General features: G+C 68.3%; 101 protein-coding genes, 1 tRNA gene and 1 riboswitch (2 of these 103 cut by a window edge). Of the genes, 39 read left to right on the top strand and 63 right to left on the bottom strand.

Going from position 1 to position 113973, the window contains the following annotated elements; genetic code table 11:
* Both DMB86_RS06860 and DMB86_RS06855 read left to right on the top strand, forming a co-directional pair.
* Positions 1-675, top strand: partial view of a DUF58 domain-containing protein gene (locus DMB86_RS06860; protein ID WP_113717123.1) — the end only. 744 nt of this gene lie to the left of the window's left edge; only the last 675 of its 1419 coding nucleotides appear in the window; its start codon lies beyond the left edge, outside the window; it ends in the stop codon at positions 673-675.
* The gene (locus DMB86_RS06855; RefSeq protein ID WP_113717122.1) at positions 672-3224 is read left to right on the top strand and encodes a transglutaminase TgpA family protein; all 2553 of its coding nucleotides are present in this window, start codon (positions 672-674) and stop codon (positions 3222-3224) included. The genes DMB86_RS06860 and DMB86_RS06855 overlap by 4 nt, the downstream gene beginning before the upstream one ends.
* Positions 3225-3447: 223 nt before the next feature.
* Here the strand turns inward: DMB86_RS06855 and DMB86_RS06850 are convergent, their stop codons facing one another.
* Together DMB86_RS06850 and rsmI are read right to left on the bottom strand one after the other, a co-directional pair.
* Positions 3448-4944 carry an NAD-dependent succinate-semialdehyde dehydrogenase gene (locus DMB86_RS06850; protein ID WP_113717121.1) on the bottom strand — a complete coding sequence of 499 codons (1497 nt, stop codon included), beginning with the start codon at positions 4942-4944 and terminating at the stop codon, positions 3448-3450.
* Positions 4945-5210: 266 nt separating this feature from the next.
* Positions 5211-6005 (bottom strand): 16S rRNA (cytidine(1402)-2'-O)-methyltransferase, encoded by a 795-nt coding sequence (gene rsmI / locus DMB86_RS06845; protein ID WP_236783363.1) that lies wholly within the window; start codon positions 6003-6005, stop codon positions 5211-5213.
* Positions 6006-6228: 223 nt separating this feature from the next.
* Between rsmI and DMB86_RS06840 the strand changes: the two genes are divergently transcribed.
* The gene (locus DMB86_RS06840) at positions 6229-7971 is read left to right on the top strand and encodes a dolichyl-phosphate-mannose--protein mannosyltransferase (protein WP_227878637.1); all 1743 of its coding nucleotides are present in this window, start codon (positions 6229-6231) and stop codon (positions 7969-7971) included.
* Positions 7972-8161: 190 nt separating this feature from the next.
* On the opposite strand, the gene DMB86_RS06835 is transcribed toward DMB86_RS06840, so the two are convergent.
* Both DMB86_RS06835 and DMB86_RS06830 read right to left on the bottom strand, forming a co-directional pair.
* The gene (locus DMB86_RS06835; protein ID WP_227878636.1) at positions 8162-9151 is read right to left on the bottom strand and encodes a TIGR01906 family membrane protein; all 990 of its coding nucleotides are present in this window, start codon (positions 9149-9151) and stop codon (positions 8162-8164) included.
* A gap of 452 nt (positions 9152-9603) precedes the next feature.
* Positions 9604-10596, bottom strand: a complete 993-nt coding sequence (locus DMB86_RS06830) for a stage II sporulation protein M (protein ID WP_171814403.1) — start codon at positions 10594-10596, stop codon at positions 9604-9606.
* A gap of 123 nt (positions 10597-10719) precedes the next feature.
* On the opposite strand from DMB86_RS06830, the gene DMB86_RS06825 reads away from it, so the two are divergent.
* Positions 10720-11535 carry an RDD family protein gene (locus DMB86_RS06825; RefSeq protein WP_113717117.1) on the top strand — a complete coding sequence of 272 codons (816 nt, stop codon included), beginning with the start codon at positions 10720-10722 and terminating at the stop codon, positions 11533-11535.
* A gap of 49 nt (positions 11536-11584) precedes the next feature.
* Here the strand turns inward: DMB86_RS06825 and DMB86_RS06820 are convergent, their stop codons facing one another.
* From DMB86_RS06820 to DMB86_RS06805, 4 genes are all read right to left on the bottom strand, one after another.
* Positions 11585-12823, bottom strand: a complete 1239-nt coding sequence (locus DMB86_RS06820) for a L,D-transpeptidase (protein WP_113717116.1) — start codon at positions 12821-12823, stop codon at positions 11585-11587.
* Positions 12824-13021: 198 nt separating this feature from the next.
* Positions 13022-13975 carry a diacylglycerol/lipid kinase family protein gene (locus DMB86_RS06815; RefSeq protein WP_113717115.1) on the bottom strand — a complete coding sequence of 318 codons (954 nt, stop codon included), beginning with the start codon at positions 13973-13975 and terminating at the stop codon, positions 13022-13024.
* The gene (locus tag DMB86_RS06810; protein ID WP_113717114.1) at positions 13972-15534 is read right to left on the bottom strand and encodes a glycerol-3-phosphate dehydrogenase/oxidase; all 1563 of its coding nucleotides are present in this window, start codon (positions 15532-15534) and stop codon (positions 13972-13974) included. The genes DMB86_RS06815 and DMB86_RS06810 overlap by 4 nt, the downstream gene beginning before the upstream one ends.
* The gene (locus tag DMB86_RS06805; RefSeq protein ID WP_113717113.1) at positions 15531-16178 is read right to left on the bottom strand and encodes a TetR/AcrR family transcriptional regulator; all 648 of its coding nucleotides are present in this window, start codon (positions 16176-16178) and stop codon (positions 15531-15533) included. Before DMB86_RS06805 ends, DMB86_RS06810 begins: the two co-directional genes overlap by 4 nt.
* 17 nt (positions 16179-16195) lie before the next feature.
* Here DMB86_RS06805 and DMB86_RS06800 point away from each other — a divergent pair, with 17 nt between their 5' ends.
* Positions 16196-17926, top strand: coding sequence for an FAD-binding oxidoreductase (locus DMB86_RS06800; RefSeq protein WP_113717112.1), 1731 nt, complete (start codon positions 16196-16198; stop codon positions 17924-17926).
* Positions 17923-18750 carry an SDR family oxidoreductase gene (locus DMB86_RS06795; protein ID WP_113717111.1) on the top strand — a complete coding sequence of 276 codons (828 nt, stop codon included), beginning with the start codon at positions 17923-17925 and terminating at the stop codon, positions 18748-18750. Before DMB86_RS06800 ends, DMB86_RS06795 begins: the two co-directional genes overlap by 4 nt.
* Here DMB86_RS06795 and DMB86_RS06790 read toward each other — a convergent pair.
* The 4 genes from DMB86_RS06790 to DMB86_RS06775 all read right to left on the bottom strand — a co-directional run bounded on the left by DMB86_RS06790 (position 18734) and on the right by DMB86_RS06775 (position 21869).
* Positions 18734-19555, bottom strand: a complete 822-nt coding sequence (locus tag DMB86_RS06790; RefSeq protein WP_227878635.1) for an MBL fold metallo-hydrolase — start codon at positions 19553-19555, stop codon at positions 18734-18736. The genes DMB86_RS06795 and DMB86_RS06790 overlap by 17 nt on opposite strands.
* 3 nt (positions 19556-19558) lie before the next feature.
* The gene (gene ahcY / locus DMB86_RS06785) at positions 19559-21052 is read right to left on the bottom strand and encodes an adenosylhomocysteinase (protein WP_113717110.1); all 1494 of its coding nucleotides are present in this window, start codon (positions 21050-21052) and stop codon (positions 19559-19561) included.
* 56 nt (positions 21053-21108) lie between these two features.
* Positions 21109-21288: a hypothetical protein gene (locus DMB86_RS06780; protein ID WP_113717109.1), complete on the bottom strand. Its 180-nt coding sequence runs from the start codon at positions 21286-21288 to the stop codon at positions 21109-21111.
* A gap of 170 nt (positions 21289-21458) precedes the next feature.
* Complete coding sequence (locus DMB86_RS06775; protein ID WP_113719387.1) at positions 21459-21869, bottom strand: DUF3499 domain-containing protein; 411 nt, start codon at positions 21867-21869, stop codon at positions 21459-21461.
* 75 nt (positions 21870-21944) lie between these two features.
* On the opposite strand from DMB86_RS06775, the gene DMB86_RS06770 reads away from it, so the two are divergent.
* Positions 21945-22445, top strand: a complete 501-nt coding sequence (locus DMB86_RS06770) for a metallopeptidase family protein (protein ID WP_113717108.1) — start codon at positions 21945-21947, stop codon at positions 22443-22445.
* Between the two features lie 48 nt (positions 22446-22493).
* On the opposite strand, the gene DMB86_RS06765 is transcribed toward DMB86_RS06770, so the two are convergent.
* The 3 genes from DMB86_RS06765 to DMB86_RS21325 form a co-directional block, all read right to left on the bottom strand.
* Entirely contained in the window at positions 22494-24257 is a 1764-nt protein-coding gene (locus DMB86_RS06765; protein ID WP_129545486.1) for a DUF5719 family protein, read from the bottom strand.
* Positions 24250-27279 (bottom strand): glycosyltransferase, encoded by a 3030-nt coding sequence (locus DMB86_RS06760; RefSeq protein ID WP_236783362.1) that lies wholly within the window; start codon positions 27277-27279, stop codon positions 24250-24252. Before DMB86_RS06760 ends, DMB86_RS06765 begins: the two co-directional genes overlap by 8 nt.
* 524 nt (positions 27280-27803) lie before the next feature.
* Complete coding sequence (locus DMB86_RS21325; protein ID WP_113717105.1) at positions 27804-28358, bottom strand: WhiB family transcriptional regulator; 555 nt, start codon at positions 28356-28358, stop codon at positions 27804-27806.
* A gap of 422 nt (positions 28359-28780) precedes the next feature.
* Between DMB86_RS21325 and DMB86_RS06750 the strand changes: the two genes are divergently transcribed.
* Complete coding sequence (locus DMB86_RS06750; protein ID WP_113719386.1) at positions 28781-29650, top strand: TIGR03089 family protein; 870 nt, start codon at positions 28781-28783, stop codon at positions 29648-29650.
* Between the two features lie 35 nt (positions 29651-29685).
* Here the strand turns inward: DMB86_RS06750 and DMB86_RS06745 are convergent, their stop codons facing one another.
* Positions 29686-30189 carry a GtrA family protein gene (locus DMB86_RS06745; RefSeq protein WP_113717104.1) on the bottom strand — a complete coding sequence of 168 codons (504 nt, stop codon included), beginning with the start codon at positions 30187-30189 and terminating at the stop codon, positions 29686-29688.
* A gap of 199 nt (positions 30190-30388) precedes the next feature.
* Here DMB86_RS06745 and DMB86_RS06740 point away from each other — a divergent pair, with 199 nt between their 5' ends.
* Genes DMB86_RS06740 through manA form a run of 4 tightly spaced genes read left to right on the top strand, consistent with a single transcriptional unit; the run spans position 30389 to position 35042 of the window.
* Positions 30389-31561, top strand: coding sequence for a 5-(carboxyamino)imidazole ribonucleotide synthase (locus tag DMB86_RS06740; RefSeq protein WP_113717103.1), 1173 nt, complete (start codon positions 30389-30391; stop codon positions 31559-31561).
* Positions 31558-32112, top strand: a complete 555-nt coding sequence (purE, locus tag DMB86_RS06735) for a 5-(carboxyamino)imidazole ribonucleotide mutase (RefSeq protein ID WP_113717102.1) — start codon at positions 31558-31560, stop codon at positions 32110-32112. Before DMB86_RS06740 ends, purE begins: the two co-directional genes overlap by 4 nt.
* An 8-nt stretch (positions 32113-32120) precedes the next feature.
* Entirely contained in the window at positions 32121-33740 is a 1620-nt protein-coding gene (locus DMB86_RS06730) for an LCP family protein (protein WP_113717101.1), read from the top strand.
* A 54-nt stretch (positions 33741-33794) separates the two neighbouring features.
* Entirely contained in the window at positions 33795-35042 is a 1248-nt protein-coding gene (manA, locus tag DMB86_RS06725) for a mannose-6-phosphate isomerase, class I (protein WP_113717100.1), read from the top strand.
* Positions 35043-35436: 394 nt separating this feature from the next.
* On the opposite strand, the gene DMB86_RS06720 is transcribed toward manA, so the two are convergent.
* The 3 genes from DMB86_RS06720 to glpX form a co-directional block, all read right to left on the bottom strand.
* Positions 35437-36009, bottom strand: a complete 573-nt coding sequence (locus tag DMB86_RS06720; protein ID WP_113719385.1) for a hypothetical protein — start codon at positions 36007-36009, stop codon at positions 35437-35439.
* 597 nt (positions 36010-36606) lie between these two features.
* Entirely contained in the window at positions 36607-37614 is a 1008-nt protein-coding gene (locus DMB86_RS06715) for a lipid II:glycine glycyltransferase FemX (RefSeq protein WP_113717099.1), read from the bottom strand.
* Between the two features lie 260 nt (positions 37615-37874).
* A complete protein-coding gene (gene glpX, locus DMB86_RS06710; RefSeq protein ID WP_113717098.1) occupies positions 37875-38912 on the bottom strand; it encodes a class II fructose-bisphosphatase in 1038 nt (345 codons plus the stop codon).
* Between the two features lie 212 nt (positions 38913-39124).
* On the opposite strand from glpX, the gene DMB86_RS06705 reads away from it, so the two are divergent.
* The 5 genes from DMB86_RS06705 to DMB86_RS06685 all read left to right on the top strand — a co-directional run bounded on the left by DMB86_RS06705 (position 39125) and on the right by DMB86_RS06685 (position 44656).
* Entirely contained in the window at positions 39125-39745 is a 621-nt protein-coding gene (locus DMB86_RS06705) for a DUF4245 domain-containing protein (protein ID WP_171814402.1), read from the top strand.
* Positions 39745-40404, top strand: coding sequence for a carbonic anhydrase (locus DMB86_RS06700; protein ID WP_113717097.1), 660 nt, complete (start codon positions 39745-39747; stop codon positions 40402-40404). Before DMB86_RS06705 ends, DMB86_RS06700 begins: the two co-directional genes overlap by 1 nt.
* A gap of 113 nt (positions 40405-40517) precedes the next feature.
* Complete coding sequence (locus tag DMB86_RS06695; protein ID WP_113717096.1) at positions 40518-41948, top strand: class II fumarate hydratase; 1431 nt, start codon at positions 40518-40520, stop codon at positions 41946-41948.
* A gap of 357 nt (positions 41949-42305) precedes the next feature.
* On the top strand, positions 42306-42959 hold the full coding sequence (locus DMB86_RS06690; RefSeq protein WP_171814401.1) for a TetR/AcrR family transcriptional regulator: 654 nt from the start codon (positions 42306-42308) through the stop codon (positions 42957-42959).
* A 17-nt stretch (positions 42960-42976) separates the two neighbouring features.
* Entirely contained in the window at positions 42977-44656 is a 1680-nt protein-coding gene (locus DMB86_RS06685; RefSeq protein WP_113717094.1) for an MDR family MFS transporter, read from the top strand.
* A gap of 327 nt (positions 44657-44983) precedes the next feature.
* Here DMB86_RS06685 and DMB86_RS06680 read toward each other — a convergent pair whose 3' ends face one another.
* The gene (locus DMB86_RS06680; RefSeq protein WP_113717093.1) at positions 44984-45454 is read right to left on the bottom strand and encodes an NUDIX hydrolase; all 471 of its coding nucleotides are present in this window, start codon (positions 45452-45454) and stop codon (positions 44984-44986) included.
* 41 nt (positions 45455-45495) lie between these two features.
* A complete protein-coding gene (locus tag DMB86_RS06675; RefSeq protein WP_113717092.1) occupies positions 45496-46008 on the bottom strand; it encodes a prepilin peptidase in 513 nt (170 codons plus the stop codon).
* Positions 46009-46077: 69 nt separating this feature from the next.
* On the opposite strand from DMB86_RS06675, the gene DMB86_RS06670 reads away from it, so the two are divergent.
* A complete protein-coding gene (locus tag DMB86_RS06670) occupies positions 46078-46866 on the top strand; it encodes a hypothetical protein (RefSeq protein WP_113717091.1) in 789 nt (262 codons plus the stop codon).
* Positions 46867-46917: 51 nt separating this feature from the next.
* On the opposite strand, the gene DMB86_RS06665 is transcribed toward DMB86_RS06670, so the two are convergent.
* From DMB86_RS06665 to DMB86_RS06650, 4 genes are all read right to left on the bottom strand, one after another.
* A complete protein-coding gene (locus tag DMB86_RS06665; RefSeq protein WP_113717090.1) occupies positions 46918-47907 on the bottom strand; it encodes a DMT family transporter in 990 nt (329 codons plus the stop codon).
* A 148-nt stretch (positions 47908-48055) separates the two neighbouring features.
* A complete protein-coding gene (locus DMB86_RS06660) occupies positions 48056-49384 on the bottom strand; it encodes a PhoH family protein (protein WP_113719383.1) in 1329 nt (442 codons plus the stop codon).
* Positions 49385-49538: 154 nt separating this feature from the next.
* Complete coding sequence (locus DMB86_RS06655) at positions 49539-50171, bottom strand: YoaK family protein (RefSeq protein ID WP_227878634.1); 633 nt, start codon at positions 50169-50171, stop codon at positions 49539-49541.
* Positions 50172-50213: 42 nt separating this feature from the next.
* Positions 50214-50975, bottom strand: coding sequence for an isoprenyl transferase (locus tag DMB86_RS06650; RefSeq protein WP_113719381.1), 762 nt, complete (start codon positions 50973-50975; stop codon positions 50214-50216).
* A gap of 184 nt (positions 50976-51159) precedes the next feature.
* On the opposite strand from DMB86_RS06650, the gene trhA reads away from it, so the two are divergent.
* On the top strand, positions 51160-51819 hold the full coding sequence (gene trhA, locus DMB86_RS06645; protein WP_227878633.1) for a PAQR family membrane homeostasis protein TrhA: 660 nt from the start codon (positions 51160-51162) through the stop codon (positions 51817-51819).
* Between the two features lie 328 nt (positions 51820-52147).
* Here the strand turns inward: trhA and DMB86_RS06640 are convergent, their stop codons facing one another.
* From DMB86_RS06640 to mca, 3 genes are all read right to left on the bottom strand, one after another.
* Positions 52148-54361 carry a thioredoxin domain-containing protein gene (locus DMB86_RS06640; RefSeq protein WP_113717089.1) on the bottom strand — a complete coding sequence of 738 codons (2214 nt, stop codon included), beginning with the start codon at positions 54359-54361 and terminating at the stop codon, positions 52148-52150.
* 35 nt (positions 54362-54396) lie between these two features.
* On the bottom strand, positions 54397-54753 hold the full coding sequence (locus DMB86_RS06635) for a hypothetical protein (RefSeq protein WP_129545485.1): 357 nt from the start codon (positions 54751-54753) through the stop codon (positions 54397-54399).
* Between the two features lie 74 nt (positions 54754-54827).
* Positions 54828-55730 (bottom strand): mycothiol conjugate amidase Mca, encoded by a 903-nt coding sequence (gene mca / locus DMB86_RS06630; protein WP_171814590.1) that lies wholly within the window; start codon positions 55728-55730, stop codon positions 54828-54830.
* Between the two features lie 145 nt (positions 55731-55875).
* On the opposite strand from mca, the gene DMB86_RS06625 reads away from it, so the two are divergent.
* Positions 55876-56307 (top strand): DUF4307 domain-containing protein, encoded by a 432-nt coding sequence (locus tag DMB86_RS06625; RefSeq protein WP_129545484.1) that lies wholly within the window; start codon positions 55876-55878, stop codon positions 56305-56307.
* Between the two features lie 201 nt (positions 56308-56508).
* On the top strand, positions 56509-57000 hold the full coding sequence (gene greA / locus DMB86_RS06620; protein ID WP_113717085.1) for a transcription elongation factor GreA: 492 nt from the start codon (positions 56509-56511) through the stop codon (positions 56998-57000).
* 89 nt (positions 57001-57089) lie between these two features.
* Here greA and ilvA read toward each other — a convergent pair whose 3' ends face one another.
* The 3 genes from ilvA to DMB86_RS06605 all read right to left on the bottom strand — a co-directional run bounded on the left by ilvA (position 57090) and on the right by DMB86_RS06605 (position 60574).
* Positions 57090-58328, bottom strand: coding sequence for a threonine ammonia-lyase (ilvA, locus tag DMB86_RS06615; protein ID WP_113717084.1), 1239 nt, complete (start codon positions 58326-58328; stop codon positions 57090-57092).
* A gap of 52 nt (positions 58329-58380) precedes the next feature.
* Positions 58381-59577: an AI-2E family transporter gene (locus DMB86_RS06610; RefSeq protein WP_113717083.1), complete on the bottom strand. Its 1197-nt coding sequence runs from the start codon at positions 59575-59577 to the stop codon at positions 58381-58383.
* Positions 59578-59653: 76 nt separating this feature from the next.
* The gene (locus tag DMB86_RS06605; RefSeq protein WP_113719379.1) at positions 59654-60574 is read right to left on the bottom strand and encodes an aldose 1-epimerase family protein; all 921 of its coding nucleotides are present in this window, start codon (positions 60572-60574) and stop codon (positions 59654-59656) included.
* Between the two features lie 156 nt (positions 60575-60730).
* On the opposite strand from DMB86_RS06605, the gene DMB86_RS06600 reads away from it, so the two are divergent.
* Genes DMB86_RS06600 through galK form a run of 3 tightly spaced genes read left to right on the top strand, consistent with a single transcriptional unit; the run spans position 60731 to position 63935 of the window.
* Positions 60731-61561: a DeoR/GlpR family DNA-binding transcription regulator gene (locus tag DMB86_RS06600; protein ID WP_113717082.1), complete on the top strand. Its 831-nt coding sequence runs from the start codon at positions 60731-60733 to the stop codon at positions 61559-61561.
* On the top strand, positions 61558-62718 hold the full coding sequence (galT, locus tag DMB86_RS06595) for a galactose-1-phosphate uridylyltransferase (RefSeq protein ID WP_113717081.1): 1161 nt from the start codon (positions 61558-61560) through the stop codon (positions 62716-62718). The genes DMB86_RS06600 and galT overlap by 4 nt, the downstream gene beginning before the upstream one ends.
* The gene (gene galK / locus DMB86_RS06590; RefSeq protein WP_113717080.1) at positions 62715-63935 is read left to right on the top strand and encodes a galactokinase; all 1221 of its coding nucleotides are present in this window, start codon (positions 62715-62717) and stop codon (positions 63933-63935) included. The genes galT and galK overlap by 4 nt, the downstream gene beginning before the upstream one ends.
* A 304-nt stretch (positions 63936-64239) precedes the next feature.
* Here the strand turns inward: galK and DMB86_RS06585 are convergent, their stop codons facing one another.
* The 9 genes from DMB86_RS06585 to eno all read right to left on the bottom strand — a co-directional run bounded on the left by DMB86_RS06585 (position 64240) and on the right by eno (position 73352).
* Positions 64240-65085, bottom strand: coding sequence for a Bax inhibitor-1/YccA family protein (locus DMB86_RS06585; protein ID WP_113717079.1), 846 nt, complete (start codon positions 65083-65085; stop codon positions 64240-64242).
* 252 nt (positions 65086-65337) lie between these two features.
* Positions 65338-65410: transfer RNA gene (locus tag DMB86_RS06580), tRNA-Leu, on the bottom strand.
* A gap of 62 nt (positions 65411-65472) precedes the next feature.
* On the bottom strand, positions 65473-65973 hold the full coding sequence (locus DMB86_RS06575; RefSeq protein ID WP_113717078.1) for a GNAT family N-acetyltransferase: 501 nt from the start codon (positions 65971-65973) through the stop codon (positions 65473-65475).
* Positions 65974-66289: 316 nt separating this feature from the next.
* Positions 66290-67777, bottom strand: a complete 1488-nt coding sequence (locus DMB86_RS06570; protein WP_113717077.1) for an NAD(P)/FAD-dependent oxidoreductase — start codon at positions 67775-67777, stop codon at positions 66290-66292.
* A gap of 81 nt (positions 67778-67858) precedes the next feature.
* Entirely contained in the window at positions 67859-69310 is a 1452-nt protein-coding gene (locus DMB86_RS06565; protein ID WP_113717076.1) for a S8 family serine peptidase, read from the bottom strand.
* A 32-nt stretch (positions 69311-69342) separates the two neighbouring features.
* Positions 69343-70317 carry a Ppx/GppA phosphatase family protein gene (locus tag DMB86_RS06560; protein ID WP_113717075.1) on the bottom strand — a complete coding sequence of 325 codons (975 nt, stop codon included), beginning with the start codon at positions 70315-70317 and terminating at the stop codon, positions 69343-69345.
* 52 nt (positions 70318-70369) lie between these two features.
* On the bottom strand, positions 70370-70981 hold the full coding sequence (locus DMB86_RS06555; RefSeq protein ID WP_171814399.1) for a DUF501 domain-containing protein: 612 nt from the start codon (positions 70979-70981) through the stop codon (positions 70370-70372).
* A 216-nt stretch (positions 70982-71197) separates the two neighbouring features.
* The gene (locus DMB86_RS06550; protein ID WP_113717074.1) at positions 71198-71938 is read right to left on the bottom strand and encodes an FtsB family cell division protein; all 741 of its coding nucleotides are present in this window, start codon (positions 71936-71938) and stop codon (positions 71198-71200) included.
* 133 nt (positions 71939-72071) lie between these two features.
* Positions 72072-73352, bottom strand: coding sequence for a phosphopyruvate hydratase (gene eno, locus DMB86_RS06545; protein ID WP_113717073.1), 1281 nt, complete (start codon positions 73350-73352; stop codon positions 72072-72074).
* Positions 73353-73788: 436 nt separating this feature from the next.
* Here eno and DMB86_RS20900 point away from each other — a divergent pair, with 436 nt between their 5' ends.
* Complete coding sequence (locus DMB86_RS20900) at positions 73789-74856, top strand: PadR family transcriptional regulator (protein ID WP_227878632.1); 1068 nt, start codon at positions 73789-73791, stop codon at positions 74854-74856.
* Positions 74857-74946: 90 nt separating this feature from the next.
* On the opposite strand, the gene DMB86_RS06530 is transcribed toward DMB86_RS20900, so the two are convergent.
* The 15 genes from DMB86_RS06530 to DMB86_RS06465 form a co-directional block, all read right to left on the bottom strand.
* Entirely contained in the window at positions 74947-75585 is a 639-nt protein-coding gene (locus tag DMB86_RS06530) for a MazG nucleotide pyrophosphohydrolase domain-containing protein (protein WP_227878631.1), read from the bottom strand.
* 64 nt (positions 75586-75649) lie between these two features.
* The gene (locus DMB86_RS06525; protein WP_171814398.1) at positions 75650-76804 is read right to left on the bottom strand and encodes an adenosine deaminase; all 1155 of its coding nucleotides are present in this window, start codon (positions 76802-76804) and stop codon (positions 75650-75652) included.
* A gap of 71 nt (positions 76805-76875) precedes the next feature.
* Positions 76876-77832 (bottom strand): DedA family protein, encoded by a 957-nt coding sequence (locus tag DMB86_RS20730; RefSeq protein WP_227878630.1) that lies wholly within the window; start codon positions 77830-77832, stop codon positions 76876-76878.
* 185 nt (positions 77833-78017) lie between these two features.
* Entirely contained in the window at positions 78018-79340 is a 1323-nt protein-coding gene (locus DMB86_RS06515; RefSeq protein ID WP_113717070.1) for a thymidine phosphorylase, read from the bottom strand.
* A complete protein-coding gene (locus DMB86_RS06510) occupies positions 79337-79687 on the bottom strand; it encodes a cytidine deaminase (RefSeq protein ID WP_236783361.1) in 351 nt (116 codons plus the stop codon). The genes DMB86_RS06515 and DMB86_RS06510 overlap by 4 nt, the downstream gene beginning before the upstream one ends.
* A gap of 180 nt (positions 79688-79867) precedes the next feature.
* A complete protein-coding gene (locus DMB86_RS06505) occupies positions 79868-81163 on the bottom strand; it encodes an ABC transporter permease (protein ID WP_113717069.1) in 1296 nt (431 codons plus the stop codon).
* A complete protein-coding gene (locus DMB86_RS06500) occupies positions 81160-82368 on the bottom strand; it encodes an ABC transporter permease (RefSeq protein ID WP_113717068.1) in 1209 nt (402 codons plus the stop codon). The genes DMB86_RS06505 and DMB86_RS06500 overlap by 4 nt, the downstream gene beginning before the upstream one ends.
* Positions 82365-83996: an ABC transporter ATP-binding protein gene (locus DMB86_RS06495; protein ID WP_113717067.1), complete on the bottom strand. Its 1632-nt coding sequence runs from the start codon at positions 83994-83996 to the stop codon at positions 82365-82367. The genes DMB86_RS06500 and DMB86_RS06495 overlap by 4 nt, the downstream gene beginning before the upstream one ends.
* 119 nt (positions 83997-84115) lie before the next feature.
* A complete protein-coding gene (locus DMB86_RS06490) occupies positions 84116-85231 on the bottom strand; it encodes a BMP family lipoprotein (protein WP_113717066.1) in 1116 nt (371 codons plus the stop codon).
* Between the two features lie 187 nt (positions 85232-85418).
* Positions 85419-86432 (bottom strand): NADP-dependent oxidoreductase, encoded by a 1014-nt coding sequence (locus DMB86_RS06485; RefSeq protein ID WP_113717065.1) that lies wholly within the window; start codon positions 86430-86432, stop codon positions 85419-85421.
* Positions 86429-86863, bottom strand: coding sequence for an organic hydroperoxide resistance protein (locus DMB86_RS06480; RefSeq protein WP_113717064.1), 435 nt, complete (start codon positions 86861-86863; stop codon positions 86429-86431). Before DMB86_RS06480 ends, DMB86_RS06485 begins: the two co-directional genes overlap by 4 nt.
* A gap of 24 nt (positions 86864-86887) precedes the next feature.
* The gene (locus DMB86_RS06475) at positions 86888-87352 is read right to left on the bottom strand and encodes a MarR family winged helix-turn-helix transcriptional regulator (RefSeq protein ID WP_113717063.1); all 465 of its coding nucleotides are present in this window, start codon (positions 87350-87352) and stop codon (positions 86888-86890) included.
* Positions 87353-87388: 36 nt separating this feature from the next.
* Positions 87389-87631 carry a hypothetical protein gene (locus DMB86_RS20250; protein ID WP_129545483.1) on the bottom strand — a complete coding sequence of 81 codons (243 nt, stop codon included), beginning with the start codon at positions 87629-87631 and terminating at the stop codon, positions 87389-87391.
* A gap of 207 nt (positions 87632-87838) precedes the next feature.
* On the bottom strand, positions 87839-89038 hold the full coding sequence (locus DMB86_RS06470; protein ID WP_113717062.1) for an amidohydrolase: 1200 nt from the start codon (positions 89036-89038) through the stop codon (positions 87839-87841).
* Between the two features lie 268 nt (positions 89039-89306).
* Positions 89307-90452, bottom strand: coding sequence for a mannose-1-phosphate guanylyltransferase (locus DMB86_RS06465; protein ID WP_113719375.1), 1146 nt, complete (start codon positions 90450-90452; stop codon positions 89307-89309).
* A gap of 300 nt (positions 90453-90752) precedes the next feature.
* Here DMB86_RS06465 and sdhC point away from each other — a divergent pair, with 300 nt between their 5' ends.
* The 4 genes from sdhC (at position 90753) to DMB86_RS06445 (ending at position 94283) form a co-directional block, all read left to right on the top strand.
* Positions 90753-91133 (top strand): succinate dehydrogenase, cytochrome b556 subunit, encoded by a 381-nt coding sequence (gene sdhC / locus DMB86_RS06460; RefSeq protein WP_113717061.1) that lies wholly within the window; start codon positions 90753-90755, stop codon positions 91131-91133.
* Positions 91134-91601: a succinate dehydrogenase hydrophobic membrane anchor subunit gene (locus tag DMB86_RS06455; protein WP_113717060.1), complete on the top strand. Its 468-nt coding sequence runs from the start codon at positions 91134-91136 to the stop codon at positions 91599-91601.
* Between the two features lie 85 nt (positions 91602-91686).
* Positions 91687-93486: a succinate dehydrogenase flavoprotein subunit gene (gene sdhA, locus DMB86_RS06450; protein ID WP_113717059.1), complete on the top strand. Its 1800-nt coding sequence runs from the start codon at positions 91687-91689 to the stop codon at positions 93484-93486.
* Positions 93486-94283, top strand: coding sequence for a succinate dehydrogenase iron-sulfur subunit (locus DMB86_RS06445; RefSeq protein WP_113717058.1), 798 nt, complete (start codon positions 93486-93488; stop codon positions 94281-94283). Before sdhA ends, DMB86_RS06445 begins: the two co-directional genes overlap by 1 nt.
* Positions 94284-94519: 236 nt before the next feature.
* Here the strand turns inward: DMB86_RS06445 and DMB86_RS06440 are convergent, their stop codons facing one another.
* The 5 genes from DMB86_RS06440 to DMB86_RS06420 form a co-directional block, all read right to left on the bottom strand.
* Positions 94520-96226, bottom strand: coding sequence for an IS1634 family transposase (locus DMB86_RS06440; protein ID WP_113717057.1), 1707 nt, complete (start codon positions 96224-96226; stop codon positions 94520-94522).
* A gap of 196 nt (positions 96227-96422) precedes the next feature.
* Positions 96423-96980, bottom strand: coding sequence for a 2'-5' RNA ligase family protein (locus tag DMB86_RS06435; protein ID WP_113717056.1), 558 nt, complete (start codon positions 96978-96980; stop codon positions 96423-96425).
* Between the two features lie 2 nt (positions 96981-96982).
* Complete coding sequence (gene trpS, locus DMB86_RS06430) at positions 96983-98011, bottom strand: tryptophan--tRNA ligase (protein WP_113717055.1); 1029 nt, start codon at positions 98009-98011, stop codon at positions 96983-96985.
* Between the two features lie 16 nt (positions 98012-98027).
* Positions 98028-98864 carry an exodeoxyribonuclease III gene (locus DMB86_RS06425; RefSeq protein WP_113717054.1) on the bottom strand — a complete coding sequence of 279 codons (837 nt, stop codon included), beginning with the start codon at positions 98862-98864 and terminating at the stop codon, positions 98028-98030.
* A gap of 42 nt (positions 98865-98906) precedes the next feature.
* Complete coding sequence (locus tag DMB86_RS06420) at positions 98907-99494, bottom strand: hypothetical protein (protein WP_113717053.1); 588 nt, start codon at positions 99492-99494, stop codon at positions 98907-98909.
* A gap of 298 nt (positions 99495-99792) precedes the next feature.
* Between DMB86_RS06420 and DMB86_RS06415 the strand changes: the two genes are divergently transcribed.
* Complete coding sequence (locus tag DMB86_RS06415) at positions 99793-100872, top strand: M4 family metallopeptidase (protein ID WP_113717052.1); 1080 nt, start codon at positions 99793-99795, stop codon at positions 100870-100872.
* Complete coding sequence (locus tag DMB86_RS06410) at positions 100869-101180, top strand: protealysin inhibitor emfourin (protein ID WP_113717051.1); 312 nt, start codon at positions 100869-100871, stop codon at positions 101178-101180. The genes DMB86_RS06415 and DMB86_RS06410 overlap by 4 nt, the downstream gene beginning before the upstream one ends.
* 139 nt (positions 101181-101319) lie before the next feature.
* Here the strand turns inward: DMB86_RS06410 and DMB86_RS06405 are convergent, their stop codons facing one another.
* A complete protein-coding gene (locus DMB86_RS06405; RefSeq protein ID WP_113717050.1) occupies positions 101320-102222 on the bottom strand; it encodes a bifunctional methylenetetrahydrofolate dehydrogenase/methenyltetrahydrofolate cyclohydrolase in 903 nt (300 codons plus the stop codon).
* Positions 102223-102245: 23 nt separating this feature from the next.
* A complete protein-coding gene (glyA, locus tag DMB86_RS06400) occupies positions 102246-103532 on the bottom strand; it encodes a serine hydroxymethyltransferase (RefSeq protein ID WP_113717049.1) in 1287 nt (428 codons plus the stop codon).
* Between the two features lie 198 nt (positions 103533-103730).
* Positions 103731-103820, bottom strand: a riboswitch (ZMP/ZTP riboswitch).
* A 40-nt stretch (positions 103821-103860) separates the two neighbouring features.
* Between glyA and purU the strand changes: the two genes are divergently transcribed.
* The 8 genes from purU (at position 103861) to DMB86_RS06355 (ending at position 113580) form a co-directional block, all read left to right on the top strand.
* Positions 103861-104736: a formyltetrahydrofolate deformylase gene (purU, locus tag DMB86_RS06395; protein ID WP_113717048.1), complete on the top strand. Its 876-nt coding sequence runs from the start codon at positions 103861-103863 to the stop codon at positions 104734-104736.
* A 682-nt stretch (positions 104737-105418) separates the two neighbouring features.
* Complete coding sequence (locus tag DMB86_RS06385; protein ID WP_113717046.1) at positions 105419-106177, top strand: LamB/YcsF family protein; 759 nt, start codon at positions 105419-105421, stop codon at positions 106175-106177.
* Entirely contained in the window at positions 106174-107955 is a 1782-nt protein-coding gene (locus DMB86_RS06380) for a 5-oxoprolinase subunit B/C family protein (protein WP_335645032.1), read from the top strand. The genes DMB86_RS06385 and DMB86_RS06380 overlap by 4 nt, the downstream gene beginning before the upstream one ends.
* Positions 107952-109781 (top strand): acetyl/propionyl/methylcrotonyl-CoA carboxylase subunit alpha, encoded by a 1830-nt coding sequence (locus DMB86_RS06375; RefSeq protein WP_113717045.1) that lies wholly within the window; start codon positions 107952-107954, stop codon positions 109779-109781. The genes DMB86_RS06380 and DMB86_RS06375 overlap by 4 nt, the downstream gene beginning before the upstream one ends.
* A 44-nt stretch (positions 109782-109825) precedes the next feature.
* Positions 109826-110500, top strand: coding sequence for a GntR family transcriptional regulator (locus DMB86_RS06370; protein WP_113717044.1), 675 nt, complete (start codon positions 109826-109828; stop codon positions 110498-110500).
* Between the two features lie 289 nt (positions 110501-110789).
* On the top strand, positions 110790-111512 hold the full coding sequence (locus DMB86_RS06365) for a DUF969 domain-containing protein (protein ID WP_113717043.1): 723 nt from the start codon (positions 110790-110792) through the stop codon (positions 111510-111512).
* Positions 111509-112480 carry a DUF979 domain-containing protein gene (locus tag DMB86_RS06360; RefSeq protein WP_113717042.1) on the top strand — a complete coding sequence of 324 codons (972 nt, stop codon included), beginning with the start codon at positions 111509-111511 and terminating at the stop codon, positions 112478-112480. The genes DMB86_RS06365 and DMB86_RS06360 overlap by 4 nt, the downstream gene beginning before the upstream one ends.
* Before the next feature lie 44 nt (positions 112481-112524).
* The gene (locus DMB86_RS06355; RefSeq protein ID WP_227878629.1) at positions 112525-113580 is read left to right on the top strand and encodes a DUF2891 family protein; all 1056 of its coding nucleotides are present in this window, start codon (positions 112525-112527) and stop codon (positions 113578-113580) included.
* 139 nt (positions 113581-113719) lie between these two features.
* On the opposite strand, the gene DMB86_RS06350 is transcribed toward DMB86_RS06355, so the two are convergent.
* Positions 113720-113973 carry the final stretch of a flavin monoamine oxidase family protein gene (locus DMB86_RS06350; RefSeq protein ID WP_227878628.1) on the bottom strand. 1396 nt of this gene lie beyond the right edge of the window, so the window shows 254 of its 1650 coding nt (coding positions 1397-1650); the start codon falls outside the window, past its right edge; it ends in the stop codon at positions 113720-113722.

Here is a 113973-nt window from a genome sequence, read left to right as displayed (position 1 = left end):
GCCTACGGCGGGGCCGCGAAGCCGCCGAGCGCAGCCGATGCCCTGGCCACGTCGCCCGCGTTTGAGTGGGCGGTGACGGCCGCGGTTTCCATCGCCGCGCACCTGCTGGAACGCTCGTACGCGCTGCGCGTGCTGGACCATCAGGGCCGGCCCGGCTTCGCGTCCTCGCGCTCGGCGACCGAACCGGGCCGGGAGGACTTTGCCGGCCAGTCGGGGGCGCTGGCCGTGGCGCAGTCGCTCGCGGCGCTGGAGCTGGCCGCACCCGCCCGCGCCGAAGCGGCCGCCCCGTTCGCGGACGCTCTCGCCGACAGGCTGATCCAGACCCGCCGGCGCGGCCCGGTCATCGCCATCACAGGGCTGCTGACGGACGCCGACGCCATGATCCTGGCCACAGCCGTCGAGGCGGCCGAAGGGGCGTACGCGTTCGTCGCGTGCTCCGACCCCGCGCAGGTCGAAGAGCCCCTGAACATCCTGCGCCGCGCCGGCTGGCAGGCCCTCGCCGTCGCACCGCACACCGCCCTGCTGCAGGCGTGGATGGACCTCGACACGCCCGCCGCACTGCCCGCGCCCGCCACCGGCAGCCTCCACCACGTGCCCGCGGCGGCGCACAGGCCGGCACCCCTCGATTCCGACCCGCGCGGGCCGGCCCCGGCTTACCCTGGAGCGCGGCCATGACCGGGACCATCGCGGGCACCCGCCCTCCCGACGGCACGCACGACGGCGGCCGGCCCGGTCCCGGGGCGGGCGGTGGCCGGGAGGGCGGCCGGCACGGCCGCGTGCGCCGGTTCCTCGGCCGCCCGGAAACGGGCCCGGCACGGTGGGTGCTGGCCGTGGCCGTGCTCGGTGCCGTCATGGGCGCGTCGCTGGGTTTCCAAAACGTCCTGCTGGACTCCGGCTGGATGCCCAAGGCCTTCGTCGTCGCCTCGATGACAGTGCTGCTTCCAGCCCTGGTCCGGCGCTGGCCGCGCCTTGCCGCCTACGCCCCGCTGGCCGCGCTGGCCGGATGGATCATGGGGCTGACCCTGACTTTCTTCGCCGGCACCGCATACCTGGGCCTGATCCCGTCGTCGCGGACCCTGGACGCGGCCGTGGACCTGGCCACGGAGGCATCGGCCGTCATCATGGTCAACAACACCCCCGTGCCCTTGGAGCCGGGGCTGGTGTTTGTGATCTGCGCCGGCGTGGGCTTCGCCGCGCTTTTGGTGGACACCCTGGCCATCACCGTGGCACTGCCGGGGTTCAGCGCCGTCGGCCTGGTGCTGCTGCTGCTGCCGGGGTCGCTGACCACGCAGGAAGGCATTGGCGCGCCGGGGTTCGTAGGCGCCGGCGCAGGCTACCTGCTGCTGCTCGGGTGCTGCCGCTGGTATGCCCCGGACGGCAGGCTGCGCCCCGCCGCCAACCGGGCCCGCAGCGGGACGCTCGCGCGGGCAACCATGCTGGGGGGCGCCGTCGTACTGGTGGCGGCGCTGCTGCCGGCTGCCATCCCGGGTTTCGACACGGGATCGTTCCCGCAGGGTTCACGGCTGGGCACGGCCGGAAATGTGGCCGGGCTGGACCCGATGATTTCGCTTGGCAACGACCTCAGGGCGCAGTCGGGCGCGGTGAACATGACGTACCTGAGCAGCTCGGACGTGCCGCTGTACATGCGGATGAGCACGCTGCAGGATTTTTCCGGAAAGGTCTGGAAGCCGTCACCCGTTGCGAAGGACTCCACGACCGTCCTCAGCGGGCTGCTGCCGGCACTGGGGTCCAACCCGGCCGTCCCGGAGGTCGTGACCAAGACCTGGGTGGACGTGGTGAATCTGGCCAGCGCCTTCCTGCCCGCGCCGCTGAGCGCGACGGGGGTGGTCGACCTGCGCGGGCCGTGGGCCTGGAACGCAGCCACACAGACCATTCGCGCCCAAGGCGACAGCAGCACGCGGGGCCAGTCGTACATGGTCACCAGCGCAATGCCCGCGCTGACCCCGGCCCTGCTGGAAGCAGCCACGCAAAAACCTGACGCCAGGCTGGATCCGATCTTCCTGCAACTGCCGGGCAACGTCCCGTCCATCCTGAAGAACACGGCCGAGGACATCACCAAGGGCAAGACCACACCGTATGACCGTGCCATGGCCATTCAGGACTACCTGCGCTCGCCACTCTTTACGTACAGCGAAAAGACGCCCGTGGAGAAGGGGTACGACGGCGCCGGCATGAACGTGCTGGCCAAGTTCCTGGAGGTCAAGGCCGGCTACTGCGTGCACTTTTCCGCCGCCATGGCCGTGATGGCGCGCGAATTGGGGATCCCGTCCCGGATTGCGGTGGGATACGCGCCCGGCGAACGGACGACGGAGTCCGTGGTGGTGGACGGGCAGACCCTGCAGGGCTATCAGGTGTCCGGCCGCGACGCCCATGCCTGGCCCGAGCTGTACTTCGAGGGCCTGGGCTGGGTCCCCTTTGAGCCGACGCCCTCCCGCGGGTCCGTTCCCTCCTACGCCCGCGACAACGTCCCCGGCGCCTCCAATGCCGGCCCGAACGACTTCCTCAATGGCGCCAATGCGAACCCGACCGCCACTGCTTCGCCGGCTGCTTCCGCCCCGGCCGCCCCTACCACCGCTGCCGCAGCCGTGGCGCCCACCCCACAGCCGGCACGGATCAGCGCCTCGCTGGTGGGCGTGTTCCTGGTGCTGCTGGCCCTCGCCTCCCCCGCCTTCTCCCGCTTGCAGGTGCGACGCCGGCGCCTGGCCATGGTGCGCGGGGGAGGTCTGAAGGGGCTGCATGGCGGCGGCGGGTCCGCGCGCGGCGGCTCCGTGCGCGGAGCGCGGCGGGCCGGTGGCGTCGGCGGGTCCGGTGTCGTGGTCGCCGATCCGCGGGACGCGCCGGAGCTGTTGGCATGGCGCGAGTTCGTGGCCTCGGCCGTGGACTACGGCTATCGCTATGACGCGTCGCTGACGCCGGCGCTGCACGCCGCGGGCATTGCGCGGCTGGCCGGGCTCGAGGGCTCAGGCGCAGCCGGTGACTCCGTCGGCTACACCCGGACCGTGGTCCGGACCGCCGCCGACGTGCTGCGCGACGCCTACGAAAATGCCATCTACGGGCCGCCGTCCGCGGAACGCACGGCCGGACGCGACGACCTCGCCGACGCCGTGGAAACCGTCATCGGCCGGCTCAACGGCCGGGCCGACTTCTGGAGCCGCCTCCGGGCGGTCCTGCTCCCGCCGTCCTTGTTCAAGCGCACCCCCTGACACGTCGAGGTTCGAGATAACCACCGCCCCGCCGGCCGAGATTCGAGATAACCACCGCTTCAACCAATTCGGTGGTTCAGTTCCTGCCGACTGGCCGGCGACATGCCAGCATTATCTGCACCACCGAAGCCCAACCCGACACCTGGAATCGATGTCGGGTTGGGATGGCGGCGTCTGAGCCGGTCGCAATCCGAGATTCCGGCGGACTCAGCCTCGCAGCCGGTCAGACGGAATGCGGGTTAGGGAAGCCAATGTACTGCGTGTACTGATATTCCTCGATGCCTTCGAGGCTGCCTTCGCGACCCAGGCCGGACTGCTTGACGCCGCCGAACGGAGCAGCGGCATTGGAGATCACGCCGGCGTTCAGGCCCATCATGCCGGTCTCGATCCGGTTGGCCATGCGCAGTCCGCGGGCGTAATCCTTCGTGAAGACGTAGGCGACCAGGCCGTATTCGGTGTCGTTCGCCAGCGCCACGGCTTCGTCCTCATTCTTGAACGTGACAATCGGGGCCACGGGGCCGAAGATCTCCTCGGTCAGGATGCGGGCGCCGGGCTCCACGCCCTGCAGCACGGTGGGCTGGTAGAAGTAGCCGGGGCCGTCCACGGGAGCCCCGCCCACCACCGCGCGGGCGCCGTCGGCCAGCGCATCCGTCACGAGCGAGTGGACCTTCTCGCGGCTCTTGGCATCGATCAACGGCCCCACCTTTGACTCCGGCGCGGTGCCCCGTCCAACCGCCGCCCCGCCCATCTTCGCGGCGAATTTGGCGGCAAATTCCTCGGCCACGGTTTCGTGCACCAGGAAGCGGTTGGCGGCCGTGCAGGCCTCGCCCATGTTGCGCATCTTGGCGGCCATGGCCCCGTCCACGGCGGCGTCAAGGTCGGCGTCGTCGAACACCAGGAAGGGCGCGTTGCCGCCGAGCTCCATCGAGGTGCGCAACACCGTGTTGGAGGCGTCGGCGAGCAGGCGGCGGCCCACGGGCGTGGATCCGGTGAAGGAAAGCTTGCGCAGCCGCGGGTCCTGGATCAGTGGTCCGGTCACGGCGCCGGCGGTCGACGTCGCGATCACGTTGAGCACCCCGGCCGGCAGTCCGGCGTCGAGCAGCACCTGTGCGAAGAGCTGGCTGGTGAGCGGCGTGAGGTTGGCGGGCTTGAGGACCATGGTGCAGCCCGCGGCGATGGCGGGGGCGATCTTGCGCGTGGCCATGGCGAGCGGGAAGTTCCAGGGCGTGATGAGCAGGCAGGGGCCCACGGGCTTCTTCTGGACCAGGATCTGGGCGGTACCTTCGGGGTTGCCGGAGTAGCGGCCGAAGGAGCGCACGGCCTCCTCGGAGAACCACCGCAGGAATTCGGCACCGTATTTGACCTCGCCCATGGACTCGGCCAGAGGCTTGCCCATTTCCAGGGTCATCAGAAGGGCAAAGTCGTCGGCGCGGGCCATGACCATGTCGAAGGCGCGGCGCAGGATCTCGCCGCGTTCGCGGGGCGGGGTGGCGGCCCACGCGTCCTGTGCAGAGACGGCGGCATCGAGCGCGGCGGCCCCGTCGGCGGCGCCGGCGTCGGCCAGTGTCAGCAGGACCTTGCCCGTCGACGGGTCCTCAACGTCGAACGTCTTGCCGGACGCGGCCGGGCGCCAAACGCCATCAATGAGCAGCCCGGTGGGGACGCCTGCCAGCAGGGCGCCTTCGCGTTCGGTCAGTTCGGTGGCAGCGGTCACGGTCATGATGACTCCTTTGTCTGTGGGCGGGCCCGGGCATGGTGCGTGGGCAGCAGCGTGGTGCTATAGCGTTCACGGTAGTTCTCCGGCGCCAGCAGTGTCTACGCATGTGCGCACTATGCGACGGCGTTCGACTGTGCATCTGTACAACAGTGCTGGCTCGAACACAGAGTCTTTGAACTGGAGCGCCATTGGGTCCCAACGGTGCGCCACTCTTCAAGTGGAGCACCATTGGAGGCGTACCGTGCTCCGTTTCAAAGTGGCCGGATTCCTTATCCTCGCGCTGCCAGGACGGCGCTGTACAGCTCGCGCTTGCTGACGTGGACGTCGTGGGCGATGACCGCCACTGCCTCCTTCAGGCGCATGCCTTGGCCCAGCAGTTCGTTCACGGCCGCCACGTGGTCCTCGGGCGTGCCGGGGTCGGCGGCCGGCGCGCCGGCGACCACGATGGCAATCTCGCCGCGGATCTCCGCGGCTTCGGCCCACTCCAGCAGGCCGGACAGCGGCTTGCGGATCACTTCCTCGTACGTCTTGGTCAATTCGCGGCACACGGCGCCTTGGCGCGATGGACCAAAGGCGGTGTGCAGTGCCCGCAGCATGGCCTCGAGCCGGTGAGGCGCCTCAAAGAACACCATGGTGCGCGGTTCCAGGGCCAGATCGTGCAGCCTCGAGGCACGCTCCCCCGACTTGCGTGGCAGGAAGCCCTCGAAGCAGAAGCGGTCGGTGGGCAGCCCGGAGAGGGCCAGCGCGGTCAGGACGGCAGACGGTCCCGGGGCCACCGTCACGCGCACCCCGGCGGCGACGGCGGCTTCCACCAGCCGGAAGCCGGGATCGGAGACGGAGGGCATGCCAGCGTCGGTCACCATCAGCAGGACCTTGCCGGCCTGCACCTGGGCCAGCAATTCGGGCGTCTTGGCGGCCTCGTTGTGCTCGTGGTAGCTGACAATCCGCCCGGAGACCGCGATGCCCAGCGACGTGACCAGCCGGTGCAGGCGCCGCGTGTCCTCAGCGGCCACGATGTCCGCGTTCCCGAGCCAGGAGACCAGCCGGGCGGACGCGTCGCCCATGTTCCCGATGGGGGTGGCGGCCAGGACGATGTAGCCCTCCCCCGGCGCCGCCGCAGGCGCCAGCGACGCGTCCAGCTCCGTATCGGAAGGCGACTCCGCCAGGGCGTCCAGCTCCGGGTCAAGTTCGTCGTCGGCGCCGGCGGGTTCCAGGTCCAGGTCTTCTTCCATGACACCAGCGTAGTTGGCCCCAGCTGCCAGCCCGCACTTGGGTAGCATGGGCAGGGTGCACATCAACATCGCGGACCCCGACCTCCCAGCCTGGGACCTTCCCGCCGCAGCGCACGCCGCCGGCTCCGCGCCGGGACACCCCCGCCACGGGGCAACCCGCCAGCCAGCCCGCAAAGCACCGGCTGAACCGAGCCGCGTCCTCGACCCCGCACGGGCTTTCAGCCAAACCGCCCTGATCCAAAGGCTGACCGGCGTCCGCGCCAGCTACCGCGACACCCCGGCCAGCCTGCGCCTCTGGTTCTGGCTGGCGCCTGTGCTAACAGCAGTCATTGGCGGCGTGCTCCGCTTCGTCCGGCTTGGCCAGCCGCATTCGCTGGTATTTGACGAGACCTACTACGTCAAGGACGCCTACAGTTACCTGCAAAGCGGCTACGAGCGCAACTGGTCCGAGAAGGCGAACGACCTCTTTAACAAGGGCAACTTCAGCGGCCTTCAAAGCACGCCCGAATATGTGGTGCATCCGCCCGTGGGCAAGTGGATGATCGCGTTCGGCATGTGGCTCTTCGGCCCGGACAGCACGTTCGGCTGGCGGTTCTCGGCGGCGCTGGTGGGCACGCTCTCCATCTTCCTGCTGGCCCTGATCGCGCAAAAGATGTTCCGCTCCACCCTCCTGGGCGCCGTCGCCGGGCTCCTGTTCGCCGTCGACGGGCACGCCATCGTGCAGTCGCGCACCTCCCTGCTGGACATTATTGTCATGTTCTGGGCGCTGGTGGCCTTTGGCGCCCTGCTGCTGGACCGTGATGACGGACGACGCCGGCTGGCCGACCGCCTGTCCTGCCTCACCTCCCCCGACGGCCGCGTCCCGCCGAAGCACCTGCTGTACGGCCCGTGGCTGGGCATGAGGTGGTGGCGCCTTGCGGCCGGCGTTGCGCTGGGCCTATGCACCGGCACTAAATGGTCCGGGCTGTTCTTCCTGGCGGCCTTTGGCCTGATGAGCGTCGTGTGGGACATGAGCGCCCGTCGCATCGCCGGCATCAGGTACTGGGTCACCGGCGCCGTTCTCAAGGACGGAATTCTCGCATTTGTCATGGTGGTCCCGGTGGCCGCCGTCACCTACCTGTCCACGTGGACCGGCTGGTTCCTGTCCAAGAACGCCTACGACCGGAACTGGGCAGCGACCCACCGGAGCGAAACGTGGGGGTGGGTGCCGGCGTCGCTCCGGTCCCTGTGGCACTACCACCTGACGGCGTACAACTTCCACGTCGGGCTGGATTCGGACCACCCGTACAAGGCAAACGCATGGTCGTGGCTGGTGATGGGCCGGCCGACGTCGTTCTACGCCCAGTACCCGCTCAAGGGGCAGTCCGGCTGCACGGCGGACAAGTGCGCCGCCATGGTCACCAGCCTGGGCAACCCGCTGATCTGGTGGGGCGGCACGCTGGCCCTGCTCTTCCTTGTCGGCATCTGGCTGGGCCGGCGCGACTGGCGCGCGGCCGCCATCCTGACCGGGTTTGCGGCCGGCTTCGTGCCGTGGCTGCTCTACCCGGAGCGGACCATCTTCTTCTTCTACGCCATCGCCTACGAGCCTTACATGATCCTGGGCGTCACCATGGTGCTCGGCATGGTCCTGGGCAAGGCGGCCGATCCACCGTGGCGTAGGCAGCAGGGCGCGCTCTTCGCGGGCATCTTCGTCGTGCTGGCGGTGGCCCTGAGCGCCTATTTCTACCCGCTGTGGTCCGCCGAAGTGATCCCGTTCGACTACTGGCGCCAGCACATGTGGCTGCCGTCCTGGATCTAACGCCCCCCACGACGCTCCTGCAGTTGATGGCGCCGCTTCGCCACGCTCCTGCAGCAAACGGCGCCTTCGCCGACGCTCCTTCAGCCCGCGCTGAGCGGGCGTCCCGCCTGACGGCCCCACAACTGCAGGAGCGTCGGAGGAAAAGGGCCCTTTACTGAGCGAGCGTCTCGGGGCGGCTCAAGGTTGGGGGCTACTGCGCTGCGGCGCGGCGCCCCGGGCGCTTGGCACGTGCCACGGCGTGGCGGCGGTCCTTGGTGGGCCAGGTGAAGGCCAGGGTCAGCGAGGAGACCACCAGCACGAAGGCGCCGATGAAGATGCCGGCGTCGGACCAGAAGTCGCTCGGGAAGAGCCGGATGAGGGTGTCGTCCGTATAGAAGGTCCAGGTGCCGTTGGCGAAGAAGATCTTGTGGAAGTCGGTGAAGAACGTCTCCCATCCCATGAGCGCCAGAACGCCCAGGGCAATGATCAGCACCAGGGTGGCGATGGAACCGGCAAACAACCCTCGGCGCACCCCGCCCACGCTGCGCCGCGAGAGGTAGATAATGGCGATGACCATGAGGAGGGCCAAGACCAGACCCAGCAGGAAGGCAAAGTCGATCAGCGACTTCACGTCCGCCATGTGCGCCACTTCGCGTTCCAGGAACAGGGGGTTGCCCTGCGAGTTGACCAGGTCTGCCAGGTAGCGGGGACCGGCAAAGTTCAACAGGTAGTCCACCGTGTAGGAGCCGTAGGTGAGGCGGTCGTCGGTGGTGAACCCAAACGTATCGGCGGGAAATCCCGGGCGGTGGTATTCGATCCAGAGGAAGGCGTTGGTCGTGACGAGACGGATGGCCAGCACCAGCAGGACCACTGGGTAGAACACGGCCATCAGCACCTGGAACACGCGCGGCAGCACCGGCCTGGTGTTGGCGGCCTGTTCGCGGGCGGCCAGGCGCCGGTCCACTTCCTCCTGCGGCGGGCGGACCTGCAGCATGGTGGTGGGCGACTGCTCCACGAAGACGTCCCGCTTGTCTTCGGCGTCGGACTCGTCCCCGGCGGGTGCGGACGTGGCAGGCGCAGTTGCAGCGCCGGCCGTCGCGCCGGCGACGGGCCCGGTCGAAGCCGCGGTCCCGGTCGAAGCCGCGGTCCCGGCAGTCCCGGTCCCGAACGGCAGCCTGGGCATCCGGGTGGCGGGCCGCATGGGCTCCGGCCTCCCATCGGCGGGCATGTCAATCTTGATTTTGCTGCCAGCGGGCTTCGCTGGGCCGGATGAAGTCGAAGGCACGGTGGGAAGCCCTTGCGTGGCGCGGCCAGGCGCGTCGCCGAAAGCCCCGGAATCAGGAGCGCCGTCGCCGAAAGCCCCGTCGTCCGGAGCGCCATCCTCAGGAGCCGCGGCGTCGGGTGTACCGGCACCCGGCACGCCTGTCCCCAGAGTTCCCGCCGCCGGCGTGCCCCCAGCGGGTGCGGTCGATGCCCCCCTCCAGGGCATGGCAGCCGCGCCGGCTGTCTGGGGCGTTGAATTGGCGGTGGGCTCTTCGGTTGCCTTACGGGGCTCGTTCTCTGTCACACCCGCAAGGATACCGGCGGATGCTGTCCCGGGGCGGGTGCCACCCCGGGCGGGCGTCAAACTGGCACCGCACCCACAGGCGGGCGTCAGGCGGAAGGCGCGGCAGCCCCGGCGTCGTCCGCGGAGAGGTCGCCGCGCTCCCCGGCCAGCCAGGCGCGATGGCCCGGCACCAGCGTGTAGGTCCAGTACGCGGCCAGGACGAGCGCGCCGACGGTGATCTTCGCCCAGACGGGCAGCGGGCTGGGCGTGACGTAGGCTTCCACGAGCCCGGAGATGAACAGGACAAAGACCAGGCCGACGGCGGTGGTCACCAGGGAGCGTCCCTCCAGCGCCAGGGAGTCGAGCCGGGTGCGCGGCCCGGGGCTCACCCAGGCCCAGAAGATGCGCAGGCCGGCGGCGGAGGCAATGAAGACGCTGGTCAGTTCCATGAGGCCGTGCGGGAGGATGTAGCTGAAGAAGGTGTCGCCGCGCCCGTAGGCGAACATGACGCCTGCGGTGATGCCCACGTTTTGCGCGTTCATGAACAGCGAGTAGGGCACAAACACGCCCGTGATGCCCAGGGCCACGCATTGGGCGGCGATCCAGGCGTTGTTGGTCCAGACGGACCCGGCGAAGGACGCGGCGGGGTTCTCGGAGTAGTAGTTGACGAAGTCGTGGTTGACCAGCTGCTGCAGGCGCGCGTCGCTGCCCAGGGCCGCCAGCACGGCCGGGTTGCCGGCCGCCCATGCGGCGAAGAGCGCTCCGATGACGGTGAAGACGGCGCCCACAATGACGGTCAGCCACCGCAGCCGGTAGAACGCGGCCGGCAGGGAGATGGCGAAGAAGCGGGCCACATCGGCGAACACGTTGGACCGGGCGCCGGTGAAGCGGGTGCGGGCGTTGGCCAGGATGGCGGACAGGGAGGCGGAAAGCGCGCTCTCGGCCGCGACGGAGCGGATCAGGGACAGCTGGGCGGAGGCGCTTTGGTACAGCTCCAGGAGTTCGTCCGCCTCGTTGCCCGTGAGCCTGCGCTTCCGGGCAAGCGAATTCAGCCGCTCCCACTGCCGGCGGTGCACTGCGGTAAACGCGTCCAGGTCCACGCAGCCAGCCTACCGGCAACGCAGGCAGCGGCGGCCGCTGCGGCCTGCGGCCTGCTGACCTTGGGCAGCGGGGCCCCCGGCGGCCCGGGCCTGCCGGCAGTGCGGCCCCACTAGACTGGTTTCATGTCCGAGATCATCACCGGCGAGGCGGTCGTCCTGGAACTGCGCCCGGCGTCGTTTGCCGCCCGCTCGCTGGGGTCCGCCATCGACGTGCTGGTGACCATTGCACTGGTCATCGGCGCCATTTTTGTCATGGGCGCCGTGCCGAATCTCCTGGACGGGGCCGCGGCCCGCGCCATCGTCCTGGTGACGCTGGTGGGGATTGTGGTGGCGCTGCCCATTGCCGTGGAGACCGCCACACGTGGAAAGTCCGTGGGCAAGCTGGTCATGGGCCTGCGGGTGGTGCGCGACGACGGAGGCTCCATCCGCTTCCGCCAAGCCTTGGTCCGTGGCCTCCTGGCGGTGTTTGAGATCTATATGTCGCTGGGTTCCGTGGCGTTCCTGGTGTGCCTCTTTAACGACAAGTCGAAGCGCCTGGGCGACATGATGGCAGGCACCTATGCGATCAGGGACCGGGCCCCCAAGTCACAGCCGCTGCAGGTGCACACGGTGCCGGCGTTGGCGCCGTGGGCGCGGCTCGCCGACATCGGCCGACTGCCGGACCCGCTGGCCCGGCGTGTTTCGGTGTTCCTGCGTCAGGGCGGGCGGATGGCCGGTCTGTCCCGTGAAGCCATGGGGGTCGCCTTGGCGGATGAGGCTTCCGCTTTCGTCGCGCCGCTGCCGCCGGCCGGCACGCCCCCGGAGTTTTTTCTGGCGGCCTTGATGTCCGAGCGGCGCGACCGGGAATTTGCCAGGCTGTCCGCGGCCGAGGAGCGGGCCGCGCATCTGCGCACACTACTCAATGGTCATGGCGTGGGAACGAACGGCAGCCGCTCCTAGGACCACGGGCACGGACGGGAACCCCGTTGCCAGGGATCCGTGCGCAGGGCTACTTGTTCGCGTACTGGGCGTACGGGATGTTCCAGTCCCCGAATCCGTCCGTGGGCGCGATGGTGTTGGTGGGGTGGCCCGTGCGGACCGTGTGGACGAGATCGCCGGGCAACATGTTGTTGAACACCCAGGAGGCGCCCTCGCGGTCCAGGCCGATGCAGCCGTGGGAGAGGTTGACCTTGCCCAGGTAGGGGATGGCGACGGGCGCGGCCAAATGGATGAAGATGCCGCTGTTGGCCAGCCGCGTGGCGTATTCGACCTTGAGCTTGCCGTAGTAGGCGGGGTCTCCGGGCTTGAGCCCGATGGTGGCGGCGTCGAACGTGGCATGGCGCTGTTTGTCTGCCGTGAGCACCAGGTAGCCGGCGGCGGAAGGGAATCGTTCGTCGCCCATGGATGCCAGGAATGTTTTGGCGAGTTGGTCGTTGACGAAGATGTTGACCACCTTGGCCGTGGCGTCGGCTTCCATGACGACCTTGTCGCCGATGTTGATGGTGTTGGTCTTGTTGAAGTTGCCGATCATGCCGTTGCCGTAGTCCACGCCGAACAGCTTGATGTCAACCTTCAGGGCCGTGTTGGCCGGCCAGTAGTCGGCGGCGCGGTACCTGGCCATGGTGTCCGAATACCAGTGGAATGAGCCCTTCTGGCCGGTGGCGGACGTGACCGTGATGGCTTTCTCGACGGCGGCCTTGTTGGCCACCGGTTCGCTGAAGTGGAACTCCAGCGGTTGGGCCACCCCCACCGTGGAAGTGTCTGCCGGGTACATCCACATGTCAGCCTCGTTGGCTTCCGGGACAGTGGTGAAGGTGCTTGCCTGGGTCGCCAGGTTCCCGTTGCCGTCCATGGTGGTGACGCTGAATGTGTAGTCGGTGTTGAAGGCCAGCGGCGAGGTGGAAATCCACTTGCGGCCGCTGAGGAACAGTTCCCCGTCCGTGGTGGCGCCGGTGTCCGTTTCCTTCAGGATGGCGCTGTGGATGGAGCCGGTCTGGACCTCGGCGACGACGGGCACTGCCGGGTTGTAGCCTTCCGTCTCGGCCGTGGGGGTCACCGCGAGTTCCACCGGAGCGGCCGGAGGCGTTGTCGGGGCGGCAGCCCGTTGGGCAGTGGCGGGCCCCTCGGGGAGCCAGGAATTGGCCGTCGCCGCGCCGACGCCGCCGACGCCAATGGCCAGGGCAACCGCCGCAACTACCGCGATTTTCCAGGCCCTGCGGGGCTTCCGGGCGGTATCCAACTCCGGCATGCAAACTCCCCCAAATCGGTGGACTGGTTCCACGGTGACGGCACGTGACTTTGACACGGCCAGTGACTGATTTTACGCGCCAATGCCGCTGCAAGCTGTCAGGCAACGCCCTTCAGGTGTTGCGATTGGGTAACCACTGGGTGGCGGTTGTCAATCCATCGCCGGCTGGGCCCTTAGCCGGCGATGGACCATCCCCAGTCACCCAAAAGCCCCCGAGCCCTCCGGCACCAGCACCTTGACGGCTGCGGGCGCGATCCCCACCGTCACCGGCAGCTCGGCCACCCGCTCGCCGTCGGCGTAGACATTCAGAGGCCTGTTGGCGCTGATGGTCACCGCCGAGCCCCGCGTGAAGCTGATGTTCGCCTGGCCCAGGTGCGCGCCCCGGTACGACCTGAGGAACGTCGCCACCACGGCCGGGATTGACGCCCGGCCCAGCGAGACCACGTCCAGCAGGCCGTCGTCAACCAATGCCTCCGGGCAAATCCGCAGGCCTCCCCCGTACTGGCCCACGTTCCCCACCGCCACAAACCAGCCGGGAAACGTGGTCTCAAGGCCGTCCACGGACACGGTCAGCGTCACGTCCTTCCACGCCCTGAAGGCCTTCAGCCCGCCGTACAAGTACACAAACGGCCCCAGGTTCAGCCGCGCGCCGTTGCCGTACTCGTTGGCCAACCCATCGAAGCCCACATTGGCCACACCGAAGTACGGGCGCCCGTTGACCATGCCCAGGTCAAGCTCGCGCACCACCAGAGCACCCAGCCCCCGCACCGCCTTGACGGGGTCCAGCGGCAGTCCCAGGCGCCGCACCGTGTCGTTGCCCCGACCGGCCGCCAGTGGCAGGACGACGGCGCCCGACTCCCGTGCTCCTCCTGCCGCGGCCCCCAAGGACCCATCACCGCCCAGCACGGCCACCAGGCTTCCCGGCGCGGCCGCGCGGGCCTGTGCCGTGGCGTCCGCCAGCGAGTCCGTGACGCAAACCATGGGCGTCAACCCCGCGGCCCGCAGCGCCCGGGCGGTGCGCGGCAGCAGCTGCAGGCCCCGGCCCCGGCCCGACGTCGGGTTGACCAGCAGCAGCGCCTCCCCGCCTCCCCAACCGCCCGCGGGGAAGCCCGCCGGGCCGCCAGCGGGAACCCCGCCAAATGCGGCGCTCACTGCGCGGCTCCGAAAGTGCCGGCGAGCGCCAGGATCTCGGCGGCACGCCCGCGCGCCCGGGCCGCGTCTGCCGGCACGAAGGACAGCCGGGTGCGCCGCTCCAGCAGGTCATCCACGCTGGACGCCCCCTCGGCGCGCACCGCAAACAGCAGCTCCGCGCCGGTGATCTCCGTGCCCTCAAACAAGGGTCCCGCCAGCAGCGGGTCCAGCCGCGCCAACGCCAACACGTCCAAGGCCTCCGTCCCGTACTTCGCGACCAGCCGCGCCGGTGCATCCACGGCATCCAGCTCGCGAGGGGACGCCGCGCCCGCCAGCGGCAGCGTCCTGGTGCGGCAGGGGGCTGGGGCCTCAAGCCTCGCCGCGACGGCGTCCACGGCGTCCTGGGCCATCCTCCTGTACGTGGTCAGCTTCCCGCCCACCACCGTGACCGGCGTGCCCGGAACATCCCGGACCAGATGCCGGCGGGAGATGTCGGCGCTGCCGGCGGCGCCGCCGTCGTGCGGGGTCCGCACCAGGGGCCGCAGCCCGGCAAAGGCTCCCACCACGTCGTCGCGGGCCAGGGGTACGGCCAGGGTGGCGTTGACAATGTCCAGGAGGAAGCCGACGTCGCGCTCCGGCACCGCCGGATGGTGGCCGTCCGCGCCGTGGTCCTCCTCATCCGTCAGCCCGATGTACACCACGCCGCCGGTCTGCGGCAGCACAAAGACATAGCGGCCAAAGTGCCCCGGGACCGGGACCGTGTGCGCGGCTTGGGGATTGCCCAGCCGGTCCGCCCGGACCACCAGGTGCGTTCCCCGGCTGGGGATCACGGCCAGACCAGGTTCAAAGTCCGCGGCCCATAGGCCGGTCGCGTTCACCACCGCCCGGGCGTTTACCGTCACGCGGGCGCCGCACCGGGTGTCGACGGCGGCCACCGTCGTCGCGGTGATGCCGGCGGCCTTGACGTCGCGCAGCATGTGCGCGCCCAGCCCCGCGGCGGTCCGGACGACGCCGAGCACCAGCCTGACGTCGTCGACGGCCTGTCCATCCCAGTACAGGATCCCGCGTCGCAGCGCGTGCGGGTCAAGGCCGGGCGCCAGCGCCGCCGCCGCCAGGCCGGAGAGCAGCTGGGGCCGCGGCAGGACCCCGCCGCCCAGCCCGGAGAGCCTGCGCAGCACGTCGTAGATGACCACGCCGAGCCCTTCCGCGGCGCCTTCCCACGCCGGTGCGCCGCGCGTGACCGGGATGACGAACCCCAGCGGGCGGACCAGGTGCGGGGCGATCCGCTCCATCAGCCACCGCCGCTCCACCGCCGATTCCCACGCCACGCCGAGGTCCATTTTGGCCAGGTACCGCAGCCCGCCGTGGATGAGCTTGGAGCTGTAGCCGCTGGTCCCGGAGGCGAAGTCGCCGGCCTCCACGAGGGCCACACTCAGGCCGCGGCTGACGGCGTCCAGGGCCACGCCGGCCCCGGTGATGCCCCCGCCCACCACCGCGACGTCGACCGTGTGGGCGGCCACGTAATCCAGCGAGCGCCGGCGGGTTCCGTCATTGATCCACGTCGGGTTGTCCGTGCTCATGCCGTTCCGCTCCGCACCCCTGCCCTGCGCACGTGCGCCCTGCCCGCGTCCGCCCTGCGCGCGTCCGCCGGCGTGAGGTAGCGGTCCAGCATCTTCCCCAGTTCCGCGAGGGCGCCTTCGAAGGCCCCCGTCTTCAACAGGACCCGGGAGGACAGCGCCACCCCCTGGACGGCCAGCAGCAGCGCGGGGGCCGTGTCCGCGCCGGCCTCGATGGTGCCGTCCGCGGCGCCGGCCCCGAGCAGTTCGTGCAGCTGGTCAAGGACCAGCTGCTGGCTCGCCCCGAACCGGTCCGTGACGTACGGGATCAGGAACTCGGGGTCGCGCTCGGCGATGGAGGCCAACAGCTCCGACGTCGCGAACACCCGGACGCTTGCGACGGCGAAGTGGACCAGCCGTTCACGGCCCGTGCCGGTGGGGGTGGCCGTCCGCACGGCGCCGGCGTAGCTGCGGAACTCCCCCGTGAGCATTGCCAGCACGGCGTTTTCCACCGACCCCATCCGGCGGTAAAACGTCATGCGGGAGACCCCGGCGCGCTCGGCGATGTCGTTGGCCGTGGTGCGCCGGATGCCATGGAGCACCACGGCGTCCCGGGTGGCGGCCAGGAGCGCCGCGTCGGCCGGCCGGATGGTACGTTGTGACGTCATGTGTCACACTGTAGCTCATGGTGACCCATCTCACAGAGGAAATATCCCGGTCCGTCTGGTTCGGCTGGGGCGACCCGGGACGGGCCCGGCCCCTGACACCTGCCGCCCTGGCCTATCTGCGCCGCACCCTCAGGCTCGCCAGCGTCGGGGCGGCGCACCCTCCCGTGGACCTCGCCGACGTCCGGGTGGGCCCGGTCGCCCTGGATGAAGGGGCGCTGGCCGGATTCCGGGCCATCACCGGGGCTGAACACGTCTCAACGGACGCAACGGAACGCATCCGCCATGCGGGCGGCAAGAGCACGCCGGACCTGCTGCGCCGCCGCAGCGGGGACGCGCTCGACGCCCCCGACGCCGTCGTCTACCCTGGCAGCAGCGCCGAAGTGCGGGGCATCCTGGACCTGTGCGGGAAGCGGCAGCTGGCGGTGGTGGCCTTTGGCGGCGGCACCTCCGTGGTGGGCGGCGTGGAGCCACTGCGCGGACGGTTCGCGGGGGTCATCACCCTGGACCTGCGGCGCATGGACCGGCTGCTCCACGTGGACCGGCTCTCCCGCACGGCGTCCTTCGAGGCAGGCATCAGGGGCCCCGCCCTCGAGGCGGCCCTGGCCCCGCACGGTTTCACGCTGGGCCACTTTCCCCAAAGCCATCAGGAAGCCACGCTGGGAGGCTACGTCGCCACCCGTTCCGCCGGCCAGGCATCCACCGGTTACGGCCGCGCGGACGACCTGGTCAAGTCCGTGCACCTGGAGACCCCCGTCGGGCCGTTCGACGCCGGGTCCCTGGCACCGGGAACGGCCGCCGGGCCCAAGCTGCTCGACGTCGTCGTCGGCAGTGAAGGCACCCTGGGGGTCATCACGAGCGCCACGATGAAGGTTTCCCCGGCGCCGGCAGACAAGGTTTATGGCGCGTGGTCCTTCCCGACCTTCGAGGCGGGGGCGGAGGCCTTACGGCGGCTGCGGCAGGACGGCGTCCGGGGTGACATGCCGCACGTGTGCCGGCTGAGCGACACGGATGAAACGGCGTCGACCTTCAAGCTGGGCGGGGCGAAGACCGCGGCGCTGTCCCGTTATCTGGCGGTCCGCGGCCAGAAGACGCCGGCGCTGGCCCTGTTCGTCTGGGAAGGCGGCAGGCCGGAGGCAACGGCGCGCAGGCGGCGCAGCGCGCGGATCCTGCGCCGGGGCGGCGGCATCCCGCTGGGGCCCCTGCCCGGAAGGTCGTGGGAGCACGGGCGGTTCAACGCGCCGTACCTGCGCGACGAGCTGCTGACCCGCGGCGTCTACGTCGAGACGCTGGAAACGGCCGCCACCTGGGGCCGTGTCGAGGAGACCTACCGCAGCGTCCGGCGGGCCATCCTCACCGCGCTGCAGGAAAAGGGCGGCGGCGCCTACGTCCAGACCCACATTTCCCATGTGTACTCCGACGGCGCCTCCCTCTACTTCACGTTCCTCGCCGGCCTCGAGGAGGACGGCCTGGCCCAGAACGCCCGCGTCAAGGCGGCGGCCTCGCACGCGATTGTGGCGGCCGGCGCCACCATCACGCACCACCACGCCGTCGGGATGGACCACGCGCCGTATATGCGCGCGGAGATCGGGGACCTTGGCGTCAGGGTCCTGGCCGGCATCAAAGCCACGCTCGACCCCCGGGGCATCATGAACCCGGGCAAGCTCATTCCGGCGGCACCGACCGACCCGCCGGACCCGACCGACCCGACCGACCCGACGGACCCGCCCGACCTGGAGGCACCGCAATGACCCTCGAATCCCTCACCGGCACAACCGTCCTGATTACCGGCGCCGCCATGGGCATGGGCAAAATGTACGCCCAGCTGGCGGTGCAGGACCACGCAGCCCATGTGGTGCTGTGGGACATCAACGGCGGGCTGCTGGAGCAGGCCGCCGCGGAGCTCGCCGGCCGCGGCTCGGAGATCCACCGCTACGTGGTGGACGTCAGCAGCCTTGAGGCCATCGAGGCCGCCGCGGAAAACGTGCGCGCCGACGTCGGCACGCCGGACATCCTGATCAACAACGCCGGCATTGTTCGCGGCAAGTACTTCTGGGAGCACGACCAGCGCGCGGACATCGCCGCCACCATGGCCATCAACTCCCTCGCCCTGATGCACATCACCCGCGAGTTCCTGCCCGCCATGATCAGCGGCGGGCGGACGTCGCGGATCGTGAACGTGGCCTCGGCAGCGGGCCTGCTCGCCAACCCGCGCATGAGCGTGTATTCGTCCTCCAAGTGGGCCGTGATTGGCTGGAGCGACTCGCTGCGGCTGGAACTGCAGCAGGCCGGCCACCGCCACGTCAAGGTGACCACCTTCTGCCCGTCCTACATCAAGACGGGCATGTTCGAGGGCGCGCGCGGCCCGCTGCTGACCCCGCTCATGGAGCCCGCCGACGTCACCCGGCGCGTGTGGCGGGCCATGAAGGAAGGCACGCCGATGCTCATGATGCCGTGGACGGTCAAGCTGAGCACCGCCCTGCGCGGAATCCTGCCGGTCGCCGCCTGGGACGTGGTGGCCGGCCGCATGTTCGGCGTCTACAAATCCATGGAGCACTTCACCGGGCGGAAGTAGCGCCCCGCAGGTAATCCAGCTGCGCCTCCACCGAGAGCTGCGCGGCGCCGCGCAGGCTTCCCGGGACGTCTCCGTAGACGGCGGCCGCCACGGCTTCCGCGGTGGCCTCCGTGCCTTCCGCTTCCAAACGGTCGACGGCGGAGCGCACTTGGACGAGCCGCTCCTGCCGGTGTGCCTGGTAGGCGGCGGCGATGGTGGCCAGGTCCGGCAGCACCGGTCCATGGGCGGGCAGCACGGCGACGGGCTGCCCGTCATGGCTGCCGACGGCGAGCAGCTTTTCCAGCGAGTCCAGATAGTCGCCCAGGCGTCCGTCCGGGTGGTCAAGCACCGTGGTGCCCTGGCCCAGCACGGTGTCGCCGGTGAGCACCTGGGAAGGGCCGCCGTCGTCCTTCTGTGCGGGGTCCGTGAGGACAAAGCAGACGGAATCCGACGTGTGGCCCGGGGTGGCCAGGACCCCGATCTCCACGCCCGCGGCGCGGATCAGTTCGCCGTCTGACAGCGGCGCTCCCCCGTGGCAGAAGTCCGGGTGGAGGGCGCGGACCGGCGCTCCGGTGAGCTCGCGGAGCCGGGCGCTGCCCCCGGTGTGGTCTTCGTGGTGATGCGTGATGAGGATCAGCTCCACGTCGCCGGCCCCGGCCAGCGCCGCCAGGTGTCCTTCCAGAAGCGGACCCGGGTCGACGACCACCACGGTGCCGGATCCGGGGGCGGCCAGCACGTAGCTGTTGGTGCCGTCCAGCGTCATGGGACCCGGATTGTCCGCCCGCAGGCTGCGGCTGAGCGGGCCCGTCTGCTGCCAGTGCGGCACGGCTCAGTACCGGTAGTGGCCGGGCTTGTACGGGCCGGCCGGGTCCAGGTCCAGGTAGGCCGCCTGCTCCGCGGTGAGCTCGGTGAGCTCCACGCCCAGCGCGGCCAGGTGCAGGCGGGCCACCTTCTCGTCGAGGATCTTCGGCAGGACGTACACCTGCTTTTGGTACTCATCGGTGTTGGTCTTGGTGAAGATCTCGATCTGGGCGATGACCTGGTTGGTAAAGGAGTTGGACATGACGAACGACGGGTGGCCGGTGGCGTTGCCCAGGTTCAGCAGGCGGCCCTCGGAGAGCACGATGATGGAACGCTCGTGGGCGGTGCCCTTCGCAAAGACCCACTCGTGGACCTGCGGCTTGATTTCCACCTTCTCCACGCCGTCGATCCTGGCGAGTCCGGCCATGTCGATTTCGTTGTCGAAGTGGCCCACGTTGCCCACGATGGCCTTGTTTTTCATCTTCAGCATGTCCGCGGCCGAGATGATGCCCAGGCCGCCGGTGGTGGTGATGAAGATGTCGCCCTGGCCGATGACGGACTCGAGCCTTGCCACCTGGTAGCCGTCCATGGCGGCCTGCAGCGCGCAGATGGGGTCGATCTCGGTGACGATCACGCGCGAGCCCTGGCCGCGGAGGGCCTCGGCGGCCCCCTTGCCGACGTCGCCGTAGCCGCACACCACGGCCACCTTGCCTCCCAGCAGCACGTCCGTGGCGCGCATCAGCCCGTCCGGCAGGGAGTGGCGGATGCCGTACTTGTTGTCGAACTTGGACTTGGTGACGGAGTCGTTGACGTTGATGGCCGGGAACAGGAGCTTGCCCTCGGCGGCCAGCTGGTACAGGCGGTGCACGCCGGTGGTGGTTTCCTCGGTGACCCCGTGGATCTGCGCGGCGATCCGCGTCCACTTTTGATTGTCATTTTTGAGGGATTCGCGCAGGGCGGCCAGAAAGATGGCGCCTTCCTCTGAGTCCGCGTCCGTGGTGTCCGGGACGCGGCCGGCGGCCTCGAATTCGGCGCCCTTGTGGACCAGCATGGTGGCGTCGCCGCCGTCGTCCAGGATCATGTTGGCACCCTTTTCAGGGTCCCTCGCGGCACCGGGCCAGGTGAGGATCTGCTGGGCGGTCCACCAGTATTCCTCGAGGGTTTCCCCCTTCCACGCAAAGACGGGCACACCACGCGGGTTTTCCGGGGTGCCGTTGCCGACCACTATGGCGGCGGCGGCCTCGTCCTGCGTGGAGAAGATGTTGCAGGACGCCCAGCGCACCTCGGCGCCCAGGGCCGTCAGCGTCTCGATCAGCACTGCGGTCTGGACGGTCATGTGCAGGGAGCCGGCAATGCGGGCGCCCGCCAGCGGCTGGCTGTCCTTGTACTCCTCACGCAGGCTCATCAGGCCCGGCATTTCAAATTCGGCCAGGCGGATCTGGTGCCGGCCGGCGGCGGCCAGATTGATGTCGGCGACCTTGTAGTCTTCCGGCCTGAGGGTCTTGACTGCGGTGCTGCTCATGGGCGTGTCCTTATGCTTGGCGGCTGTGCGCGGGTCTGCTGGGATTTGTCGGTGCGTCAGGGGTCCAGCTGCTCGGGGCGGAGCAGCAGGGCGATGCCTTCGTCGATGGTGTAGCGCAGCGGCAGCCCGTCCGGGCCCGGCGCGGTGGTGCGCAGTTCCCCGCCTTCCTGCACCAGCGTCGATCCTGTCACGGGGCAGCGGAGCACGCTCAGCAGCTCGTCGCTCATTTTCGCCATGGACTTCTCTTCTCCTTGGGCCTGCGGTTTGACCCGTGCAAGGGGCCTTGGCTGACCAGTCTAGTCAGGGTGCGCGGGCCCCGCCGGATTCGGCGGTGCAGCTAATGCGGGTTCAACTGCCTCCATGTCGCGGGAGCTGCACCATCGATTCGCAGGGCCCTGAAAGCCGGTCAGTCGCGCAGGATGCGCAGATGGCCGCGCCGGCCGGCGCCCGGCTGCCCGGGCTGCGCACCGCGTGGGGGGCCGCCTGGCCTTTCCAGCGTGGGGCGGGCCTCGCGCTGGGGGGCGGGTCCGGCGTCGTACGGGTCGGCATTGGCGGCCTCACGCACGGCGTCGGCGAGGGCCAGGAGGTCGTCGGGTCCGGGTGGCGGGGGCGTGTCCGAGCGGGCCAGGCGGAGCACTTCCCAACCGCGTGGGACGGTGAGCCGGGCCGAGTGCTTGGAACAGAGGTCGTAGCAGTGCGGTTCGGCGAAGGTGGCGAGCGGGCCAAGGACGGCGGTGGAGTCGGCATAGACGTACGTCAAGGTGGCGACGGCCGGCTCGCGGCAGGCTGATCGGGTGCATTGACGAAGGTTTCCCACGATTCCCAAGATTACCCGGGTTGGGCCGAATTTCCCTCCGCGGCGCACCTGGCAGGCGTGAACTAGAGTGAAAAGATGCAGTCCAATGCCCCGGAACCAGGTTTCAACATCACGTTCAACGATGGCCCCGACGCGCCCGCACGTTCCTTCCCGCAGCGCCGGCGCAACCGCCACGGCCGGGGGCTGCGCGGGCCCCTGCTGCTGCCCGGGCTGCCGGGCGCCCGGACCCGCAGCGAACGGTTCGAGGACCTGGTGGTGGACTCCGCGGAACGCCTCCGTGAGCTGTGGAGCGCGCAGCTGGCCGATGTGGAGTACCTGGTCGAGGAGGTGCCGGACAACTTGGAGGGGCTCATTGCCTCCGGTGCGCAGGCCCCGCTGGGGAAATACACGATGGGTTCAGGCCCAACACATCCGCTGATTGTGATTTACCGGCACCCGGTGGAGGCCCTCTGCGACTCCCCCTGGCAGGTGCGCGAACTGATCCACGAGGTCCTCATCGAGCAGGTGGCAGGGCTGCTGAACATCGACCCGGACACTGTGGACCCGCTGTTTGGGCGGTTCCGGCACGGGGGCTGACGAAGCGCCTCACCGTCCCGGCTTTTGCCATGCGCAGGACTGGACCGCTCAGTACCCGGTGGTGATCTCCAGCGTGTGTGATTCGGCGCCGGTGCCGGCGAAGGGCAGCACCGCGATGTTGGCCGAGCCCTTGGTGCCGAGCAGCTGGGATCCGTAGGCCGGTTCCCCGGTGGCGGACACCAGCGCGGCGGCGGCGTCCTTGCCCAGCAATGCGGCAGGATCCACCACGGTGGTGACGCCGGCCTTCAGCTCCACGGTCTTCGCGGCACCAAGCACGCCCGCCGCGGAGACCGGAACCAGCGTCACCGTGGCGGCACCGGCCGGCGCGGTGAAGGCAAAGCTGGAGTCAACTCCCCCGGGCAGCGTGGCCAGGTGGTTGACGCCCAGCCGGCTGGCCGACGGGGAAAACGCGAGGTCGACGGCGCTTCCCGGCTTGGTCGAATTGGCCAGTCGCGCCCCTGCCACCACGGCGGAGTCTGACGTCACGCTGAGCGCATAGGTTCCCTGCGGCAGCCCGGAGAGCGGGAGCGAGGTGACCTTGCCGGCCCGGGCCGTGAACACGCCGCCATCGGGCAACGCGGCCTGGCCGGACGGACCGAAGGCCTTGACCTCAACCACAGCGTCCATGGCGCCGGGGACCGTGACCTCAAGGGCGGCCGAGGCGTCCTCATAGCCGCTTTGGCCCGCCACCTTGGCCGCAGCTGCCGGGTCCTGGACGCGCACGCCGGGGATGACGGTGCTCGACGACGGTCCTTCAACCGGCTGCAGGAAGTCCACGCCGCCGGGCGTGAGCCCGCGCAGCACCGACTGCTGGACGGTGCCCGTGACGGCTCCTCCCGCGCTCTTGACATGCACCGAAAGTTGTTCCTGGTCGGGTGCCAGCCCGGACAGCACGACCGACTGCGATGCCCCGGGCGCTATCACCAGCGACTTGCCGCCGGGCGCCTGGACGGGACCGGCCGCACCAAACAGGTCCAGTGACACCGTGGCCGCGCTCTTGGTCGAATTGGCCAGCGTCAGCAATGCGGTCCGGCCCACCGTGGTGCTGGCGCCGGCCAGCCAAAAGTCGTTCGACGGCGTCTGGCACGTCGCCGCGGCGAGCCCCTGGAGGTCGCCGTCGCCAGCCGTCACCACCACCGAGCCGGCGCTGCGCGCGTTCTGCCCGGCAAAGGGCAGCGCCTGCAGCACTGACGCCTTGCCCACGGCCTTGTCACTGACGACGGCGGCCTTCGCCTTGGCCGCGCCGGTCAGGGGAGCCAGCGTGGCCGGGGCTGAGGATCCCGTGGGGGCTGCTGTCGGCACATCCTTGGGTGCCGGCGAAAGCGTGACCAACGGCGCCGAACCCGATTCCATGGGGTACACGGCGGCCCCCGGCAGGACGCCGTCGGCATTGCTCAGCGCCAGGGCGTTGAGCAGCGTCTTGGTCGATGACGACGTCGGCGAGAATTCCGGGTCGGTGCCCGCGGCCGAACCGGACAGCAGCTGGGTGGGCCCGGGGCAGTTTGCCAGGGTTGCACCGACGGGCAGAACCTGCGGCCGCGGTGTGACCTGGGCCGTGGCGTCCATGCCGGGAAGGACGGTGCCGGCAGCCACGACGACGACGGCCAGCACCGCCGTCGTGGAACCCGCCAGGACAGCAGGCCAACGGCGGGCCCGTGTGGGCACCTTGCGGCGGGACGCGCGGGCAGGCTTTGTGGCCTTGGCGGGTTTGCCGTCCTTGGCGGGCTTGGCCTTTTTGCCCGGCGTCACGGCAGCATTATCTGCAGGAGCGTCACGCTCGGGCCGGTCGTCCTTCATGCGGTCCTCAGACACCTCTACCTACCTTGTGCAATGATGCCTCGTCCCGGTATGCCCCGGCCCGGCCGCGGCGTGCCCGCACCGGGATGGCCAGCAGCACGGTCAGTCCCAGCAGGACAATCTGTGCCAGGCCCATCACGCCGTTCCACGGCTCGTCGTAGTGAATTTCAAGTTTGCCGGCGGCTGCAGGCAGCTCAAAGGCCTGCGACCAGCCGTCCTTCACGGCCGTCAGCTCCTGGCCGTTGAACCGTGCGTGCCAGCCGGTGTCGGACCGCTCGGCCAGGACCACGCGCCGGCCGGCGTCCCCGGCGGGCACGGACGCATTGACACCCTCGCCGTCGGACGCCACCGGAGCCACCGGGGCGCCCTTGGCATCGACCAGCCTCACGCGGTTGACCACATCGCTGGTCCCGGTCGTGCGGTAGGTCGGCTGCACGCGCCACAGCCAGCCCGAGTCCGTGGGGCCCACGGTGTCCAGTCCGGGCACGGCTTCCAGCTCGCCGGCCACCAGCTCGGCGGCGGTGTCACCTTTTTGCAGCACCACAAAACCCACGCCGAGCTCGAGGAATTCCGGCCGCGGGTCCACTCCGGACTTCGCCATCAGCGCTGCCACGGTTTCGCGCAGCATGGCCGTGGCGGCGTCCGGCGTCCGGACGGTCTCGGCCCCGGCCCTGCCGGAGATGTCGGCGGCCGACGCGATCGTGGACATCGCATCCAGTGTGGTGCCGGCGCCCTGCATCAGCGTGGCCCGCACGCCGCCGCCCGGGAGCACGCGCAGCACCACGGTGCGGCTGGCCTCGGGGCCGGTGCCGCGGTCGGCCGCGGTGGCCGGGATGCTGCCGGCATTCGCCGGCGCCACCAGAGACGCCCCGGCCAGCCCGGTCGCGTTGCCGTTCAGGTTGTTCACCGTCCACAGCCCCAGGCTGACCGCGGGGGCGGCGACCAGCACGACGGAAAGTACGACGGCGGTGGCACGGCTCCCGGTCTTGGCCGGCCGGCCGCGGAAGGCGGGCTCGTAGGCGCGGCGGTAAACGGCGTCGAACCCCAGAAGGGCGGCGCCCACGAGGGCGAACAGGGCCACGGAGACCGCGGGGCCGTTGAACGGCGTGACCAGCGTCGTGCCGTCCAGGGAGACGGCAAGCAGCTTGGAACCGTAGGCCACGGCCAGCGCCAGCAGCGCCACGAGCCACAGTGCGCGGACCGTTCCGGCCCGGCGGAGCGGGGCCAGCAGGGCGAGGAATGCCGCCACCACGACGGGCGCGCCGACCAGCAGGACGGCGGCCCAGGTCCAGAATGACCCTCCCGCGGCCGAGCCGCCAAGCAGGTGCGGCACGGGGGCCACGGCGTTGGGGAAGCCCAACAGCTGTTCCCACAGCGGTCCGGGATTGCCGGACAGCGGCACCCCGGGGTCCCCCAGCAGCGCGCGCGGATTGGCCCGGGCGGACCAGGCAAAGGGCAGGTACAGGGCGATCGAGGGCACCAGCGACCACCACATGGTCCTGCCGCGGCGGCCCAGGAAGAAGGTGGCGAGCAGCACGGCGACAACAGCGAGCGGGAACAGCGTCGGCGCCGCGGCGGTGACCGCGGCCAGGGCCAGCCCTGCCGCCGCGGCGGCCGTCCACGACGGGTTCCGGTCCACGCCGGGCCGGCCCAGCTTCACGGTGGTCGGCCTCGCGGCGGCCGTTCCGTCCTGGTCCGCGGCCTGTGGCAGCACACCGGGCACGCGGACGCCCACGGCACTGTCAGCGCCCACGGCACCGCCGGCGGCCCGGACCAGGCCCAGCACCACCAGCGGAATCAGCACGTGCGCCAGCAGCGCCCCGAGGCGGCCCTGGCCCAGCGCGGTCTGGAGGACAGGGGCGCCCGCCCAGACCAGCCCGGCCACGAGGCGCGGCCAGCGGTTCCGGGAGAACGCGCCGGCGGCCAGCCACCCGGTGAACGCGGAGAGCGGCACGGCCAGCAGCACCAGCCACAGCACGGCGGCGGAGCCGTTGCCGAAGCCGAGCACCCCGAGGATCCACAGGACAAAGTTGAAGGGGTCCCCGCGGCCGGCCAGGCCCGAGCCAAGCGACACCCACCAGTCGGTGGCGTGCCGCCAGACGTCGCCCAGGCGCGCCGAGACCGGCAGGAGGCCGCCGCCGGCCAGCGCGGAGGCGCCGAGGAGTCGTCCGAGCACCACGAGCGAGAGCGCGGCCAGCAGCAGCACCAGGCCGAGCGCGCTGACAATCGGCGCAGTGCGGCTGGCGGACAGGGGTGTGACAGCCTCGTGGTGGATGTCGCCCGTCGGTTCGAGGATGGACGGACCCGATTGCGCGGGCTCAACCTGATCCTCGTCAGGACCCACGGCCTCACGCAGGGCCTTGAGCTGGTTCCGGGCCTCGGCCGGCGTGGCCAGCAGTCCCTTGTGCGCGGAGCGCGTCTGCACCCGCGCCTTGGCCAGGGAGCGGCGGCTGCGCACCAGCGCCATGGGGTGGAACAGGCCGGCAAAGGTGGCGGCGAACATCCGCACCGCGTGGCCCGGCGCCTTGAGCAGGAAGCCGGCAAAGAGCCAGTAGATCGCGGAGACGGCGGCGCCGGCGGCCAGCAGCGGGACCTGCCACAGCGGAGCGTGCTTGAGGCGGGTGAAGATGGCGGCCTTGCGGGCCGCCGTGGGCGATCCGAGCGGGTGGTCCCGGTCCACCGCGTGGAAAACCTTGGCGGCCGGGACCACGAGCACGCGGTGCCCCGCGAGGCGGACGCGGGCGCAGAAGTCGAGGTCGTCGCCGGGCCCGGGAATGGCCGGGTCAAAGCCGCCAAGCTTTTCCCAGACGTCCCGGCGCACCAGCATCCCGGCGGCGTTGACGGCAAAGAAGTCCGCGCGGCCGTCATACTGGCCCTGGTCCAGCTCGTCGAGGTTGATGAGCGCAAAACGGTCAAACCATTTGGTGGCCTTCAGCCCCACGTCCACGAGTTTGCGCTGCTGCTCCCAGTCCAGCTGCTTGCAGCCTGCCACCGTCGCGGTGGTGGACCGTTCGACGGCGTCCAACAGGTGTTCCAGCGCATCCGGGGCTGGGGCCGCGTCGTCCTGCAGCAGCCAAATCCATTCGTCCTTCGATGTCGTCAGAGTGGCCGGGCCGGCGTGCTGCGGGTCTGCCCGCCCGCCTGGCCCGGCATCTATCCTGGCGCCGGACCCCGCCGGGCCGCGCAGGGCGCTCCGGGACGTGTCCGCGGAGGGGGGTCCGGCGTCGTGCGCGGGCAGGGTCTGCGATGAGGACCGCCGGGCGGCGCCGGCACCGACAGTGGCCGGCTCCTTGGACGGCGCCTGCGGCAGGGTCCTTTGGTAGTCGAGGACGGCCTTGACGGCCGCGCCGTATCCGCCCCGTCGGCCGTCGAAGTTGATGACGTTGCGCTCGCCCAGTTCCTTGCGCAGCAGCTCCCCGGAATTATCCGTGGAGCCAACGTCGGCGGCAAGGATGGAGGTGGCCCGGCGGGTTTGGGCCGCCAGGGCGCTTAAGACCGTGGGAAGGTAGGCACCGCCGTTGTGGGCAACCAGAACGGCAGTGACCTTTACTGCTTCAAGAATTAGACCGCTCGCTTCCGCAGCCGCCGGCGTTCACGCTCGGACAGGCCGCCCCAGATACCAAACCGCTCGTCATTGGCGAGAGCGTATTCCAGACACTGTGCCTTGACGTTGCAGGCGCCGCACACCTTCTTGGCGTCGCGGGTGGAGCCGCCCTTTTCCGGGAAAAATGCCTCCGGATCCGTCTGTGCACACAAAGCGTCCGTCTGCCAGCCTAGTTCACCTTCGTCGCTGAAGTCGTCAAGGCCGGGCCTGAAACCGATCCACACGGGCACAGGGGCGCCCTGAAGCGCCGTGGCCGCGCCGGGCCCGGCACCGTCAGCGGGCCCGCGGCCGTCGCCAGCACCGTCGGCGTCCAGCTCATGGGCGTGCAGGAAGGCTGTGGCGGCGTCCTCCAAAGAGGCCAGGCCGGCCTGCTCGTGCCCTGCCGCCGCTGCCGGGTCGGCCGGATCCACATACCAGTCCGCCGGCACGCCCCTCAACCGGTACTGCGCCGCGGCCTGTGCCTGCACCGGCTCGCCGCGGTAGTTCTCCACACTCAGTTGCGCTTGCCCCATGGTCGTCCTCCCGAATGTTGCCGTCATGGCTGCCGCTGCCGAAGCGTCCGCGGTCTGCGGCCCCTTTGCGCCTTCGGCAGCGGTTCGTGGGTCTAATTACATCGGTGTAAGTCTCCCTACGTCAAGCGGGCGGGCGATCCTATCCAGTTACCTGACCGTACGACCGGCGCGCCACGCCCGGCAGTTTCATACCAATATGCGCGCGTGTCCGGTAATTTCGATCGTCGAACTGGGAACTTGCTGGGAATTCCCGCGGCATTTAGCGAATTTTGAGTGGAGGCCCATACCAGGCGTGTGACGTGTATGTGACGCAATTCACGTACCGGTTGGCAATTCGTCCAATCGAGGGAATTGTGGCTCCTGCACGCGAGCACTCCGGCCGGGTGGGCACGAATACGTGCCCGCGTGGAAAGATCATGTCCATGGCACAAATTCCCACCACCGTCCCCCAGCTCCTCAATTCCCTGCGCACACTCAACCCCACCGCCCCGCGCCTGACCTGGTACGGGCCCGATTCCGAACGCATCGAACTCTCCGGCCGCGTGCTGGACAACTGGGTGGCCAAGACCGCCAACCTCCTGGCCGACGAGCTCGACGCCGGACCCGGCACCCTGATTGCCCTGGACATGCCTGTGCACTGGCGGTCTTTGGTGTGGCTGCTCGCCACGTGGGCCGTGGGCGCCACGGCCGCTGCCGGCACTGGTGACCCCGCCGGCCCTGCGGCAGACGGCGCTGCGGCTGCTGCCGGCGCCACGGCAGGGTTTGGCCGCGCGGACATTGTGGCCACCGCCGATCCAGCGGAGGCGGCGGAACGCCTCGTGGCGGCGCGCGCCGCAGGCCAGGGTAGGACCACGACGCTGGTGGCGGTGGCGCTGCCGGCGCTGGCCATGCGGTGGATGGGCGAACTGCCGGACGGCGCGGTGGACTACTCCGGCGAGGTCCGCTCCCACGCGGACGTCTTCTTCCCCGACGACGGACCCGCGGAGGACGCCGCCGCCTGGCAGACGCCGGCAGGAACGGCCACTTTCGCCCAACTGCTGGCACCCGGCGCGGCCGCGGCACCGGGCGGACAGGCCGGCCAAGAAGCGGGTGCACCACACGAGACCGGACCAGAGCGCGCGCTGCTGGAGGCACGGAATGGGTGGGACGGCGTCGTATATAATGCCCTGCAAACGTGGGCCCGGGGCGGGTCCGTCGTGCTGCTGGACCCGTCAGTGACCGCCACGGACCGCCTGCGCGCCACGGAGAACGTCACGCGGGGTTCGGAAGCAGCCACCCCTGCCGCCGGGTAGGACGGCTTCCCGCCGAAGAAGCCGCGGCGCAGAAGTCAGGGCTGGGCGTCGGGTTCCAGGAGCTTGCGGTCGTTCTCAAAGCCGGGCTCGCCGTCAAGCTCCTCGGTGAACACCCAGAAGCGGTACGCAAAGAATCGGAAGATGGTGCCCAGGACCAGGCCCACCACGGAACCAGCTATGAAGTCGGCGGTGGTGGATTCAAAGCCGAGTACCCAGTGCGACACATAGACGCAGGCGCCGGCAATGGCGATGCCAATGCCGTTCATGATGACGAACATGGTCACTTCGCGCACGATGTTGGCCTGGCGGCGGTGCCGGAACGTCCAATACCTGTTGGCGACCCAGGAGAAGAGGGTGGCGACAACGGCGGAGATGATCTTGGCCTTGGTGGGGTGCCCGGCCATGGAACCGTTCAACAACCAGAGGTAAATGCCCGAATCTATGACAAACGCCACGCCGCCCACGACACCGAATTTGGCCACTTCACGCCAAAACAGGCCGACGAGGCCCTTAATGCGTGCCGTGATTGCCTTGAACATGGTCCTCCGTGATGCGTGCGGGGCGCCAGAAACGGCACCAATATCCGGGGGAAGGTCCCTCGGCTCCTTAAATTCTACGGCGCGCCGGACCCCGGACCGCCACAAAAAGCGCCCCGCGATGCTGGCAGAATGCCGGGAACCGTCCCCGGCAGGAGCACAAAAGCGGGTTTCGCGGTGACGATTCGGTAGTCTGGGGACTGTGACTTTTCCTGTAATCGGCGTTGTGGGTGGCGGCCAACTGGCCCGCATGATGGCCCCGGCAGCCGTAGCCCTTGGTTTTCATTTGCACGTCCTTGCCGAAGCGGCGGACGTCTCGGCCGTGGACGCCGTGGCCCAGGCACCGGTGGGCGACTACCTCGACCTGGACACGCTGCGGGAATTTGCCCGGGGCCTGGACGTCCTCACGTTTGACCACGAACACGTCCCCAACGGACACCTGCAGGTGCTGATCAAGGAGGGCGTGAACGTCCAACCCCGCCCGGAGGCGCTGATCAATGCCCAGGACAAGCTGGTCATGCGCGCCGCCATCGAACGGCTCGGCCTGCCCAACCCGGCATGGGCCGCCGTCGCCTCCGTCGAGGAAATCACTGCCTTTGGCGAGGCAACAGGCTGGCCCGTGGTGTTGAAGATGCCGCGCGGCGGCTACGACGGCAAGGGCGTGGCCTTCCTGCGCACCGCCTCCGACGCCGCTGACTTCGGAGGCTGGTTTGATGCCATGAGCCCGTTGCTCGTGGAGGAAGCCGTCGACTTCTCCCGCGAGCTGTCCGCCCTCGTGGCCCGCACCCCGTCCGGCGCGGCGCTGGCCTGGCCGGTGGCGGAATCCATCCAGGTGGCCGGCGTCTGCGACGAGGTCATCGCCCCCGCCCCGGGCCTGCCGGCGGACGTCGAGGCGGCCGCGGAAGCCGCCGCGCTGACGATCGCCGCCGAGCTGGGCGTCACCGGCGTCATGGCGGCAGAACTCTTTGAAACCCCCGGACGCGCGCCCGGCTACCTCATCAACGAGCTCGCCATGCGCCCCCACAACACCGGCCACTGGACCATGGACGGCGCCGTCACCGGCCAGTTTGAGCAGCACCTGCGCGCCGTCCTGGACCTGCCGCTGGGCGCCACCGCCGCCCTCGGCGACATCGTGGCCATGAAGAACATCCTCGGCGGCGACAACGAGGACCTCTTCAGCGCCTATGCGCAGGCACTCGCCGCCGAGCCCACCGTCAAGGTACACAGCTACGGGAAGTCCGTGCGCCCGGGCCGGAAGGTCGGCCATGTCACCGTGATCGGCGGCAAGGGCGACGACGTCGCCGCCGTACGTGCCCGCGCCACCACCGTGGCAAACATCATCCGCGACGGACAGCAAGGACCGGAACAGTCATGAGCAAGGACACCACACCCCTGGTCGGCATCGTGATGGGATCGGATTCCGACTGGCCCGTCATGGAAGCCGCAGCCGCGGCGCTTTCCGAATTTGGCCTCCCCTTTGAAACCGACGTGGTCTCCGCCCACCGCATGCCCGCCGAAATGATCGCCTACGGCCAGGGGGCCGCCGCCCGCGGCATCCGCGTCATCATCGCCGGGGCCGGCGGCGCAGCCCACCTTCCCGGCATGCTGGCCTCCGTCACCACGCTTCCCGTGGTGGGCGTGCCCGTTCCGCTGAAGACACTCGACGGCATGGATTCGCTCCTGTCCATCGTGCAAATGCCCGCCGGCGTTCCGGTGGCCACCGTGTCCATCGGCGGCGCCCGCAACGCAGGCCTGCTGGCCGTGCGCATGCTGGCCGCAGGCACCGGTGAGCTGGCCGCCACGCTGACGGACAAGCTGGCGGCCTTTGCCCGCGACCTCAACAAACAAGCTTCCGCCAAGGGCGCCGCACTCCGCGAGAAGGCCGGCGCCGACTACCCCCTGGCCGTCATGCCGGCACAGGGCTAAAGGAACACATGAGCTTCAGCAGCCCCAAGGTGTCCCGAGCCTCCAACAAGCCCCCGGTGCTGACCAACCCGGTCCGCTACCCGGAGTCGGCCTCCGCGCCCCAGCGCTCCAAAAGGGCCTGGCTGCTGTTGGTGCTGACCCTCGTGGTCCCGGGCAGCGCCCAGGTGGTGGCCGGAAACAAGCGTCTGGGGCGGGTGGCGCTGCGCTGCACGCTGGCGGCATGGGCCCTGGTGATTGCCGGCGTCGTACTTGCCCTGGTCAACCGCGAGGCGCTGCTGAACCTTCTGACGCGACCGTTGACATCCCTGGTCCTGGTGGTGCTGCTCGCCGCCGCCGCCGTGGGATGGGCCGTGATGTTCCTGAACACGCTGGCGATCATCCGGCCATCGCTGCTGGCGCCCGGCATGCGCGGCATGGTGGCGGCGGCGCTCGTGGTGCTCATGGTCGCCACGAGCGGCACCCTGGGCTATGGGGCATACCTGATGAACACCGGCCGCAACGCGATTGGCAGCATCTTCGCCTCGGGGCCGGACATGAAGCCGGTGGACGGGCGCTACAACTTCCTGGTCATGGGCGGGGACGCCGGTGCCCAGCGGATCGGGCGCCGCCCGGACTCGATCATCGTGGTCAGCGTCGACGCGAAGACCGGCCAGGCGGCAACGATCAGCATCCCGCGGAACCTGCAAAACGCCCAGTTCTCCCCCGATTCGCCGCTGTGGAAGGCCTACCCGGACGGCTACAACTGCGGCGACAACTGCATCATCAACTTCCTCTACACCGACGTCACCGAACACCACAAGGACCTCTACCCGCACGCCGCCGATCCAGGAGCCGAGGCCATGATGGACGCGGCCGGCGGCATCCTCGGCCTGCAGGTCCAGGGCTACGTGCTGGTGGACATGGCCGGCTTCTCCAAGCTGATCGACGCCCTGGGCGGGGTGAAGATCAACGCCGGCGGGTGGGTTCCGCTCACCGGAAACGACATTCCCGGCACCACGCAGCACGAGCCTCCGACCGGCTGGATCCACCCCGGCGTGCAAACGCTCGACGGCTACCACGCGCTGTGGTACGCCCGCTCCCGGCAATGGGTCCTGGAATACTCCCGCAGCCAGCGCCAGCAGTGCATCCAGCAGGCCCTCCTCAAACAGATGGACCCGGCAACGGTGCTCACCAAGTTCAATGCCATTGCCGACGCCGGCACCAAGGTCATTGAATCCGACCTCCCGGCGCAGCAGCTGGGCAGCTTCGTGTCGCTGGCGTTGAAGGCCAAAAACCACGACCTCAAGCGGCTCACGATCGGCCCGCCGGACTTCCCTGTCGAATTCTCCACCTACCCGAACTTCACCACGGTCCACAAGCGCGTCCAGGACCTGCTCAATCCCCCGGCACCCAAGCCTGCCGCGCCGGCAGCGCCCAAAAAATCGGGTACGGGCAGCTCTCCGGCCAAGGCCCCCGCGGGCTCCGCCCCGGCCGCCCCGGGCACGACGGCGGCCCCCGAGCCCGCCGCACCCACGCCGTCGAAGGCGCCCGCCGTCACGCAGCAATACCTGCAGCAGCTGGCCATCAACGGCGACGACGAAATGCTCACCATGCTGCTCGCCAACAACGGCACCTGCTCCCCGGGGTAGACTGCGCCTCCCTGCCCGGCCCGCCAACCACCCGCCACCTTCAGGAGAGAAAAGATGTTTGCGCTGACCAACGTACTGCGTGACTACCCGTGGGGATCCGCCACGGCCATCGCCGAGCTTCTGGGCACCGAGCCCGGCGGCGGTCCCGAGGCGGAGCTGTGGATGGGCGCGCACCCGGACTCGCCGTCCGTCGCCCGCACGCCCGAGGGCCCGGTGGCGCTCGACGCCCTGATCGCGGCGCAGCCGGATGCCATGGTGGGGGCCGACGTCGTTGCCTCCTTTGGCGCCCGGCTGCCGTTTCTGGCGAAACTGCTGGCCGCCGACCGCGCGCTGTCCCTGCAGGTGCACCCCACGCTGGCGCGCGCCCGCCAGCGCTTCGCCGACGAGGAAGCTGCCGGTGTGGCCCGTGACGCCGCGGGGCGCAACTACAAGGACGACAACCACAAGCCCGAGATGCTTTACGCCCTGACCCCCTTCGAAGCCTTGTGCGGCTTTCGGCCCTGCGCCGACGCGGCCGTGCTGTTCCAAGCCGTCGCGGATGCGATCACGGAGGCCGGGGCGCAGGTTCCCGAGCTGCTGAAGCTGGTGACCACGACCCTCGCCCAGCCCATGGCCGAGCCCATGGTGATCCGCAGTGCGTTTGAGGCGTTGATCGGCGGCGCGGAGGCTTCCCGCGAACTGGTGGAGCTCGCGGCAGCTTCGCTGGCCCGGCAGGACACAGAGGGCGGGCTGGACGCGGCGCTGCGGACCGTCGTCGAACTGTCCCGGCAGTACCCGGGCGATCCCGGCGTGCTCATTTCGCTGCTGCTGAACCGGGTGTCCCTGCAGCCGGGACAGGCCATGTACCTCCCCGCCGGCAACATCCACGCCTACCTCTCCGGTCTCGGCGTGGAGGTCATGGCATCCTCGGATAACGTGCTGCGTGGCGGGCTGACGGGCAAGCACGTGGACGTCCCCGAACTGCTGGCCACGGTTGACTTCAGCTCCACGGAGGTGCCGCTCGTGCCGCCCCGGACCACCGGGCTGGGGCAGCAGGTCTGGGAACCGCCGTTCGCCGAATTCGCGCTGCAGCGGGTGGAATTGGCCCCCGACGGCGAACCCGTCCCGCTGGTGCAGAACGGACCGCTGCTGGTGCTTGCCGTGTCCGGCGCCGTGCTGCTCGATTCCCCACGCGGCGACATGGTCCTCCCGCGTGGCGGCTCGGCCTTTGTGCCCGCCGTGGAAAACCCGGTCATGGTCCACCCGCACGTCGACGCGGCGGGGCAGACTTCGGTGGTTTTCGCGGTGACGGTGGCCGGCTAGCCTGCATAGGCGCCTTCCGTACAGCATGGCGAGATGGCCAGGCGCTCCCTACGCCGACCCTACGGCAATGGCGGGCCGGCCGGGCATGGCGGGCCGGCGGGCGGGCAGGCGGGCCGGCCGGCGGGCAGGCGGGCCGGCCGGCGGGCAGGCGGGCAGGCGGGCGGACACGAAAGGTTGGGGCCGGCCGGGCCAGCTGCCGATCCGGGCCTTTCGGCTCGCCTATTTTGTCGTATCCGGATCGGCGGTGCAGATAATGCGGGCACCGAAATCGACGGCGCAGATAATGCGACCTGATCGCCGGTCAGCCCACTTTATCTGCGCCACCGAATCCAGCCACAGCTAACAGCCCACATTATCTGCGCCACCGATTTGTCGATGCCGCCGCAGGGACTCGTCAGGGAGTCCACCCGTGCCGGGCGAGGGCCTGCCGGAACATCTGGACCACCCAGTCGTCGCCGCGTTGCATGTCCTTGTTGAACACCTTGACCTGGAGCCAGCCCCGGGCCGCCGTCCGGGTGTCCCGGTTGCGGTCGAACAGCTGCTTCTCCGGGGTCAGGTGCACTTCGCCTTCATATTCGCCGCATACCCGGAATTCCTCGCAGCCCAAGTCCGGATGGACCTTCGGCTCATTCGGCGCGCCGGGAATTTCACAGTTGGGCAGAAATTCGGGTAGGCATGCCCGTTGAAGCAGCAGGCGCAGCCGGGTTTCCCGTGGCGAGTCCGCGCCCACGCGCATCAACTCCGTGGCAGCCTGGGCATTGGCCAGACCCCTCAGATGGTGTTTGGAGCCAATGTATCTGCTGAGTACAGCTGCCTCGACGATAGGAAATTTGGCCGGCTGGTTGTCCCAATAGTGTTGGCATATCAGGTGGTCCGCCGCAGCCACCAGATCGTCCAGATTGAGAATCCCGGCCAGGTCCAGCAGGGTTCTCGCCGGTGTTGTGACAGGCACACCGTCGATAAGCATGCATTCTCCGGGCGTCAGCTCGCGTTTGTGCCCAATGACTCCCTTACGCCGCGGAATCGTGGTTCCGGCGGGCCTGGTCAGGTGAATCAGCCTTGGCTCCTCATGGAAATATGGCATCGGAATCCCAGGCAGGATTGCGGCCGTGGTGTGGGAAACGACGCTCTCGACGCCCAGCTCCGCATAAGGCCGGACACGGTCCAGCAGCGTTTGTGAAACTCCGCGTGGCACCCGGATTTCGCGACTCGGAACATAGAGGTCCTTTGCCCGCAACCGGCTGGTGCTCAGGCCGCGGCGCGCACCTTCACGACTGGTGAAGGAACGCGTGGCCAATATTTGCGGCAAATCCGGGCGGTATCCCATGGCCCAAATTCTTCGCCATTTGCCAAAATCCTGCCCAGAGTTATCCACAGCCGGGTTCCAGCCGCCCGAATCGGAAATCGGTGGTGCACATAATGCGGCCACCCTATTTCGGTGGTGCAGATAATGCGGGCTGGCCACCGATCAGCCCGCATTATCTGCACCACCGATTCCAGCCACCGCCAACAGCCCGCATTCTCTGCACCGTCAGCTTCGGGCCTACCCGTGAGGCGGGACCAGCTACCGCTTGAGCAGGCCCCGGGCATGCCTGACAGCCTTGCGCGCCAGCGGCAGTGCCTTCGCGAACAAGGGGAACAGCGGCGAAAGTCCCTTGTCCCAGGTGCCGGCCAGCATGTCCTCGTGGTCCGCGAAGCCGAACTTGAACTTGGAGACGCCGTCGTTCAGCAGGCCGTTGAAGTCGTAGCGGCCGATGCCGCGGGCCTTCATCTCCCGGATGGCCAGCCATTTCAGGGAGAAGTTGGCGCGCAAGTTGCTGCCGGCGTCGGTCATGCCGCCGTAAAGTTCGAACGCGGTGGCGTCGCTGGCTGCCAGCCACAGGAACGAGACCACGGTGTCGCCGTCGAACGCGGCATAGACGGGCGAGCCCTCGCCAAGGTTGTTGAAAATGTCCTGGTAGTAGCCGTCCGCGTGGATCCCGAAGTTGGCGCGCCGGGCGGTCTCCCGGTACACGGCCAGGCACCCGGGAAGTTCGGCGGCGGTCACGGCCCGGTATTCGAGCGCCTCGCGGCCGGATTTGCGGATGTACTGGCGCGTCTTCTTGGACATCGCGGCCAGAAGTTCGTCCTCGCTGCGGTTCAGGTCCAGGATCAGCGTGCGTGGGATCAGGATGGTGCTCTCACTGCGCCGCCACCCGGCCGCGGGGAGGGACTCCGCCGGCGCGGCGGTCTCGGCCCAGTCCGGCTCGATGCTCAGCGCCACGGACTTGTGCACCGCCGCGACATGATGTGCGACGGCGTCCAGCACCTCAATCTCCCGGCCCGGCGCCGCCTGGGGGCCCCTCGCCAAATAGGCCAGCGACCGGAAGGGGAAAGGCAGCTTGCGCAGCAGGATCTGGGCCGAGCCCACCAGTTCCCCGGCGTCGTCCTTGACGAGGACGCGGTCGACGCTCCAATTGTGGGCCGCCTTCGCCGCGCCCCAGCCCCACAGCTGCATGGGGTGGCCCTGCTGGCTGTTGACAGCGGGATCCCACTGCGCGCGGACATGGCAAGGCACAACACTCAAAGTCATGCTTCAACCCTACCGGTTGGCGGCCACCGCCCCGGATCCCGGATCCGCCGCCTCGCCTGACTCACGACGCCGCCGCTGGGCCTGCGCGGAGCGAAATTGGGGGCTGGCGGCGTGCGTTCAACCGCTTCTCCAAGTACACGGCGCCAGAGCGCCGTGTACTTGGAGCCTCTGCGGTTTCTCTTGGGCGTCGCCGCGGACACACCGACGGAGTCGTGTGTGGCGCGGTGCGGGCACCAGCGCCCAATTTCGTGAAGCGCCGATCAGCTCCGGCGGGCGTAGGTCTCCCACTTGTGCGCCTGGTGCTCGCCCTCGACGAAGCGGACGGTGCCGGACTTGGAGCGCATCACGATCGACTGGGTCAGCACGCGGCCCTTGTCGTAGCGCACGCCCTTGAGCAGGTCGCCGTCGGTGATGCCGGTCGCGGCGAAGTAGCAGTTGTCGCTCGTGACGAGGTCGTTCGTGGACAGCACACGGTCCAGGTCGTGCCCGGCGTCGAGCGCCTTCTGCTTTTCGTCGTCGTCCGTGGGCCAGAGGCGGCCCTGGATGACTCCGCCCAGGGTCTTGATCGCGCACGCTGCGACGATGCCCTCGGGCGTGCCGCCGATGCCCATGAGCGCGTCGACGCCGGTGCCTGCCCGGGCCGCGGCAATGGCGCCGGCCACGTCGCCGTCGAGGATGATCTTGGTGCGGGCGCCGGCATCGCGGATCTCCTGGATCAGCGGCTGGTGGCGGTCGCGGTCCAGCACCATGACGGTGAGCTGGTTGACCTTGACGCCCTTAGCCTTGGCGATCAGGTGCAGGTTTTGCTTGACGGGAAGGCGTAGGTCCACCATGTCGGCGGCTTCCGGCCCGGTGACCAGCTTTTCCATGTAGAACACGGCGGAGGGGTCAAACATGGTGCCACGCTCGGCCACGGCCAGCACGGCCAGGGCGTTGTTGATGCCCATGGCGGTCAGGCGCGTGCCGTCGATCGGGTCCACGGCGACGTCGCACTCGGGGCCGGAGCCGTCGCCCACCACCTCGCCGTTGAACAGCATGGGGGCCTCGTCCTTTTCGCCCTCGCCGATGACCACGACGCCGTTGAAGTGGACGGTGGAAAGCAGCGAGCGCATGGCGTCGACGGCCGCGCCGTCGGCAAGGTTCTTCTCGCCAAAGCCAACCCAGTGGCCGCCGGCAATGGCTGCCGCTTCGGTCACCCGTACGAGTTCCAGCGCCAGGTTGCGGTCCGGTTCGTCGTCGCCCACTGCCAGGGAGCGGGACAGCTGGGAAAAGTCTAGTTGCGATGCTTTTTGAGCCACGTAAAACCCTCATTTTCAGAAGTAGGAACAGGGTCACCGCGTGCGACGGTGCACGCCCCTCCCGTATGGACACCTACTCCGTCAATCATAGGTGCACCGCCGCCCGCGGCGCCCTCTGTAACACCGCATTACCTGCACGAGGGGCGAACGTGGGCTGTGCCACGGCCCGGTTCCCCGGCATGGCCCGGATAAATTTCTGGGACAATGGGGGCGTGAGTGAATCCCCCGAGAACGCCCCGGTCAAGCCAGTCATTGCCGCTGCGGCCGCCAAGCGGGCCAATGCCTCCATGGTGGGCATGCTGCTCGCCGTCCTATCCACGATGGCCATTGTGTTGACCATTGTTTGGCTTAACCCGCAGCGCGACGCGACTTCATACCGCCAACCGGTGGACGTTGCCGCCATTTCCGCCGAGGCCGCGGGCGCCGCAGGCTTCACCCCGGCGGCCCCGAAACTGCCGGCCGGCTGGTACGCCAACTACGCGCGGTGGAACGCCGCCGGGGCCGACGGCGTGTCCTTCTGGGACGTGGGCTTCGTCACGTCCGCCAACACCTTCATCGCCCTGCGGCAGTCGGCCGACGCCAACCCGAGCTGGATCGCCACCCAGGCGGAGGACGCCGTCGTGACGGGAACCCGCAACATTTCCGGCCACACCTGGGAGCTGCGTGATAAACCTAAAGGTGACCGCAGCCTGGTGCTCAAGGAGGGTGGAACCACCATCGTCCTGACCGGTGCGGCCGAATTCAAGGAATTCGACACCCTGGCCACGGCAGCAACGGCGGGCACGGGCGCGCAGGCCACCCATCCACTTTCACCAGCAAAGGGCACTAAATAATGACTGGCGACGAAGACGGCAACAAAAACGCAACTCCCAACCACCCCGCCACGCCGGAGCAGGCGTGGGCGGTGCTGATGGACGGCAACAACCGCTTCGTCGCGGCCAACGCCAACCACCCCAATCAGGACGCGGCGCGCCGCACTTCCCTGACAGACGGGCAACACCCGTTTGCCACGATCTTCGGCTGTTCGGACTCGCGCCTGGCCGCGGAAATTATCTTTGACATGGGCCTGGGGGACGCCTTTGTGGTCCGCACCGCCGGCCACGTGATCGACAACACCGCACTGGGTTCCGTCGAATTCGGCGTGGAGTACCTCGATGTGCCGCTGATCGTGGTCCTGGGCCACGACAGCTGCGGCGCCGTCACTGCCACCAAGGGTTCCGTCGAGACCGGGGAGATGCCGCCAGGCCATGTGCGCGGCATCGTCGAGCTCATCACCCCGTCCGTGCTCTCCTCGCTGCGCACCGACAGCAACAGCGACGTCGACACGATGGTGGCCGAGCACGTCCGGCTGACCGCGCTGCGCCTGCTGAAGGAGTCCCCCATCATCGCCGAGGCCGTGGCGAACCACAAGACCGCCGTGGTGGGACTGACCTACCACCTCGCCGACGGCCGCGCCGAGCTGGTCTACAGCAGCGGAGCCATCGGCCGCTAAAGCACCCCGGCACGAGGAAGGACGACGGCGGACCCTGGGTCCGGCGTCGTCCTTCCCGTTAAGCGCCGGGGCCGGGTTTTTGGGAGCACGGGAGGCGGCGATAAGGTGGAAGCATGACTGAAGCTGCCGCGGCCACCGCACAAGAGTTCCGCATTGAACACGACACGATGGGCGAGGTCCGGGTTCCGGTAAATGCCCTGTACAGCGCGCAGACGCAGCGGGCTGTGGAGAACTTTCCGATCTCCGGCCTGACGCTGGAGCGGGCCCACATCGAGGCGCTGGCCCGGATCAAGAAGGCCGCGGCCACCACCAACGCGGAGCTGGGCGTCCTGGACGAAGAGCTGGCGCGCGCCATTGAAGCCGCCGCCGACCTCGTCGCTGCCGGGGACTTTGACGGCGACTTCCCGATCGACGTTTTCCAGACCGGTTCGGGCACCTCGTCCAACATGAACATGAACGAGGTCCTGTCGTCGCTGGCGAACCGGGCCCTGCAGGCTGCCGGCTCCGGGAAGGCCGTCCACCCGAACGACCACGTGAACGCGTCCCAGTCGTCCAACGACGTCTTCCCGACGTCGGTCCACGTCGCCGCGACGTCCGCGCTGATCAACGACCTCATCCCCGCGCTGGCGCACCTGGCCGAGTCGCTGGAGCGCAAAGCCGCGGAATTCGCCACCGTGGTGAAGTCCGGCCGCACGCACCTCATGGATGCCACGCCCGTCACGCTGGGCCAGGAATTCGGCGGCTACGCGGCGCAGGTCCGCTACGGCATTGAGCGCATCGAGGCGTCCCTGCCGCGCGTGGCCGAGGTTCCGCTCGGCGGCACGGCCGTGGGCACCGGCATCAACACCCCCGCGGGCTTCCCGCAGCGCGTCATCGCCCTGCTGGCCCAGGACACCGGACTGCCCCTGACCGAGGCCCGCAACCACTTCGAGGCCCAGGCCAACCGCGACGGCCTGATCGAGGCGTCCGGCCAGCTGCGCAACGTCGCCTACTCGATCATGAAGATCGCCAACGACCTGCGCTGGCTTGGCTCCGGCCCCAACACGGGGCTGGGCGAAATCTCCATCCCCGACCTGCAGCCCGGCTCCTCGATCATGCCCGGCAAGGTCAACCCCGTCATCTGCGAGGCGGCCATCATGGTGGCGGCCCAGGTCATCGGCAACGACACCACCATTGCCCTGTCCTCCACCAACGGCGCCTTTGAGCTGAACGTGGGCATCCCGGTCATGGCCGCGAACCTGCTCCAGTCCATCCGCCTGCTGGCCAACACCTCGCACGTGATGGCGGAAAAGATGATCGACGGCCTCACCGCCAATGTGGAGCGCGCCCGCTTCCTGGCCGAGGCGTCCCCGTCCATCGTGACGCCGCTGAACAAGTACATCGGGTACGAGAACGCCGCCAAGATCGCCAAGCACGCCATCAAGGAGGGCCTGACCATCCGCGAAGCCGTTCTGGCCCTGGGCTTCGTGGACCGCGGCGAGCTGACCATGGAGCAGCTGGATAAGGGCCTGGACGTCATGGCCATGACCCGCGCCCCCCAGTAACCCCTCCCGTTGAGGTTGGAGATCACCACCTCTCCCCCGCGTGAGGTTGGAGATCACCACCTCTCCCCGCGTGAGGTTGGAGATCACCACCTCTCAGCAGGGCCCATTTCGACTACGGTACGACGGCGGCGGGTGGCCTTCCACAGGGAGGTCGCCCGCCGCCGTCGTCCCTCCCGCCTCCGACGCCGTCGAGGTTCGAGATAACGACCTCCGACGCCGTCGAGGTTCGAGATAATGCCCTGTCAGGCGCACTGAACGGAGCCCCGGGCGTCGTTATCTCCAATCTCAACGGGGCGTGACGAAGACCACGCCGCCAAGACTTTGCACTTTAAGAAAGATAGTGCAAACTTTTACTTTGTGACTGAAAGTGCAAATACCTGTGCCGTGCATGGCCTGCGCGCGCGCAAGCGGGAGGCCACCCGGTCCGCCATCACGTCGGCGGCCCGGCGCTTCACCGTGAACCACGGCCTGAACGGCTTCACGATCGAGCAGCTGTGCGCGGATGTGGGCATCTCCCGCCGGACGTTCTTCAACTACTTCCCTTCCAAGGAAGACGCCATTGTGGGGCATCTGCTGGATGAGTTCCCGGCGGATGCCATGGCCGCATTCACTGACGGCGGGCATGGCGAGGGCGTGGCACGCGGGCCGCAGGGCCTGACCACCACGCTGCTGCGCGATCTTTTCGAACTGACGGTCGCCATGACGGATCAGCTGGACTTCACGCGGGAAGACGTCCGGGCGCTCATCGAGGTCATGAAGGTGGAGCCGCAGCTCATGATCAAGGTGATGGGCGGCGCCGAGGCCCGCGAGCACGAGTTTGCCCACGTCATCACCGAACGTGAAGGGCTGCCCCCGGACGACCCGACGGCGCTTCTGGTGGCCGGGCTCTTCGGCACACTGTCCAGGCGGGCCAGCCAAAAGTTCTTCTCCGGGGAAAACGCGCTGGCCTACCGTGACATCCTGGCCGGCCACCTCGCGCAGGCCCAACAATTCTTTGCTTTTCCACTCTGAGACTATAAAGGAACCAGATGAGTACCGCCATCAAGGCAGGGCAGCCGCTCCTGTTAACCCAAAAGAGAATCTGGATCATTTTCTCCGCGCTCATCGCGGGCATGCTGCTCTCCAGCCTCGACCAGACCATTGTTTCCACTGCCATGCCCACCATTGTGGGCAAACTGGGCGGCGTGGAGCATCAGACGTGGATCACCACGGCCTACCTGCTGGCCACCACCATCGTGATGCCCATCTACGGCAAGTTCGGTGACATCCTGGGCCGCCGGAACCTGTTCCTGGCCGCCATTGCCATCTTTACCCTGGCCTCCCTCGGCTGTGCGTTCGCCACCGGCTTCTGGGGCTTCGTGATCTTCCGCGCCATCCAGGGCCTGGGCGGCGGCGGCTTGATGATCCTTTCGCAGGCCATCATCGCGGACATTGTCCCAGCCAATGAGCGCGGCAAGTACATGGGCCCGCTGGGCGCGATCTTCGGCCTCGCGGCCGTCGCCGGCCCCCTCCTCGGCGGCTACTTCGTGGACCACCTGACGTGGGAATGGTGCTTTTACATCAACATCCCCGTGGGCATCGCGGCGTTCGTGATCGCGTTCTTCACGCTGACCCTGCCGAATAAAAAGGCCGAGAAAAAGATTGACCTTCCCGGCGTGCTGTTCCTTTCCATCGCCACCACCTGCCTGATCTTCTTCACCGACTTTGGCGGCAAGGCAGGCGGCTGGACGTCGGTGGCCACCTGGAGCTGGGGCGCGGGTCTGGTCGCCGCCGTCGCACTGTTCATCTTCACCGAGGCCCGCGCCGAGGACCCGATCATCCCGCTGTCGCTGTTCAAGAATCCGATCTTCCTGAACTCCACGGCCATCGGCTTTGTGCTGGGCATGGGCATGTTCGCCGCCCTGGCGTTTGTGCCGACGTTCCTGCAGATGTCCTCCGGGACGTCCGCGGCGGAGTCCGGCCTGCTCATGCTGCCCATGATGGCCGGCCTGATGGGAACGTCCATCTGGTCCGGCATCCGCATGACGAAGACCGGCAAGTACAAGATGTTCCCGATCGCCGGTTCCGTGCTGACCATCATCACCATGTGGTGGATGACCACGCTCTCCGCTGACACCCCCATCTGGGTCATCTGCGCCCAGCTGTTCGTGTTCGGCGCCGGGCTTGGCCTGATCATGCAGATCGTCGTCATCGTCGTGCAGAACTCCGTCCCGGCCGCCCAGCTGGGTACAGCCACCAGCACCAACAACTACTTCCGCGAGGTTGGCTCCGCCCTGGGCGTGGCCGTGTTTGGCGCCATGTTCACCACGCGCCTGGCCGACTCCCTGACCGAGCTGTTCACTAAGGCCGGCGCCTCTCCGGAACAGGCAGGGAAGTCCATGGCGACGCTTGACCCGCAGGCCTTGGCGCAGCTGCCCCCGGCCATCAAGGACGGCATCATCAACGCGTACGCCAACTCACTGGCCCCCGTGTTCTGGTACCTGATCCCGTTCATGGTGATCGCGCTGGTCCTGGCGCTGACGATGAAGGTCATCCCGCTCTCGGACACCGCCGGCATGGTGGCCCGCGGCGAGGCCATCGGCGGCGAGGAGGCCGTCCGTCTGGAGGCCGAGCGCGCCGCGGGTACCTCTCTTGGCGCCGTCGTTGCGGAGGAAGGTACCGACACGCTCCTGCTCACCCGGGATGAGGATTCCACGGACCAACCGTAAGGTTCGCTGAAAAGGCGCGGTCCGGCGTCGTACATGTACGACGCCGGCACGGGCCTTGTGCGTTCCCCGTCGGTTACGCCCTGTCCCCCACAGGGCAGGGGCAGGCCGGAAGGGGCAGGCAAGTGGCCCACCCCGGAAGCATGCCGGGATCCCGGGCAATTCGATGGCGCAGCTCCTGCGGGCCGGCAATTCGATGGCGCAGCTCCTGCGGGCTGGCAATTCGATGGCGCAGCTCCTGCGGGCTGGCGGGCCCGCAAGGCGCAGGAGCTGCACCGCCGATCCCAGGCCAGGCCCGCAAGCCGCAGGAACTGCGCCATCGATCCCGGGTCAGCGCTGGAAGTGCGGCTCGCCGTCGAACGCGAGAGCGCGCCGGATGCAGGCGAGGTGGCCGGGGCGCAGGGGCGGCAGCTCCGTAGTGTCGAACCAGCCGACGGCGAGGGATTCATCGTCGTTGACGCGGGCGGTGCCGCTGACGTGGCGGGCGATGAATTCGATGTTCAAAAAGTCGCAGACGTCGCCGTTGGGGAAGGTCACGGGCCCCACGGCGGCGATGCCCAGCAGGTGCTCGATCTCGGCCACGACGGCCGTTTCCTCGAAGATTTCCCGCAGCATCCCGGGGCCGGGCTCCTCACCGGGCTCCAGGATCCCGGTGATCAACGCCCAGCCGCCGGTGTCGGATCGCTCCCCCAGCAGAACGCGGCCGTCGGCGTCGAAAACAACGCCGCGCACGCCGGGCAGCCACAGCGGGTCGTGGCCGATCTTCTTGCGTAGGTTGACAATGAAATCCGGTGAGCCCATGCGCCCAGCCTATCGGGGCCTGGCACCGCGGCCGCGGCGGCTCAGGCCGGGAGCAGCAGCATGGTGGCCAGCGTCCCCGCCAGCATGGACGGGCCGAACGGGATGTGCGACTTTACTGTCCCACGCCGGGCGGCGATCAGGGCAATGCCCCATAGTCCGCCGGCCACGAATCCCGCCGCAGCGCCCAGAAGGACGTGGTTCCAGCCCAGAAAGCCCAGGTAGAGCCCCAGCACGCCCGCCAGCTTGACGTCGCCAAAGCCCATGCCCGCCGGATAAACCGCCCAGAGCACCCAGTACAGGGCGGCGAGCACCAGCAGCCCGGCGACGGCCCGCCACAGGTGGTCCGGCTGGCCGGCCAGCAGCGCGCCGGCACCCAACAGGGTCCCGGCCACGGGGTAGGCCGGCAGGACCAGGCGGTCGGGCAGGGTGTGGGTGCGGATGTCGATGATGCTCAGCGTTACGGCAAGGACGATCAGGTAAAGGCACGCCGCCACGGCACAGGCAACCGCGGCGGGATGGGACGCCTCCCACAGGTCCAGCAACCGGGTCACCATAGCCGTGATGCTACGCCATTGCCCGCCCATGGGGACCCTGACGGGGGCACCAAAGCGTAAGCTGTGGATATGACCGGCCTGCCCATGACCCCCGACACGTTCCGGCATTTGTGCCGGTCCTCGCCGTGGCGCTGGCAAAGCCTGCGGTTCGAACTCCACCGCCGCGATGCCCCCTCCGTCCGGGAGGAACGCGCGCGGGCCGGGAGCACGGCGTCGGACGCGGACGTGGCGGCGATGAGGTGTTGGGTCCGGCGCCCCGGCGCACTGCGTGTCGAGACCCTCGAGGGCAGGCTGCTGGCCAGCACCACCAAGATCAACGAGTCCAAGGATTCCCTGTTCATCAGCGGCAACCGCAAGCCGTGGCTGCTGCGACCCAGCCTGGTCAACCCGGTCAAGGACGGCGACGGCTATGTGGTCCGGCGCCCGGAGGCCCTGTACGGTGAGCCCGCCTACGGCTCCGGGCGTTTTGCCGCGGCCCTGGATCCGGTGGAGCTGGCAGGCGAACGCCCGGTGCCCCTGGAGAAGCCCTTCGCCAACGTCGCCGAGATATCCGGTGTGGAACTGGTGGACCACCACGGGCGGGCGGCCGTGGACGCGGTCCTGACCGCGAACCCGTCCTATCGGCCTCTGTTCCCGGCCGCCCCCCTGCTCTACCCGGGACGCACTGCCGTGCGGATCGACCTTGAGACGGCGGTCTGCGTCGCCAGCCAGTCGCTCGACGGCGACACCGCCGGGGCCGGGCACGCGATGGTTTTGCTGGGGATTGATGAATACATGCTCGACGACCTCTTTGAGGAGGTCAGCATGGGCCTGACGGACGTGCGGGCCCACATCCCGTGGGACCTCCCGGGTTCGTAGCCCCCGGAACGACACCGGCCCCCAGTCCCGCCGGCCCCCAGTCCCGGCGGCTTAGCGCCGAGCGGTGGAGGCGCGCACCGGCGGCAGGTGGGCCGGCGCCGGGTTCCTTCGCCAGGGCGCGGCCGCCACCAGGACGGCGAACAGGGTCAAGGCCGTGCCGAGCACGGTGGCGGTGCCGACCGCCGTGGCTGGCGTGGGAAAGGCGAGGTCGAGCAGCAGGGATCCGACCAGCTGGCCGGCGACGGCGCCCAGTCCAAGCAGCAGGACGCCGATCCGCCGCACCAGCGCCGAGCTGAGGAAGACCACGACGACGCCCAGCGGCCCGGCGCAATAGAGCCACCACTCGTGCGGCAGGGCGTGCGCGGGCGGGGCGAACGGCAGCCTGGCCAGCCACGCCGCCAGGAGCACCACCGTGCCGGCGGCGAAGTTGGTCAGGGTGGCGGTCAGCGGCGTGCCGGCCGCCGCGGCGATGCGCCCGTTCATCGCCTGCTGGAACCCGTAGAACAGGCCCGCAAGCAGGGGCAGCAGAAGCAGGGACAGGCCCCACGGCCCGAGCGCGGTGAACCTGGCGGAGACCGCCCAGACGACGGCGCCCATCGTCAGCACTGAACCGGCCAGTCGCGGGGCGGTCAGCCGCTTTCTCCCGCCCGCCGCAAAGCCCATCCGGTCGACCAGCAGCCCGCTGACGGTCTGTCCGGCCACCAGGGCGATGGTGAACAGCGCCACGCCGACCGTCCCGACCGTGACCCCCTGGGCGAAAACCACTGCGGCGCCAACCGCGCCGGCCACCAGGTACCAGCGGGGCAGCTCGCGCCGGGCCAGGCCGCCGCGCAGGGCGGCCATCCCGGCCCGCCCGCCCCGCGTGCCCAGGGCCAGCACGACCATGAGCAGCAGGCCGGCGCCAAAGCTGACCAGCGCGGCGGCCAGGCCGTCGCCCAGCCGCAGCCCCATGGTTCCGGTGATCCGGGACTGCACGGCAAGGGCCAGCCCGGCGACCATGGCCAGGCCGAGGCGGACCGGCGCAGGAAGCTGTCGGGGCATGTTCCTGAGTCTATCCCCGGAGTTTCACGGCAGGCATCGACGGCGCCGCATCCAAGCCTGGCCGGGTCCCGCCTTTGGGCGAACGCCCCACCATAGCGCCGGCCGCCCCGCGAAGCGGACGGCCGGCGACGTGCGTGCCGCGCAAACGCTAGATTTCGGCGCGCTCCAGCATCTCGGTGACCAGTGCGGCGATGGGCGAACGCTCGGAGCGGGTCAGGGTGACATGGCCAAAGAGCGGGTGACCCTTGAGGGTTTCAACGACGGCGGCGATCCCGTCGTGGCGCCCGACCCGGAGGTTGTCGCGCTGGGCGACGTCGTGGGTGAGGACGATCTTGGAGTTTTGGCCGATCCGGCTCATCACCGTCAGGAGCACGTTCTTTTCCAGCGACTGCGCCTCATCGACGATCACGAAGGAGTCGTGCAGCGAGCGGCCACGGATGTGTGTCAGCGGCAGCACCTCAAGCAGGCCGCGCTCCATGATCTCGTCCATGACCCGGTCGCTGACCACTGAGCCCAGCGTGTCAAAGACTGCCTGTGCCCAGGGGTTCATCTTCTCGCCTTCGGAGCCGGGCAGGAAGCCCAGCTCCTGCCCGCCCACGGCATAGAGCGGCCGGAAGACCACCACCTTGCGGTGCTCGTTGCGCTCCAGCACCGCCTCGAGCCCGGCGCACAGGGCGAGCGCGCTCTTGCCCGTGCCGGCGCGCCCGCCCAGCGAGACGATGCCGACCTCGGGGTCCATGAGCAGGTCCAAGGCCAGGCGCTGCTCGGCCGAACGCCCGTGCAGCCCAAACACGTCGCGGTCGCCCTTGACGAGGCGCACCTGCTGGTCCGCGCCCACCCGGCCGAGCGCGGAACCACGGCTGCTGGTCAGCACCAGGGAGGTGTTGACCGGCAGGACCGCCGCCTCGGGGACCGCGACGGCCTCGTGGTTGTAGAGTGCCGCCATCTCCTCCTCGGTTATGTCGATTTCCGCCACTCCGGTCCAGCCCGAGTCCTTGACCAGCTCGTTGCGGTATTCGTCGGCGGCCAGCCCCATGGCCGAGGCCTTCACGCGCATGGGCACGTCCTTGGACACCAGCGTCACGTCCATGCCCTCGTTGGCCAGGTTCTTGGCGACGGCCAGGATGCGCGAATCGTTGTCCGTCCCACGGAAGCCGGCGGGAAGCACCTCGGCGGAAATGTGGTTGAGCTCCACACGGAAGGTCCCGCCGTCGTCCCCCAGGGAAATGGGGTTGGCCAGGCCGCCGTGCTTTTCGCGGAGCTCGTCCAGCAGGCGCAGGGCCGTGCGGGCAAAGTAGCCCAGCTCGGGGTCGTGGCGCTTGGACTCCAGTTCCGAAATCACCACGATCGGAACAATCACCTCGTGCTCCGCAAAGCGCAGGATGGCCCGCGGGTCCGAAAGCAGCACAGAGGTGTCAATGACGTAGCTCCGCAGCCTCGCGGGCGCCGTGTGCGGTGCATGCCGTTCGAGTTTCATCGTCTCAACCACGTCGACTCCAGCCTTTCCAGGCCGGCGGTGCACCTGGAACTCAAATAGGTACGGCGGGCGGAGTTGCCCTCCGTTAGTGCCAAAGTACTCCGGCTGCGGGAGGGATCGGTGCGCCACGCGCAACACGCAGCTGAACGCGGCATTAACTCTTGGGCCGCACGCCTTCAGGCGCTCGCGAGCGGGCATTGACGGCCAGGACCACCAGGAAAATGGCCACCGAAACCCACAGGGCGTTGAGGTTGAGCGCGAAATAGGCAAAGCCGCCCACGATCGACCCCAGCGTCAGCGAGAGCCACAGGAAAAGGTAGCGCACCCAGCCCAGCCGGTTGCCGCCGGTCAGCGCAGCCGCCATCTGCTGGCCCATCTTCACCAGCGTGCCCGTCATGTACGTCAGGCCAATGCTGACCTCGCCGTCGCGCTCAAAGATCACGTTCTCGGCGCCCATGGCCAGCGCCATGGCGGGCGGGGCCAGCCACACCGCCGCGTCCAGGTCAAAAAGTACGACGGCGAGCCCCAGCGCCGCTGTCACGTACAGCAACACCCACATGCGTCTGCGGGACGGGACCAGGCGGCGCAGGATCGACGCGGAAATGACGCCGGCCGTGAACGCGGCCACCAGGCCCATCGCCAACACGAAACCGCGCGGGTTCCCCTCGGCCAGTGCCGCGCCGGCGCGGGTGGAGTTGCCGCTCATGAAGGAGACGAAGTAGCCACCCAGATGGATGAAGCCGACGGCGTCAACAAAACCGGCGGCCGACGACAGTACGCCGGCCATGATGACTTCATTCCTGTGATGGCTGTGCATGGCACCTTCCGGCTAGCCGCCGAATCGGCGGCTGCGCCCGGCGTAGTCGCGCAGGGCCCGCAGGAAGTCGATGCGCCGAAAGGCCGGCCAGAGGGCCTCGCAAAAGTAAAACTCGCTGTACGCGCTCTGCCACATGAGGAAGCCGGACAGGCGCTGCTCCCCGGAAGTCCTGATGACCAGGTCAGGGTCCGGCTGTCCCCGGGTGTACAGGAACCTGGAGATGTCGTCCACGGTCAGGCTGTCCGCGACTTCCGCCATGGTGCGGCCCGCGTCGTCGGCGTCGTGCATGAGCTCACGGACGGCGTCGACAATCTCGCGGCGCCCCCCGTAGCCGATGGCCAGGTTGACGTGGATGCGCTCCTTGGCCGGAACCCGGGCCGTCAGGGAGGACAGGCGCTGCGCGAGGTAGTCGGGGAGCAGCTCGGGGGCGCCCATGGCGTGGACGCTGATGTCCTCGTCGGCGTCGAGCAGGTCAAGGGTGTTGGCGATGATGCCCATGAGCTCGTCCAGTTCCTCGGGCGAACGGCTCATGTTGTCCGTGGACAGCATGTAGAGCGTGACGACCTTGATGCCCAGGTCCTGGCACCACCCCAGGAACTCGAGAATCTTGTCCGCGCCGGCTTGATGCCCCTGGCTGGTGGGTGCGTTGAACTGCCTGGCCCAGCGGCGGTTCCCATCCACCATGACGCCGATGTGCCGGGGCACGCTGCTGAGGTCAAGAGACCGGCCAAGGCGGCGCTCGTAGTAGTGGTACAGGAATTTCGGCATCCGCATGGGGCCGGAGAACAAATGCATGGGGGCGCGCCGGACCTTCCGGATCATGGCCAGGCGGCCGGGGGAAACGTGCTGGTCCTAGGTTACCTGCCCGGCCGGGACATTGTGGTGAAGCCCGCGGCAGCTTTGGGTTACTCCGCAGTAGACGTTCGCTACCGTCAAGTAACTTAGGGCTGCACGGACTATGATTTTTGACATGAGCCCCTCTCTACCGGCAGACGTAAAACCGAGCTGGCGGGGCTGGCTTCACGCAGGGGCAGCGCCGGTGGTCTTGGTAGCGGGTCTGATGCTGATCCTTCTGGCGCCGGGGACCACAGCCAGGTTGACCACGGCAATCTACACGGGCACGGGAGTGCTTTTATTTGGTACGAGTGCGCTATATCACCTCGTCAACTGGCAGCCGCCGGCCAAGTTGCTGCTGAAACGGTTCGACCACAGCAACATCATGCTGGTCATAGCCGGCTCCTACACGCCGCTCTCTGCGCTGATGCTGCCGCGTTCGACGGCGACCGTCCTGTTGTGGCTGATCTGGACCGGCGCCGTGCTCGGCGTTCTGTTTCGCGTTTTGTGGGTCGGGGCACCGCGGTGGCTGTACGTCCCCCTCTACGTGCTGCTCGGCATCACGGCGCTGTTCTTCCTGCCGCAGTTCTGGGCGGCGGGCGCGGTCCCCACCCTGCTGATTTGCCTGGGCGGGGTGTTTTACATATCCGGTGCCGTCATCTACGGCGTCAAGCGGCCCAACTTCAGCGTGCGCCACTTCGGCTTCCACGAGCTGTTTCACGCCCTGACGGTGGCGGGTTTCGCCTCCCACTTCGTCGCCGTGGCGCTGGTGCTGTTCGGATAGGCCGCCTCCCACGTCCACCGTACGGACGACGCTCCTGCAGATCCGGGTCACTATTCCGCGACGCTCCTGCACATGCTGCGACCCGCCAAAACCGATGGTGCAGATCCCGCGACCTGCCGCGCATTCCGCCCGCAGTAGCTGCACCGTCGAAACAGCCGGGCCCAATAATCAGCACCATGGATTCCGGCAGCGTGACAAATTCCTGCCTGAGCCGTCATCTGGGACTCGACCGGTCCCGAACCTGAACCACCCTGCCCTGCCCCGGACCTGCAGGAGCGTCCACCTACAACGCCCCGGATCTGCAGGAGCGTCCATGGGAGGCGGCGGCTCAGAGCAGCCTGCCGAGCTCCTCCACGGAGGCGGCAGGCCGCGCACACACCATGTCGCGGCATACGTAGGCCAAGGGCGGGACGTCCGGCCCGGCGTCGTCGGGCAGCGCACGGCCCCCAAGCAGCGGCACCGCGGGGGCGCCCGAGCCGTCCCAGACGGAAATCACCATGCCCGGCGCCGGCGACGCCCAGGCCCTACGGACCATCGCGTCACGCCCGGGGCCCGGCCTGCCGACGATGGCCGTTTCCACGGGGCCGGCCGCCATGGCCTGGGCCACGGCGAGCACGCCACCGGCCGAACGCGGCGCGCGCCGGGCCAGCTCCGGCACCGTCGCCAACAAATTTTCCGCCAGCCCCCGGTGGCCGGTGGACCCCGTATACGCCGCATACGTGACCAGCGAGCCGGACAGCAGGGCCACCGGTGCGGCGGTCGCGCTGTCGAAGGGTTCGGCAAACCGCGCGCCGGCCGGGGCGCCGGCCATCGAACCCGCACCGGAAGCGCTGTTGAACACCGTTCCGTCCTGGACAAAACGCTGTGCCGCGGCCACCAGGCCGGCCGCAAAATCGAACCACTGGCCGTCCCCCGTTGCCGCGTAGAGCGCAAAGCAGCCGTCGGCGCACGCCGCGTAATCCTCCAGCAGCCCCTCGATCCCCTGCGCCCGGCCGTCGTGCGAAACGCGCCGCAGCACGGCCCCGTCCCAGTGGACACGGCGCAAATACCGTGCCAGTTCGACGGCGTGCTCCAGCCAGCCGGGCTCGCCGAGAACCATGGCAGCCTCCGCCAGCGACGCCAGGAGCATGCCATTCCACGACGCCACGACCTTGTCATCCCGGGCCGGCATCACCCGGGCCGCCCGCTGTTCCCGCAGCGCCGGAAGCAGGCGCTCCCACGCCGCACGCTCTTCCGGCGTCAGCGCCCTTCCCGGGTGGAGCGGGGCCGCCCCGGAAGCGGGAATCCCCATGAAATGTCCGACGTCGGACGCGGCTTCCGCACGCTGCCCGCCTGCCGCCCGCCGCAGGTCCTCGAGGCTCCACTGGTAGCTGGCCCCCTCACGGTGGATCCCGTCGATGACGGTGTCGGCGTCCAGGGAGGAGGCGAAGGCGCCTTCCGGCAGCCGCAGTTCGGCCACGAGCCAGCCGATGGTCGCCGCCACGGCCCGGCGGGCGTCGGTGACGGACAGCGGCACGGGCCCGGTGGTGTCATGGATGTGGTGCACCTGGTCCGCCGCCCCGGCAGCCTCCAGCCTGGCAGCCTCCGCCGCAAGCTCCTCGGGCCGCGCTTCCGCCAGCCGAACCCAGTGGACGAGGACGCGCAGCAGGCCTGCGTTGTCGTACAACATTTTTTCGTAGTGCGGCTCGGACCAATCGGCCGTGACGCTGTAGCGGGCAAAGCCGCCGCCTACCTGGTCGAACAACGCGGAGTTGACCATGGCGCCAAGCGTCCGCCCGGCCAAGCCAAACGCCTTGCGGGCCGACTCCCCGTCGCCGGCGGCATGCCTGATCAGGAACTCCAGTCCGGGCGTGGGCGGGAACTTCGGCGCCGTGCCCAGACCGCCGTGGACCTGGTCTTCGGCACCCGCCATGGCAGCCACCGCTTCACCGGCGGCGGCGGAAAGGGTCCGCGTCCACGCGGAGCCGTCCGGGCTGCCCGACGAAACAACAACGGCGCCTGACGGACCGTCACTGCCCGCCCCGCCGTCCGCGCGAACCCGCCACACCGGATCGGCCAGGGCCGCGGCGACGGCTTCCGCGGTGGCGAGGACCTCCGTGGGCCGTTCGGTCCAGGCCTCCACCACGGCCTCGAGCACCTGCCGGAAGGACGGCCGTCCCGAGACTGGCCGCGGCGGAAAGTAGGTCCCTGCGTAAAATGCCTGGCCCGACGGCGTCAGGAAGACGCTCATGGGCCAGCCGCCCTGCCCGCTCAGGGCTTGGGTGGCGGCCATGTAGGCATCGTCCACGTCCGGGCGTTCCTCGCGGTCCACCTTGATGGAGACAAAATGCCCGCGCAGGTAGGCCCCGATCTCCGGGTCCTCAAAGGATTCCCCGGCCATGACATGGCACCAGTGGCAGGCGGCGTAGCCGATGGAGAGAAACACCGGAACATTCCGTTCCCGCGCTTCGGCAAAGGCGTCGTCGTCAAAGGGCTGCCAGTCCACCGGGTTCCCGGCATGTTGGCGCAGGTAGGCGCTCGGTTCGCCGGCCAGCCGGTTCATGGAAGCCTCCTGTGGTTGCCCTGCTGGATGAAGCGCTACTGCCCGCCGCTGTTGGGCTTGGAACCGTCCGGCGCCTGCTGTCCCGACGTGTCGGCGCCCTGGGCACCTGCGGAACGGGCGGCGTCGTCCGAGACGATGGGAATGGCAAGGTATTCGGCATCGGGCCCGTGGGAGCCGCCCGCGGCATTCTCCGCCACCTGGGCGCGGTAGCGGACGCGGCGAATGCGCTTGACCATGTCACGGATCAGGAAGAACATGATGGCCACGATGAAGGCCATGGCCAGGAAGCCCAGGAAGCCGGGACCGATCTGGTCGTCCGAGAGGCCCGCACGCAGGCTGGGGATGGTGGGGCTCGGTGACGGCGTCGCGGCGAGCAAAATCAATGGGTGCACAATTTGTCTTTCGTTTCATCCCCGGCAGGTTGGGTCCCGGAAGGCTTGGTGCGGTGCCGGAACATGTCCACTACCTATCGTAGGCCAGCAAACAGGTCGTTTTCCGGCAGGGGCGACGGAACGCGGGATTCGATGAGCGAATAATCCTCCCACGGCCACACCTTCCGCTGCATGTCTGGGCTGACGGCGAAGAAGAAGCCGTCCGGGTCCACCTGGGTGGCATGGGCGCGGAGGGCCTCGTCGCGCTTTTCAAAGAACTCGCCGCAGTCAACCTGTGTGGTGGCCGGGTGGGTCCCGGCCGGCGGGGTGTGGCCTTCGCTGTCCGCCTCCAGCCAGGCCGCCAGGCGCTGGGCGTACGGCGAGGCCAGCCCTGCTTCCTGGAGTGCAAAATGCAGGGCGCGGAAGCGCTGCGGGTTGAAGGCCAGGTCGTAGTAGAGCTTTTGCGGCTCCCACGCCTCCCCCGCGCCCGGGTACCGCTCCGGGTCGCCCGCAGCGTGGTACGCCTCCACGGCCACTTTGTGGGCCATGATGTGGTCCGGGTGCGGATAGCCGCCCTTCTCGTCGTAGGAGACGATCACGTGGGGACGGAAGCGGCGCACCAGGCGCACCAGAGGCGCCGCGGCAATCTCCAACGGTTTCAGCGCAAAGCAGCCAGCCGGCAGGGGCGGCAGCGGATCGCCCTCGGGCAGGCCCGAATCCATGAAGCCCAGCCACTGGTGCTCGATGCCCAAAATTTTTGCCGCCCGGGCCATCTCGAGCCGTCGCGCGCCGGCCATGTCGCGGGCGGCATGGGCGTCGCCGGCCATGCCGGGATTTTGGATGCCGCCGCGTTCCCCGCCCGTGCACGTGGCGACCATGATCCGCACCCCTGCGGCCACGTAGGAGGCCATCGTGGCCGAGCCCTTGCTGGCCTCGTCATCGGGATGGGCGTGCACGGCCAACAGGCGGAGTGGAACGGCTGTGTGCCCTTCATTGATGGTCACGTCGGCTACCTTCGATTCTTAGTACAGTGTGGACGAAAAACGTCTGCAGGAATAAACGCTAAACTCGTACTGTCCTATACGCCCCATCGTGGGCGGCCAGCCCCCGGCCCAGCCGCGGATCAAGACACCAGTGGATGCAGTGACAAATTCAGAAACTCCGGCAGCTACCAGCGTAGCCAATCGATACGGCACCCCCAAGCGGGCGATGTCCAAAAAGTCCCGGATCCTGGCCCTTGCCCTGGTGGGCGTCCTGGGGCTTGTCTGGGTTTTTTGGGCCACCGTCGGCAACAACTCCGGCGTCGACAACAAGCTGATCAGCTACCAGGTGGTCGATCCCACCCTGACCACCGTGGACGTGGCTGTGACCAAGGACCCCTCCGCCACCGCCAGGTGCGCCCTGCAGGCGATGAACGATTCCTACGCCGTGGTGGGCTTCAAGGTCATCACGATCGGCCCCAACGGCAACGGGTCCGGCACCGATTCCGGACGCACGACGACGGTGCGCGGCGCGCTGCGCACCGACGCCCCCGCCGTGACGGGGCTGGTCCAGGAATGCTGGATAGTGCACTGACCATGACACGGCCCCGCGCGATTCTTGGGTTTATCCGGCTTATTGACTAAACTTGTCAATATTATCTTCACCCCGCTTGGTCAACCGTGGAAATTCCGCGCATGGATGGTGTCCGTCGCCCGATGGGCACGCCAGCCGTGGAACACCATTGGAACCGCCGTTAGCGGGGTCTTTGTTTTATGTACATTCAAGGAGAACTTCGTGCCTACCACTAACAGTGCGTCCGCTGCCTGGCTGACCCAGGAAGCCTTTGACCGTCTCCAGGCCGAGCTGACGCAGCTTTCCGGCCCCGGCCGCGCGGAAATCGTCAGCAAGATCGAGCAGGCCCGTTCCGAGGGCGATCTGAAGGAGAACGGCGGCTACCACGCCGCCAAGGATGAACAGGGCAAGATCGAGGCCCGCATCCGCCAGTTGAGCGAGCTCCTGCGCAACGCCCATGTGGGCGAGGCCCCGGCCGACGACGGCATTGTGGAACAGGGCATGGTGGTTGGCGCCACCATCGCCGGCGACGCGACCAAGTTCCTGCTGGGCAGCCGCGAAGTCGGCACCACCGACATGGACGTCTTCAGCGAGCGTTCCCCCCTCGGCATGGCCATCATGGGCCACAAGGTGGGCGACAAGCTCAGCTATGTCGCCCCCAACGGCAAGACGATCGACGTCGAAATTCTCTCCGCCAAGCCGTACGAGAGCTGACCGCGTCCCCTGGGCCCAACTGACCCGCAGCAGATGTCGAAAAACGCCTCGAAATCGCGTTTTTTCGACATCTGCTGCGGGTCAGTTTTTTAATGCACCACGATCGGCTGGAAGCCTTCGGAGCGCAGTGCGGTCAGGACCTGTTCGCAGTGCTCATGGCCCTTCGTCTCCAGGTTGACCGTGATGGAGACATCCCCCATCGAGATGGAACCGCCCACGCGGGTGTGGTCCACGCCCGTGACGTTGGCGTCGTTCTCGGCGATGATCCGCGAGATGGTGGCCAGCGATCCCGGGCGGTCGTTGAGCATCATGCGCACCGTCAAGAACCGCCCGGCCGCCGAAAGGCCCCTTTGGATGACCTTGAGCATGAGCATGGGGTCGATGTTGCCGCCGGAGAGGATCACGGCGGTGGTGCCAGGGTTCTCGATCTTGCCTTCCATGAGCGCGGCCACGCCCACTGCCCCAGCCGGTTCGACCACCATCTTGGCCCGTTCCAGCAGGAAGATCAGGGCCCGCGCCAGCGAATCCTCGCTGACCGTGATGACGTCGTCCACGAGTTCGCGGATGATCGAGAACGGCAGCTGCCCGGGCCGGCCGACCGCGATGCCGTCGGCCATCGTGGAGACCTTCTTCAGCGGCACCAGGGCGTCAGCGGCCAGCGACGGCGGGTAGGCGGCGGCGTTTTCCGCCTGCACGCCGATCACGCGGATCTCGCGGCCCAGTTCCTTGGCGCGGGCCTTGACGGCCACGGCCACCCCGGCCAGCAGCCCGCCGCCGCCGACGCCCATGATGACGGTGTCCACGTTGGGGATCTGGTCCAGGATTTCCAGGCCGATGGTGCCCTGTCCGGAGACGACATCGACGTTGTTGAACGGGTGGACGAACACCGAGCCGGTTTCATTGGCGTAGCGTTCGGCCTCGGCCAGTGACTCGTCCACGTTGTAGCCGTGCAGCACCACCTCGGCCCCATGCCCACGCGTCGCGGCCAGCTTGGGCAGTGCCACGCCCACGGGCATGTAGATGCGGGCCTTGATGCCCAGCGCCTTCGCGGCGACGGCCACGCCCTGGGCGTGGTTTCCGGCCGACGCCGCCACCACGCCCCGCGCCCGCTCCTCCGCTGACAGCCTGGCCATGCGCACGTAGGCGCCGCGCACCTTGAACGAGCCGGCCCGCTGCAGGTTCTCACACTTGAGAAACACGTCCGAGCCGGTCATCCGCCCCAGCGCCCGCGAACTTTCAATGGGCGTGAACGCAATAATTTCCTGCAACAGCTCGCGTGCGGCTTCAACATCGGCGAGGGTTACGGGAAGGTTGCCTGCTGCGTTCACTGTATTGTTCTCTTTCCTTATGTGTTGCGGGGTTGAATCGTGGGGCAGCGGGCTACTGCTGCGTGTCCGGGCCTGGTCTGGCGGACGACGCCGGCACTTCCGTTGCGTCCTCCAGCCCGCCTTCAGGCAGCGCGCCGGGGAGGACGAGGTCGGGCTCCCAGCCGCGGGCGGCGATGTAGCGGATGAAGGAATTGGCCACGGCCAGCACCGGCACGGCGAACAGGGCGCCAAGGATGCCGGCCACGGTGGAGCCGGCCGTCACGGCCAGGATCACTGCCACGGGATGCAGGTTCACGGCCCGGCCCATGATGAATGGCTGGAGCAGGTGGCTTTCCAGCTGCTGGACGAGCAGCACGATGCCCAGCATGATCAGCGCATTCACCCAGCCGTTGGCCACCAGGGCCAGCAGCACCGCCACGGCGCCCGTGACGAGCGCACCGACGACGGGGATGAACGACCCGACGAAGACCAGCACGCCCAGTGGCAGGGCCAGCGGCACCTGGATGATCGCGGCGCCTGCCCCGATGCCGATCGCGTCCACGGCGGCGACCAGTATCTGGATGCGCACGTAGTTGCCCAGGGACAGCCAGCCGCGCCGGCCCGCGCCGTCAATCGGGGACCGCGCCCGGCGCGGGAACAGCCGGACCACAAAGGCCCAGATGTTCTCCCCTTCGAGGAGGTAAAAGACCAGGATGAACACTGTCAGCAGCAGCCCGGCGCCAAAGTGGCCGAACCCGCTCCCAATGCCCAGGGCCTTGGAGACGATGGTGCTGCTGTTGTTTTGCAGGGCGGCAAGGGCTTCCTGCAGGTACTTGTCGATCTGGTCGTTGCTCAGGCCCAGCGGCCCGGTCGTCAGCCAGTCCTGGACCTGGATCAAGCCCCGGAGTGCCTGGCTGGCCAGCTCGGCAAGGCCCGATGCCATTTGGCGCCCGACCAGGAACAGTCCGCCCACGACCACCACTATCAACCCGACCAGGGTGCCGCTCACGGCAAGCCACTGCGGCACTCCGACGCTTTGCAGTTTGTTGACGAGCGGGCGCAGCAGGGCACTGAACAGGGCGGCGACCATGAGCGGGATGACCAGCAGGCTCACCTGGCCCAGCAGCCACACCACCATCGCGGACACGACCAGGACCAGCCCAACGCGCCAGGCCCACGCGCCGGCCACCTGCATGCCGAACGGGACCACGGGGCGGTCACTGGGAGCTGCTTGGCTGGGGCGCTCTGGTTGCTGCTGCACGGGCGTCATAGACCAATAATTCCCCATGCGGCAAAAATACGTAAAACGGCGTCCATTTCAGGGCCGCGGTTCAACGCCGCACCTGCTACAGCTCGGCGTCGATCCCCCAGCGCATGGTGAACTGCTCCCCCGGGTCCAGCCATTTGAGTCCGTCGCCCGAGTTGAACGCGTTCGCCGGGCCGGTCATCGGTTCCATGGCCACGGCCAGCGTCCGTCCGGGGAAATCCCGGGTGACAAAGACTTGGACGTAGGAAACGGAGGCGTCGTGCCACAGGCTCACGCTGCGCCCGTCCGGGGCCGAGACCATATGGCGCGTCCCGCCGTCGGACGCCAGGCCGGTGAAGGCCGTGTCCATCACGGCGTCCGGGAGCAGGCGGCCGCCGCGGAGATCATGGGCGGCGTCCACCGGAAGGGTCTGCGTGGGAATCATGCGGTCATTGGCGGCCAGGTAGCTGGCGGCGTCCACGGTGACGCGCAACTGTTCCGGGGCGGTGTCGCCCAGCCGGAAGTAGGGATGCGCGCCGAGGACAAAGGGCGCCCGCCGCGGGGAGTCGTTGACGAGCGTCTGCGACACCCGCAGGGCGCCGTCGGCGGAGAGTTCGTAGCGGACCTGGTGGCGGGCCAGAAACGGGTAGCCGTGCTGCGGATAGATGGCGGCCTCCAGGAGCACGTGCTCCTCGGACGACTCCAGCACCGCATAGCCGGTGTTGCGCAGCAGACCGTGGATGGCGTTGTTGCGCGGCACTTCGGTGATGTCCAGCTGCTGCGGCTTGCCGTCGAGCTCCCAGCGGCCGCCGTCCACCCGGTTGGCAAAGGGCGCCATGGTGAGGCCGGCCGCCCCCGGGGCGATCCCGCCCGTGCCGTAGCTTTCCACCAGGTCCACGCCGCCGCGGTCGTAGTGGCGCAGGCCCGCGGCCAGCGAGGCAATGACGGCGGTGGCGCCGGCACGGTGCAGGGTGAACTGCTCGCCGGACGCCGCCAGGGCTCCTGCTGTGGTGTTGGTCATGCAGGCCACGTTACAGGTTCCGGGGCCCAAAAACAGCGTTCCTTTCGGGAATGTTGGTGCCAAAGGCGCGTCGTTAATGTAAGATTTTGTTTGAAAGTATTGTTTTTTGCCGTAACCGCTACAGACGCCGACGCGTCACAGACACAGGGGGTCCCCATGCTGGCACCTGAGCGCCAGGCACGCATCCTCAAGGAGCTCCAGCTCCACGAGGCGGTACGCGTCGCGGATGTCGCCGCGGCCCTGAATGTCAGCGAGATGACGATCCGGCGTGACATCGAGGCGCTGGACGCGAACGGCCTGGCCCGCAAAATCCACGGCGGCGCCATGCGGCTGGCCCGGCTCAGCGCCCTCGAACCCGGCTTCCTGCTGAACGTGGACAAGGAGCTGGAGGCAAAGCTGGCCATTGCGGCCGAGGCCCTGAAACTGGTCAAACCCGGCATGACGCTGGCCCTGACCGGCGGCACCACCACCTACCAGCTGGCCGTTCACCTGGCCACCGAGCTGGAGCAGCTGCGCGAGCTGACGGTGGTCACGAACTCCCTCAAAGTGGCCGAGCTGCTCTACCAGCAGCAGGGCAGCTCCTCGTGCACCGTCATTGTCACCGGCGGCGAGCGCACGCCCTCGGAGGCCCTGGTGGGCCCTGTGGCCCGGCTGGCCCTGCACAACCTCAACACCGATCTATGCTTCATGGGCGTGCACGGCCTGGACGCCACCCGCGGGCTGACCAGCCCCAACCTGCTGGAAGCGGAAACCAACGCCGCCTTCATCGAGTCCACGGGGCGGCTGGTGGTGCTCGCCGACAGCACCAAGTTCCAGGTCCGGTCCCTCGCGACCATTGCCCCGCTCTCCGCCGTGGACACAGTCATCACGGACGACGGCGTCAATGCGGCCGTGCGCGAAACGTTCGCCTCCCGCGTGCCCACCCTCACCGTCGTTCCGACCGCCGGCGGGCAGTCCGCGAAGAACCCGACCAGGAAGAACTCATGACCATTCCCACCAGCACACGCCTGGCCGACGGCCGCGAACTCATCTACTTCGACGACGGCGCCACGGCCCGCAGCCACACGGCGGTGGACACGCGCCCTTTGGACGCCAGGAGCGAAGCGAACACCGGCGAACTCCGCTTCGACGCGCTGACCGGCGACTGGGTGGCCATCGCCGCCCACCGCCAGACCCGCACCTACCTGCCGCCGGCCGACCAGTGCCCGCTGTGCCCCAGCACGGGCGCAAACCTTTCGGAAATCCCCGACTCCACCTACGACGTGGCAGTGTTTGAGAACCGCTTCCCGTCCCTGGGCCCGGCAGTGGGGCTCATCCCGGACAAGCCCGCCTGGGGCACCAAGGGCCGCGCGTTCGGCCGCTGCGAGGTGGTGGCCTTCACACCGGAGCACACCGGTTCCTTTGGCGGGCTGTCTACGGAGCGCGCCCGCACCGTCATTGATGCGTGGGCACACCGCACCGAGGCGCTCAGCGCGCTTCCGGGCATCAAGCAGGTGTTCCCGTTTGAGAACCGCGGCCAGGACATCGGCGTGACGCTCCACCATCCACACGGGCAGATCTACGCGTACTCGTACGTCCCGCCGCGCAGCGCCGTCATGGCCGCGGCGGCACTGTCGCACTTCCAGGCCGCCGGAGGCCGCGAGACGCTGTTGGGCTCGATTGTGGCGAAGGAGTCCGAGTCCGGCGAGCGGATGGTTGCCCAGGGCGAGCACTTCAGCGCCTATGTGCCGTTTGCCGCGCACATGCCGCTGGAAATCCACCTCACCCCGCACCGCCACGTGCCTGACTTCGCCGCGCTGAACAACGCCGAACGCGACGAGCTGGCCGTCATGTACCTAGACATCCTGCGCCGCCTGGACAACCTCTATGAGACGCCCACACCCTATATTGCCGCCTGGCACCAGGCACCGCTGGATGCCCTGCTGCGCCCGGCCGGCCGTTTCCACCTGGAGCTGACCTCCCCGCGGCGGGCCGCCGACAAGCTGAAGTTCCTGGCCGGCTCCGAAGCCGCGATGGGCGCCTTTATCAACGACACCACCCCCGAGCAGACCGCCGCCGTGCTGAGGGCCACGTCTGCCGGCCCCAAAACCGCAGCCGACGTCAAGCCAGCGGCCGCCGCCGATCAGAAAGCCAACATTTCATGACCGAACGCCAACAGCCCGAATCCCCGGCCTCCGGGTTCCCGGTCCCCGGAGCCCCGGTCCCCGGGACGCTTGGCCCCCTGGAGGTTTCGGCCCGGTTCACGGCCACCTTTGGCCAGGAGCCGGACGGCGTGTGGACCGCGCCGGGACGGGTGAACCTCATTGGAGAGCACACCGACTACAACGAAGGCTTTGTGCTCCCCTTCGCCATCAACCGCACAGCTGCCGTGGCCGTGACGCTGCGCGGGGACTCCACGGCGCGGCTGCTCTCCAGCTACGGCGACCAGGCGGTCGTCACTGTGGACCTGTCCACGCTGTCCCACGACACCATGCAGGGCTGGACTGCCTACCCGCTGGGCGTGGTGTGGGTACTGCGCCAGATGGGCGTGGCGATCGGCGGCTTTGACCTGTTCCTGCACTCCACGGTGCCCACCGGTGCCGGGTTGTCGTCCTCGGCAGCCATCGAATGCGCCGTCGCGTCGGCCTTCAACGACCTTTCCGGGGCCGGGCTGACCGCAAATGAGCTGGTGCTGGTGGGACAGCGGGCCGAAAACGAGGTGGTCGGGGCGCCCACCGGCATTCTGGACCAGTCGGCGTCATTGTTGTCCACGGAAGGTCACGCCGTGTTCCTGGACTGCCGGACCCAGGAGTCAAAGCTGGTGCCCCTGGACCTTGCCGCCGAGGACCTGCTGGTGCTCGTGGTGGACACGAAGGTCACCCATGCCCACGCCACCGGCGGTTATGCCGCACGCCGGGCCTCCTGCGAGCTGGGGGCTGAAGTGCTGGGCGTGCACGCGCTGCGGGACGTCGCCGAGGCGGACCTGCCCGAAGCGGCGGGCCTCTTGGACCCCGAGACCTTCCGGCGTGTGCGCCACATCGTCACCGAGGACCAGCGCGTCCTGGACACGGTGGCCGTCCTGGCCGGGGCCGGGCCCTCCGCCATCGGCACGCTTCTCACCGCCAGCCACGCCTCCATGCGCGACGACTTCGAGATCTCCTGCCCGGAGTTGGACCTTGCCGTGGACACGGCCCTGGCCAATGGCGCGCTGGGCGCCCGGATGACGGGCGGGGGCTTTGGCGGCTCGGCCATCGCGCTCGTACCGGCGGCCGAAGAGGCCAAGGTGAGGGACGGCGTCGTACGCGCCTTTGCCAAGGCCGGATTCGCTGCCCCGGACATCTTTGCCGTCTCCCCCGCCGAGGGCGCCCGGCGGGTGCTGTAGCTTAAACGCGAGGGGGCCGAACCGGAATTCCGGTTCGGCCCCCTCGGGGTTGGGCCCACGCTTGCCAGGTCCCCGACAAATCGCGCCAGCGATTTCTCGGGCCGGAAAGGGGTTGGGCCCACACTTGCCAGGTCCCCGACAAATCGCGCCAGCGATTTCTCGGGCCGGAAAGGGGTTGGGCCCACACTTGCCAGGTCCCCGACAAATCGCGCCAGCGATTTCTCGGGCCGGAAAGGGGTTGGGCCCACACTTGCCAGGTCCCCGACAAATCGCGCCAGCGATTTCTCGGGCCGGAAAGGGGGGACTAGTCGTTGCCTCGAAGGATGGCCAGCAGGCGCAGGATCTCCACGTACAGCCACACGAGCGTCACCGTCAGGCCGAAGGCGGCCGTCCAGGAGTACTTGGCCGGCAGCCCGTTCTGGACGCCACGCTCGATGGCCGTGAAGTCGACGATCAGCGAGAACGCGGCCAGGCCGATGGCAAGCAGGCCCAGGGCAAAACCGAACGGGATGCTGGTGCCGGGGATGTCCATGCCGCGCAGGCCCCACGGGTTGCTGGTGGCGCCGAACATCATCAGGCCCAGGTTGATCAGCGAGAACAGCGCATAGCCACCGAGGGCGATCATGAAGAAGCGGGTCATCTTCGGGGTGGCGCGGACCTTGCCGTTGCGGAACAGCAGCAGCGTCACGGCAAAAACGCTCAGCGTGCCGATCACGGCCTGCACCACAATGCCCGGGTACATCCCTTCCAGCATTCCGGAGAGGCCTCCAAGGAACATGCCCTCAAAGGATGCATAGCAAAGGATCAGGGCCGGGGACGGCTGCTTCTTGAAGGAGTTGACCAGGCCCAGGACCAGGCCGATGAGCATGCCGGGAATCATGAGCAGCGGGACAATCCAGCCCAGCGCGGCGCCTGCGAGGACCAGGGCGAGCGTGCCCACGGTCTTCATGATGACGTCGTCGTACGTCATGCGCCCGGTCTGCTGCGCATTGGCGGACGGCTTGCTGTACATGTCCTCCAGCTGCTGGGCGGAAAATGTGCCCTGGGCAGGCATGGTCTCGGTGCCACCGTTGAGGAAGCCGCGCCGCACGGCCGGGCTGTCCTTGAAGTTCTTGTTGTTGGCAAAGACCGGGTTTCCACCAAGCGCCATGGTGTCGATTCCTCCAGAATAGGGGGTGGATATTATTTCCACCCTACCAATAAAGGACGATCCGCCTCGACTTTTGGTTCCCCAGGGTCCTGTGGTTCCGGACCGCGGGGCGGCGGCAGCAGCCTTCCGGCCTGAGGATGAGCGGTACGGAAATTCACGCTGAGCGGTTCAGTCTTGGCCAGAACGAGCTTGCTCTGAACGAAACCAGTCCTTTAAGGGGACTCTTAACGGACGCCGCGGGCGGCATGTGGGTACCCCAGGTCGGACTCGAACCGACACTTTGCAGATTTTAAGTCTGCTGCCTCTGCCATTGGGCTACTGGGGCGGGTGACGCGCAGGCACCTGCCGCCTTAACGTTACTGGATGTGGACCGCGGAAACCCAACCGTCACAACTTGCTGAACGGCTCCGCATACCTGAAGTGACCACGGATGCCGGTATGGAACGTCGGCAGCGGCAACGCCATGAAGTGCGATCCCCACGAGGGGTCCGGCGAGGCAATCCCCACCGAGTCGGCGGGGACGAAACCAAAGCGGGGGTAGAAGTCTGTGCTGCCCAGAAGGACAATCGCCGGTTCACCCTGTTCCCTCGCCGCGTCGATCGAGGCATGCATGAGCGCCGCGCCGATGCCCTGCCGCTGCCGTTCCGGCAACACCCCGATGGGGCCCAGCCCCACGGCAGGCGTGTCTCCTATCCAAGCCCGGGTGCTGATGACGTAGCCCTGAATCTCACCATCGGACGATTCCGCCACCAGGGAGAGCTCCGGGAGGTATTCGCGTGACGCAAACAGCTCTCGCAGCAGCCGCGCCTCCACCGGTTCCGGGAACGCAGCCTCGATCAAGGCAAGGATTTCCGGCCTGTCCGGTGCCTGCTCGCGTCGAAGGATCATCGCCCCAGTCTATTCTGCCGCGCCTGCATCGGAACACCCGCGCCACCTTTCAGCCGCGGCGATCGGGACTGCCGGCCCTGCCGAGGTCCCCGGCGCTGACCGGCGGCAAATGCCCGCATGCGCTGCACGAGCGAATCCGCGGTGCAGCTCCTGCGACCTCCGGCCCACCGAACCCGCAGGAGCTGCACCATCAAATCGGGCTGCCCGCAGGATCTGCACCATCGAATGTCAAGCAAACCCTTAACTGCCGACGGCGGCCCTCCCGCAGGTGGGGAGGGCCGCCGTCGTGCTTGGGTCGTGCTGGGAAAGGCGCCGGCTACTTGGCCGCGGCAGCTTCTTCCTTGGCTTCGGCCTTCGGAGCTTCCGCCTTCGGGGCCTCGGCCTTCGGGGCTTCAGCCCTGGGAGCCTCGGCAGGGGCGGCCGGCGCCGCTGCCGCAGGCTTCGGCTTCGGGGTTGCGGCGGAGACAAACGCGCTGCGCGGTGCCTGCAGGTTTTCCAGCTGTGTCAGGTCGCGGCTGGTGATCATGGTGACGAACCAGTCCATGAGGACGCGGACCTTGCGCTCCACGGTGGGCATGGCCAGTCCGTGGTAGCCGCGGTGTGCCAACCAGGCCGGGGCGCCCTTGAGCTGGATGCCCATGATCTTTGCGACACCCTTCCACTGGCCGAAGCCGGCGACGGCGCCAAGGTTCTTGTGCTTGTAGCCCTTCAGGGGCTTGTTGAACCGGCTGGCCCACAGGTTGTTCGCCAGGCGCTTGGCCTGGCGCAGCGCATGCTGCGCGTTCGGCACGCAGGTGCCGTCCGGGAGGCCGCCCGTGACGTCCGGAACGGCGGCGACGTCGCCGGCGGCCCAGGCGTTTTCGATGACTCCGAACTCGCCGGAAATCTGGAGGTTCACGTTCACCGAGACGCGGCCGCGGGGCTCGATCGGGAAGTCGGTGGAGCGGACCATCGGGTTGGCCATGACGCCGGCCGTCCAGATGAGGGTATCCGCGTCGAATTCCTGCGCAACAGACTTGTCCGGGAGGTTGATGAGCTTGAGGTTGTTGTTCTCGGCATTGTCCAGCGAAGTGTTCAGCAGGACCTCGACGCCGCGGCTGCGCAGGTGGTCCACCACCCACAGGGCCTGTGATTCGGTGACCTCGGGCATGATGCGGCCCATGGCTTCAACGAGCACGAAGCGGAGTTCGGACTGCTCCACGCGTCGGTTGAGCTTGACGGCGGCGCGGGCCATGTCCTCGAGTTCGGCGATGGTCTCGATGCCGGCGAAGCCGCCGCCGACGACAACGAATGTCAAGGCTCGCTTGCGCTTGGCGGGGTCGGTCTCGGTGGAGGCCTGCTCGATCAGGTTCAGCACCTGGTTGCGCAGCGCAACGGCTTCCTCGATGGTCTTCAGTCCGATGCCGGATTCGGCCAGGCCCTTGATCGGGAAGGTGCGGGTGACGGCACCTGCTGCGAGGACGACGTCGTGATACGTCAGTTCAATCATCTCGCCGCCGTCGGCGGGGGCAATCACGGCGGTCCGGTTCTCGTGGTCGATGCTGGTGACAGAGCCTTGGATCAGCTCGGTTTCCTTGAGGTGGCGGCGGTGGGAAACCACCGCGTGGCGCGCCTCGATGTTGCCGCCGGCCACCTCGGGCAGGAACGGCTGGTACGTCATGTAGGGCAGCGGATCGACCAAGGTGACGATGCCGCCGGCGTTCGCGATCTTCTTCTGCAGCTTGAACGCCGTGTAGAGGCCAACGTAACCGCCGCCTACCACCAGGACGCGCGGACGGTCTGAGTATGTGGGAGTGAGTGCCATGGTCCAATTGTACAGCTCTTTGTGAAAACATTCACTAATGAGTCCGGCGATGAAATGCTGCCCTCGGCAGCGCGGCCGGACCTAGTGTTTGTGGCTCGCTCTTTCGGCCGCGACGGCACCCTTGCTGCCGGCATCGCTGGCCGGTCCGTCACCGGCCGGTCCGGCACTGGCTGGTCCGGCACCGCCGGCCGGTCCGTCACTGGCCAGGATCCTGCGCCGGGCCAGGAGGATGTGGGTGCTCCCCGCTGCCAACACCAGCACCAGCAGGGCCAGGAATCCGAGCACTATCGCCGCCGGCTCCATGCTGCGCAGTCCGGCGGCAGGGAGCGGCACCGGTGCGGCGTGGTCGCTGAAGGTCGCCTTCGGCAGGGGCGAGGTGGCCACGGTGGATCCGCCGGCTGGAGGCGCGGCCTGGCCGCGGCGGTGGACGCGGATCCAGTCGTCGATGCTGCCCAGCGGGTTCGCCGTCGCCAACGGGACGTTAGCCGTCAAGGCCGCGTAGGCGTCGAGGATGCCGTAACCGTAGATGGCGTTGGGCGTTCCGTTCCCCTTCGGCTTGGCCGTGGAAATGATCCTGTTAATGACCTGCGCGGCGGTCATGGTGGGGTACTTGGAGCGGATCAGGGCCGCAACGCCGGAAACGATCGGCGCCGCCCCGCTGGTGCCGCTCCAGCGGGCGTAGCCTCCGCCGGGCAGACCGCCGGCCAGGTCCTCGGCCGGCGCGGAGACGCCGATGCTGATGCCCTGTGAGGAGGAATCCACGCTGGCGGTTCCGTCCTTGTCCAACCCGCCCACGGCCAGAACGCCGGGTATGGTGGCGGGGGCGCCCACCTGCTCGCTGCCGGATTTCCGGTTGCCCGCCGCGGCCACAATGACCACGTCCTTGGCCTCGGCGTAGGAGAAGGCGCTGTCCCAGCTTTGCGGCCACGCGGTGGACGTGCTGCCCAGGGACATGTTGATGACCTTGGCGCCGTGGTCCACGGCCCACCTCACGGCCGCAGGGATTTGGGCGTCAATGTTCTTCCCTGACGGGTTATCACTCCCCAGCCAGACAGAGACGCTGAGGATTTCGGACTTGGGCGCCACTCCGATGACCCCGTCGGGACCGGCACCCACGCTGGGCTTGGCGGGCGCCGTCGGACCCTTGGCTGTGGCCGAAGCGCTGGCATGGCCCCGCCCAGCCAACATGGTGGCCACGAGCGTGCCGTGCTCGGGCTCGGCGCCCACGCCCTTGGTGCCTTTGGCGTTTCCGGAACCCGACATGTCCACGCCGCCCGCAATGGCGCCCTTGAGGTCCACGTGGCTCGCGTCGATGCCGCTGTCAATCACCGCGACCTTGACGCCCGCGCCTTGCGAAATTTCCCACGCCTTGGTGATGCCGGACGAGCCCAGCCAGTATTCGCGGTTGCGGATGTCGTCGGCGGAGGCCGCCGTGGCACCCGCGAGGGCCAGCGGTGCCGTCAGGGCCAGCGCCAGCAGGGCAGCGCCAATGCCGCGCAGCCGTCGTTTGGGCGGCTGTGTCGCATCCGGCATTCATGCTCGTTTCCGTCGAGGTGGGCGCCGGGTCAGTGGAGACCTCCCGCGGCGCCCAGGGCGATTCCGTCCAGAATATCGTGTTCGCTGGTCGTTGCCGATTCGAGCCGTCCGTGTGTCAGCACCGCGATCCTGCGCAGGACGGTGCGCCAGATCAACGAACCTGCCCCGATCACGTCCACGCGTCCGGGATGCATGAAGCCCAGCGCAGCCCGCTCCTCCCGCGTCATGGCCAGTAGATCACCGGCTGCCTGGTCGATTTTTTCCAGGGGTACGACGGCGGCGTGGATCGCCTCACGATCGTAGGCCGCCAGCCCGAGCGCCTGCGCCGTAACAGTCGTAATGGTGCCGGCCACGCCCACCGCCCGGGTGACGCTGCCCAGCGGCACCTCCGCCAGGACGTCGTCGAGCTTGGCTTCGATGGCCGCCTCCGCGGCGGCGATTTCCGTCTCCGTGGGCGGATCGGACTGCAGGTAGCGTTCGGTGAAGCGCACGCAGCCCATGTCCGTGCTCACGGCTGCCTGGACACCCGAGGCATTGCCGACCACAAATTCGGTGCTGCCGCCGCCCAGGTCCACGACCAGGACCAGTTCGTCGTCGAGCGCCGGGAGCACGCTGGTGGCGCCGGCAAAGGACAGGCCCGCCTCCTCGGCGCCGGAGACGACTTCCGGTTCCACGCCCAGCCGGGCCTTGATGCCGTCGACAAACTCCGCGCGGTTGCCGGCGTCGCGCGTGGCGCTCGTGGCGACAAAACGGGTGCGTTCCACCGCGGTGCCGTCCGCCGCGCAGTCCCGGATCAACGCGGCGTAGTCCTCGGCGGCCGCAAAGGTCCGCGCGAGGGCCTCGGGGGCCAGCATGCCCGTGGCGTCGACGCCCTGCCCCAGGCGCACCACACGCATTTCCCGGTGGACGTCGCCGAGGGTGATGGCGCCGTAGGGGTTGGTGGTGACGTCGGCAATGAGGAGGCGGATGGAGTTGGTCCCGCAGTCGATGGCAGCTACACGCATGGAAAGGCCCGTTCCTTTTCTGGTTGCTGGATATTCTCTACGCTGATCTCGGTCAGTCCTTGTTAAGGTGCTTGACGTGGCGGCTGAGGTCCCTGCTGGGCACCGGGGCCTGGTCGTCCCAGGCGCCGTTGCACAGGCATTCCTCCGCCGTCCACCACTCGGCGAGGGCGGAGAGGGCCTCGTCGCCCAGCGGGTTGACGCCGGGGCCGGCAGCCAGTGCATGGCCGACCAGGACGTGCAGGCACTTGACGCGGGTGGGCATGCCGCCGGCGGAGATCCCGTCGATCTCGGGCACGGGCCCGGTGCCGGCCCGCTCGCCGATGGCCGTGCGGGCCGCTATGTACTGCTCATGGGCGCGCTGGTAGGCCGCGGCCAGACCGGCGTCGGCGGCGAGGCGGTCGGTCATTTCCGCCATCAGGCCGGCAGCCTCCAGGCGCGACGCCGCGGCCGTCAGCACCGGGTGCGTCAGGTAGAACGTGGTGGGGAACGGGATGCCGTTGCTCAGCCGCGGCGCGGTGGCGGCCACGAGGGGGTTGCCGCACACGCAGCGGGCCGGAATTTCAACGACGTCGCGGACGGGCCGGTTGAGCTGGCGGCTCAGGGTGTCCAGATCATGCTGGGTGGGCACTCGTGAGCCTTCGGCGTCGGTGGCTGATGCGGGCACAGGCGTCCTTCCTCTTTCGTGCCACCGCAGCGGGATGCCGTCACGCCAGGCGTGCTGGGCGGCGTTGCGGTGGGTGGCGGGCGGCCTGTCAGCCGCCCTGTCCAACAGGCCATTTTACCGTGCGTGCGGGGCACCCGTTCACGCGTCCTGGCCGGGCGTGGGCGGGCATGACCTATTCCCGGAGGGCGCCGGCTTGGCTGCGGGAGCCGGCGCGGCCTATTTGGCGGCGGGCTTCGGCACCACCGTGGGCGCCGGCTTGGTTGGGGCCGGCGCGGCCGGCTTCACGGCCGCTGACTTTTCCACGGCCTGCCACAGGCTGTCCACCCAAGGTTCGGTGGTCACCGCGGTGCCCTTCTCCGCCGATTCCCCGGAAGCGGAATTTGCTGCTGCACCGGCACCGTCGGCGGCCGCGGCGGGGGCGCCGTACACCCAATACCCCGTCTCGCCGGGCATGAGCATGCTCACCCTGTCCCGGGCCTGTTGCTTGACATAGGCGGGGTCGTCCCAGCGGGCCAGTTCCGACTGCGCGGATGCCTGCTGTGCCGTCTGTGCGGCAATGTCCTGCTTAAGCGCTGAAATCTCGGCCCGCTGGTCCATGTAGGTGTGGATGTTGGGGGCCAGCGCCACCGTGACCGCAGCCATGGCCAGGCCCAGCACCAGCAGCCGGCCGTTGAAGGACCTTGCGGGGACGGGCGTGTTGGCCGCATCGGCGCTGCGGATGACCCCTTCGGCGGGGTTGCGGCGTGGACCGCCGTGGTCCGTCCGGCCGTGGGGGTTCGTCACTGCCCTGCGCGGCCCCCGCGCTGCGCCGTCCCTTCCCGTTGCCGGCCGGCGTGCCCCCGGGGAGGCAGCGTGGTCGCCGGGGGCTGGGTCCGGCGTCGTGCCTGGTTCAGCAGCAGCCTTTTTCGCCCCGGCACTAAACTGTGCGCTGGGCACCTTGGGACGACGTGTAGCCATGATTCTCCTGGTACTTCCCCGACGCGCTTCGGGGCTTAAAGCCGAAGGGCCGGTGGCTGGCTGGGTGTGTATCCACCTTAGCCAACCACCGGCCGGACTGCCGTCATTGACGCGTTTTCAGAGCTCGGGCGAGTTACGCCTTGAAGCGCGGGAACGCGTTGCGGCCGGCGTACCGGGCAGCATCCTCAAGGTCTTCCTCGATGCGCAGCAGCTGGTTGTACTTGGCCACGCGCTCGGAGCGTGCGGGCGCGCCGGTCTTGATCTGGCCGGCGTTGGTGGCCACGGCGATGTCGGCGATGGTGGTGTCCTCGGTCTCGCCGGAGCGGTGCGAGGTGATGGTGGTGTAGCCGGCGCGCTGGGCCATGGACACGGCGTCCAGGGTCTCGGTCAGCGAGCCGATCTGGTTAACCTTCACCAGCAGCGAGTTGGCGGTCTTGTTCTCGATGCCGCGGGCCAGGCGCTCCGGGTTCGTGACGAACAAGTCATCACCGACGATCTGCACCTTGTCGCCGATGGCGTCGGTCAGCGTCTTCCACCCCTCCCAGTCGTCCTCATCCAGGGGATCCTCGATGGAGACCAGCGGGTAGTCGCGGACCAGTTCCTCGTAGTAGGCGCTCATCTCGGCGGCCGTGAGCGACTTGCCTTCGAACTGGTACGTGCCGTCCTTGAAGAACTCGGAGGAGGCAACGTCCAGGGCCAGTGCCACGTCCTTGCCGGCCTCGTAGCCTGCGCGCTTGATGGCTTCCAGGATCAGGTCCAGCGCGGCGCGGTTGGACGGCAGGTTCGGCGCGAAACCGCCCTCGTCGCCCAGGCCGGTGGAAAGGCCCTTCTCCTGCAGCACGGACTTGAGGTTGTGGTAGACCTCCACGCCCCACCGCAGGCCCTCGGAGAACGTGGAGGCGCCCAGCGGAACCACCATGAATTCCTGGATGTCGACGTCGGAATCGGCGTGGGAGCCGCCGTTGAGGATGTTCATCAGCGGCACCGGCAGGACGTGCGCGTTGGGGCCGCCCAGGTAGCGGTACAGCGGCAGGTCCGCGGACACCGCGGCGGCGCTGGCCACGGCGAGGGAAACGCCGAGGATGGCGTTCGCGCCGAGCTTGCCCTTGTTCGGGGTGCCGTCCAGTTCCAGCATCATGGAGTCGATCAGGCGCTGCTCGGTGGCGTCGATGCCCTCCAGCTCGGGGGCGATGGCCTCCAGCACCGCCTCGACAGCCTGTAAAACGCCCTTGCCCTGGTAGCGGGACTTGTCGCCGTCGCGGCGTTCAACGGCCTCAAAGGCACCCGTGGACGCGCCCGAAGGAACGCCCGCGCGGCCCACGGACCCGTCGGCCAGAAGAACCTCGACCTCAACGGTTGGGTTGCCTCGGGAATCCAAAATTTCGCGTGCGTGAATGGCTTCGATAAGTGCCACGTGTTGCTCCTTTTTTGAGCTTCGAGCGGATGAAAGTCGACCTCGCTGTCGGCACAATCCTAACCGGTTGCCGTGATGGGGCACTCATTAATACGCGGGCGGTCCTCCGCCATGACAACGTGGGGCGAACCTGCACCCTCCGCCGCTGGTTTTAGGGCGGCGGCGCCGGGCTGAACCGGATCCCGTGAGTTTGCTGGCAATCCTGCCCCCGGTCTTGACTGTCACGAATAACGATATATCGTTAAATATCGTTAGATGGATCCGGAACACTCTGCATCCATCTCAAGCGTGAAGTTCACGGCCGCCTCAAACCCCGCCGCTTCACACCCGGCGGGTTGCGCCCTCCACCCGGGCATTCCTTCCACATCCCCGCCATGGACAGCCACCTTCCGCCAGCCACGACAAACAAATTTTCCACGGAACAGGATTTGCCGACATGAACAGCATCAACAACCCACAAGAAGACGATCAAGCCAGCTTTGGTCACAACGACTCCATTCCCCAGGATTTCAGCAGCGAGGCGTCCGGAGGCGATGGATTCGCAGGCCGTGACGCCTCCCCGGAGAGTCACGGAGACTTCCCCGGCGAAGAGGACCGTCACCACGGCCACCACCACGGATCCGGACCACACTTCGGTCCAGAATTTGGTCCCGGCAGGGGCTTCCGCACTGGCTTCGGGCCCGGTTTCGGTCCGGGCAGGGGCTTTGCCCCCCACTGCGGCCCTGATGACCAGGGCCCGGATGACGAGGGCCCGGACGACGGCGGGGAAGGCCGCCGCGGCGATCGGCCCGGCCGGCGCGGCTTCGACCGCGGCGACGAGGACCCCCGCCATGGACGGCCCGGCAGGCGCGGCGACGGCAGGCGCGGCGACGGCAGGCGGGGCGGCGGCTTTGTGCCGGGCTTCAGCCCCCGCGCGGGCGGTGCCATTCCACTCGACGATGACGAGGGCTTTGGCCACCGCCGGGGGTTTGGCCCCGGACCAGCCCGCGGGTTTGGTCCCGGCTTCGGTCCTGGGTTCGGCGGAGGGTTCGGCCCCGGATTCCGGGGCGGCTTCGGCCGCGGCGGCCGGGTCCGCAAGGGCAACGTCCGCAGCGCCATCCTTTCGCTGCTCAGCCAGGACAGCTACAACGGCTACGGGATGATCGGAGCCATCGCCACCCAGACCGACGGAGCCTGGCGCCCCAGCCCCGGGTCAATCTACCCGGCACTGGCCGCGCTCCAGGCCGAGGGCCTCATTGAGTCGGCGGGCAAGGGCAAGCGGACCGAGTTTGAGCTGACGGAGGCCGGCCGCGCGTACGTCGCCGAACACGCCGAAGAGACGGCCGCCGTCTGGGCCGACGTCAGCGAGGAGGCGGGGGCCGGCGCCGAACTTCGCCAGAGCATCGGAAAGCTCATGGGCGCCGTCCACCAAATAGGCCAGGGCGGCACCGAGGAGCAGGTCAAGGCCACCACCGAGGCCCTCGACACCGCCCGACGCGCCATCTACAAGATGCTGGCCGACTAGCCGGCGTGCAGGACGTCGATATGGTGGTTCGCCCATGAAAACATCGGGGGCGAACCACCATATCGTCATTCCGGGCAGCGGCCGCCTTGGCTACGGACGCTGCGCCTGATAGCGGCGGACGGCCGTGCGCAGGGCGCGTTCGGCGTCCAGCCCCCGGGCCTGGGCGGCGCGGACGACGTCGAACAGCAGCTCCCCGAGCTCTTCTTCCGTTGCCGGCGGGGAAGGTTGGGCGGGGGCGCCGGCCAGGTGCCCAGGGGCAGCCCGGTCACCGGCGCGTTCGAGCGTCTTCGCGGCCAGGGCGAGCGCGGGCATCGACGCCGGCAGCGAATCAAACACCGATTTCGAGCCCGGACGCTCCCGGTCTTTTTCCGCGGCGTAGTTGCGTTCGATGGCCGCCATGGATTCCGGAAACCGGGCCTGCAGGGTTCCGTCCGGGCGGAACACGTGGCTGTTGCGCCGAATGAGTTTTTCGCGCAGCTGGTCCGCCACCTCGGCCAGGGTGAAGCCGCCACCCTCCGTCTGCAGCAGCGCGTGGAGCACCACCTGGTAGAGGATGTCGCCAAGTTCGCCCTTGAGCGCTTGGACGTCAAGGTCGCCGGGCGCCTCCACGACGTCGGCCAGCTCGTATGATTCCTCGACAAGGTAGGCAATGAGCGAGCGGTGGGTCAGCGCCGCCGTCCACAGGCAGTGTTCGCGCAGCTCCGCGACCACCCGGGCTAGCGCGTCCAATGCTGCGCCAGCGCCCGTATCCGCCCCGGCTCCTGCGCCTGCGTTCGGGCGAAGTGCCTGCGGATCAGTCCTCGTCATCACCGTCCAGGACGTCGTCGTAGCACTCGATGATGTAGTCGGCCAGCTGTTCGCGCGCCTCGATCGGCAGGAACGCGGCGTGGACCGCGTTCAGCGTCAGCTCCAGTATGGTTTCCAGGTCGTACCCGAAGGTGTCCGCCAGCAGTTCAAACTCGCCGGTCAGGGTCACACCGCTCATCAGGCGGTTGTCGGTGTTGACCGTGACGTTGAAGCCCAACTGATGCAGCAGGTCGATGGGGTGCTCGGAGATCGTGGTGCCAAACGCGGCGACGGCCCCAGTCTGCAGGTTCGACGACGGGCACAGCTCCAGCGGGATCTGGCGGTCACGCACCCACTGGGCCAGGTCGCCCAGGGTGACGGTGCCGACGTCGTGCCCGTCCTCCTCCTGGACGTCCAGGTGGATGTCCTCGGCGATGCGCACGCCGTGGCCCAGGCGGAGGGCGCGGCCATGGACCAGTGCGTCCTGGATGCTGTCCAGCCCGGCGGCCTCGCCCGCGTGGACGGTGGCCGGGAAATTGTTCTCGGCCAGGTAGGTGAACGCCTCGGTGAAGCGGGAGGGCAGGAACCCGTCCTCGGCCCCGGCGATGTCAAAGCCCACCACGCCGTTGTCCCGGTGGCGGACGGCCAGCTGCGCGATTTCGGAGCCACGGTCGGCATGGCGCATGGCCGTGACCAGCTGGCCGACCTCGATGTAACCGCCGGCCTCGTCCACGGCGTCCATGCCGGCTTCGAGTCCTTCCTGCACGGCCTCGACGGCGTCGTCGAGCGTCAGCCCCTGGGTGAGGTGCTGCTCGGGTGCCCAACGCACCTCGCCGTACACCACGCCGTCGTCCGCCAGGTCCTCGACGAACTCGCGGGCCACGCGCACCAAGGCGTCGTGGGTCTGCATGACGGCGATGGTGTGGTCGAACGTTTCCAGATAACGCACCAGCGAACCGGAGTCCGCGGAGTCCAGGAACCACTGGCGCAGCTCCTCGGGATCGGTGGCGGGCAGCTCGTGGCCCACCTCCGCCGCGAGCTCGATGATGGTGGCCGGACGCAGGCCGCCGTCGAGGTGGTCGTGCAGGGACACCTTGGGCAGGGATTTCAGTTCCACAGAGGACTGGGGCTCGGGCTGCTGGGACGAAGTTGGGTTAGTCACAGTCCCCACTTTAGGGATGCAACGCCGGTGCGCGCCAGTTCTGCCGGGTTTGGTGCGCTGTGGGCGTATCCTCAGGACCCGTCCGGGACGCCGGGCACGACGCCGGCCGCCTGGCTTCCGGCCTCCGCGGCGCCGTGCGCGCTTGCCGGGGCGCGGACGTTCGCGGCGGCTTGGACGCCGGGGACGGAGTGCATGCCCGCTGCCCCGTGCGGACCCGGGACCGCGTGCGGGCCGGTGGCGTGATGCGGGCCCTTGGCGTGGTGCGGGGCGGCGGCTGCACCCGGCGGACCGGCAATGCCCGGGATCGGCGGTGCCTGCGTGCCGGCCCGCGGCTGGTCCCCCGCGAGTGCCTCGGCTGCCAGCCGGGCCGCCGTGGCGCCGGGCTCCGGACGCGGTGCCAGCTTGCCGCGCTTTTCCAGCTGGTGATGCAGGATCTTCATGGCGTGGTCCACAATGAAGCCGATGACGATCGCAAAGGCGATGGCGATGCCCACGCCCAGCAACGGGTTGTGGTGCACCCACCGGCCGGCAACGCGTCCCACCAAGGCCGAATACACCACCCACGTGAGCACCGCAATGCCGTCCAGGACCACGAAGCGGCGCCACGGAAACCGGGTGGCGCCTGCCGTGAAGTTGACGGCGATCCGGCCCACGGGAATATAGCGCGCCGTGAAGATGAGGATGGCGCCGCGTTTGTCGAGCTCGCGGCCCGCCCAGGAGAACGCCTTGGCTCCGCGCGGCTTGCGCATCCACTTGAACCGCGTGGTGCCGAGCTTGTTGCCCATGAAGTAGGCGATGTTGTCGCCGATCATGGCGCCGATGGCGGCACCGGCCATGAGCAGCCAAATGTTCGGGGAACCGGTCCGCAGCGAGATCGAAGACAGCGCCACAATGGCGGTTTCGCTGGGCAGAAAGAGGAAGAAGCCATCGATGAGGCAGAACAAGCCAACCATGGGGACAACCCACCACTGCGCGGAAGAGTGCGCAAGGACATAGTTGATCTGGTTGATGATGTGCAAAAAGTCCACCGGGGATGGTTCCTCTCCTCTGGCGGGGTGTCACTCACTAGTTTCCCACGTCTGTTGGGTCCGGGCATCCATCTTGCGGCCTACATTCCGCCCGCCCCCTCCCACCAGGGGATGACCCCATCGACGCTCCTTCAGATCCGCGGCATTCCCGAGGATTCCCCTGCAGGAGCGTCCCAACGGATGGCTCAGGCGATGCGGTCGATGACCAGCCTCGACGCCGGCCGCGAACCCTCCGGCGCGATGGTCACCGCGCCCTCAAGCGCTTCCTTGGCGCGTGCGAACTTTTCGGGGGTGTCCGTCAACAGCGTCATGAGCGGCTCGCCTGCCCGCACCATGGCACCCGGCTTGGCGTGCATGCGCACCCCGGCGCCGGCCTGGACCACGTCCTCCTTGCGGGCGCGCCCGGCCCCGAGGCGCCAGGCCGCCACGCCCACGGACAGGGCGTCCAGTCCCACCAGCACGCCGTCCGCGGGCGCGTAGACGACCTCGGACTCGCGGGCCACCGGCAGCGCGGCATCGGGATCGCCGCCCTGGGCGGAAATCATCCGGCGCCACACGTCCATGGCACGCCCGTCCCGCAGGGCCGCCGCGGGGTCGGCGTCCCGGACGCCGGCGGCCTGGAGCATCTCCTCCGCCAGCCTCACGGTCAGTTCGACCACGTCCGGCGGCCCCCCGCCGGCCAGCACCTCCACCGATTCCTCCACCTCGATCGCGTTGCCGGCGGTCAGGCCCAGCGGCGTGGACATGTCCGTCAGCAGGGCCACCGTGTTCACGCCGGCATCCTTGCCCAGGGCCACCATGGTTTCGGCGAGTTCGCGGGCCATGGATTCGTCCTTCATGAACGCGCCCGAGCCCACCTTGACGTCGAGCACCAGTGCCCCGGTGCCTTCGGCGATCTTCTTGCTCATGATCGAGGAGGCGATCAGCGGGATCGCCTCAACGGTGCCGGTGACGTCGCGCAAGGCGTAGAGCTTCTTGTCCGCGGGCGCCAGCCCGGCACCGGCGGCGCAGATCACGGCTCCGACGTCGGAAAGCTGGCGCATCATCTCCTGGTTGCTGAGGTCCGCGCGCCAGCCGGGGATGGCCTCGAGCTTGTCCAGTGTCCCTCCGGTGTGGCCCAGTCCGCGCCCGGACAGCTGCGGGACGGCCACGCCGAACACGGCCACCAGCGGGGCCAGCGGGAGGGTGATCTTGTCCCCCACGCCCCCGGTGGAGTGTTTGTCCGTGGTGGCCTTGGGGGCTCCGGCCGGGGTGCGCAGGGACGCGAAGTCCATCCGCTCGCCGGAGTTGATCATGGCAGTGGTCCACTGGGCGATTTCCGCCCGGTCCATGCCGTTGAGCAGGATGGCCATGTTCAGGGCGGCCATTTGTTCATCGGCAATGGTGCCGCGGGTGTAGGCGTCGATGGTCCAGGCGATCTGGTCCGCGCTGAGCGTTCCCCGGTCCCGCTTGGTGCGGATGATGTCGACGGCGTCGAAGGCCGGGCCGTTGTAGGCGTGTGCACTCATGATTGATTCTCCAGATTCTCCGGGCCAAAGGCATCCGGCAGTATTTGGTCCATTGTCCGGATGCCGCCGCCGGTCATCAGCACCATGCCGGGGGCCCGGAATTCGTACAGGAGCTGGCGGCAGCGCCCGCAAGGCATGAGCACGGCGCCGTCCGCATCGACGCAGTAAAAGGCGCGGATGCGTCCGCCCCCGCCCATCTGCAGCGCGCCCACCATGGTGCACTCAGCGCAGAGCGTCAGTCCGTAGCTGGCGTTTTCCACGTTGCAGCCCGAGACCGTGCGGCCGTCGTCGAGCAGGGCGGCAGCGCCCACGGGGAACTTTGAATACGGCGCGTAGGCCCGTCCCATGGCGGCGGTGGCCGCGGCCCGCAGCGCGTCCCAGTCGGCCGGGGCGATGTCTTCGCCGGCAGTGCCGGCGCCCAAGGCCCCTTCCGGTGTGCCGCCGTCGGACGCGGAACCCGGGGTGCCGGCGTCGGGCACGAAATGCGGCGAGCCGCCGTCGGGCTTGATGTTGTCCACCTGTATCCCCTATCCCTTGAGGTACGGTTCGCCGTCGGCGGCCGGCGCGCGGGACTTGCCCACAAAGCCGGAGACGGCCAGGATGGTCAGCGCGTACGGGAGCATGGCCAGGAACTGCCCGTCGATGGGCGTGCCGGCGAGGGAGAGGATGCTTTGCAGGTTGCCGGCGACGCCGAACAGCAGGGCCGCCAGTGCCGCGCCGATCGGGTTCCAGCGGCCAAAGATCAGCGCCGCCAGGGCGATGAAGCCCAGGCCGCCGGTCATGTCCTTGCTGAAGCTGCTCACTGCCACCAAGGTGAAATAAGCCCCGCCGACGCCGGCCACGGCACCGCCGGCCAGCACGTTCAGAAAGCGGGTGCGGTTGACGTTGATGCCCACCGTGTCGGCCGCCTTGGGGTGCTCGCCCACGGCCCGGATGCGCAGGCCCCAGCGGGTGCGGAACAGGCCGAACCAGACCGCGGCCACCAGGACCAGCATGAGGTAGCCGATGATGGACTGGCGGAACAGGGTGGGTCCGATGACCGGGATCTGGGACAGGACCGGGATGGGCAGGTCCGGCAGCTGCACCGGCTGGTTGTAGATGGTGGCGCCGTCGACCTTGATCTTCATGATTTTTTCAAACAGGAACCCGGTCAGGCCGGAAACCAGCACGTTCAGCACCACGCCCACAATGATCTGGTTGACCACGTACTTGATGCTGAATGCGGCCAGCAGGAACGAGACGAGCACGCCCGCCAAGGCCGCGGCGAACAGGCCCGCGTAGGCGTTATGCGTGATGGAGGAAACCAGCGACGCCGTGAACGCGCCCGCGAGGAGCTGGCCCTCGATGGCGATGTTGACCACGCCGGAACGCTCGCACAACACGCCGGACAGCGAGCCGAAAACGAGCGGGGTGGTGATCAACATGGCGCCGGTGAACAGGCCAACCAGGGTGATGTTCTGCGTCTTGGTGCCGCCGATGATCCACACGAGCAGGCCGATCACGAAGGCGACGGTGAACGTCATGGTCACCCATTTGTCGACGCGGCCCTCCTTTTTCATCTGCTGGTAGGCGCGCGCGGCCAGCAGGACGCAGATGGCGGCCACGATGATGCCGACCGCCTTCGCGGGCACCGCCAGGTCAGGCACCTGCCAGGCGTCGCCTTCCTGCGAGATCCGGAAGGTCGCCTGCCCGGAGGGGCCTAGCAGGACAAAGACGACGACGGCGAAAAGCGCCAGCGCGCCAAACAGCGCAGGTGTTTTCCAGCTGCGGACGGCGACGCGGTCCACCGCCTTTGACGGCTTGATGTTGGCTGTGACGCTCATGCGCTGGCTCCTTCGCGGCGGGCGGCCTTGATGCGGAAGATGGACCGGATCAAGGGCGGGGCGGCGATGAACAGCACGATCAGCGACTGCACCACCGCAACAATGTCAATGGAAACGTCGGCATTGACCGCCATGGAGGTTCCGCCGGCCTTGAACGCACCGAACAGCAGTGCGGCGAAGAACGTGCCCCACGGCTTGGAGCGGCCCAGCAGCGCCACCGTGATGGCGTCAAAGCCGATGCTTCCGGCAATTTCGGAATCCAGGGACTTTTCCGTGCCGGCAATTTGGGCCACACCGGCCAGGCCGGCGAGGGCGCCGGAAATCAGCATGACGGTGATGTAGCCGCGCGAAACCAGCATGCCCGCGGTCCGCGCCGCCTTGGGGTTGGCCCCGATGGCGCGGTACTCAAAGCCGAGGGTGGAGCGGTTGAGCAGCCAGGAGACGCCGATGACCGCCAGGATGGCGATGATCAGCCCTGCGTGGACACGGAAGTTGGGCCCCAGCAGCAGCGGCAGCACGGCGTTGTCGTCCATCTGCGGGCTGATCGGGTTGGTGCTGTTGGGGTCCTTGAGCTGGTTTTTCAGCAGGAACAGGACCAGCGAGATGGCGATGTAGTTGAGCATGATCGTCACGATCACCTCGTGCGCGCCGGTCCTGGCCTTGAGGAATCCGGCGATGCCGCCCCAGATGGCCCCGCCAATGGCGCCGGCCAGGATGACGGCCAGCAGATGGATGACCGGTGGAAGGTGCATGCCGAAGCCGACGGCGCCGGCAAAGGTGGCGCCGAGGATGATCTGTCCCTGGGCGCCAATGTTGAAGAGGCCGGTGCGGAAGGCCAAGGTGACAGCGAGGCCGGCAAGGATCAACGGGGTGGCGAATGTCAACGTCTCAAAAATGCCCAGCTGGCCCTGCCAGGTGCGCGCCGTGGGATCGTACGTGGCACCGCGCCACAGGGCGCCGTAAGCCTCCGAGACCGACGACCAGATCGCGGAAAACGTGGCTCCCGGATCGGCGAAAAAGTAGCCCGAGGCGGCGCTGACGCGGGGATCGGTGACGGCGATCAGGATCCCGCCAATGACCAGGGCCACGACGACGGCCAGGACCGAGATGACGGCGTTGCCGCCCATGATCTCCCGGACGACCTGCGAGCCCTGGCTTTCCTTGGCCGGGGGCGTCGGCTCCTTGACTGTCTGCGTCTCACTCATGAGCGCTCTCCTTCAGTGGTTCCGGAAAGGTCCCCGGACGGTTCCCCGGACGGTTCCGCGGACAGTTCCGCGGCCGGGGCATCCCCGGCGGTTTCCCCGGCGGCGGCGTCCAGCTGGGCCCGGGCCTCCCCGGCCGGCAGGCCGGCCATCATCAGGCCCAACAGTTCGCGGCTGGATTTGCCCGGCACAATGCCCATGAGCTTGCCGGCAAAGAGCACGGCGATGCGGTCGCCGAGCTCGAGCACCTCATCCAGCTCTGTCGAAACGATGACAACGGGTGTGCCGGCGTCGCGCTCGGCCACGATGCGCTTGTGCAGGAACTCGATGGAGCCCACGTCGACGCCTCGGGTGGGCTGGGAGGCGATGAACAGCTTCAGCGGCCGCGCCAGTTCGCGGGCCAGCACCACTTTTTGCTGGTTTCCGCCGGAGAGCGTGTCCGCGGCGTCCTGCGCCGACTGGGCCCGGACGTCAAACTCGGCGACTTTTTCCTGCGCATTCTTGGCAATGACGGCCCGGTTCATCGAGCCGTAACGCGAATACGGTTCGTGGGTGTAAAGGTCCAGGACCAGGTTTTCGGCGATGGAGAACTCGCCCACCAGCCCGTCGTCCTGCCGGTCCTCGGGCACAAAGCCGACGCCGGCGTCCAGGACCTGGCGGACGCTGCGGCCCACCAGTTCCTTCCCGTCCAGCATGATGGAACCCTGGACGTGCTTGTGGAGTCCCAGGACGGCCTCGGTCAGTTCCGTCTGGCCGTTGCCCTGGACACCGGCGACGGCGAGGATCTCCCCGTCCGCGACGGAGAAGGTGACGTCGTCCAAAAGGCGCTGGCCGGCGTCGTTCATCACAGTCAGGTTGGTGACCTTGAACGTCAGCTCCCCGGGATCGGCGTCGGCCTTGTCCAGGGTGAGGCTGACGGCGCGGCCCACCATCATGGAGGCCAGCTCGGTGGTGGCGGCGCCGGGATCGGCCGAACCGACCACCTTGCCGCGGCGGATCACGGTGATGGTGTCCGAGATTGCCTTCACCTCGCGCAGCTTGTGGGAGATGAACACGATGGAGGTGCCGCCAGCCTTCAGCTGGCCCATGATGTCCATGAGTTCGTCGGTTTCCTGGGGCGTGAGCACGGCGGTGGGCTCGTCCAGGATCAGGATTTTGGCGTTGCGGACCAGTGCCTTGATGATTTCAACGCGCTGCTGCACGCCCACGGGGAGTTCCTCCACGAGCGCGTCGGGGTCGACCTGGAAGCCAAAGCGGGCCGAGATTTCGCGGATCTTGCGGCGGGTGTCCTCCAGGTCAAGGATGCCGGCGAAGCCGGTGCTTTCCCCGCCGAGGGCCACGTTCTCCGCCACGGTGAACACGGGGACCAGCATGAAGTGCTGGTGGACCATGCCGATTCCGGCGGCCATGGCGTCGGCCGGGCCGGAAAATTTCACGGGTTTGTCGTCAATGAGGATTTCGCCTGCGGTGGGTTCATACAGGCCGTACAGGACGTTCATCAGGGTGGATTTGCCGGCGCCGTTTTCGCCCAGGAGGCTGTGAATCTCACCCGACTCAACCACCAGGTCAATGTGGTCGTTGGCTACGAGGGCACCAAAACTTTTGGTGATGCCCCTGAGTTCAAGTTTCAAGGATTTAACCCGTCTACAGAATGTTTATGCGGAAAGTTGCGGCTCAACGCCACTGTGCGCCGCACCGCCAGCCAGTGCTGTCGGTACGGCGCAACAGTTCAACGATGGCGTTGCCTCGCCTACTTGGGGCTGGACTTCGACTCAACCTTGATGGAGCCGTCGATGATGCCCTTCTTGATGGCGTCCAGCTGGGTCTTGGTGTCGGCGCTGACGGCCGAGTCCAGGTCGTGGAACGGGGCGATGGCCACGCCGCCGTTGTCCAGCGTGCCCACGTACGGGGTGGCGCTGTACTTGCCGGCAAGGTCGTCCTTGACGATGGTCTCCACGGCCTCGCCCATGGTCTTGATGACCGAGGTCAGCAGGATGGACTTGTAGGTGGGGGCCGTCAGGTATCCGTCCGAGTCAACCCAGACCAGCTTCACGTCCTTGCCGCCCTTGTTGGCGGCCAGGATGGCGTCGCCGGCGCCCTTGCCGAGCGGGCCGGCAACGGGCATGACGACGTCGGCGCCTTCGCCGATCAGGTTGTTGGTGGCCTTGGTGCCTTCCTGGATGATGTCGAAGGTGTTGGCGAACAGGCCCTGCTGCGTGGCAACGTTCCAGCCGAGGACCTGGACGTTCTTGGACTGCTGCTTGTTGTAATACGCGACGCCCTCGGCAAAGCCATCCATGAAAATGGTGACCGTGGGAATGTTGATGCCGCCGAACGTGCCAACCTTGCCGGTCTTGGAGACGGAGGCTGCCGTGTAGCCGGCCATGAACGCGGCCTGGGCCGTGTCGTACACGATGGGCTTGACGTTGGGCAGCTTGATGGAGTTGTCATCAATGATGGCGAAGTGCAGCTTGGGGTCCGCCGTGGCAACCTTCTTGGTGGCGTCGGCCAGCAGGAAGCCGACCGTGAACGTCAGGTTGCAGCCTGCGTTGGCCATCTGGTTCAGGTTGGGCTCGAAGTCTGCCTTGGTGGTGGACTGGGCCTCCTTCATTTTGATGCCCGTGTCGGTGACTGTCTTCTTCAGGCCCTCGTACGAGGACTGGTTGAAGGACTGGTCGTCGAATCCGCCGGAGTCGGAGACGATGCAGCCAAGGTAGTTGGCTGCTGCGGCATTTCCGCTGGTGCTGCCGCCGCCGGCGGGTGCCGGTGCCTGGCCACAACCGGTGAGCAGGAGCGCCATTGCTCCCAGGGCCACAGTGCCGACGGTGGCCCCGCGCCTAAATGTGTTTTTCAAAGGTTCCTCCATAAGGTGATGATCGCGCACGGCCGCCCCCCGGCCACCTGTGCAGTGCTAGACACCACAGTAATGGCAGTTGCTACCAGCCGGTAGCCGTAGTCCACCCCTTCCCGGCATCGTTGGGGAACCGTTACCAATCCGTTCCCGGGCCGGCCCCGGGGGGCCTGAGCCGGGCCCGGGGACCGGACCGTGGCGGCTACGGAAGTGTCACCACCATTTTGCCCGTGTTGGCCCCGCGCATCAGGTCGATGAACGCCTGAGGCGCGTTCTCCAGCCCCTCCACCACGGTTTCGTCAAAGCGGACCGTGCCCGCAGCCAGCCACCCGGCCATCTTCGCGGCGAACTCGCCGGCCAGGTCCTGGTGCGATCCCACCAGGAAGCCGCGAAGGGTCAACTGCTTGCCGATGGCGGTGGCCAGATTCGTTGGAGCGGCGGGCGGCTCGGTGCTGTTGTACACGGAGATGGCGCCGCACATGGCGACCCGCCCGAACGGGTTCATGACGGCGATGGCGGCCTCCAGCTGCTCCCCGCCCACGTTGTCGAAGTAGACGTCAATCCCGGCGCTGTCCCCCAGCGCCTCGCGGAGCAGGTCCCTGGCCGGGCCTTCGTGGTAGTTGAAGGCGCCGTCAAATCCGAGGTCCAGCAGGTGCGCCACCTTCTCCGGCGAGCCGGCGCTGCCGATGACGTGGGCGGCCCCGAGCTGCTTGGCTATCTGGCCCACGAGCGACCCCACCGCCCCAGCCGCGCCGGAGACGAACACCGTGTCCCCCGGCTTGAAATCCGCCACCCGCGTCAGCCCGGCATACGCCGTCAGCCCGGTCATGCCCAGCGCACCGAGAAAGGCCGTGGGGCCCGCCAGCGAGGGATCGACCTTTTTGGTGGCCTCGGCCGGGAGCACCGCATAGTCGCGCCACCCCAGACCGTGGACGACGACGTCCCCCTCCTTGCGCCCCGCGCTGCGGGACGCCACCACCTCACCCACGGCCCCGCCGTCGAGCGCTGCATCCAGGGCGAAGGGCGTGCTGTATGACTTGGCATCGTTCATCCGACCGCGCATGTAGGGGTCCACGCTCATGGCCAGGTTGCGGACCAGGACCTGCCCTTCGGGGAGTTCGGGAACCGGCCGTTCGACGAGCCGGAAGTTCGCGGGCACGGGCCAGCCCTGCGGCCGGGAGGCAAGCTGGATTTCGCGGGATGTCAGGGCGCTCATGCGGCGGCTTCTTCCACGGTGAGGGTGATCTGGACATCCACGTTGCCGCGGGTCGCGTTGGAGTACGGGCAGACCTGGTGCGCGTTTTCGATGAGCGCCCGGGCCTCCCCGGCCCCGAGTTCAGGCAGCGAGACATCCAGGCGCACGGCGATGCCGAACCCGCCGTTGCCGGTGGCCCCGAGGTCCACCTCGGCGCGGACCGTGGAGCCGGTGACGTCCGCCTTGGCGCGCCGGGCCACCAGGCGCAGGGCCGAGTGGAAGCAGGCCGCGTAGCCGGCGGCGAAGAGCTGCTCCGGATTGGTGCCGTTGCCGCTGCCGCCCATTTCGGGGGGCGAGGCAAGGTCCACAACCAGCCTCCCGTCGTCGGTGCGGGCTTGGCCGTCGCGGCCGTCGCCGGTGGCGAGGGCGCGGGCGGTGTACAAAGCATTCATGGAGGTGTCCCTTCGGTGGTTTGGTTAGTGGTTGCCTGGAGTGGCTGGGGAGTTTCCGGCGGCGGCATGAAGTGCGCCGGTTACCTTGGCCAGCGTCTGGTTTAGCTGGTCCAGCTCGGCGGGAGTCAGGCCGGCGGCCGCGGCTATGTGCGCCGGAACGGCTGCGGCCTGCTGACGGAGGGATGCGCCGCCTGCGGTAAGGTGGACGGCCACCCTGCGTTCGTCGTCGGGCCCGCGACGGCGTTCCAGGAGCCCCGCCGATTCCAGCCGCTTGAGCAGCGGGGACAGCGTGCCGGAATCCAGTTCCAGCTCCTCCCCCAGCTCTCGGACCGAAACGCCGTCGCGCTCCCATAGCAGCAGCATTACCAGGTACTGCGGGTAGGTCAGCCCCATTTCCTGGAGCATGGGGCGGTACACGGCAGTGGCGGCACGGGAGGCCGCATACAGGGAAAAGCAAACCTGGTGCTGGAGGATGGATCTTTCGGGCATGCAGCCAGCATATCCCCGAATTTGATTGTTCGCAATTTAATTGCGCACAACTTGTTTAAGTGCGATTCCGATGAGCCTCGCGGGCCCGAACCCGCCCAACAAATCGACGGTGCAGATAATGCGGGCCCGAACCCGCCCAACAAATCGACGGTGCAGATAATGCGGGCTGATCACTGCCCAGCCAGCATTATCTGCACCGTCGAATCCACTGGCCCGCACGAGCTGCACCATCGAATCGGGAACCCGCTGGAGCTGCACCATCGAATCGCGCTTTGGCATTTTTCAGCCCGTTACCGCACGTCCGGAATCTGCCCGGAGGCCGAAATGGAATGCCGGGGCTGCAATATCAGGATCTGAGGTCCGTTCCGGCGGCCGGCCCGCTCAGCGGCGACCGCTCCGCCGGACCTCGCCCGGCCCGCTCAGCGGCAACCGGCTCGATCAGCGGCAACCGGCCCTGACAGCCGCAACCGGCTCGATCAGCGAAATTCAGGCGCCGCGCAGGGTCCGCAACGCGGCGGCGGTCAGCACGCGGATGCCCACGGAAAGGGCGCGTTCGTCGACGATGTAGTCGCCGCGGTGGAGATCGTACTCCTCGCCGCCGGGGACGTGGGTGCCCAGGCGCATCAGCGAGCCCGGGACACCCTGCAGAAACCAGGCAAAGTCCTCCCCGCCCATGGATTGCGGTGCCAGGACCACGGAGTCCTCGCCGAGTTCGGCGCGGGCCGCGGCCTCGATGAGCGCGGTTTCATGTTCCGAGTTGACCACGGGCGGCACGCCGCGGGTGTGTTCGAGGTGGACGTCCACGCCGTACGGCGCTGCGACCTGCTGCACCACGGCGTCCAGCAGTTCCCCGGCCGCGTGCCAAGCCTCGCGGTCCAGGCAGCGCATGGTGCCGCTCATGACGCCGTGCCCTGGAATGGCGTTCGGCGCGGAGCCGGCGCTGATCTGCCCCCACACCATGGACACGCCGCTGCGCACATCCACGCGCCGGGACAGCACTGCGGGGACGTTCACGGCGATCTGCGCCAGCGCAAAGACGAGGTCTTCGGTCAGGTGCGGACGCGAGCTGTGGCCGCCGCGCCCGGTCAGTTCAATCTTGATCGTGTCCGAGGCGCTCGTGATCGGCCCGATCCGGGTGCCGATCTTGCCCACCTCGATGCGGGGGTCGCAGTGCAGCGCCATGATGCGCGGCACGCCGTCGAGGGCACCCTGGTCGATGCAGGCCAGCGCGCCGCCGGGCAGCGTTTCCTCGGCGGGCTGGAAGATGATGCGGATGGTGCCGCCCAGGGGCTTGTCGTTGTGCATCCGGGCCAGCACCAACGCTATGCCCAGCATGGTGGCCGTGTGGATGTCGTGGCCGCATCCGTGGGTCACCCCGTGGTTGCGGGACGCGAACGGCAGCCCGGTCTCCTCAATGATGGGGAGGGCGTCAATGTCCCCGCGCAGCGCCGTCGTAATGGGGCCGGCGCCCACGTCCACGATGACGCCCGTGCCGTCCAGGCGCCGAGGCGACAGTCCGGCGGCAGTGAGCCTCTCAACGATGGCGGCAGTGGTGCGGTGCTCCTGGAAGGACAGTTCCGGGTGGGCGTGCACGTCGCGGCGGAATGCAATGACGCCCTCGATCAGCGGCTCAAGCCAGGGCCTGACCAATTCCGTGGGTTCTGTTTCCAGCGAATAGTTGCGCACAGAACAAACTTTAGCCACGTCGCCGCGCCGGAGCGTCATTGGCGCACGCCGCGTTACGCGGCACCATTGGCAGAAGGGGCGCGCCTAGGCCCACACCTCCGAGGGGCCCAACTGTTCAATCGCTTGCGATCCAGCCGTTGGGAGGGCGTGGGTGGGCCCACGCCGGCAGGGTTCCCTGACCTGGGCCCACTTGCCGCGAGGGCCCCGCGCCGAGCCTGCGGGGTGCGGGAATGGCTGGGGAGGAACGAGGTTAGGGTGCCGGTGGGGACTAGAGGACGTCCATGTCGCCCTGTGCCTTCAGTCCGTCGACGGCGCGCTTCACCTGTTGGGAGTGGGCGCGGGTGGTGACGAGCAGGGCGTCGGGGGTGTCCACCACCACCACGTCCTGGATGCCGATCAGCGCAATGACGCGCTTGGTGTCCGTGACCACGATGCCGGTGCTGTCCTCGGTGAAGACGCGGGCGCCCTCGCCGATCACCTTGACGTCCTTGACTTCCTTGGCGCTGCTGAGCCGGGCGATCGCGGCAAAGTCCCCGACGTCGTCCCAGCTGAAGTCCGCCGGAATCATCGCGACATCGCCGGCGTCCGCGGCCGGCTCGGCCACGGCGTAGTCAATGGCGATCTTGGGCAGCGTCGGCCAGACCCTGTTCTTCACGGCCACCCGGTCAGGGGTGTCCCATGCCCGCGCGATCTCCATCAGCCCGTCATGCAGTTCAGGTTCGTTGGCCTTGAGGTGGCGCAGCATCAATTCCACGGGGGCCACGAACATGCCGGCGTTCCAGCTATAGTCGCCGCTGGCCAGATACTGCTCGGCGATGTCCTGGCTGGGCTTTTCGACGAACTGCACCACCTCGTGCGCACTGGGGGCACCCTCAATGTCCAGCGCCTTGCCCCTGCGGATGTAGCCGAAGCCGGTGGAGGCGTGCGTGGGCTTGATGCCGATGGTGACAATCTTGCCGGTGGCGGCGGTGTAGATGGCCTCCCGGACGGCGTCCTGGAACTTGCCCTCCGGGCTGATCACCTGGTCCGCGGCAAAGGATCCCATGATGGTCTCCGGATCCCGCGTGAACAGGATCGCCGCGGCCAGGCCGACGGCCGCACCGGAATCCTTCGGCTCCGTCTCCAGCACCAGGTCCTCATCGGCCAGCTCCGGCAGCTGCCGGCAAACCGCCTCGCGGTGCGCGTCGCCGGTCACCAACAGGATCCGGTTGCCGCTGATGGGCTGCAGCCTGTCATACGTGGCGCGGATCAGCGTGCTGCCGCTGCCGGTCAGGTCGTGCAGGAACTTCGGCGCCGCCGCCCGCGACAGCGGCCACAGCCGCGTTCCGACACCCCCGGCCGGAATGACAGCAAAAAACTTCTCAAGCGGGCTGGTTCCGGGCTGGACATGGACGTCCGAGTTTTGCGTATTCATCATCGCCCAGCCTATGCGATACGCGGCGGAACACTGTGATTTGGCGGGAAAACTCACCCCGCGGTCACCGCCGGGGCACACCGGCGTCGACCCTGCGGAAGACACGGATCCCGTGCGAGCGAGGCGCCAACCCGCCAACCTTTGACGCACCTGTGATTCATCACATAGGGCAAGGGGCGCCTAAGTTGAATATGCTGTTAGCGAAGCCTAAATTTAGGCGAAGTTATGAGTGCTCACGCCGTGTGCGTTTCCCCGCGTGGAACCACGCCAGCGTCACGGTGATGCAGGAAGGTTTATTCAGTGCCGACAAAACCAGCTGGCACTCTGTACCGCGGCCGTGAAGGCATGTGGTCCTGGGTGGGACACCGGATTACCGGTGTAGTGATTTTCGTTTTCCTGTTGGTGCACGTCCTGGACACCTCCCTGGTGCGCGTGTCCCCGGAAGCGTACACAGCAGTCATCGGGGCGTATAAGAACCCCATCATGGGCTTGGGCGAAGCCGCCCTGGTCGCCGCAATCGTGTTCCACGCCTTCAACGGCCTGCGGATCATTGCGATCGACTTCTGGAAAAAGGGCCCCAAGTACCAGCGGCAGATGCTCTGGACCGTCCTGATCGCCTGGGTTGTGGTCATGATTCCGTTCCTGATCCGACACCTCTCCATCGTCTTCGGGGGGCACTAAATGAGTTCCAACGTTATTGAGTCGCCGCGTTCCAACAGCGCACAGTCGCCCAAGTACAAGCGCAACAAGGCATCGCACTCCAGCTTTGAAATGGCCGCCTGGCTGTTCATGCGCCTGTCCGGAGTGGTGCTGGTGGTGCTGATTTTCGGCCACCTGTTCGTCAACCTCATGCTTGGCGACGGCATCCACGCCATCGACTTCGGCTTCGTGGCCGGCAAGTGGTCCAGCCCGTTCTGGCAGGTCTGGGACCTGGCCATGCTGTGGCTGGCCATGCTGCACGGCACCAACGGCGTGCGCACCATCATCAACGACTACGCCGAACGCAACGCCACCCGCATGACGCTCAAGACCGTCCTGTACGTTGCCGCCGCCGTCATCATTGTGCTCGGCACCCTGGTGATCTTCACGTTTGATCCGTGCCCGGCCGGTGCAGTCATCGACCTTCCGTCCTTCTGCCCGGTCCCGTAATGCGGCAGCGCCGGGGCCTGGCGGTCCTGGCGCAGAAGTGAACACCAGCTTTTTTGTAGCACTAAAGAGAGAAAGAGCATCCAGTATGCAGGTCCACAAATACGACGTCGTCATCGTCGGGGCCGGTGGCGCAGGAATGCGTGCCGCCATTGAATCCGGACAGAACGCCCGCACGGCCGTGCTGACCAAGCTCTACCCCACCCGCTCGCACACCGGCGCGGCCCAGGGCGGCATGTGCGCCGCGTTGGCCAACGTGGAGGAAGACAACTGGGAGTGGCACACCTTTGACACCGTCAAGGGCGGGGACTACCTCGTAGACCAGGACGCCGCGGAAGTCATGGCCAAGGAGGCCATCGACGCGGTGATCGACCTGGAGAAAATGGGCCTGCCGTTCAACCGCACGCCCGAGGGCCGCATCGACCAGCGCCGCTTTGGCGGCCACACCCGCGACCACGGCAAGGCCCCCGTCCGCCGGTCCTGCTACGCCGCCGACCGCACCGGCCACATGATCCTGCAGACCCTGTACCAAAACTGCGTCAAGCACAATGTCGAGTTTTACAACGAGTACTACGTCCTGGACCTGCTGACGGTCGACGAGGACGCCACCCGCTCGGACGGCACGCCCTTCAAGCAGAAGCGGATTGCCGGCGTCGTCTCCTATGACCTGGCCACGGGCGAACTGCACGTGTTCCAGGCCAAGTCCGTCATCCTGGCCACCGGCGGCGCGGGCAAGGTCTTCAAGACCACCTCCAACGCCCACACCCTGACCGGAGACGGCATGGGCATCGCGTTCCGCCGCGGCATCCCCCTGGAGGACATGGAGTTCTTCCAGTTCCACCCGACAGGCCTGGCCGGGCTCGGCATCCTGCTCTCCGAGGCCGCCCGCGGCGAGGGCGCGATCCTGCGCAACTCCGAGGGCGAGCGGTTCATGGAGCGCTACGCCCCCACCATCAAGGACCTGGCCCCGCGCGACATTGTGGCCCGCTCCATGGCCAACGAGGTCCGCGAAGGCCGCGGCTGCGGCCCGAACAAGGACTATGTCCTCCTCGACCTGACGCACCTGGAGCCGGCGCACATCGACGCCAAGCTCCCGGACATCACGGAGTTTGCCCGCACGTACCTGGGCGTGGAACCGTACACCGAGCCCGTCCCCGTGTTCCCCACCGCCCACTACGCTATGGGCGGCGTTCCCACGAACATTGCCACCGAGGTCCTGCAGGACAACGACACGATCATCCCCGGTCTGTACGCCGCCGGCGAGGTGGCCTGCGTGTCCGTCCACGGCTCCAACCGATTGGGCACCAACTCGCTGCTGGACATCAACGTCTTCGGAAAGCGCGCCGGCGTGGCCGCCGCCGAATACGCCAAGACGGCCGAGTTCATTGACCTGCCGGAGAACCCGGAGGCGGCAACAACCGCCCTCCTGGACCACGTCCGCACGTCCGACGGCGGCGAAAAGGTGGCCGCGATCCGCAAGGACCTGCAGGACACCATGGACGCCAACATGCAGGTGTTCCGCACGGCCGAGTCCATCGACCGCGTGCTGGCGGACATCGCCGGCTTCGAGGAGCGGTACTCCCGCATCACGGTCCAGGACAAGGGCAAGCGCTTCAACCTGGACCTGCTCGAGGCCGTGGAACTGGGCTTCCTGCTCGAACTGGCCAAGGTCATGACCGTTGCCGCCCTGCACCGCCAGGAGTCGCGCGGCGGCCACTACCGGGAAGACTTCCCGGACCGTGATGACACGAACTTCATGAAGCACTCCATGGCCTACCTCGACACGAACGTCACCGCGGAGAGCTCCGAGGAGCATATCGCCGGGATCCGCCTGGAGACCAAGCCTGTTGTCGTCACGCGCTACCAGCCGATGGTGAGGAAGTACTAATGAGCCCCATTGAAACCGCCGAGACCGCTCCCGAGCCGGCGTCAAAGATTGAACTGCCCGCCCACCTCGGCGGCGGCGGGGAAATCCCCACCTTCGACGTGACGCTGCGCGTGCGCCGCTACGACCCGGAGTTCTCCGCCGAGTCGACGTGGGAAGAATTCACCATGACCATGTACGGGACGGACCGCGTGCTGGACGCCCTGCACAAGGTCAAGTGGGAGCAGGACGGCTCGCTGTCCTTCCGCCGCTCCTGCGCCCACGGCGTCTGCGGCTCCGATGCCATGCGCATCAACGGCCGCAACCGCCTGGCCTGCAAGACCCTCCTGAAGGACCTGGACACCTCCAAGCCCATCACGGTCGAGCCCATCAAGGGCCTGCCGGTGGAGAAGGACCTGATCGTGGACATGGAGCCGTTCTTCCAGTCCTACCGCGAGATCATGCCGTTCCTGATCAACCGCGGCCACGAGCCGTCCAAGGAGCGCCTGCAGTCCGCCGAGGAGCGCGAGCGCTTCGACGACACCACCAAGTGCATCCTGTGCGCCGCGTGCACCTCGTCGTGCCCGGTGTTCTGGACCGACGGGCAGTACTTCGGGCCGGCCGCCATCGTCAACGCGCACCGCTTCATCTTTGACTCCCGCGACGACGCCGGCGACATGCGCCTGGAGATCCTCAACGACAAGGAAGGCGTGTGGCGCTGCCGCACCACCTTCAACTGCACCGAGGCATGCCCCCGCGGCATCCAGGTCACACAGGCGATCGCCGAGGTCAAGCAGGCCATCCTGTCCCGCCAGGTCTAGTTCCGCCGCCTGAAGGCGCCGCCCCCTTGAGGGACGGCGCCTTTTGAGTTGTCCGGCCGGTGCAGCGGCGACTTCGCCAGTGCGGAGTTCAATGTGGTGAGCCCGTTTGTCCAGGTTGCCATCCTGCCGCAGCCCGAGGTCTTCCAGACCGCCTAGCGGGGGTTTCCTAGCTAATTGAGGTCAGGTTGGTGTTTGTGCAGGTCAGAAGCGCTTTTTAGTGGTTGGAAATGTATGACCTAAATTTTCTTCGGGGCCAGCTTCCTGAGGTTGAAGATCTCGACGAGGCTGGCCTGGGTGAGGATGTCTTCGGTGAGCATGCGCCGGGCTTTGGGGCGGCCTCCGGTGGAGGGGTAGATCATCACGGTTTCGCCGATGCTGGCGAGGCGTTCGAGGAGTTCGCGGACGGAGTGGTGTTCGCCGGCATTGTCGGCTTCGCGGCGCATGAGGTGGGCGATTTGCAGGGCCAGGACGCAGGTGAAGGTGTGGATGCGGATGTTGTGCTCGCTCCAGTGGTGCATGGGTGAGAATGAGACGACGTGGGGGTCTTTGAGTTGCCGGAATCCGAATTCGGCATCGGATTGGGAGCGGTAGGCGGCCACGAGGTCCGTCACGGACCAGTCATCGTGGGAGGTGACCAGGACGCGTTTGCCGAAGACTTCTTCTTCAAGCTCGGAGCGTGCTTGTTCGTTGATGGTGGTGGTGATGCGGTGGGTGGCCGGGGTGTCACCGGTGACGCTCACCTCCAGGACGCGGCGCAGCCAGGGATCGTTGGTGATCGTCTTGATGTGGGCAGCCAGTTCCGTGGTGGTGCGCCGGGTCTTCCCGCGAGCCAAGGTATCGGCCAGCTCGTCGAGTTTTGCCTGGGCTTTGGCCAGGGTTTGGGCGAACCCGGCGACCTGCTTGTCGTGCAGGGTTGGTGAATGGGTGAGAACCACCCGGCGTTCGGTGCCGTAAACGACCCTGCGGGTCTCGGTTGCGCTCAGCCCGCCAAACAGGGCCTTGTCCACGACCGTCCGGTCCGTGGCGAGGAGTTTGAGCAGGTCCGCGACCTGGGAGGGAGGGATGGAACCGACGAAGGCAAGGTCCGTGTCGGTGACGCGGGTGAAGTTGGAGGCCGAGTTCTGTCCGTCGTCAAAGACCACCGTCACCTCTGCAGGAGCCGTGATCCCTGCCGTTTCGGCGAGCTTGCGGTGCCGGGTGCCGAGGGCGTCAATCATGAGCGGGAACTGGGTGACATCGGGCTTGTTGCCCGGGTAGGCGTGGGCCAACAGCGGGATCCCGCCATCACGGGTGATCACCAGCCCCAACCCGACAAGGCGCAGGTCGGCGCGTTTCTGCTTCGCCCTGCCGCGCTGGGCGATCGGGGCGGCCTCGTTCGCCGAATCAATGTAGGTGGCGAAGTTCGTCATATCCAGCGCCAGGGCTGAGATGTCGAGATTGAACTCGGCCACCATTGCCACCGCGATGCGCTCCTCAATCACCGCCAACTCCTGCAGGGACACGCCGTGCATGGCGTCCCAGAAGCGGCGGTGGTCCAACACCGAAGCAGGGATCTTCGTGAACCGGTCCGCCGCCGTGGTCTTCCACCAGTCAGAGAAGCCAAGCTTCGAGGTCGGCGCCACGACCCGGTTCAACGCCGCCAACGCCAGATATGTCCCCACCGACGCGCCGGCATCCTTGCGCCGCGGCCCCACCACGTCGTCGATGATCCCGGCAACATCCAGACGCCGCAGGATGCCCCAGACGGCAGCACTGTCGCCGAACCCCAGGTGCCGGGTCTTCTCCGGGACAGAAACAGCTTCCTTGGCATCGAGCATCTTCTCAATGTCCTTCGCACTGCCCAAATAGCGTTCGGAGACCATCTTTGGCTTCCCATCCACCCGTGCCATCTCACGCAGGTACCAGTACGGGTGTCCGTTGACCATTTTCCTGTACAAAGCCATGTCCCAATAATACTTTAGGTCATACACTTTTGGCCCAAGTGAAGGCCCCGACACGCCGCAACCTACGCGGTTTCTATTTTGCCGGAGCCCTCAAAAACGAAATAGCCCGGAAACTCCCGCTAGACCTTTCAAAGGGCGGCCACGCCAAACGGCAGCCCCGACAAAGGGCGGGCAGAGCACGGGCCAGGCCGCGCCCTCAGCCTTGCCCGCCGCCCCCGAGCGCCAGTTCCTCGTAGAGCGCCCAGCCGGACTCGGAGTAGTCGTAGAGCCCAATGCTGGTGACCTCCAGCTCCGCCTGGAAGCCGGCCAATTCCGCCTCGGCCCGGGCCATGGTGTCGGGGTCCAGGTCGTGCGCCACGGTCAGGTGGGGGCGGAATTCAAAGTCCAGCAGGTGCTCGACGGGTCCCGCCAGCAGTTCCTCGTGCAGCTCCTGGCACTCCCCCACCCCCTGTTCCAGTTTCAGGAAGACCACCGGGGACACCGGCGCAAAGGTTCCGGTGCCGCGCAGGGAGATGGCGAACGGGGAACCGTGCCGGGCCACGCTGCGCACGTGTGCGGCGGCCTCGGCCCAGGAACGGCGCGCCCGTCCGGAAACCAGCGTGATGTGGGCCGGCACGACGCCGTTGCCCGGCCCCGCGTACGATTCCCGCCAGGCGTGGAGCTCGGCGGCGAGGGCTGGCGGCATCGTGATGATGACGCCCAGGCTGTCCGGGTGCGGCGCCGGGGTTGACCCGCTCTGGCCAATGCCCGGCATGGCTATGCAACCGTCCCGAGCGGTGGCAGGAAGCCCACCCTGCGGTAGACCTCGGCGAGTGTCACGGCGGCGATCTCCCGGGCCTTCGCGGCGCCGTGGGCCAGCAGCCGGTCCAGTTCGGCGGGGTCGTCCAGCAGTTCCAGGGTGCGGGCGCGGATCGGTTCGATCCGTGCCACGACGGCGTCGGCCACGTCCGCCTTGAGGTGCCCGTACATCTTGCCCTCGTAGCCGGCCACGAGCGCCGGGATGGGCGTGTCCGTCAGGGTGGACAGGATTTCCAGCAGGTTGCTCACGCCCGGCTTGGTCTCGCGGTCGTGCGCAATGACGGTGTCGGCGTCGGTCACGGCGGATTTGATGCGCTTGGCCGTCACCTTGGGATCGTCCAGCAGGTTGATCAACCCGTTGGGGCCGGAGGCGGACTTGGACATCTTCGCCGTCGGATTTTGCAGGTCGTAGATGCGCGCGCCCTCCTTCTGGATGAAGGCCTCCGGGATGGTGAAGGTGTCGCCGTAGCGGTGGTTGAACCGCTTGGCGAGGTCGCGGGCGAGTTCCACGTGCTGGCGCTGGTCGTCGCCCACGGGGACGCCCTGCGGCCGGTAGAGCAGGATGTCCGCGGCCATCAGCACGGGGTAGGTGAACAGGCCGACGCTGGCCATTTCCTGTCCGCCCTTGGCTGTCTTGTCCTTGAACTGCGTCATGCGCGACGCCTCGCCGAACCCGGTGATGCAGTTGAGCACCCAGGCCAGCTGCGCGTGCTCGGGCACGTGCGACTGCACGAACAGGGTGGACTTCTCCACGTCGATGCCCCCGGCAATATACTGGGCGGCCGTCTTGCGGGTGCGCTCGCGAAGTTCCGTCGGATCCTGCGTAACGGTGATGGCGTGCATGTCCGGGATGAAGAACAGCGTCTGGTAGTCGTGCTGGGTCTTCACCCAGTTCACGAGGGCGCCGAGGTAGTTGCCCAGGTGCAGGGAGTCCCCGGAGGGCTGCATGCCGGACAGGACGCGGGGCCGGGAAACGGTTTCAGTCATGGATGCGAAAAATCCTTTAGAACTTGTAGTCGACGACCAGGGGTGCGTGGTCTGAGAAGCGGGACTCGTACGATTCCGCACGGTCCACCACGGCATGCTGCGCCCGGGCAGCCAGCCCCGGGGTGGCCATGTGGTAGTCGATCCGCCAACCGGTGTCGTTGGTGAAGGCCTGCCCGCGGTTGGACCACCAGGTGTACGGCCCCTCCACGTCGCCGGCCAGCTCCCGCGCCACGTCCTTCCAGCCGATCTCCTCGCCGAAGAACCGGTCAAAGTAGGCGCGTTCGGCGGGCAGGAAGCCGGCGCGCTTGACGTTGCCCTTCCAGTTCTTGATGTCCAGGGGGGTGTGGCCCACGTTGAGGTCGCCCACCACCAGCGCGTGCTCGCTCGCGGCGGCCAGCTGGGGCAGCCGGCTGATCATGGCGTCCAGAAAGCGGTACTTGTCCACCTGCTTCGGGGTGTCGGCCTCGCCGGAGTGGACGTAGGCGCTGACCACCGTCAGGGTGGTTTCCTTCCCGGCGGTGTCCGTGAAGGCGTAGTCGGCCTCGACCCAGCGCCCCGTAGTGGCGAAGTAGTCTTCGCCGATCCCCACCCTCGTGGCGGTGGGTTCCAGCGAGTCCTTGCGGGTGGCGATCAGCACGCCGGCGCGGCCCTTGGCCTCGGCTTCGGCGTGCAGCAGGTGCCAGTCGGCACCGAGGAAGCCCTCGACGATGGCATCCGGCGCGCGGACCTCCTGCAGGCACAGGATGTCGACGTCGCGCGTTGCCAGCCAGTCGGCCATGCCGTTCTTGTACGCGGCGCGGAGGCCGTTGACGTTGACGCTTGCGATCCTCAAGTGACCGTTTTTGGTTGCCATGCTCACCTGATCCACCTTACCCGTTTCCCTGTGCCGGCCGCGTCAGTCAAGCACGACGCCGGACACGGGCTGGTCGTCGTCGGGCCCCTGGGTGCCGGGCCGGGTTTCGGCGGCGCGTGCGGCGTTCTTCCTCTCCATGGCGGCGTCCATTTTCGCCTCCTGGGACTCCCAGTCCGGGTTGACGAGGCCGCGGCCGTTGCGGGCGGTGATGTCGATGGTTTCCAGGGCGCGGGCGACCATGGCGTCGTCCTTGCCCAGGTAGTCATTGACCACGCCGATCTGGACGCTGATGATCTTGAAGGAGTGGTCCAGCTTCAGTTCCCGCGCCTTGGCCGCCTGGCGGGATCCGGCGTCGTCGGACACGAGGCGGGTGCCGCCGTCGGCCGGGGCATGGGCGCTGTTACGCTGGGCCATCTCGGCCTGTGCCAGCTTGACCTGGCGTGCGCCAAACGCGGCGGCCTTGTGGACGCCGATGTAGACAAGGGTGGAGAGGACCAGCCAGCCAAAAGCGATGACCGCTATGACCCAGCCCAGGACGGTGCTGTTGTTCGCGGCGAAGACCATTGCCACGAGGAAGACGAGGGCCAGCACGACCGTGCCGAGGCCCGTGAACTTGCTGGGTTTGGTCATTTTGGCAGGTCCTGGGAGAGTCATGACTCCATTCTCTCAAATGGCGGCCCGCGGCGCCGCCCGCTTCCACCACCGGCGAACGTCCCGCCCCTTTCGACGCTCCTGCAGATCCGGGGGTTGGAGGGAGAACGCCCCAATATCGATTGCGGGAGCGTTAGCCATTTTGGCCCCGCAACTGATGGAGCGTTGGCGATTTTTGCCCCGGAACTGCAGGAGGGTCGGCCGGAGAGGCCTTGCCGCGGGCGCCCATGGGGGGCATCATGATGGAATCTGGCTGACCTCGGGAAGGGACAAGTTCATGACAACGAACCATGGCCGGATGCGGTGCAGCATTGCGCCGCCGGACCTGCTGGGGCGGCTGGCCGTCGAGGGGGACCCCGCACAGCGCGAGGCCGCCGTCCGCGCCTTGGCCACCTCGGCCGGCATCCGCTCGCAGCGCGCCGTGATGGGCCGGATCAACCGTCAGCTCAGTGTGAACATTGGGCAATTGGTCGGCTTCGCTGTCACGCCGGACCGGCGGCTGACCGTCTACGACAACCAGACCAACGGCAGGACGTTCCTGCCGGGGGTCCGGGCCCGGGACTGGGGGCAGCCCCCGGTGGCAGACGAGGCAGTCAACCAGGCGTACGACGGAAGCAGCGCCACGTACGAATTTTACCGCGACGTGTTCGCGCGCAACTCCCTGGACGGGGCCGGGCTGGAACTGGTCTCCTCCGTCCACTACGGCGTTGCGTTCGACAACGCGTTCTGGGACGGCGTCCAGATGGTTTACGGTGACGGCAGTGGCCGGATCTTCCAGGTCGGCGGACTGACCAGGGCCGTGGATGTCATAGGCCACGAACTGACGCACGGCATCACCGAACTCACCGCGGGACTCATCTACAGCAAGCAGTCGGGCGCGCTGAATGAATCCTTTTCCGACGTCTTCGGTTCGCTCGTCAAGCAGTACAGCCTGCAGCAGTCCGCGGCCGACGCCGACTGGCTGATCGGAGGGGGCATTCTGGTACCGGGGCTCGGCACGGCACTGCGTTCGATGAGCCACCCGGGGACCGCCTATTCCGGGGACCGACAGCCTGGAACCATGGACGACTATGTGGACCTGCCCGACAACAACGATCCCCGAAACGACAATGGCGGGGTGCACATCAATTCGGGCATCCCCAACCGCGCGTTTTACCTGGCGGCCACCGCGATCGGCGGTTTCGCCTGGGAAAAGGCGGGAAAGATCTGGTACACGGTGCTGACCACCCGGCTGCGCCCCAACTCGGAATTCGACGAGGCCGCCCGGGCCACCGTCGACGTCGCCGGCACCCTTTTCAGCTCTACGGAGCAGGACGCCGTCCACCAGGCCTGGAAGGAGGTCGGGGTTCTTTCATGAAGCTGACAATCCGCAGGGGCGGCGGCCTTGCGGGGATGGTGGCCCAAACCGAACTTGACGCCAGCTCGTTGCAGAAACCCGACGCGGAGACCTTTGCCTGGGAGATTGACCGCGCCGGCCTCCGCGAACAGCCCGTCCCCCCGCCTTCGAGCCGGTGGCCCGACGCCCAGCTCTACGAAATCTCCCTGGAGGATGCCGGTGCGCCCGTCAGCGTCCACTACACGGATGCAAACCTGCCCGAAGGCGTCCGGCTCCTCCTGGCGTGGGTGGACCAGCGTCCCGAACGGGTCGAAACAATCGAACAGTAAGACTGGTGGTCGGGCCCGGCGAGGCCCGGTGGTCGAGCCCCGTCGAGACCTAGGTTTCGACGGGGCTCAATCACGGGGGGCTTCGAGACGCCCAACCGGGGGCTTCGACACGCCCAACCGCCGGAAGCCGCGCCACGGGTCAGGCGCGCTCGGCGGCCTCCACCACGTTCTCCAGCAGCATGGCGCGGGTCATGGGGCCCACGCCGCCGGGGTTCGGCGAGATCCATGAGGCGACGCCGTAAGCGGCCGGTTCCACGTCGCCGGTGACCACGGCCTTGCCGTTGCCGTCGTCGACTCGGGAGACACCGACGTCGAGCACAATGGCGCCCGGCAGCAGGTCCGCGGCCTTGATCATGTGCGGCTGTCCGGCGGCGGCGATGACGACGTCGGCCCGGCGCAGTTCCGCCGCCAGGTCCACCGTGCCGGTGTGGGCCAGCGTGACGGTCGCGTTGATGTCCCGGCGGGTGAGTAGCAGGCCCACGGGCCGGCCGATCGTGACGCCGCGGCCCACCACCAGGACCCGTTTGCCGTTCAACTCGATCCCGTGGCGCAGCAGCAGCTCAACGCAGCCCTTGGGCGTGCACGGCAGCGGGGAGGTCATGGGCCGGTTGACGTTGGCCACCAGCCGGCCCAGGTTCATCGGGTGCAGGCCGTCGGCGTCCTTGGCGGGGTCGATGGCCTCCAGGACCACGTCCTGCTCAATGTGCGCGGGCAGCGGCAGCTGGACGATGTAGCCGGTGCAGGCGGGGTCCGCGTTGAGCTGGCGGACGGCGCCGAGCACCTCCTCCTGCGTGGCGGTGTCCGGCAGGTCGATGCGGATGGAGTTAATGCCCACCTCGGCGCAGTCCTTGTGCTTGCCGGCCACGTACCACTTCGAGCCGGGGTCCCCGCCCACGAGGATGGTGCCCAGGCCAGGCGTGATGCCCCGTGCCGTAAGCGCGGCGACCCGCTCCTTCAGCTCGGCCTTGATGGCCGCTGCGGTGGCCTTGCCGTCCAGGATTTGCGCGGTTTTTTGCTCGGTTTTTGCTTCGGTTTTTGGCATGGGACTTGCCGCGGGCACCCGGTTTACCATTCTTCCTGGCCGGGGTACAGCGGGAAATCGGCGGTAAGCTTCTTCACGCGGGAGGCCAGGGCGTCGACGTCGGCATTGCCCTTCAGTGCCTCCGCGATGATGTCGGCGACCTCGGTGAACTCCGTGGCGCCGAAGCCGCGGGTGGCCAGGGCCGGAGTGCCGATGCGCAGTCCGGAGGTGATCATCGGGGGGCGGGGGTCGAACGGGACGGCGTTGCGGTTGACCGTGATGCCAGCGCTGTGCAGGAGGTCCTCGGCCTGCTGGCCGTCCAGCTGCGAGTTGCGCAGGTCCACGAGCACCAGGTGGACGTCGGTGCCGCCGGTCAGCACGGACACGCCGGACTCGGCCACGTCAGCGGCGTTCAGGCGGTCCGCGATGATCTTTGCCCCCTCGAGTACGCGCTGCTGCCGCTCCTTGAATTCCTCGCCCGCGGCAACCTTGAAGGCCACGGCCTTGGCGGCAATGACGTGCATGAGCGGGCCGCCCTGCTGTCCGGGGAACACGGCCGAGTTGAGCTTCTTGGCCCATTCCTGCTTGGCCAGGATCACGCCGGAGCGCGGCCCCGCCAGCGTCTTGTGCACCGTGGAGGTGACGACGTCGGAATGCGGCACCGGGCTCGGGTGCAGGCCGGCTGCCACGAGCCCGGCGAAGTGGGCCATGTCGGTCCAGAGCAGTGCGCCCACCTCGTCGGCAATGGACCGGAAGGCCTCAAAGTCCAGGTGGCGCGGATACGCGGACCAGCCGGCGATGATGACCTGGGGCTTCTCCGCGATGGCCTGCTCGCGCAGCTTGTCCATGTCGATGCGGAAGGTTTCTTGCTCCACCTGATAGGCGGCTACCTGGTAGAGCTTGCCGGAGAAGTTCAGCTTCATGCCGTGGGTCAGGTGGCCGCCGTGGGCCAGGGACAGGCCGAGGATCTTCTCGCCCGGGGTGATCATGGCGGCGAGCGCGGCGGCGTTGGCCTGGGCGCCGGAGTGCGGCTGGACGTTGGCGTACTCCGCGCCGAACAGGTCCTTCACGCGCTGGATGGCCAGGTTTTCGGCCACGTCGACGTATTCGCAGCCGCCGTAGTAGCGGCGTCCAGGGTAGCCTTCGGCGTACTTGTTGGTCAGCACCGAGCCCTGGGCCTCAAGCACGGCGCGGGGTGCGAAGTTTTCGGAGGCGATCATTTCCAGCGTGTCGCGCTGGCGGCCGAGCTCGTCCTTCAGGACGGCGGCGATTTCAGGGTCCAGCTCGGCGAGCGGGACGTTGGTCACGGACTGTGTGGTGGAAATAGACACTTCAGGACTCCTGGATGGTGGCACGAAAAATCTCTTCTTAGCCAGATTATCCGGTGAACGCCCGTGCCCGCAGGCTGCTTTCCTGTGTGAAGCGGCCCCGCGGGGCTCCAGCCATTAAAGCACGACTGTGCTTCTTCAATGGTGTTTTGCTGCAGGCTCGGCACGTCCACCGCCAAATCAGTTTGGTGGCAGTTGTGACCCCGCGTCCCAGGCGTACGATCCCAAGGGTCCAAAGCTCGTGCTGCTCCCCGGTGGTGGCCCACCTCATCGCCAGTCGCAGCACTTTAACTGTAGTACAGGGCTTGGGCGGGACGGTAACGTTGGGCGGGTGACTGAACCGACCTCCCCCGCCGCGCCCGCCCCCCACGGTTTTGTGCTGACGCTCTCCTGCGCCGACCAGCCCGGCATTGTCCACGCCGTCTCCGGATCCCTGCTGTCGGCCGGCTGCAACATCACCGACTCCCAGCAGTACGGGAACCCGGACACCGGCACCTTCTTCATGCGGGTCGCCGTGGAAACCGCGACGTCGTTCAGTCGCCTCCGCGAGCACCTTGACGAGGTGGCCGGCCAGTTCCGGCTCACCTGGCAGCTGCACCGCGCCGGTGCGCCGGTGCGCACGCTGATCCTTGCCTCTAAGGCCGCGCACTGCATCAACGACCTGCTGTTCCTGCAGCGTTCGGGGACACTGCCCATTGAAATCCCCGCCATCGTCTCCAACCACCGGGACCTGCAGCCGCTGGCCGAGTTCTACGGCATCCCGTATTATTACATCCCCGTCACGCCGGATACCAAGGCCGCAGCGGAGGCGGCGCTGCTGGAGCTGGTGGCCGAACACGAGGTGGAGCTGGTGGTGCTGGCCCGCTACATGCAGGTCCTCTCCGACGACCTCTGTCGCCACCTCGAGGGGCGGGCCATCAACATCCACCACTCGTTCCTGCCGTCCTTCAAGGGCGCCAAGCCGTACCACCAGGCCCATGCCCGCGGCGTGAAGATCATCGGGGCAACCGCCCATTACGTCACGGCCGCCCTGGACGAGGGGCCCATCATCGAGCAGGAAGTGATCCGGGTGGTCCACGGCCACTCCGTGGAGAAGTTCGTCTCGATGGGCCGGGCAGTCGAGGCCCGCACCCTGGCCCAGGCCGTGCAGTGGCACGCCGAGCACCGCGTCCTCCTGGACGGCCACCGGACGGTCGTCTTCGACTGACGTCCTTCCCTGACACCTGCGCCCCGTTGGGGCCCAACGGTGCGCCACTTGAGAAGTGGCGCCCCGTTGGGCTCCAACCACGCGCCGCTTCAAGGTTTCCACGGCTCTACACAGGGCTGGCAGGCTCAAGTTGCGCATCAAGGAACGACTGGAGTTTATGCGCAGGCGGGCACCACGCAGGCCGGCATTGGCGGGCGGACTCGCCCTGAACTTCATTGCACGGCATCACGGAGCATGACCTCCACGAACCGCGAACGGTCCGCGCCTGAGCAAGGGCGCGCCAGGGAAACCGCTGGACACCGCTCCGAAGTCGCACGGCTCCAGGCCCGTGTCCGGGAACTTGAAGGCGCCAATTCAGCTTTCGAAAGTGCCATCTCGTTCCTGCATGGGCTGGACATGCAGGAGCGTGACACGAAACAGCCGGTTGCCCCGAAAGATACATAGAAGCACGCCTGTCCCGCGTCGATTGATGCGGAGCCCCGGGGCCCGGCACTGCGCATGCGCGCGGCGACACTCAGCCGACCCTGCGACCCCGCCACCCCCGCCCCGGCCAGGCCCTGCCCCACCACCCTCGCCTTACAGCGCCTAACAGCCCCCGTTTCGCCCCCCACACGTAAATTGTTGAACAATCTACGCATTTAAGGCATTCTTAGAGAACCACATCACGAGACGGGGATCACAAATGCCTTACATCGACCTCAATTCCGACGTCGGGGAGTCGTTCGGAAACTGGACCATGGGCGACGACGCGGCCATTTTCACCTCCGTCTCCAGCGCCAACGTCGCCTGCGGATTCCACGCCGGGGACCCGAGCACCATCGCCCGGACGTGCCGGGACGCCGCCGCCGCCGGGGTCACAATCGGCGCGCACGTGGGGTATCGGGACCTGGCAGGCTTCGGCCGCCGCTTCCTGGACTGCTCCCCCACCGAGCTGGCCGACGACGTCCTCTACCAGCTGGGCGCGCTCTCCGCACTGGCCGGCGCGGCCGGGGCCTCCATCAGGTACGTCAAGCCCCACGGCGCGCTGTACAACACGATCGTCCACCACGAAAAGCACGCGCAGGCCGTGGTCGACGCCGTCAAGGCGTTTGGCACGGACCTTCCCCTCCTGCTGCTCCCCGGCTCCGTCGCCCTGGCCAGGGCCGAATCCGCCGGGCTGCGCGCCGTGGCGGAGGCCTTCGCGGACCGCAACTACACGCCGGAGGGCACCCTTGTCTCCCGCCGCGAGGCAAACGCCGTGCTCCATGACCCCGCCCGGGTCGCGGCCAACATGGTCCGCCTGGCCATGGAAGGAACCGTCACCGCCGTCGACGGCAGCGTCATCCCCATGCCGGCCGAGAGCATCTGCGTCCACGGCGACACCGCCGGGGCCGTGGCCATGGCCGCCGCGGTCCGGGCCGCACTGGAGCAGGCCGGCGTGCAGATCAAGGCCTTCGCGTGACCACGGAGGTGAACGCAAAGATGAGTACCGCCGTGGGCCCCTCCGCTTCCCACAGCGTCACGGCCATCCACCCTGCCGGCACCCGCGCCCTCCTGGTTGAGCTCTCCAGCCTCCAGGCCGTGCTGGCCCTGGCGGCGCGGCTGGCCGAATCCCCCCTGCCCGGCCAGCTGGACGTCCTGTCCGCCGCCGCCACCGTGCTCGTCAAGTTCGACTCCCCCAACGCGGCGCACGCCGCCCCCGCCGTCATCAAGTCCCTCGACCTCGGCACGGCCCCGGCCGGGACGGGCAAGCTGGTGGAGATCGACGTGCACTACGACGGCGCCGACCTCGCCGAGGTTGCCGTCCTCACCGGACTGAGCCCCGAGGGCGTGGTCGCGGCGCACACCAGCCAGACCTGGCGGGCCGCCTTTGGCGGATTCGCCCCCGGGTTCGCGTACCTGCTGGGCGAAACCCCCGCCCTGCACGTGCCGCGCCGCAACACCCCGCGCACCTGTGTCCCGTCCGGCGCCGTCGCGCTGGCCGGGGACTACTCCGCCGTCTACCCGCGCCAATCCCCTGGCGGCTGGCAGCTGATCGGGCACACGGACGCCGTCCTGTGGTCCCTGGAACGCAGCGACCCCGCCCTCATCCGCCCCCGGGACCGGGTCCGCTTTGTCCCGGCCCGCCCCTCCCTGAGCCTGCAGCCCGGCCGGCCAGGCACGGTGACGCACGACGCCGGCACCCTCCCCGGCGCGCAACCCACCACCGCGCCGGCCGCCACGGGCGGCGAAACCCCTCGGCAAGCCACGGAGCACGCCGGGGCGGCCGCCCACGCCGCCGCGCCCACTGCCCAAAACACCGGCGGCCTGCTCGTGGTCGCCGCCGGCATGCAGTCGCTCATCCAGGACCTGGGCCGGCCCGGCCTGGGCGACCTGGGCGTGTCCGCGGCGGGCGCCGTCGACCCTTCCGCGGCACGGCAGGCCAACCGGCTGGTCGGCAACCAGGCGGGGGACGCCGTCGTCGAAAACCTCATGGGTTCCCTGGTCCTGACCGCGGGGTCGGACCAGGTGCTTGCCGTCACGGGCGCCCGGACCCGGCTGCGCATCACGCCGTCGGATCCGGACCGCGGCGAGCGCCGTCCGGCGCAGGACGCGCCGTTTGCGCTGCTGGCCGGCGAAACCCTCACGCTGGGCGCTGTCACGGAGGGGCTGCGCTGCTACGTCGGCGTGCGCGGCGGCGTGGCCGCGGAGACCGTCATGGGCAGCCGGTCAACCGACCTCATGTCCGGGATCGGTCCGGCGCCTCTGGCCGCCGGCAGCCACCTCCCGGTGGGGCCCATCCACGGCGCGCACGTGGTCGGCTCCCCGGAGCCCGCCACGCTGCGGCCCCTTCCCGCCTCCGGAACCGCAACGCTGCGCATCACGGCCGGACCCCGCGACGACTGGTTTGGCGCGACGGGAATGGCGGCCCTGACAGGTCAGGACTGGCGGGTGGGCGCGGCGTCGAACCGGATCGGCATCCGCCTGGAACTGGACGACGGCGGCACGCCCGTGCCGCGGATCCGCGACGGCGAGCTCGCCAGCGAAGGCGTGGTCTGGGGCGCCCTGCAGGTGCCGCCTTCCGGGCTGCCCGTCCTGTTTTTGGCCGACCACCCCGTCACGGGCGGCTACCCGGTGATCGCCGCCGTCGTCCCCGAGGACCTCGCCGCCGCCGCCCAGCTCCCGCCGGGAACCCGCGTGCGGTTCGCCCTGACAGACCCCGCCACAGCCACCCCGAGCCGCCAAGGAACCCGCCCATGAAAAAAGTACTCATCGCCAACCGCGGCGAGATCGCCGTGCGCGTGGCCCGCGCCTGCGCAGACGCCGGGCTCGAGTCCGTCGCCGTGTATTCCGATCCCGACGCCGACGCGCTGCACGTGCGCCGGGCCGGCGAGGCCTACGCACTGGGTGGCAGCTCCGGGGCGGACACCTACCTGAACATCCCCAAGATCATTGACATTGCCCACCGGTCCGGGGCCGACGCCGTCCACCCCGGCTACGGCTTCCTGTCCGAAAACGCCGACTTCGCGCAGGCCGCCCTCGATGCCGGGCTGACGTGGATCGGGCCGCCGCCGCAGGCCATCCGGGACCTGGGCAACAAGGTCACGGCCCGCGAAATTGCCGTCCGTGCCGGTGCCCCGCTGGTGCCCGGCAGCGACGGACCTGTCGGTTCCGGTGCCGAGGTGCGCGCCTTCGCGGCCACGTTCGGCCTGCCGGTCGCCATCAAGGCGGCATTTGGCGGGGGCGGGCGCGGGCTCAAGATCGCGCGGACCCTGGAGGACATTGACGACGCCTTTGAATCGGCCGTCCGCGAGGCAACCGTCGCCTTTGGCCGCGGCGAATGCTTCGTGGAACGGTTCCTGGACCGCCCCCGCCACGTGGAGGCCCAGGTGCTGGCGGACCGGCACGGGAACGTGGTGGTGGTCGGCACGCGCGACTGCTCGCTGCAGCGCCGGCACCAAAAGCTCGTCGAGGAGGCGCCCGCCCCGTTCCTTGGCGGCGCGCAACGGGCCAGCATCCACGCGTCCGCCAAGGCCATCTGCCGGGAGGCCGGGTATCAGGGTGCCGGCACCGTGGAATACCTGGTGGCCGACGACGGCACCGTTTCCTTTCTGGAGGTCAACACCCGGCTGCAGGTGGAGCACCCCATCACCGAGGAAACCACGGGCGTGGACCTGGTGGTCGAGCAGTTCCGCATCGCAGACGGAGAGGCCCTGCGCTTCACGGAGGACCCGCAGCCGGTGGGTCATGCGTTTGAGTTCCGGCTCAACGCCGAGGACCCCGCGCGCGGGTTCCTGCCCGGCCCGGGCACCGTCTCGGCCTTTGAACCGCCCACCGGTTCCGGCATCCGCGTCGATACCGGCGTCCGCAGCGGTTCCACGGTGCCCGGCGACTACGACTCCCTCCTGGCCAAGCTCATCGTGCACGGGGCGGACCGCGCCCAGGCGCTCCGCCGCGCCCGGGTGGCGCTGGATGAAATGGTCATCGCCGGGCTGCCCACCGTCCTGCCGTTCCACCGCGCCGTGGTCCGCGACCCGGACTTCACCGCAGACGACCATTTTGGCGTGCACACCACCTGGATCGAGTCCGAGTTCGCCGCCACCCTGGCCGCCTCGGACCAGATCGCCCGCGCCGAGCCCGACGCCCGCCGCGAGGAGCTGACCATTGACGTCGACGGCAAGGCCCTGCGGATCGGCCTTCCCGGGCAGCTGCTGGCCGCCCTCCGCAGCGGGAACCGCGGAAATTTTGGGACTCCCGGGGACGACGGCGGCCCGGACGGCACGCACGCGGCCGGCGGTTCCGTTCCTGCCGGCCCGGACGGCACGCACGCGGCCGGCGGCGCGGCCGGCGGCGCGGCTGGCGTCGGGGCGGACCCCGCCGTGCTCGCGGCCCCCATGAACGGCAAGCTCGTTAAGTGGGTGGCCGGCGACGGCGCGCCAGTGTCCGCCGGGGACCCCGTCGCCGTCGTCGAGGCCATGAAAATGGAATCCACCGTCACGGCCCACCGCGCGGGAACAGTCGTCCGCGGCGGGCACGCGCCGGGCGACGGGCTGGTGCGCGGCGAGCCGGTGTGCCGCATCGAATAGGAAACGTGCGCCGGCGTGGCCCGCGCGTTGGATAGATTGGACCCATGCCCATGAATGCCGCCCTCGGCGACCTGCCCCCCACCGCCACCCACGCCCATACGGGCGCGTGGGTGGCGTCGGTGCTGCGCAGCCGCATCGCGGAGGGCCGCCTGGTGCCCGGCACCAAGCTCTCCGAACAATCCCTTTCAGAAACGCTGGGCGTCTCCCGCAATACGCTGCGCGAGGCGTTCACCGTGCTGGACGGCGAGCTGATCGTCACCCGCATCCCCAACCGCGGCGTCTTCGTGGCCTCCCCCGGACATGAGGAAATCCAGGAAATCTACCGGGTGCGCCGGATCCTGGAGCCGGCCGCAGCACTCTGGGGCCCCGGCCCGGACCTGGACGTGCTGCGTTCGGTGGTCGCCGAGGCCCGCGACGCCCTGAAGCGCGGCTCCGTGCCCGAGATGGCCGCCGCCAACCAGCGCTTCCACGAGGCCCTGATCCTGGGCACCGGGAGCACCGGCCTGCTGGAGATGATGTCCCGCGTCCTGGCACAGATGCGGCTGGTCTTCCATGCCATGAGCAACGCGCCGGACTTCCACAGCCACTATGTTGAGCTGAACGCCGAGCTGCTGGAGCTGCTGGCGGCCGGAAGGCGGGCGGAGGCCGCCGAACGGCTGCGCAGCTACCTTGATGCGGCGGAGGCGGAGCTGCTGGCCCAGTTCGCCGTCGCGCGGTAGCCCCGAAACGTGCCGTTCCGCGTCCCGGAGGGCACGTGCGCCGCGCACAACACTGCCCAGGGCGGTGTCCGCACCGGCGCGTGCGCACACCAGGACGCTCCCCGGCGCCCCGTTCGGCAAGATTGTTGAACAAACACTTGCGGGATTGTTGAACAAAAGCATATGATGTAGTTCACAGTGATCGGCGCCATCTTTTGGCGGGCCGCCTGATCGGCTCGGGGCCGCGACCTGGCCCGAACAACTACAACCGTAATCGCGGCCCGGCGGGCCGCGGCAGGAACGGACAATCATGCTTGTACTCATCGGGGTCCTGTTGGTGATCGTTGGCTTTGCCATCCGCCTCAACCCCCTCCTGGTGGTCACGATCTCCGGCATAGTCACAGCGCTGCTGGGCGGAATGTCCCCGCTGGAGATCCTCAACGCATTCGGCTCCGGATTTTCCAGCAGCCGATCGGTCACCATCTTCGTCGTCGTGCTGCCCGTCATCGGCCTCATCGAGCGGTTCGGGCTCCAGGAACAGGCCAAGGCCCTCATCGCCAAGCTTGCCCGCCTGACCACCGGCCGGGTGCTCCTGGGATACCTCGTGGTCCGCCAGATCACGGCCGCCCTGGGCTTGACCAGCATCGGCGGGCACGCCCAGACCGTCCGCCCTCTCGTCTTCCCGATGGCCGAGGGCGCGGCGCTGCGCCGCTACGGCACCGTTCCGGACAAGGTGCGGGAAAGGATCAAGGGCCACAGCGCCGCGGCGGACAACGTCGGGGTTTTCTTTGGTGAAGACGTCTTCGTGGCCGTCGGCTCCATCCTGCTGATCACCACCTTTGTCGACACCACGTACGGGCTCCACCTGGAACCGCTGCAGCTGGCCGTGTGGGCCATTCCCACCGCCATCTGCGCCTTTCTGATCCATGGCTTCCGCCTGCTGCGCCTTGACCGCCAGCTGGACAAGGCCGTCCAGGAGGCGCGTGCAGACGAAGAAACCACACACGCAGCACCCGCAGGAGGGCAGGCATGATCGACGTCGAATCCATCTACTGGCTCATTGGCCTGCTTTTTGTTGCCTGGGCCTTCTTGATCGCCCGCGACGCGAACCACCCGCGGCGCTGGGGCAGCTCGTCCTTCTGGGGCCTGCTTGGTCTGTGCTTCTTTTACGGCACGGCTGTCGAGGCGAAGACCGCCCCGGCCTGGGTGCTGGGCATCGCCGTCCTGGTGCTCGTGGCCCTGGCCAGCACCGGCCTGCTCGGCGACGGGCGGTCCACGACCACCACGGAGGAACAACGCACCGTCTACGCAGGAAGGTTCGGCAACAAGCTCTTCATCCCGGCGCTGACCCTGCCCGTTGTGACCGTCATCATCGTGCTCCTGGCCCCCGTGCTCAAGATCGGCTCCAGGCCCCTCATCGATCCGACCCACACCACGCTGGTGGCCTTGGGAATCGGCGCCATCGCGGCCGCCGTCGTCGGCGTCGCCATCCTGCGCCCGAGGAACAAGCTGGCCCCGGTGTTTGAGGGCCGGCGCATCCTGGAGACCATCGGCTGGGCCGCCCTGCTGCCCCAGATGCTTTCCACCCTGGGCATCCTGTTCACGCAGGCCGGCGTGGGCACCGCCGTCGGAACCCTCGCCAAGGGCGTGCTGCCCAGCGGCTCCCTCATTGCCGCCGTCGTGGTGTACTGCGTGGGCATGTTCATCTTCACGGTGCTCATGGGCAACGGCTTTGCGGCATTTCCCATCATGACGGCGGCCATCGGCTGGCCCGTGCTGGTGCAGGGCTTCCACGGCAACCCGGCCATCGTCTTTGCCATCGGCATGCTGGCCGGCTTCTGCGGCACGCTCTGCACGCCCATGGCGGCGAACTTCAACCTGGTGCCGTCCGCGCTGCTGGAAATGAAGAACAAGTACGGCGTCATCACGGCCCAAGTGGCCACCGCCGTGCCGCTGCTGTGTGCCAACATCGCCCTGATGTACTTCCTGGCCTTCCATTAGACCCCCACCCCCCGAGGCTCGAGATCACCACCTGAGGAAACCCCATGACCACGACATTGCCCGCCGCCGATCGCATGGACGCGCTGGCCAACCCCTACGCCGGCATTGTCCTCGACAACCTGTCCCGGCCGTACCCGTACGCGTCCCACCATGTGGAGACATCCCCTGCCGACAGGCCCAGCCCGCAGGAGCTGCATCCGGCGTTTTACACGTCCTTTGACTGGCATTCGTGCGTGCACATGAGCTGGCTGGGCGTGACACTGCTCGGCCACGGGCTCGACGCCGGCACCGACGACCGGCTGCGCGCCGCCCTCGCCGCCAACCTGACTCCGAAAAACCTCGCCGCCGAGGGCGCCTACCTGCTCGCCAACCCGAGCTGGGAGCGGCCCTACGGCTGGGCCTGGCTGGTACGCCTCGCCGCGAGTGCCGCCGCCTCGGAGGACGGGCAGATCCGGGAATGGGGCGCAGCACTGGACCCTCTCGTGGACATTGTGGCAGGGCTCGTGGCCGACTGGACGGCCAAGGCCGAATTTCCCGTCCGCCACGGCCTGCACACCAACACCGCCTTTGGCCTGGCGCTCATGCTCGACGCCTTCCGTTCGCTGGGCCGGGAAAAGGCCGCGGCGTTGTGCGAGCTTGCGTGCCTGCGCTGGTTCAAGCACGACGCCGGCTGGCCGGGCGGGTGGGAAATGAGCGGCCAGGATTTCCTCTCGGCCGGACTCAGCGAGGCCGACCTCATGGCACGCGTGCTCGGTCCGGAGGCCTTAGCGTCCTGGTTCGCCGCCTTCCTGCCGGAGCTGGCCCCGGACGCGCGGATACTCGCCCCCTACACGGTCACTGACGAGTCGGACGGCTACCTGGCGCACCTCAACGGGCTGAACCTGACCCGGGCCGGGCAGCTCATCCGGATTGGCCAGGCCCTCCGCCGCGCGGAATCCGTGGACGCCGGGCCGATCGCCGCTGTGGTGGAGGCGGCCGTGCCGCCGCTGCTCGAGAAGGGCTTGGTGTCGGTGCAGACCCAGGAATTCATGTCCAGCCACTGGCTGGCCAGCTTCGCCTGGGACGCCCTCGCCTCCGCCGCCACCCGCGACTTGGGATAACAGCGCCCTGCCACGCTGAGGTTGGAGATAACCACCGTTTGGACAGCGCAGAGGCGTGGTTATCTCCAACCTCAACCTGCCGACTGGTGGTGATCTCGAATCTCGACGGGGTGGGGCGGGAGTGCGCCGGACCGCCGCGTCAGTCCAGCGACACGGGGCCGTACTCGTCGAGGAGTTCGCCCGGCCCCGGGTTGCCAGGCGCCGAGGTGCCGCCCAGGTGGCGCACCACGCCCCAGACTGCGTTCAGCGCGGTGGTGACGGCGCCGTCGGCCCAGCCGGCCGTCCAGGAAACGTCGTCGCCGGCCAGGAAGATGCCCCGCTGCGATTCAGGCAGCGCGTCCTGGGCAAAGTGCGTGAACAGGCGCTGCTGGTAGCGGTAGTGCCCGGGCAGGT

The organism is Arthrobacter dokdonellae (genome assembly GCF_003268655.1).
Taxonomy (GTDB): domain Bacteria; phylum Actinomycetota; class Actinomycetes; order Actinomycetales; family Micrococcaceae; genus Specibacter; species Specibacter dokdonellae.
The sequence above is the reverse complement of the archived record's forward strand: the minus strand, read 5'-3'. Positions and strand labels throughout refer to the sequence as shown.

Bases quoted from the DNA above. Each gene is read 5' to 3' on its own strand.
- DMB86_RS06855 (WP_113717122.1), top strand. From the start codon at position 672: ATGACCGGGACCATCGCGGGCACCCGCCCTCCCGACGGCACGCACGAC.
- DMB86_RS06850 (WP_113717121.1), bottom strand. From the start codon at position 4,944: ATGACCGTGACCGCTGCCACCGAACTGACCGAACGCGAAGGCGCCCTG.
- rsmI (WP_236783363.1), bottom strand. From the start codon at position 6,005: ATGGGCGACGCGTCCGCCCGGCTGGTCTCCTGGCTCGGGAACGCGGAC.
- DMB86_RS06835 (WP_227878636.1), bottom strand. From the start codon at position 9,151: ATGCGGCCCGCCACCCGGATGCCCAGGCTGCCGTTCGGGACCGGGACT.
- DMB86_RS06825 (WP_113717117.1), top strand. From the start codon at position 10,720: ATGTCCGAGATCATCACCGGCGAGGCGGTCGTCCTGGAACTGCGCCCG.
- DMB86_RS06820 (WP_113717116.1), bottom strand. From the start codon at position 12,823: ATGCCGGAGTTGGATACCGCCCGGAAGCCCCGCAGGGCCTGGAAAATC.
- DMB86_RS06810 (WP_113717114.1), bottom strand. From the start codon at position 15,534: ATGAGCACGGACAACCCGACGTGGATCAATGACGGAACCCGCCGGCGC.
- DMB86_RS06805 (WP_113717113.1), bottom strand. From the start codon at position 16,178: ATGACGTCACAACGTACCATCCGGCCGGCCGACGCGGCGCTCCTGGCC.
- DMB86_RS06800 (WP_113717112.1), top strand. From the start codon at position 16,196: ATGGTGACCCATCTCACAGAGGAAATATCCCGGTCCGTCTGGTTCGGC.
- DMB86_RS06795 (WP_113717111.1), top strand. From the start codon at position 17,923: ATGACCCTCGAATCCCTCACCGGCACAACCGTCCTGATTACCGGCGCC.
- ahcY (WP_113717110.1), bottom strand. From the start codon at position 21,052: ATGAGCAGCACCGCAGTCAAGACCCTCAGGCCGGAAGACTACAAGGTC.
- DMB86_RS06780 (WP_113717109.1), bottom strand. From the start codon at position 21,288: ATGGCGAAAATGAGCGACGAGCTGCTGAGCGTGCTCCGCTGCCCCGTG.
- DMB86_RS06770 (WP_113717108.1), top strand. From the start codon at position 21,945: ATGCAGTCCAATGCCCCGGAACCAGGTTTCAACATCACGTTCAACGAT.
- DMB86_RS21325 (WP_113717105.1), bottom strand. From the start codon at position 28,358: ATGGGGCAAGCGCAACTGAGTGTGGAGAACTACCGCGGCGAGCCGGTG.
- DMB86_RS06750 (WP_113719386.1), top strand. From the start codon at position 28,781: ATGGCACAAATTCCCACCACCGTCCCCCAGCTCCTCAATTCCCTGCGC.
- DMB86_RS06745 (WP_113717104.1), bottom strand. From the start codon at position 30,189: ATGTTCAAGGCAATCACGGCACGCATTAAGGGCCTCGTCGGCCTGTTT.
- purE (WP_113717102.1), top strand. From the start codon at position 31,558: ATGAGCAAGGACACCACACCCCTGGTCGGCATCGTGATGGGATCGGAT.
- DMB86_RS06730 (WP_113717101.1), top strand. From the start codon at position 32,121: ATGAGCTTCAGCAGCCCCAAGGTGTCCCGAGCCTCCAACAAGCCCCCG.
- manA (WP_113717100.1), top strand. From the start codon at position 33,795: ATGTTTGCGCTGACCAACGTACTGCGTGACTACCCGTGGGGATCCGCC.
- DMB86_RS06720 (WP_113719385.1), bottom strand. From the start codon at position 36,009: ATGCTTATCGACGGTGTGCCTGTCACAACACCGGCGAGAACCCTGCTG.
- DMB86_RS06715 (WP_113717099.1), bottom strand. From the start codon at position 37,614: ATGACTTTGAGTGTTGTGCCTTGCCATGTCCGCGCGCAGTGGGATCCC.
- DMB86_RS06700 (WP_113717097.1), top strand. From the start codon at position 39,745: ATGACTGGCGACGAAGACGGCAACAAAAACGCAACTCCCAACCACCCC.
- DMB86_RS06695 (WP_113717096.1), top strand. From the start codon at position 40,518: ATGACTGAAGCTGCCGCGGCCACCGCACAAGAGTTCCGCATTGAACAC.
- DMB86_RS06685 (WP_113717094.1), top strand. From the start codon at position 42,977: ATGAGTACCGCCATCAAGGCAGGGCAGCCGCTCCTGTTAACCCAAAAG.
- DMB86_RS06680 (WP_113717093.1), bottom strand. From the start codon at position 45,454: ATGGGCTCACCGGATTTCATTGTCAACCTACGCAAGAAGATCGGCCAC.
- DMB86_RS06675 (WP_113717092.1), bottom strand. From the start codon at position 46,008: ATGGTGACCCGGTTGCTGGACCTGTGGGAGGCGTCCCATCCCGCCGCG.
- DMB86_RS06670 (WP_113717091.1), top strand. From the start codon at position 46,078: ATGACCGGCCTGCCCATGACCCCCGACACGTTCCGGCATTTGTGCCGG.
- DMB86_RS06665 (WP_113717090.1), bottom strand. From the start codon at position 47,907: ATGCCCCGACAGCTTCCTGCGCCGGTCCGCCTCGGCCTGGCCATGGTC.
- DMB86_RS06660 (WP_113719383.1), bottom strand. From the start codon at position 49,384: ATGAAACTCGAACGGCATGCACCGCACACGGCGCCCGCGAGGCTGCGG.
- DMB86_RS06655 (WP_227878634.1), bottom strand. From the start codon at position 50,171: ATGGCCGGCGTACTGTCGTCGGCCGCCGGTTTTGTTGACGCCGTCGGC.
- DMB86_RS06650 (WP_113719381.1), bottom strand. From the start codon at position 50,975: ATGCGGATGCCGAAATTCCTGTACCACTACTACGAGCGCCGCCTTGGC.
- trhA (WP_227878633.1), top strand. From the start codon at position 51,160: ATGATTTTTGACATGAGCCCCTCTCTACCGGCAGACGTAAAACCGAGC.
- DMB86_RS06640 (WP_113717089.1), bottom strand. From the start codon at position 54,361: ATGAACCGGCTGGCCGGCGAACCGAGCGCCTACCTGCGCCAACATGCC.
- DMB86_RS06610 (WP_113717083.1), bottom strand. From the start codon at position 59,577: ATGACGCCCGTGCAGCAGCAACCAGAGCGCCCCAGCCAAGCAGCTCCC.
- DMB86_RS06605 (WP_113719379.1), bottom strand. From the start codon at position 60,574: ATGACCAACACCACAGCAGGAGCCCTGGCGGCGTCCGGCGAGCAGTTC.
- DMB86_RS06600 (WP_113717082.1), top strand. From the start codon at position 60,731: ATGCTGGCACCTGAGCGCCAGGCACGCATCCTCAAGGAGCTCCAGCTC.
- galT (WP_113717081.1), top strand. From the start codon at position 61,558: ATGACCATTCCCACCAGCACACGCCTGGCCGACGGCCGCGAACTCATC.
- galK (WP_113717080.1), top strand. From the start codon at position 62,715: ATGACCGAACGCCAACAGCCCGAATCCCCGGCCTCCGGGTTCCCGGTC.
- DMB86_RS06585 (WP_113717079.1), bottom strand. From the start codon at position 65,085: ATGGCGCTTGGTGGAAACCCGGTCTTTGCCAACAACAAGAACTTCAAG.
- DMB86_RS06575 (WP_113717078.1), bottom strand. From the start codon at position 65,973: ATGATCCTTCGACGCGAGCAGGCACCGGACAGGCCGGAAATCCTTGCC.
- DMB86_RS06570 (WP_113717077.1), bottom strand. From the start codon at position 67,777: ATGGCACTCACTCCCACATACTCAGACCGTCCGCGCGTCCTGGTGGTA.
- DMB86_RS06565 (WP_113717076.1), bottom strand. From the start codon at position 69,310: ATGCCGGATGCGACACAGCCGCCCAAACGACGGCTGCGCGGCATTGGC.
- DMB86_RS06560 (WP_113717075.1), bottom strand. From the start codon at position 70,317: ATGCGTGTAGCTGCCATCGACTGCGGGACCAACTCCATCCGCCTCCTC.
- DMB86_RS06550 (WP_113717074.1), bottom strand. From the start codon at position 71,938: ATGGCTACACGTCGTCCCAAGGTGCCCAGCGCACAGTTTAGTGCCGGG.
- DMB86_RS20900 (WP_227878632.1), top strand. From the start codon at position 73,789: ATGAACAGCATCAACAACCCACAAGAAGACGATCAAGCCAGCTTTGGT.
- DMB86_RS06515 (WP_113717070.1), bottom strand. From the start codon at position 79,340: ATGAGTGCACACGCCTACAACGGCCCGGCCTTCGACGCCGTCGACATC.
- DMB86_RS06510 (WP_236783361.1), bottom strand. From the start codon at position 79,687: ATGGGACGGGCCTACGCGCCGTATTCAAAGTTCCCCGTGGGCGCTGCC.
- DMB86_RS06505 (WP_113717069.1), bottom strand. From the start codon at position 81,163: ATGAGCGTCACAGCCAACATCAAGCCGTCAAAGGCGGTGGACCGCGTC.
- DMB86_RS06500 (WP_113717068.1), bottom strand. From the start codon at position 82,368: ATGAGTGAGACGCAGACAGTCAAGGAGCCGACGCCCCCGGCCAAGGAA.
- DMB86_RS06490 (WP_113717066.1), bottom strand. From the start codon at position 85,231: ATGGAGGAACCTTTGAAAAACACATTTAGGCGCGGGGCCACCGTCGGC.
- DMB86_RS06485 (WP_113717065.1), bottom strand. From the start codon at position 86,432: ATGAGCGCCCTGACATCCCGCGAAATCCAGCTTGCCTCCCGGCCGCAG.
- DMB86_RS06480 (WP_113717064.1), bottom strand. From the start codon at position 86,863: ATGAATGCTTTGTACACCGCCCGCGCCCTCGCCACCGGCGACGGCCGC.
- DMB86_RS06475 (WP_113717063.1), bottom strand. From the start codon at position 87,352: ATGCCCGAAAGATCCATCCTCCAGCACCAGGTTTGCTTTTCCCTGTAT.
- DMB86_RS20250 (WP_129545483.1), bottom strand. From the start codon at position 87,631: ATGCCAAAGCGCGATTCGATGGTGCAGCTCCAGCGGGTTCCCGATTCG.
- DMB86_RS06465 (WP_113719375.1), bottom strand. From the start codon at position 90,452: ATGAATACGCAAAACTCGGACGTCCATGTCCAGCCCGGAACCAGCCCG.
- DMB86_RS06455 (WP_113717060.1), top strand. From the start codon at position 91,134: ATGAGTTCCAACGTTATTGAGTCGCCGCGTTCCAACAGCGCACAGTCG.
- sdhA (WP_113717059.1), top strand. From the start codon at position 91,687: ATGCAGGTCCACAAATACGACGTCGTCATCGTCGGGGCCGGTGGCGCA.
- DMB86_RS06445 (WP_113717058.1), top strand. From the start codon at position 93,486: ATGAGCCCCATTGAAACCGCCGAGACCGCTCCCGAGCCGGCGTCAAAG.
- DMB86_RS06440 (WP_113717057.1), bottom strand. From the start codon at position 96,226: ATGGCTTTGTACAGGAAAATGGTCAACGGACACCCGTACTGGTACCTG.
- DMB86_RS06435 (WP_113717056.1), bottom strand. From the start codon at position 96,980: ATGCCGGGCATTGGCCAGAGCGGGTCAACCCCGGCGCCGCACCCGGAC.
- trpS (WP_113717055.1), bottom strand. From the start codon at position 98,011: ATGACTGAAACCGTTTCCCGGCCCCGCGTCCTGTCCGGCATGCAGCCC.
- DMB86_RS06425 (WP_113717054.1), bottom strand. From the start codon at position 98,864: ATGGCAACCAAAAACGGTCACTTGAGGATCGCAAGCGTCAACGTCAAC.
- DMB86_RS06420 (WP_113717053.1), bottom strand. From the start codon at position 99,494: ATGACCAAACCCAGCAAGTTCACGGGCCTCGGCACGGTCGTGCTGGCC.
- DMB86_RS06415 (WP_113717052.1), top strand. From the start codon at position 99,793: ATGACAACGAACCATGGCCGGATGCGGTGCAGCATTGCGCCGCCGGAC.
- DMB86_RS06410 (WP_113717051.1), top strand. From the start codon at position 100,869: ATGAAGCTGACAATCCGCAGGGGCGGCGGCCTTGCGGGGATGGTGGCC.
- DMB86_RS06405 (WP_113717050.1), bottom strand. From the start codon at position 102,222: ATGCCAAAAACCGAAGCAAAAACCGAGCAAAAAACCGCGCAAATCCTG.
- DMB86_RS06385 (WP_113717046.1), top strand. From the start codon at position 105,419: ATGCCTTACATCGACCTCAATTCCGACGTCGGGGAGTCGTTCGGAAAC.
- DMB86_RS06375 (WP_113717045.1), top strand. From the start codon at position 107,952: ATGAAAAAAGTACTCATCGCCAACCGCGGCGAGATCGCCGTGCGCGTG.
- DMB86_RS06370 (WP_113717044.1), top strand. From the start codon at position 109,826: ATGCCCATGAATGCCGCCCTCGGCGACCTGCCCCCCACCGCCACCCAC.
- DMB86_RS06365 (WP_113717043.1), top strand. From the start codon at position 110,790: ATGCTTGTACTCATCGGGGTCCTGTTGGTGATCGTTGGCTTTGCCATC.
- DMB86_RS06360 (WP_113717042.1), top strand. From the start codon at position 111,509: ATGATCGACGTCGAATCCATCTACTGGCTCATTGGCCTGCTTTTTGTT.
- DMB86_RS06355 (WP_227878629.1), top strand. From the start codon at position 112,525: ATGACCACGACATTGCCCGCCGCCGATCGCATGGACGCGCTGGCCAAC.